The 115,343-nt window shown below is 37.6% G+C and carries 108 protein-coding genes and 1 pseudogene (1 of these 109 running past the window's edge); 55 read left to right on the top strand and 54 right to left on the bottom strand.

Going from position 1 to position 115,343, the window contains the following annotated elements; genetic code table 11:
- From GO621_RS12520 to GO621_RS12490, 7 genes are all read right to left on the bottom strand, one after another.
- Window positions 1-47, bottom strand: the beginning of a protein-coding gene (locus GO621_RS12520; RefSeq protein ID WP_157567513.1) for a nucleoside permease. The gene continues 1,216 nt to the left of window position 1, outside the view; only the first 47 of its 1,263 coding nucleotides appear in the window; the start codon lies at window positions 45-47; its stop codon lies off the left edge, out of view.
- A 34-nt stretch (window positions 48-81) separates the two neighbouring features.
- Window positions 82-519 carry a c-type cytochrome gene (locus GO621_RS12515; protein WP_157567511.1) on the bottom strand — a complete coding sequence of 146 codons (438 nt, stop codon included), beginning with the start codon at window positions 517-519 and terminating at the stop codon, window positions 82-84.
- A gap of 91 nt (window positions 520-610) precedes the next feature.
- Window positions 611-1,663: a sugar phosphate isomerase/epimerase family protein gene (locus GO621_RS12510; RefSeq protein ID WP_157567510.1), complete on the bottom strand. Its 1,053-nt coding sequence runs from the start codon at window positions 1,661-1,663 to the stop codon at window positions 611-613.
- A gap of 6 nt (window positions 1,664-1,669) precedes the next feature.
- Window positions 1,670-2,821 carry a Gfo/Idh/MocA family protein gene (locus tag GO621_RS12505; RefSeq protein ID WP_232335649.1) on the bottom strand — a complete coding sequence of 384 codons (1,152 nt, stop codon included), beginning with the start codon at window positions 2,819-2,821 and terminating at the stop codon, window positions 1,670-1,672.
- 19 nt (window positions 2,822-2,840) lie between these two features.
- The gene (locus GO621_RS12500) at window positions 2,841-3,413 is read right to left on the bottom strand and encodes a gluconate 2-dehydrogenase subunit 3 family protein (protein WP_157567508.1); all 573 of its coding nucleotides are present in this window, start codon (window positions 3,411-3,413) and stop codon (window positions 2,841-2,843) included.
- Window positions 3,414-3,441: 28 nt separating this feature from the next.
- On the bottom strand, window positions 3,442-4,869 hold the full coding sequence (locus GO621_RS12495) for a Gfo/Idh/MocA family protein (RefSeq protein WP_157567506.1): 1,428 nt from the start codon (window positions 4,867-4,869) through the stop codon (window positions 3,442-3,444).
- Window positions 4,870-4,907: 38 nt separating this feature from the next.
- Entirely contained in the window at window positions 4,908-6,587 is a 1,680-nt protein-coding gene (locus GO621_RS12490; RefSeq protein ID WP_157567504.1) for a GMC oxidoreductase, read from the bottom strand.
- Window positions 6,588-7,152: 565 nt separating this feature from the next.
- Here GO621_RS12490 and mnmA point away from each other — a divergent pair.
- The 4 genes from mnmA (at window position 7,153) to mqnC (ending at window position 12,570) form a co-directional block, all read left to right on the top strand.
- A complete protein-coding gene (mnmA, locus tag GO621_RS12485; protein ID WP_157567502.1) occupies window positions 7,153-8,241 on the top strand; it encodes a tRNA 2-thiouridine(34) synthase MnmA in 1,089 nt (362 codons plus the stop codon).
- A 131-nt stretch (window positions 8,242-8,372) separates the two neighbouring features.
- Window positions 8,373-10,715, top strand: coding sequence for a type I DNA topoisomerase (gene topA, locus GO621_RS12480; protein ID WP_157567500.1), 2,343 nt, complete (start codon window positions 8,373-8,375; stop codon window positions 10,713-10,715).
- Between the two features lie 46 nt (window positions 10,716-10,761).
- Entirely contained in the window at window positions 10,762-11,166 is a 405-nt protein-coding gene (locus GO621_RS12475) for a hypothetical protein (protein ID WP_157567498.1), read from the top strand.
- A 279-nt stretch (window positions 11,167-11,445) separates the two neighbouring features.
- Window positions 11,446-12,570, top strand: a complete 1,125-nt coding sequence (gene mqnC, locus GO621_RS12470) for a cyclic dehypoxanthinyl futalosine synthase (RefSeq protein WP_157567496.1) — start codon at window positions 11,446-11,448, stop codon at window positions 12,568-12,570.
- 73 nt (window positions 12,571-12,643) lie between these two features.
- Here mqnC and GO621_RS12465 read toward each other — a convergent pair whose 3' ends face one another.
- Together GO621_RS12465 and GO621_RS12460 are read right to left on the bottom strand one after the other, a co-directional pair.
- Window positions 12,644-13,495, bottom strand: a complete 852-nt coding sequence (locus tag GO621_RS12465) for a ferritin-like domain-containing protein (RefSeq protein ID WP_157567494.1) — start codon at window positions 13,493-13,495, stop codon at window positions 12,644-12,646.
- Window positions 13,496-13,507: 12 nt separating this feature from the next.
- Entirely contained in the window at window positions 13,508-14,230 is a 723-nt protein-coding gene (locus GO621_RS12460) for a ferritin-like domain-containing protein (protein ID WP_157567492.1), read from the bottom strand.
- Window positions 14,231-14,755: 525 nt separating this feature from the next.
- Between GO621_RS12460 and GO621_RS12455 the strand changes: the two genes are divergently transcribed.
- Window positions 14,756-15,877 (top strand): GNAT family N-acetyltransferase, encoded by a 1,122-nt coding sequence (locus GO621_RS12455; protein WP_157567490.1) that lies wholly within the window; start codon window positions 14,756-14,758, stop codon window positions 15,875-15,877.
- 27 nt (window positions 15,878-15,904) lie between these two features.
- Here GO621_RS12455 and GO621_RS12450 read toward each other — a convergent pair whose 3' ends face one another.
- From GO621_RS12450 to GO621_RS12425, 6 genes are all read right to left on the bottom strand, one after another.
- Window positions 15,905-16,246 carry a helix-turn-helix domain-containing protein gene (locus GO621_RS12450; protein WP_157567488.1) on the bottom strand — a complete coding sequence of 114 codons (342 nt, stop codon included), beginning with the start codon at window positions 16,244-16,246 and terminating at the stop codon, window positions 15,905-15,907.
- Window positions 16,247-16,341: 95 nt separating this feature from the next.
- Window positions 16,342-17,697: a UDP-N-acetylmuramate--L-alanine ligase gene (locus tag GO621_RS12445; protein ID WP_157567486.1), complete on the bottom strand. Its 1,356-nt coding sequence runs from the start codon at window positions 17,695-17,697 to the stop codon at window positions 16,342-16,344.
- A gap of 79 nt (window positions 17,698-17,776) precedes the next feature.
- A complete protein-coding gene (prmA, locus tag GO621_RS12440) occupies window positions 17,777-18,613 on the bottom strand; it encodes a 50S ribosomal protein L11 methyltransferase (protein WP_157567484.1) in 837 nt (278 codons plus the stop codon).
- A 117-nt stretch (window positions 18,614-18,730) separates the two neighbouring features.
- Window positions 18,731-19,495, bottom strand: coding sequence for a triose-phosphate isomerase (gene tpiA / locus GO621_RS12435; RefSeq protein ID WP_157567482.1), 765 nt, complete (start codon window positions 19,493-19,495; stop codon window positions 18,731-18,733).
- 9 nt (window positions 19,496-19,504) lie between these two features.
- Complete coding sequence (locus GO621_RS12430; protein ID WP_157567479.1) at window positions 19,505-20,686, bottom strand: putative sugar nucleotidyl transferase; 1,182 nt, start codon at window positions 20,684-20,686, stop codon at window positions 19,505-19,507.
- Between the two features lie 62 nt (window positions 20,687-20,748).
- Window positions 20,749-20,997: a type B 50S ribosomal protein L31 gene (locus GO621_RS12425; RefSeq protein WP_157567477.1), complete on the bottom strand. Its 249-nt coding sequence runs from the start codon at window positions 20,995-20,997 to the stop codon at window positions 20,749-20,751.
- Between the two features lie 236 nt (window positions 20,998-21,233).
- Here GO621_RS12425 and GO621_RS12420 point away from each other — a divergent pair, with 236 nt between their 5' ends.
- The 12 genes from GO621_RS12420 (at window position 21,234) to GO621_RS12370 (ending at window position 32,046) form a co-directional block, all read left to right on the top strand.
- Complete coding sequence (locus GO621_RS12420; RefSeq protein WP_157567475.1) at window positions 21,234-22,445, top strand: IscS subfamily cysteine desulfurase; 1,212 nt, start codon at window positions 21,234-21,236, stop codon at window positions 22,443-22,445.
- Between the two features lie 95 nt (window positions 22,446-22,540).
- Window positions 22,541-22,954: a Fe-S cluster assembly scaffold IscU gene (gene iscU, locus GO621_RS12415; RefSeq protein ID WP_157567474.1), complete on the top strand. Its 414-nt coding sequence runs from the start codon at window positions 22,541-22,543 to the stop codon at window positions 22,952-22,954.
- Window positions 22,955-23,094: 140 nt separating this feature from the next.
- Complete coding sequence (locus GO621_RS12410) at window positions 23,095-23,421, top strand: HesB/IscA family protein (protein ID WP_157567473.1); 327 nt, start codon at window positions 23,095-23,097, stop codon at window positions 23,419-23,421.
- A gap of 117 nt (window positions 23,422-23,538) precedes the next feature.
- Entirely contained in the window at window positions 23,539-25,452 is a 1,914-nt protein-coding gene (locus GO621_RS12405; RefSeq protein WP_157567472.1) for an AMP-dependent synthetase/ligase, read from the top strand.
- Between the two features lie 203 nt (window positions 25,453-25,655).
- On the top strand, window positions 25,656-26,120 hold the full coding sequence (locus GO621_RS12400; protein ID WP_157567471.1) for a PIN domain-containing protein: 465 nt from the start codon (window positions 25,656-25,658) through the stop codon (window positions 26,118-26,120).
- Window positions 26,107-26,259, top strand: coding sequence for a hypothetical protein (locus tag GO621_RS18855; protein ID WP_198170234.1), 153 nt, complete (start codon window positions 26,107-26,109; stop codon window positions 26,257-26,259). Before GO621_RS12400 ends, GO621_RS18855 begins: the two co-directional genes overlap by 14 nt.
- Window positions 26,260-26,529: 270 nt before the next feature.
- Window positions 26,530-27,129, top strand: a complete 600-nt coding sequence (locus GO621_RS12395) for a hypothetical protein (RefSeq protein ID WP_198170233.1) — start codon at window positions 26,530-26,532, stop codon at window positions 27,127-27,129.
- Window positions 27,130-28,224: 1,095 nt separating this feature from the next.
- The gene (locus GO621_RS12390) at window positions 28,225-28,566 is read left to right on the top strand and encodes a YciI family protein (protein ID WP_157567469.1); all 342 of its coding nucleotides are present in this window, start codon (window positions 28,225-28,227) and stop codon (window positions 28,564-28,566) included.
- 42 nt (window positions 28,567-28,608) lie between these two features.
- Window positions 28,609-29,859 (top strand): RNA polymerase sigma factor, encoded by a 1,251-nt coding sequence (locus GO621_RS12385; protein ID WP_198170232.1) that lies wholly within the window; start codon window positions 28,609-28,611, stop codon window positions 29,857-29,859.
- A gap of 34 nt (window positions 29,860-29,893) precedes the next feature.
- Complete coding sequence (locus tag GO621_RS12380; protein ID WP_157567468.1) at window positions 29,894-30,208, top strand: EthD family reductase; 315 nt, start codon at window positions 29,894-29,896, stop codon at window positions 30,206-30,208.
- 225 nt (window positions 30,209-30,433) lie between these two features.
- A complete protein-coding gene (locus GO621_RS12375; RefSeq protein ID WP_157567467.1) occupies window positions 30,434-30,805 on the top strand; it encodes a VOC family protein in 372 nt (123 codons plus the stop codon).
- 566 nt (window positions 30,806-31,371) lie between these two features.
- Window positions 31,372-32,046 carry a methyltransferase family protein gene (locus GO621_RS12370; protein ID WP_157567466.1) on the top strand — a complete coding sequence of 225 codons (675 nt, stop codon included), beginning with the start codon at window positions 31,372-31,374 and terminating at the stop codon, window positions 32,044-32,046.
- Window positions 32,047-32,228: 182 nt separating this feature from the next.
- Here GO621_RS12370 and GO621_RS12365 read toward each other — a convergent pair whose 3' ends face one another.
- Window positions 32,229-33,404, bottom strand: a complete 1,176-nt coding sequence (locus GO621_RS12365) for an FAD-dependent monooxygenase (RefSeq protein ID WP_157567465.1) — start codon at window positions 33,402-33,404, stop codon at window positions 32,229-32,231.
- Window positions 33,405-34,015: 611 nt separating this feature from the next.
- On the opposite strand from GO621_RS12365, the gene GO621_RS12360 reads away from it, so the two are divergent.
- From GO621_RS12360 to GO621_RS12345, 4 genes are all read left to right on the top strand, one after another.
- Window positions 34,016-34,264, top strand: a complete 249-nt coding sequence (locus GO621_RS12360; protein WP_157567464.1) for a DUF6364 family protein — start codon at window positions 34,016-34,018, stop codon at window positions 34,262-34,264.
- Between the two features lie 3 nt (window positions 34,265-34,267).
- Window positions 34,268-34,693, top strand: a complete 426-nt coding sequence (locus tag GO621_RS12355) for a PIN domain-containing protein (RefSeq protein ID WP_157567463.1) — start codon at window positions 34,268-34,270, stop codon at window positions 34,691-34,693.
- 133 nt (window positions 34,694-34,826) lie between these two features.
- Window positions 34,827-36,548 (top strand): lysine--tRNA ligase, encoded by a 1,722-nt coding sequence (gene lysS, locus GO621_RS12350; protein WP_157567461.1) that lies wholly within the window; start codon window positions 34,827-34,829, stop codon window positions 36,546-36,548.
- Window positions 36,549-36,642: 94 nt separating this feature from the next.
- On the top strand, window positions 36,643-36,852 hold the full coding sequence (locus GO621_RS12345; protein ID WP_157567459.1) for a hypothetical protein: 210 nt from the start codon (window positions 36,643-36,645) through the stop codon (window positions 36,850-36,852).
- 9 nt (window positions 36,853-36,861) lie between these two features.
- Here GO621_RS12345 and GO621_RS12340 read toward each other — a convergent pair whose 3' ends face one another.
- A complete protein-coding gene (locus tag GO621_RS12340; RefSeq protein WP_157567457.1) occupies window positions 36,862-37,416 on the bottom strand; it encodes a DUF2892 domain-containing protein in 555 nt (184 codons plus the stop codon).
- A 70-nt stretch (window positions 37,417-37,486) separates the two neighbouring features.
- Between GO621_RS12340 and ung the strand changes: the two genes are divergently transcribed.
- The 3 genes from ung (at window position 37,487) to GO621_RS12325 (ending at window position 42,563) form a co-directional block, all read left to right on the top strand.
- Entirely contained in the window at window positions 37,487-38,164 is a 678-nt protein-coding gene (ung, locus tag GO621_RS12335) for a uracil-DNA glycosylase (RefSeq protein ID WP_157567455.1), read from the top strand.
- 573 nt (window positions 38,165-38,737) lie between these two features.
- On the top strand, window positions 38,738-42,295 hold the full coding sequence (locus GO621_RS19305) for a PKD domain-containing protein (RefSeq protein ID WP_157567453.1): 3,558 nt from the start codon (window positions 38,738-38,740) through the stop codon (window positions 42,293-42,295).
- 97 nt (window positions 42,296-42,392) lie between these two features.
- Complete coding sequence (locus GO621_RS12325) at window positions 42,393-42,563, top strand: hypothetical protein (RefSeq protein ID WP_157567451.1); 171 nt, start codon at window positions 42,393-42,395, stop codon at window positions 42,561-42,563.
- 101 nt (window positions 42,564-42,664) lie between these two features.
- Here GO621_RS12325 and GO621_RS12320 read toward each other — a convergent pair whose 3' ends face one another.
- Together GO621_RS12320 and GO621_RS12315 are read right to left on the bottom strand one after the other, a co-directional pair.
- Window positions 42,665-45,007 (bottom strand): M1 family metallopeptidase, encoded by a 2,343-nt coding sequence (locus tag GO621_RS12320; protein ID WP_157567449.1) that lies wholly within the window; start codon window positions 45,005-45,007, stop codon window positions 42,665-42,667.
- Complete coding sequence (locus GO621_RS12315) at window positions 45,004-45,594, bottom strand: HupE/UreJ family protein (protein ID WP_157567447.1); 591 nt, start codon at window positions 45,592-45,594, stop codon at window positions 45,004-45,006. The genes GO621_RS12320 and GO621_RS12315 overlap by 4 nt, the downstream gene beginning before the upstream one ends.
- Window positions 45,595-45,662: 68 nt before the next feature.
- Here GO621_RS12315 and GO621_RS12310 point away from each other — a divergent pair, with 68 nt between their 5' ends.
- Window positions 45,663-46,139, top strand: coding sequence for a DUF6702 family protein (locus tag GO621_RS12310; protein ID WP_232335648.1), 477 nt, complete (start codon window positions 45,663-45,665; stop codon window positions 46,137-46,139).
- Between the two features lie 32 nt (window positions 46,140-46,171).
- Here the strand turns inward: GO621_RS12310 and GO621_RS12305 are convergent, their stop codons facing one another.
- From GO621_RS12305 to GO621_RS12265, 9 genes are all read right to left on the bottom strand, one after another.
- On the bottom strand, window positions 46,172-47,371 hold the full coding sequence (locus GO621_RS12305) for a family 1 glycosylhydrolase (RefSeq protein ID WP_157567445.1): 1,200 nt from the start codon (window positions 47,369-47,371) through the stop codon (window positions 46,172-46,174).
- A gap of 207 nt (window positions 47,372-47,578) precedes the next feature.
- Window positions 47,579-48,319, bottom strand: a complete 741-nt coding sequence (gene pgl / locus GO621_RS12300) for a 6-phosphogluconolactonase (RefSeq protein ID WP_157567443.1) — start codon at window positions 48,317-48,319, stop codon at window positions 47,579-47,581.
- Window positions 48,320-48,321: 2 nt separating this feature from the next.
- Window positions 48,322-49,830, bottom strand: coding sequence for a glucose-6-phosphate dehydrogenase (gene zwf, locus GO621_RS12295; RefSeq protein ID WP_157567441.1), 1,509 nt, complete (start codon window positions 49,828-49,830; stop codon window positions 48,322-48,324).
- Window positions 49,831-49,878: 48 nt separating this feature from the next.
- Complete coding sequence (gene gndA, locus GO621_RS12290) at window positions 49,879-51,321, bottom strand: NADP-dependent phosphogluconate dehydrogenase (protein WP_157567439.1); 1,443 nt, start codon at window positions 51,319-51,321, stop codon at window positions 49,879-49,881.
- Window positions 51,322-51,334: 13 nt separating this feature from the next.
- Window positions 51,335-51,955, bottom strand: coding sequence for an HAD family hydrolase (locus tag GO621_RS12285; RefSeq protein ID WP_157567437.1), 621 nt, complete (start codon window positions 51,953-51,955; stop codon window positions 51,335-51,337).
- A 13-nt stretch (window positions 51,956-51,968) separates the two neighbouring features.
- Window positions 51,969-53,069 (bottom strand): transaldolase, encoded by a 1,101-nt coding sequence (gene tal / locus GO621_RS12280; protein ID WP_157567435.1) that lies wholly within the window; start codon window positions 53,067-53,069, stop codon window positions 51,969-51,971.
- Window positions 53,070-53,088: 19 nt separating this feature from the next.
- Window positions 53,089-53,532 (bottom strand): RpiB/LacA/LacB family sugar-phosphate isomerase, encoded by a 444-nt coding sequence (locus GO621_RS12275; RefSeq protein ID WP_157567434.1) that lies wholly within the window; start codon window positions 53,530-53,532, stop codon window positions 53,089-53,091.
- A gap of 95 nt (window positions 53,533-53,627) precedes the next feature.
- Window positions 53,628-55,634, bottom strand: a complete 2,007-nt coding sequence (tkt, locus tag GO621_RS12270; protein WP_157567432.1) for a transketolase — start codon at window positions 55,632-55,634, stop codon at window positions 53,628-53,630.
- 48 nt (window positions 55,635-55,682) lie between these two features.
- Entirely contained in the window at window positions 55,683-56,414 is a 732-nt protein-coding gene (locus tag GO621_RS12265) for an ROK family protein (protein ID WP_157567431.1), read from the bottom strand.
- 246 nt (window positions 56,415-56,660) lie between these two features.
- Here GO621_RS12265 and GO621_RS12260 point away from each other — a divergent pair, with 246 nt between their 5' ends.
- Window positions 56,661-56,864 carry a hypothetical protein gene (locus GO621_RS12260; RefSeq protein WP_157567429.1) on the top strand — a complete coding sequence of 68 codons (204 nt, stop codon included), beginning with the start codon at window positions 56,661-56,663 and terminating at the stop codon, window positions 56,862-56,864.
- A gap of 253 nt (window positions 56,865-57,117) precedes the next feature.
- Here the strand turns inward: GO621_RS12260 and pyrF are convergent, their stop codons facing one another.
- Entirely contained in the window at window positions 57,118-57,954 is an 837-nt protein-coding gene (pyrF, locus tag GO621_RS12255; protein ID WP_157567427.1) for an orotidine-5'-phosphate decarboxylase, read from the bottom strand.
- A 276-nt stretch (window positions 57,955-58,230) separates the two neighbouring features.
- Between pyrF and rho the strand changes: the two genes are divergently transcribed.
- The 3 genes from rho (at window position 58,231) to purS (ending at window position 61,004) form a co-directional block, all read left to right on the top strand.
- Window positions 58,231-59,973 (top strand): transcription termination factor Rho, encoded by a 1,743-nt coding sequence (rho, locus tag GO621_RS12250; RefSeq protein ID WP_157567425.1) that lies wholly within the window; start codon window positions 58,231-58,233, stop codon window positions 59,971-59,973.
- Between the two features lie 82 nt (window positions 59,974-60,055).
- Window positions 60,056-60,775, top strand: coding sequence for a CDP-diacylglycerol--serine O-phosphatidyltransferase (pssA, locus tag GO621_RS12245; protein ID WP_157567423.1), 720 nt, complete (start codon window positions 60,056-60,058; stop codon window positions 60,773-60,775).
- A complete protein-coding gene (gene purS, locus GO621_RS12240; protein ID WP_157567421.1) occupies window positions 60,753-61,004 on the top strand; it encodes a phosphoribosylformylglycinamidine synthase subunit PurS in 252 nt (83 codons plus the stop codon). Before pssA ends, purS begins: the two co-directional genes overlap by 23 nt.
- Here purS and GO621_RS12235 read toward each other — a convergent pair.
- Window positions 61,001-61,375, bottom strand: coding sequence for an Hpt domain-containing protein (locus tag GO621_RS12235; protein WP_157567419.1), 375 nt, complete (start codon window positions 61,373-61,375; stop codon window positions 61,001-61,003). The genes purS and GO621_RS12235 overlap by 4 nt on opposite strands.
- Before the next feature lie 17 nt (window positions 61,376-61,392).
- Window positions 61,393-61,884: a 2-amino-4-hydroxy-6-hydroxymethyldihydropteridine diphosphokinase gene (folK, locus tag GO621_RS12230; RefSeq protein WP_157567418.1), complete on the bottom strand. Its 492-nt coding sequence runs from the start codon at window positions 61,882-61,884 to the stop codon at window positions 61,393-61,395.
- An 89-nt stretch (window positions 61,885-61,973) separates the two neighbouring features.
- On the opposite strand from folK, the gene sppA reads away from it, so the two are divergent.
- From sppA to GO621_RS12205, 5 genes are all read left to right on the top strand, one after another.
- The gene (sppA, locus tag GO621_RS12225; RefSeq protein WP_157567416.1) at window positions 61,974-63,734 is read left to right on the top strand and encodes a signal peptide peptidase SppA; all 1,761 of its coding nucleotides are present in this window, start codon (window positions 61,974-61,976) and stop codon (window positions 63,732-63,734) included.
- An 81-nt stretch (window positions 63,735-63,815) separates the two neighbouring features.
- A complete protein-coding gene (locus GO621_RS12220; RefSeq protein WP_157567414.1) occupies window positions 63,816-65,504 on the top strand; it encodes a DNA polymerase/3'-5' exonuclease PolX in 1,689 nt (562 codons plus the stop codon).
- An 18-nt stretch (window positions 65,505-65,522) separates the two neighbouring features.
- Window positions 65,523-66,542 (top strand): glycosyltransferase family 9 protein, encoded by a 1,020-nt coding sequence (locus GO621_RS12215; protein ID WP_232335647.1) that lies wholly within the window; start codon window positions 65,523-65,525, stop codon window positions 66,540-66,542.
- 54 nt (window positions 66,543-66,596) lie between these two features.
- A complete protein-coding gene (locus GO621_RS12210) occupies window positions 66,597-67,277 on the top strand; it encodes a porin family protein (RefSeq protein WP_157567412.1) in 681 nt (226 codons plus the stop codon).
- A gap of 14 nt (window positions 67,278-67,291) precedes the next feature.
- Window positions 67,292-67,765, top strand: coding sequence for a SixA phosphatase family protein (locus GO621_RS12205; protein WP_157567410.1), 474 nt, complete (start codon window positions 67,292-67,294; stop codon window positions 67,763-67,765).
- A gap of 2 nt (window positions 67,766-67,767) precedes the next feature.
- Here the strand turns inward: GO621_RS12205 and dprA are convergent, their stop codons facing one another.
- The 4 genes from dprA to GO621_RS12185 form a co-directional block, all read right to left on the bottom strand.
- Entirely contained in the window at window positions 67,768-68,865 is a 1,098-nt protein-coding gene (gene dprA / locus GO621_RS12200) for a DNA-processing protein DprA (protein WP_157567408.1), read from the bottom strand.
- A 94-nt stretch (window positions 68,866-68,959) separates the two neighbouring features.
- Window positions 68,960-69,586, bottom strand: a complete 627-nt coding sequence (rsmG, locus tag GO621_RS12195; RefSeq protein WP_317163441.1) for a 16S rRNA (guanine(527)-N(7))-methyltransferase RsmG — start codon at window positions 69,584-69,586, stop codon at window positions 68,960-68,962.
- A complete protein-coding gene (locus tag GO621_RS12190; RefSeq protein ID WP_157567406.1) occupies window positions 69,576-70,190 on the bottom strand; it encodes an RNA polymerase sigma factor in 615 nt (204 codons plus the stop codon). The genes rsmG and GO621_RS12190 overlap by 11 nt, the downstream gene beginning before the upstream one ends.
- A complete protein-coding gene (locus tag GO621_RS12185) occupies window positions 70,181-71,302 on the bottom strand; it encodes a glycosyltransferase (protein ID WP_157567404.1) in 1,122 nt (373 codons plus the stop codon). Before GO621_RS12185 ends, GO621_RS12190 begins: the two co-directional genes overlap by 10 nt.
- 125 nt (window positions 71,303-71,427) lie before the next feature.
- On the opposite strand from GO621_RS12185, the gene tgt reads away from it, so the two are divergent.
- The 5 genes from tgt to GO621_RS12160 all read left to right on the top strand — a co-directional run bounded on the left by tgt (window position 71,428) and on the right by GO621_RS12160 (window position 76,362).
- Window positions 71,428-72,558: a tRNA guanosine(34) transglycosylase Tgt gene (gene tgt, locus GO621_RS12180; protein WP_157567402.1), complete on the top strand. Its 1,131-nt coding sequence runs from the start codon at window positions 71,428-71,430 to the stop codon at window positions 72,556-72,558.
- Complete coding sequence (locus GO621_RS12175) at window positions 72,558-73,655, top strand: LptF/LptG family permease (protein WP_157567400.1); 1,098 nt, start codon at window positions 72,558-72,560, stop codon at window positions 73,653-73,655. The genes tgt and GO621_RS12175 overlap by 1 nt, the downstream gene beginning before the upstream one ends.
- The gene (locus GO621_RS12170; RefSeq protein ID WP_157567398.1) at window positions 73,656-74,567 is read left to right on the top strand and encodes a DMT family transporter; all 912 of its coding nucleotides are present in this window, start codon (window positions 73,656-73,658) and stop codon (window positions 74,565-74,567) included.
- Window positions 74,568-75,187: 620 nt separating this feature from the next.
- On the top strand, window positions 75,188-75,472 hold the full coding sequence (locus tag GO621_RS12165; RefSeq protein ID WP_157567396.1) for a DUF1049 domain-containing protein: 285 nt from the start codon (window positions 75,188-75,190) through the stop codon (window positions 75,470-75,472).
- Between the two features lie 2 nt (window positions 75,473-75,474).
- A complete protein-coding gene (locus GO621_RS12160; RefSeq protein WP_157567394.1) occupies window positions 75,475-76,362 on the top strand; it encodes an NAD(P)-dependent oxidoreductase in 888 nt (295 codons plus the stop codon).
- Window positions 76,363-76,366: 4 nt separating this feature from the next.
- On the opposite strand, the gene ispE is transcribed toward GO621_RS12160, so the two are convergent.
- Window positions 76,367-77,170: a 4-(cytidine 5'-diphospho)-2-C-methyl-D-erythritol kinase gene (gene ispE, locus GO621_RS12155; RefSeq protein WP_157567392.1), complete on the bottom strand. Its 804-nt coding sequence runs from the start codon at window positions 77,168-77,170 to the stop codon at window positions 76,367-76,369.
- A 101-nt stretch (window positions 77,171-77,271) separates the two neighbouring features.
- Between ispE and GO621_RS12150 the strand changes: the two genes are divergently transcribed.
- The 5 genes from GO621_RS12150 (at window position 77,272) to GO621_RS12130 (ending at window position 85,116) form a co-directional block, all read left to right on the top strand.
- Window positions 77,272-78,066, top strand: a complete 795-nt coding sequence (locus tag GO621_RS12150; RefSeq protein WP_157567390.1) for a thymidylate synthase — start codon at window positions 77,272-77,274, stop codon at window positions 78,064-78,066.
- A gap of 54 nt (window positions 78,067-78,120) precedes the next feature.
- A complete protein-coding gene (locus tag GO621_RS12145) occupies window positions 78,121-80,022 on the top strand; it encodes a M1 family metallopeptidase (RefSeq protein ID WP_198170231.1) in 1,902 nt (633 codons plus the stop codon).
- Between the two features lie 2 nt (window positions 80,023-80,024).
- Window positions 80,025-80,507, top strand: coding sequence for a dihydrofolate reductase (locus GO621_RS12140; protein WP_157567389.1), 483 nt, complete (start codon window positions 80,025-80,027; stop codon window positions 80,505-80,507).
- Window positions 80,508-80,704: 197 nt separating this feature from the next.
- Window positions 80,705-83,713, top strand: a complete 3,009-nt coding sequence (gene secDF / locus GO621_RS12135; RefSeq protein WP_157567387.1) for a protein translocase subunit SecDF — start codon at window positions 80,705-80,707, stop codon at window positions 83,711-83,713.
- Window positions 83,714-83,808: 95 nt separating this feature from the next.
- Window positions 83,809-85,116, top strand: coding sequence for an NAD(P)/FAD-dependent oxidoreductase (locus tag GO621_RS12130; RefSeq protein ID WP_157567385.1), 1,308 nt, complete (start codon window positions 83,809-83,811; stop codon window positions 85,114-85,116).
- A 93-nt stretch (window positions 85,117-85,209) separates the two neighbouring features.
- Here GO621_RS12130 and GO621_RS12125 read toward each other — a convergent pair whose 3' ends face one another.
- The 3 genes from GO621_RS12125 to fbaA form a co-directional block, all read right to left on the bottom strand.
- Window positions 85,210-85,632, bottom strand: coding sequence for a GNAT family N-acetyltransferase (locus GO621_RS12125; RefSeq protein WP_157567383.1), 423 nt, complete (start codon window positions 85,630-85,632; stop codon window positions 85,210-85,212).
- Window positions 85,622-86,095 (bottom strand): low affinity iron permease family protein, encoded by a 474-nt coding sequence (locus GO621_RS12120; RefSeq protein WP_157567381.1) that lies wholly within the window; start codon window positions 86,093-86,095, stop codon window positions 85,622-85,624. The genes GO621_RS12125 and GO621_RS12120 overlap by 11 nt, the downstream gene beginning before the upstream one ends.
- A 93-nt stretch (window positions 86,096-86,188) precedes the next feature.
- A complete protein-coding gene (gene fbaA, locus GO621_RS12115) occupies window positions 86,189-87,268 on the bottom strand; it encodes a class II fructose-bisphosphate aldolase (RefSeq protein WP_157567380.1) in 1,080 nt (359 codons plus the stop codon).
- Between the two features lie 186 nt (window positions 87,269-87,454).
- Here fbaA and accD point away from each other — a divergent pair, with 186 nt between their 5' ends.
- The 3 genes from accD (at window position 87,455) to GO621_RS12100 (ending at window position 89,314) form a co-directional block, all read left to right on the top strand.
- Window positions 87,455-88,300, top strand: coding sequence for an acetyl-CoA carboxylase, carboxyltransferase subunit beta (gene accD, locus GO621_RS12110; protein ID WP_157567379.1), 846 nt, complete (start codon window positions 87,455-87,457; stop codon window positions 88,298-88,300).
- 79 nt (window positions 88,301-88,379) lie between these two features.
- Window positions 88,380-88,649: a DUF3072 domain-containing protein gene (locus GO621_RS12105; RefSeq protein ID WP_157567377.1), complete on the top strand. Its 270-nt coding sequence runs from the start codon at window positions 88,380-88,382 to the stop codon at window positions 88,647-88,649.
- Window positions 88,650-88,723: 74 nt separating this feature from the next.
- Complete coding sequence (locus GO621_RS12100) at window positions 88,724-89,314, top strand: arylesterase (RefSeq protein WP_157567375.1); 591 nt, start codon at window positions 88,724-88,726, stop codon at window positions 89,312-89,314.
- Window positions 89,315-89,355: 41 nt separating this feature from the next.
- Here the strand turns inward: GO621_RS12100 and GO621_RS12095 are convergent, their stop codons facing one another.
- A complete protein-coding gene (locus GO621_RS12095) occupies window positions 89,356-89,646 on the bottom strand; it encodes a hypothetical protein (protein ID WP_157567373.1) in 291 nt (96 codons plus the stop codon).
- A 1,343-nt stretch (window positions 89,647-90,989) separates the two neighbouring features.
- Between GO621_RS12095 and GO621_RS12085 the strand changes: the two genes are divergently transcribed.
- Window positions 90,990-91,445: a hypothetical protein gene (locus tag GO621_RS12085; protein ID WP_198170230.1), complete on the top strand. Its 456-nt coding sequence runs from the start codon at window positions 90,990-90,992 to the stop codon at window positions 91,443-91,445.
- A 23-nt stretch (window positions 91,446-91,468) separates the two neighbouring features.
- Here the strand turns inward: GO621_RS12085 and GO621_RS12080 are convergent, their stop codons facing one another.
- The 12 genes from GO621_RS12080 to GO621_RS12025 all read right to left on the bottom strand — a co-directional run bounded on the left by GO621_RS12080 (window position 91,469) and on the right by GO621_RS12025 (window position 105,611).
- Complete coding sequence (locus GO621_RS12080; protein ID WP_157567369.1) at window positions 91,469-92,017, bottom strand: DUF4251 domain-containing protein; 549 nt, start codon at window positions 92,015-92,017, stop codon at window positions 91,469-91,471.
- Window positions 92,018-92,111: 94 nt separating this feature from the next.
- On the bottom strand, window positions 92,112-93,506 hold the full coding sequence (locus GO621_RS12075; RefSeq protein WP_157567367.1) for a hypothetical protein: 1,395 nt from the start codon (window positions 93,504-93,506) through the stop codon (window positions 92,112-92,114).
- Window positions 93,507-93,516: 10 nt separating this feature from the next.
- Window positions 93,517-96,300, bottom strand: a complete 2,784-nt coding sequence (locus tag GO621_RS12070) for a TonB-dependent receptor (protein WP_157567365.1) — start codon at window positions 96,298-96,300, stop codon at window positions 93,517-93,519.
- A gap of 137 nt (window positions 96,301-96,437) precedes the next feature.
- Window positions 96,438-97,781 carry a histidine-type phosphatase gene (locus GO621_RS12065; RefSeq protein ID WP_157567363.1) on the bottom strand — a complete coding sequence of 448 codons (1,344 nt, stop codon included), beginning with the start codon at window positions 97,779-97,781 and terminating at the stop codon, window positions 96,438-96,440.
- Between the two features lie 167 nt (window positions 97,782-97,948).
- Entirely contained in the window at window positions 97,949-100,276 is a 2,328-nt protein-coding gene (locus tag GO621_RS12060) for an FdhF/YdeP family oxidoreductase (RefSeq protein WP_157567361.1), read from the bottom strand.
- Window positions 100,277-100,278: 2 nt separating this feature from the next.
- A complete protein-coding gene (locus GO621_RS12055) occupies window positions 100,279-100,650 on the bottom strand; it encodes a DUF7009 family protein (protein WP_157567359.1) in 372 nt (123 codons plus the stop codon).
- 36 nt (window positions 100,651-100,686) lie between these two features.
- On the bottom strand, window positions 100,687-101,556 hold the full coding sequence (fdhD, locus tag GO621_RS12050) for a formate dehydrogenase accessory sulfurtransferase FdhD (RefSeq protein WP_157567357.1): 870 nt from the start codon (window positions 101,554-101,556) through the stop codon (window positions 100,687-100,689).
- Window positions 101,557-101,787: 231 nt separating this feature from the next.
- The gene (locus GO621_RS12045) at window positions 101,788-102,180 is read right to left on the bottom strand and encodes a retroviral-like aspartic protease family protein (RefSeq protein ID WP_157567355.1); all 393 of its coding nucleotides are present in this window, start codon (window positions 102,178-102,180) and stop codon (window positions 101,788-101,790) included.
- Window positions 102,177-102,422, bottom strand: a complete 246-nt coding sequence (locus tag GO621_RS12040) for a hypothetical protein (RefSeq protein WP_157567353.1) — start codon at window positions 102,420-102,422, stop codon at window positions 102,177-102,179. The genes GO621_RS12045 and GO621_RS12040 overlap by 4 nt, the downstream gene beginning before the upstream one ends.
- A 178-nt stretch (window positions 102,423-102,600) precedes the next feature.
- Window positions 102,601-103,593, bottom strand: a complete 993-nt coding sequence (locus GO621_RS12035; protein WP_157567351.1) for a PorP/SprF family type IX secretion system membrane protein — start codon at window positions 103,591-103,593, stop codon at window positions 102,601-102,603.
- A gap of 56 nt (window positions 103,594-103,649) precedes the next feature.
- Window positions 103,650-104,882 carry a T9SS type B sorting domain-containing protein gene (locus GO621_RS12030; RefSeq protein ID WP_157567349.1) on the bottom strand — a complete coding sequence of 411 codons (1,233 nt, stop codon included), beginning with the start codon at window positions 104,880-104,882 and terminating at the stop codon, window positions 103,650-103,652.
- A gap of 36 nt (window positions 104,883-104,918) precedes the next feature.
- Window positions 104,919-105,611, bottom strand: a complete 693-nt coding sequence (locus GO621_RS12025; RefSeq protein WP_157567347.1) for a hypothetical protein — start codon at window positions 105,609-105,611, stop codon at window positions 104,919-104,921.
- Between the two features lie 1,655 nt (window positions 105,612-107,266).
- Between GO621_RS12025 and GO621_RS12020 the strand changes: the two genes are divergently transcribed.
- The 3 genes from GO621_RS12020 (at window position 107,267) to GO621_RS12010 (ending at window position 110,533) form a co-directional block, all read left to right on the top strand.
- Window positions 107,267-108,040 carry a dienelactone hydrolase family protein gene (locus tag GO621_RS12020; RefSeq protein ID WP_157567345.1) on the top strand — a complete coding sequence of 258 codons (774 nt, stop codon included), beginning with the start codon at window positions 107,267-107,269 and terminating at the stop codon, window positions 108,038-108,040.
- Between the two features lie 630 nt (window positions 108,041-108,670).
- Window positions 108,671-110,191 carry a tetratricopeptide repeat protein gene (locus GO621_RS12015; protein ID WP_157567343.1) on the top strand — a complete coding sequence of 507 codons (1,521 nt, stop codon included), beginning with the start codon at window positions 108,671-108,673 and terminating at the stop codon, window positions 110,189-110,191.
- Window positions 110,192-110,203: 12 nt separating this feature from the next.
- The gene (locus GO621_RS12010) at window positions 110,204-110,533 is read left to right on the top strand and encodes a CU044_2847 family protein (protein WP_157567341.1); all 330 of its coding nucleotides are present in this window, start codon (window positions 110,204-110,206) and stop codon (window positions 110,531-110,533) included.
- Window positions 110,534-110,777: 244 nt separating this feature from the next.
- Here the strand turns inward: GO621_RS12010 and GO621_RS12005 are convergent, their stop codons facing one another.
- Both GO621_RS12005 and GO621_RS12000 read right to left on the bottom strand, forming a co-directional pair.
- Window positions 110,778-110,936, bottom strand: coding sequence for a hypothetical protein (locus GO621_RS12005; protein ID WP_157567339.1), 159 nt, complete (start codon window positions 110,934-110,936; stop codon window positions 110,778-110,780).
- Entirely contained in the window at window positions 110,930-111,112 is a 183-nt protein-coding gene (locus GO621_RS12000) for a hypothetical protein (RefSeq protein ID WP_157567337.1), read from the bottom strand. The genes GO621_RS12005 and GO621_RS12000 overlap by 7 nt, the downstream gene beginning before the upstream one ends.
- Before the next feature lie 109 nt (window positions 111,113-111,221).
- Between GO621_RS12000 and GO621_RS11995 the strand changes: the two genes are divergently transcribed.
- From GO621_RS11995 to glgP, 4 genes and pseudogenes are all read left to right on the top strand, one after another.
- Window positions 111,222-112,133 carry an AraC family transcriptional regulator gene (locus GO621_RS11995; protein ID WP_157567335.1) on the top strand — a complete coding sequence of 304 codons (912 nt, stop codon included), beginning with the start codon at window positions 111,222-111,224 and terminating at the stop codon, window positions 112,131-112,133.
- Window positions 112,134-112,138: 5 nt separating this feature from the next.
- Window positions 112,139-112,564 carry a DUF983 domain-containing protein gene (locus GO621_RS11990; protein WP_157567333.1) on the top strand — a complete coding sequence of 142 codons (426 nt, stop codon included), beginning with the start codon at window positions 112,139-112,141 and terminating at the stop codon, window positions 112,562-112,564.
- A gap of 47 nt (window positions 112,565-112,611) precedes the next feature.
- Window positions 112,612-113,106: pseudogene (locus GO621_RS19080) on the top strand (trehalase family glycosidase); the annotation flags it as partial.
- Window positions 113,107-113,376: 270 nt separating this feature from the next.
- Entirely contained in the window at window positions 113,377-115,029 is a 1,653-nt protein-coding gene (gene glgP / locus GO621_RS11975) for an alpha-glucan family phosphorylase (protein ID WP_157567327.1), read from the top strand.
- The last annotated feature ends 314 nt before the right edge of the window (window positions 115,030-115,343 follow it).

Raw genomic sequence — 115,343 nt, 5'->3', positions numbered from 1 at the left:
TCCAGGAACATCATGGCAGATAACTTGGTGCGGATAGCAGCAGTCATAATTGGTTTAGTTTAAGGTTAGATTAAATTGGATTTATTTTAAAGACAGAACATATTTTGCCATTTCCTTAGCATCAGCTAAAGCTAAATTTGGATGTGGGGTCATCGGTACATCGCCCCAAACACCTTTACCGCCGGAAATGATTTTATTAGCCAGATAAGTGATATTTTTATCGTTTGAAGGATATTTTTTAGCAACATCTTTATAAGCCGGCCCGACTAATTTTTCCTGCTCTTTGTGGCAACCCAAACAATCAGCCGAAGCAATTAATTGTGCACCTTTTGAAGGGGCGTTGCCTGCATTAGAATCTGTACCAATTTTAGTCGCATTGGTATCGGCGTCGCTTTCCTGGCTTTTTGCGCTTTGATTGGCTGCTGTTGTACTGTCGTTGCTTACATTTTGATCAGACTTATTGTTACTGCATGCGGCAATAACGGCACAAAGGCTAAGGATAATAGCTGTTTTTTTCATGGTGATAATTTAATTTTTGAAGCTGCTGAAGTATTATCGAGAAAAGCTTTTCGTCTGATTTCCTTTACAACTACAATAGTTTGTATTTAATTTATATTCCTAATAAAGTTCTGTTAAAAGAAGCATCCGCACCGGAAGCGGCAAAATCATCAAATGCTTTGTCGGTTACCCGGATAATATGGTTTCTGATAAATTCTGCCCCTTCCCTAGCGCCGTCTTTCTGATTTTTAAGTGCGCACTCCCATTCTAAAACTGCCCAGCCTTTGTAATCGTAAGCAGCCATTTTACTAAAAATAGCTTTGAAATCAACCTGGCCATCGCCTAAAGAACGGAAACGGCCGGCACGATCAATCCAATTTTGGTAACCGCCGTAAACGCCTTGTTTTCCTGTTGGGTTAAATTCTGCATCTTTTACATGAAACATTTTAATGCGTTCGTGGTAATTGTCGATGTAAGCCAAGTAATCCAAACACTGCAATACAAAATGCGAAGGATCATAAAGCAGGCAGGCACGAGGATGGTTATTCACTTTTTCCAAGAACATTTCGTAGCTTATGCCATCATGCAGGTCTTCTCCCGGATGGATTTCATAACATAAATCTATTCCGCATTCATCAAACTCATTTAAAATAGGTAACCATCGATTTGCTAATTCTGTAAAACCAGTTTCTACCAAACCAGCCGGCCGTTGCGGCCAGGGATAAACCATCGGCCATAATAAAGCACCGCTAAAAGTAGCATGTGCTTTTAATCCTAAATTCTGTGATGCTTTTGCGGCATATTTTAATTGCTGAATTGCCCATTCTTTCCGGGCGTTTGGATTGTTACGATATTGCTCAGGCGCGAAAGCATCAAATAAAGTATCGTAAACAGGATTTACAGCAACTAACTGTCCCTGTAAATGCGTTGATAGTTCCGTTATTTCTAACCCGAAACTATTTACTTTTCCTTTCAAGTCATCCGCATATGTTTTACTTTCTGCTGCTAATTTTAGGTCGATAAAAGAAGCATTGTTAGTAGGTAACTGGATGCCCTGAAAACCAAGATCGGCAGCCCAGCGACAAATAGCATCTAAACTGTTAAAAGGTGCTTCATCACCAATAAATTGTGCTAAAAATATAGCTGGGCCTAATAAAGTAGTCATAGTAAATTATATGGTAAAATCAGTCCATTTTTTTTCTGATTTGCCGGAAGCAATTACGTTTTCTATAAATGCCATTCCGCGCACGCCTTCTTCAATTCCCGGAAAATCCAACCATTCTTTTTCAGGCTTTTTTCCTTCTAAACCTGCTTTTATAGTAAAAGCGAAATTTTTATAAAGATTGGCAAAAGCTTCCAGGTAACCTTCGGGATGGCCAGCAGGTGTCCGTGTATTTTGTTGCGCAAAAGAACTGGTATAACCTCCGCCCGTACGCCAGATTTCTACCGGTTTGTCGAGCAGCATTACCTTTAAAGTATTTGCATCTGCCTGTTGCCACTCTAATCCTCCTTTTTCTCCGTAAACTCTTATTTTAACATTGTTTTCTTCTCCGGCAGCAACTTGCGTGGCTACTAAAATACCGCTTGCTCCGTTGCTGAATTTTAACAATACGGCACCGTCATCATCTAACTGACGGCCTTGTACCATTATATTTATATCAGCACAAAGCTTTTCAATTTGTAAACCGGAAACATATTCGCATAAATTAAAAGCATGTGTGCCAATATCGCCCATTGCCCCGGCAATGCCGCTTTTTGTCGGGTCTGTGCGCCAGGATGCTTGTTTATTGTCTGTTCCTTCTTCAAATTTACTTAACCAGCCTTGCGGATATTCTACATAAACTTTTCTGATTTTTCCAAGTTTGCCAGACAAAACAATCTGCCTTGCTTCTTTTACCATCGGATAACCGGTATAAGTATGGGTGAGGCAGAAAAGATTTCCGGTTTGTTCAATTACTTGCTGTAAGTCTTTTGCTTCCTGAAGCGAAAAAGTTGCAGGTTTATCCAGGATAACATGAAAACCATTTTCCAATGCTTCTTTTGCAGGTGCAAAATGGACATGGTTTGGTGTAACAATGCTGATAACCTGTACCCGTTCGTTTTCCGGAAGTTGCTTTTCTTTTTCGATCAGTTCCTGCCAGGAATTATAAATCCGATTGTCGGGCAAATTTAGTAACAAACCGCTTGCTTTTGATTTTGCAGGATCACTGCTGAAAGCGCCACAAACTAATTCATACTGATCGTCCATTCGTGCAGCAATGCGATGAACAGCACCAATAAAAGCACCTTGTCCGCCACCAATCATTCCTAATCTTAGTCTCATTATTAACTTTTTGTATTGATTAGGAAAGTGCCCAGGCTTTTTCACCTTTTTTATAAGGCACATCGCCATCATATTTTCCAGGAACCGGCAAATAATGTAAAGCTTTGGTTGCGCCAACTTCTGAAGTGAAATAGCCTAACATCGTGAGCTCTTTCATCATCCTGAAATAATGGTTCGGGTCTTCTTTCTTTTTAGTTTTTTGATAGGCTTTCTGCTCGTTATCCAAATCTACCAGCAAAGCTGTACGCTGTTTCGGGTCGGACTCTAAAAACTTCTTGCCGTTCTTTTTCTGGCTTGCTTCATCCAACTGGGATAAGCCTTTGGTAAACACTTTCTGGTCTTTTGGCAAATAACAATCTTTTACCATTACCGCCATAAACTTACCAATACCGGCAGCTTTAGCACCAGGCGTATTGGTAGCAGGGAAAATAGTATTGCCCACTTCATCTAAAAAACTAATTTGCTCTTTACTAAATAGTTCGCTTACTTTTTCGTGCGTTGATTTACATCCACCTTGTACAAAAAGCTCGGCGCCTACTATTGTTCCGCCAAGCAGCCAGGCAATTTTGGTAACAGCTTCTCTTCTATCCATATTTTTAGTGCATAAAAACAGTATGTTATTAAACTTTTAAATTATTCCAGCCCTGACGGTAATCGCGTTTTACAAAACGGTTTACATCATCAAAATTGGTAATCTTCATATTTTGGTTATCCCAAAGCATTTTTATATGGCCGCCTTTTAAATCATTTCCCCTTACTGCTAAATTTGCCATCAGTAATGCTTCTGTTAACGGGCCGGCAACTTCAAATGGTGAACTCACTTGTTTTTTGCCATAACCTGCCAAACATGCTTCTACCCATTGTCCGTAATGGCCTTCGGCCTGGCCTGGCACACGCTCTATGGTTTGCTTAACCTGTACTTCATTGGTGCGGGATGTTGGTAATAATTTAGGATCAGCAGAATAAGTACTGGCAATCATTTTTCCTTTTGTACCGATAAATAGCGTTCCGTTTCCGTCGTCGCCAAACTTTTCGTTTGCGCCTAATTCTTCAGGCCTTTCCGGCTGTATGCCCCCATCCATCCAATGCAGCGTTATATCTCCTTTTGTTTTGTTTGTTTTGGGGAAAGTTAGGGTAATATGGCTGGAAGGCGGACAACTATCCGGAAAAATACCGCGTTTAAATTCATCTACATAAACACTTCCCACACTTGCCTGTACATCTTTTGCGTATTGCAAACCCAATACCCGGAAAGGCGCTTCTACCAAATGGCAACCCATATCGCCTAAAGCGCCCGTACCGTAATCCCACCAGCCGCGCCAGTTAAAAGGGATTAGTTTATCTACATAATCTTTCTGAGGAGCTGTGCCTAACCACAAATCCCAATCTAACTCTTTAGGAACTTCTGCTTTTGTTGTTGGCCATGGAATACCTTGCGGCCAGACCGGGCGATTTGTCCAGCAGTAAACCGTATGCACATCTCCAATCAAATCATTATCGTACCATTCTGTTAATTGCCGTGTTCCGTCATTCGATGCGCCCTGGTTGCCCATTTGGGTTACCACTTTATATTTCTTAGCTGCTTCCGTTAACATCCGCGCTTCGTAAATATCATGTGTTAACGGCTTTTGCACGTACACATGTTTGTGGTGTTGCATGGCAGCCAAAGTAATAATGGCATGGTTATGATCTGGTGTTGATACTGAAACCGCATCTATGTGTTTTGCTTCTTTATCAAAAAGTTTCCGCCAGTCTTTGTAGTATTTTGCTTTCGGAAAACTTGCTACAGATTTTGCAGCACGACGATCGTCCACATCACACAAAAAACCAATTTCAGCCTTACCGCTTTTATAAAAATTGGTTAGATCACTTTCACCTTTTCCACCAACGCCGATGCCGGCAATTATCAATTTATCACTTGGTGCTGTGTATCCTTTTCCGCCTAAAACAAAGCGCGGAACGATGGTAAAAGCCGCAGCAGTAATTGCAGCATTTTTTATAAAAATGCGCCGGTTTACTGTTTTTTGCTGATCGTTTTCTTTAGTCATGAGAATAAAATGCTTCTTTTATCACTTAAATTTCAGTATCAAACATTCAACTTTTTCATTTCACCAACAGCATGGTCAACAGCACGGGCGGTAAGTGCCATATAAGTAAGCGAAGGGTTCTGGCAAGCAGCCGATGTCATGGCAGCACCATCTGTTACGTAAACATTGGTTGCATCCCAAACCTGGTTGTGCTTGTTTAATACGGAGGTTTTCGGATCAAGGCCCATACGTGCAGTTCCCATTTCGTGGATACCTCCACCTAAATTATAACCATTATTATAAACTTTTACATCTTTTAAACCGGCAATTTCCATCATTTCTTTGGCATCCTGCATCATATCTACACGCATTTTCTGCTCGTTATCTTTAATGGTTGCGTCCATTGCCAAAACCGGCAGTCCCCATTTATCTTTTTTTGTTTTATCGAGATAAGTACGGTTTTCATGATAAGGCAGCGTTTCGCCAAAGGCACCTAAACCCATCGTCCAGCTTCCTGGTTCTGATAGTGCATCTTTAAAATCTCCGCCAATATTCATTTCGGCAATTTCACGGCTCCAGCCTTCCCTGCTCGCACTTCCCTGGTATCCAAAACCGCGGATATAATCTCTTTTATCACCAAATAAATTGCGGAAACGGGGTACATAAATACCATTGGCACGGCGGCCAAAGTAGTATTTATCTTCAAACCCTTCAACCCTGCCTTTTGCACCACAACGAAAGTGATGGTCCATTAAATTATGGCCCAGTTCGCCACTGCTGCTGCCTAAACCATCCGGCCAGACATCGGTAGCAGAATTCATTAAAACCCAGGCAGAGTTTAAGGTAGAAGCATTCAGGAAAATTACTTTCGCTTTGTACTCGTAAGTTTGATTGGTTTCTGCATCAAGCACTTCCACTCCGGTTGCCTTCTTGCTGTTTTTATCATACAAAATTTTAGTAACGATAGAAAACGGGCGAAGCGTTAAATTACCCGTGGCCACAGCTGCTGGCAAAGTAGAAGATTGCGTGCTGAAATAAGCACCAAAAGGGCAACCCAGCCAGCATTTATTTCTATATTGGCAGTTAGTCCTGTTTTTAAGCGCTTCGGTAATATTGGCTACTCTTCCAATAACCATGTGGCGCATATTTTTATAATGTGATTTGATACGTGCAGCTACGTCTTTTTCTACCACGTTCATTTCCATAGGCGGCATAAAATCGCCATCCGGCAATTGCGGCAAGCCATCGCGGTTGCCACTAATTCCTGCAAATTTTTCTACATAACTGTACCAGGGAGCTAAATCCTTGTAACGGATAGGCCAGTCAATAGCAATACCATCTTTAGCATTCGCTTCAAAATCATAATCGCTCCAGCGGTAAGATTGCCTGCCCCACATTAAAGAGCGTCCGCCAACATGATAGCCGCGAAACCAATCAAACGGTTTTACTTCGACATAAGGGCTTTCCTTTTCATTTGTCCAGTAATCGAGGTTCATTTCGTTCAAAGTATAATCTCTGCTTAAAACGGGATAATCCTTGATCATTTCCTGGGTTTTACCTCCGCGGTGCGGAAACTCCCAAGGCGCTTTATTGGCATTTACATAATCTTTGATGTGCTCAATATTTCTACCGCGTTCTAAAAGGATGGTTTTTAGCCCCTTTTCCGTAAGTTCTTTGGCGGCCCAGCCGCCAGAAATACCGGAACCAATAACAATAGCATCATACACGTTGCTGGCCATAAATTAAAATAAGAAGATTATAAAAAGTTAACTGGTTGTAAAGGCTAATGTAGAAATTACTTTTACTATTTCTTTTTAAAGATAAAAAAAGTTATAAAATGACTATCATTTGCAGAAATAGTGTCTGCAAATTTAAGGGCCTGTTTAAATTTTGTCCTTTTGTTTGATGCTCCTTTTATGCCATAAATTTTAAATGCCCTGTGCTTTTGGTTTTTTGGCTAAAGCCTGTTGTCGGTTATCCTTTGTCCACGGCCTGAAGGCCGTGGCAACTGTAATTTAAACCTGACTGGGAGCTCTTATCTATACAGGGCGATTGGTATCGACAAACAGAAAATCTGTCGTAAAACCAAGCTTTGAAATTGCCACGGCCTTTAGGCCGTGGGTTGTATAAACGCAGGTAGCGGCTTTAGCCAAAAAAGAAGCATACAAAAAATGGGGAATAAATTTTAAACAGATCCTAAACCTCATTAGAGATAAGTGTTGTTGCTTCAGTATTTACCTAAGCCTGACCCATGCTCTTTTTATATGTTAAATTCATATATTACTTTTGCACTTTAAATTACAGATGAGTAAGCACGGAAGAATATTAGTAGCCATGAGCGGCGGGGTTGATAGTTCGGTAGCAGCAGTAATGCTGCACGAGCAGGGCTACGAAGTGATTGGCCTGACCATGAAAACCTGGGATTATGCTTCCTCCGGCTCCAGTTCTAAAGAAACAGGCTGTTGCAGTTTAGATAGCATCAATGATGCGCGTGCACTGGCTGTTGGATATGGTTTTCCGCATTACATCCTGGATATCCGAAGCGAATTTGGTGGTTCTATCATCAATAATTTTGTAGGTGAATACCTCTCAGGCCGTACACCAAACCCCTGCGTGCTCTGCAACACCCACATTAAATGGGAAGCTTTATTAAAAAGAGCGGACAAATTAGACTGCGAATTTATTGCAACAGGCCATTACGCTAATATCAGGAAGCAGCATAACGGCCGTTATGTAATTTCTAAAGGCCGCGACGAACACAAAGACCAATCTTATGTTTTATGGGGCGTTTCTCAAAAAAACTTAGCCCGGACCCATTTTCCACTAGGATCGTACACTAAAGCTGAGATTAAGAGTATGGCCGTAGAAATGGGGCAGTTAGAACTGGCTAACAAAAGCGAAAGCTATGAAATTTGTTTTGTGCCTGATAACGATTACCGTGCCTTTTTAAAGCATCAGGTAGAAGATCTGGAAGAAAGGGTTGCAGGCGGAAATTTTGTTTTAGGTGACGGAACAATAGTTGGCAAGCATCAGGGCTATCCTTTTTACACGATCGGCCAACGCAAAGGTTTGGGTATTGCTTTAGGAAAACCGATGTTTGTTACTAAAATCGACCCAAATACAAATACTGTTGTTTTAGGTGAACAGGAAGACTTGGAAAGCAGTGAAGCCTGGGTACGTGATTTTAATCTGATCAAATACGATAATTTGAATAACAGCGTTGATGCAATTACCAAAATACGTTATAAAGACCAGGGGGCTTTAAGTACAGTTACTCAAATGAACGACCATCTGAAAATAGATTTTCATCACAAAGTTGCAGGTATTGCACCTGGACAATCAGCTGTTTTTTATGAAGGGAATGATCTGCTGGGCGGAGGATTTTTAATTTGACCGATAACAATATCAACTACTTCTTTTATCGATACTTTTTTCTAAATGCAATTTTGCTATATATAATAAATAGCAGCAAATATTGCGTTTGGAGTTTGTATATGCTTACTTTGCAAAAACTATCCTATTAAATGGCAAAAAATTTACTAATTGTAGAATCACCGGCAAAAGCCAAAACCATTGAAGGATATCTGGGCAAAGATTTTACTGTGAAATCGAGCTATGGACATATTCGCGATTTAGTAAAATCTGAAGACGCCATTGATATTGCTAACGGCTTTACACAAAAATATGAAGTTCCTGCTGATAAAAAGCAGGTGGTGAACGAGTTAAAGAAATTAGCTAAAGAAGCAGACATTATATGGCTCGCTTCCGATGAAGACCGTGAAGGCGAAGCCATTTCCTGGCATTTGTTTGAAACTTTAGGTTTAAAAGATGCCAATACCCGCCGTATTGTTTTTCATGAAATTACCAAACCGGCAATTTTAAAAGCGATTGAATCTCCACGAAAAATAGATTATAACTTAGTAAATGCCCAACAGGCACGCCGGGTATTAGACCGTTTGGTTGGTTTTGAACTGTCTCCTGTGCTATGGAAAAAGATAAAACCTTCACTTTCTGCAGGACGCGTACAATCTGTTGCGGTCCGGTTAATTGTAGAGCGCGAACGGGAAATCAACAAATTTAAACCTGAAGCTGCTTACCGCGTGGTTGCTGTTTTTACCACCGGAAAAAACAGGGAAGTATTTAAAGCAGAGTTACCAACACGTTTTGTACAGCAAAGCGATGCAGAAAAATTTCTGAATGATTGTGCCGATGCTATCTTCAACATTAGCAGTTTAGAAACCAAACCTTCTAAACGTGCCCCGGCTGCACCATTTACTACTTCTACATTGCAACAGGAAGCAAGCAGAAAACTGGGCTTTTCGGTATCCAGAACAATGTCTTTAGCACAACGTTTATACGAATCCGGAAAGATTACTTATATGCGTACCGATTCGGTTAACTTATCGGATACAGCTTTGGACGCAGCAGCAAAAGAAATTAATTCTGCCTTTGGCGAGAAATATTATCAGTTCAGAAAATATAAAACCAAATCAGCCGGTGCACAGGAAGCACACGAAGCTATTCGTCCAACCTACTTCAACCATCATACTACCGATGGCGATTCTGCTGAAGTACGTTTGTATGAACTGATCTGGAAACGTTCTATCGCTTCGCAAATGAGCGAAGCTTTATTTGAAAAAACAACTGCTAAAATCAGCATCTCGACCAGGAAAGATGAGCTGGTTGCAAACGGCGAAGTATTAAGGTTTGACGGTTTTTTAAAAGTTTACTTAGAATCATCTGATGAGGAAGAGGAAAACAAAAACGATCACAACAGTGAGAATGCCATTTTACCGCCGCTAACAAAAGGCCAGCAGTTAAACCTGCGGGATTTGAATGCAACTGAACGTTTTACCCGTCCGCCAGCCCGAAATACCGAAGCAAGCTTAGTTAAAAAACTGGAAGAACTGGGCATCGGCCGGCCATCAACCTACGCTCCTACTATTTCTACCATCCAAAACCGTGGTTATGTAGTAAAGGAAGACCGCGAAGGCAAAACGCGCAATTACCATGTGTTAACGCTGATAAATAAAAAAGTTGTTAAAGAGCAGAAATCAGAAATTACAGGTGCCGAAAAAGCAAAATTATTCCCGACAGATATTGGTGTTGTGGTAAATGATTTTCTGGTACAGCATTTTAACGGCATTGTAGATTATCATTTTACAGCAGGCGTAGAAAAAAAGTTTGATGAAATTGCACAAGGTTTGGAAGACTGGACAAAAATGCTCCATAAATTTTATGAGCCTTTTCATCAGGAAGTAGAAGAAACCATTAAAACGGCTGATAAGGCAAGAGGCGAACGCGATTTAGGAATCGACCCAAAAAGCGACAAAAAAGTATCTGTACGAATTGGCCGTTACGGGCCATTTGTACAAATTGGCGAAGCCGTGGAAGGTGAAGAAAAACCTGCTTATGCCAGTCTTCGTGCCGGACAAATGATTGAAACCATTACTTTAGAAGAAGCGCTTGAACTGTTTAAGCTTCCGAAAAAGATCGGTGTTTTTGAAGATAAAGAGATGACGGTTGCCATCGGTAAATTTGGGCCTTATATCCGCCATAACAGCATGTTTTATTCGCTGCCAAAAGGTGTTGACCCTTTGGATGTAGATGAAAAAGCCGGTATCGAAATTATTGAAAACAAACGCCAGGCCGATGCAGATAAGCTGATCAAATCTTTTAAAGAAGATCCGGAAATGCGTATTGAAAATGGACGTTGGGGACCGTACATCAAATCCGGAAAACTCAACGTAAAAATCCCAAAAGGAAAAGAAGCAGCAGAACTGACCTACGAAGATTGTAAAGTTTTAGCAGATGCTGCTGAAAAAGAGCCTAAAAAACCGGCGAAAAAATTTGCTAAGAAAAAATAATCTCAACCTGTTGGCATTAGTTAACAGGTTTACTTTGTAATATTAAATGCTTAAAGACCTGCCTCAAAATAAAGTTGAAGACGTAGCTATTGCCGTAGCACTGGAAGCTGAAAACGTGGAAAGTAAAGTTTGGTATGTTTACCTCATCAACCTAAAAAACCAGGAAATTGAAAATGCGCTGATTACTTCCCGCGGATACGGTTACAAAGATGGCGAAGAAGTAAAAACCTCTACATTACGTCATGTTTTTCCAAAAGTAGAAGCCCGGAGTTTTGCTTTGATTGAACCAATTGACGAACAAACTTTTGGCCTTAACAACGAATACTGGCTGAGCTATTATATCAAAGACCAGATTTTCGATAAAAAATTTATTTTTCTGCCCGAAAGTATTGTCGAATCCAACTTTATCCGTTTACCGGTTTTAAATAAACCTGGCGTAATGATCCGATGAAAAACTAAAAAGCTTTAATTATTACCGATGCTTCTTTTATCGCCTAAAAATTAATATTGAATTAAGTTCTGTTGTCCTGAACTTGTTTCAGGTCCTCTCGTGAAAAGCATCTTTATAGATCCTGAGAATCCTGAAACAAGTTCAGGATGACAATCACAATGCTTCTTTTATCACCTAAAAATCAGCATATTTTGCTGATGCTTCTCTCCTTCTCCACCGGATTGTAAGTTTAATTCAGCATTTATTTTATATCAACTGCTTCTACTTATCTTTGTTATTATGAAAACAGCAGAACTGTTAGGCCGCGTAAGCAAGTTTGAGTTTTTAACGGTTGAAGAAGGCCTTTTTCTTTACAACAATGCTTCTACAGCCGAACTGATGTTTACGGCCAATGAGTTAAGAAAAATCCAGGTCCCTCACGGCAAAGTTACCTGGCAAATAGACCGAAATGTAAACACGACCAATGTTTGTATTGCCAACTGCAAGTTCTGTAACTTTTTTCGGCGGCCGGGACACGAAGACAGTTACATTACCGACATAGAAACCTACAAACAAAAAATTGAAGAAACTTTTCGTTACGGTGGAGACCAGTTGCTGTTACAGGGCGGCCACCATCCCGATTTGGGTTTACAGTTTTATGTAGATTTATTTAAGCAATTAAAAGAGCTTTATCCTGATTTAAAACTACATTCTTTGGGTCCGCCGGAAATTGCACATATTGCCAAATTGGACAAGTTAAGCCATACAGAAGTTTTATCTGCCTTAAAAGAAGCAGGTTTAGATTCGCTTCCCGGAGCAGGCGCAGAAATTTTAAATGACCGCGTCCGTCGTTTAATCTCAAAAGGAAAATGCGGCGGAAAAGAATGGTTGGATGTAATGCGTGCTGCCCATCAGCTTAATTTGCCAAGTTCTGCAACTATGATGTTTGGCCATGTAGAAACGTTAGAAGAACGTTTTGAGCATTTGGTTTGGATCCGCGAAGTACAAGCCGAAAAACCTGCTGATGCTTATGGTTTTGTAGCTTTTATTCCATGGCCTTTTCAGGATGACGGGACTTTGCTGCGTAAAGTCCGTGGCATCACCAATAATGTTAGCGGAAACGAATATATCCGGATGATTGCATTAAGCAGGATTATGCTGCCGAATATTAAAAATATTCAGGCTTCCTGGTTAACGGTTGGAAAACAAGTTGCGCAACTGTGTTTACAGGCTGGTGCAAATGATTTTGGTTCTATTATGATTGAAGAGAATGTAGTATCAGCAGCCGGCGCACCGCATCGTTTTACCGCAAAAGGAATACAGGATGCGATTATTGAAGCAGGTTTTGAACCACAATTACGCAACCAGAAATACCAGTGGCGGGAACTTCCTGCCCAGTTAGAAGAGCAGGTGATTAATTATTGATGCTTCTTTTATGGCATAAAAAAAGAGCGAAAAATTTTCGCTCTATTTTTTATTATAAAATTTTAAGCTATTCCTATTTAAAGAATGGCGTTACAATTTGCACTACTTGCGGCATAGTTAATGGCTCATCAAAAGCCTCTGTTGCAGCATTAACAGATGTATTTCCGCTAACTCCAGGCAAGTTTGTAATGGTAACCGGACCTTGAACCACATTATCTTCTCCAGCATAGCTGGCATTAACCGAAGTTCCAATACCTGTATCGTTTGCACCGGTAATCCAAGGTTTAATACTAACACCTCTTGCCCTGCGCAACATTCTTAAATGTGAAGCATGACGGGCTTCTACAGAATGGATATTCAAAGCAGCCGTTAAAACAGTTTTGTTACGAAGTAGAGCTGTAGCTTGTCCTTTATAAGCTCTTACGCCTGTATCTTCAAAAGTTTCGGCAACAGCCAGCCAGATATCACTGCTGGTGTAAACCATAGGGAAAGTTCCTTTGGCAGTAAAGTCAAAATTTGCAGCTGTAAAATTAACCGGTGTACCGCCTAACTGAGTAATTACACCTTGTAAATATTTCACGTGGTTATTTTCGTCTGTCTGTATTAAGGTTAAACCTGCTAATTCGCTTGCACTAAGACCAGCTTTCATTGTGGCAAATGTGGTTGAAGTTAATCCGGCGTTATAAAAATTAGCTTCCAAAAACTCTAATTGTAACGCATAGTTTAACACACCAACAATAGCGCTTGTAGACTGCTGTGCATAAGCTTTCTTAAACAAAGAACCTAAAGCAAAGGGCAAAGCAGCAACAGCTACCTTTGAACCAAAGCTGGTGATATTCTTTATTGCAGCACGGCGCGGGCTGATTTTTTCCTGAAATTCAGGATCAACTTTTTCTATTTCTTCAATTATATTTAATAAGTCCATGATTAGTTTTTTTTAAGAAGTAGGTAAATCGTCTGCGTTAATTTTAGTAGTGATGTAAGTACCAGCGATAGCTAATACTTGTGCCGGAGTTCTTTCCATTTCCTTACCGGTTGAAGCAATGTCAACTACATCGCTTCCAACAAAGCTGTTAGGTGCTATCAAATCTCTAATGTATGCAGCATGTCTTGCTTCAACAGAAACAATTTTACCGGCAAATGTTAAATAATCCGGATTTTGAATTAAGTAACCGGCACCATTATAAGCAGAAACCCCTAAATCTTCAAAAGATTTTGAAGCAGCTAACACACCTGCACGAGTTGTAAAATCAATAGACGTAAAATTAACCTGTAATGCAGGTATAGCACTTGTACCTAAAGCAGCCTTAAAAAATTCTCTATGCGCAACTTCATGATCACGGATATCAGTAAATAAATTTTGCTCGCTGGTACTTGGAAAAATTGTTTTAAAATTAGTGTTTCCAACAACTTGTATGTAAAAAGCAGCTTCGAGTTGCTCTAAAGCATAAGCATAATTTAAAATACCAATATCGCCGCTTCCTAAATATACGCCTGTGTATGAATTCCTGTCTTTTTTACAAGCTTCGGCTGCAAGTAAACCTACAGCAGCAGTACCTGCACCTGCATAACGCAAAAACTGTCTCCTTTGCATTCTTTGTGATGGCTCTGCTTCCGGAGAAGTTAGGAGCTGATCACCTTTTTTTGTGAAAATTTCCATGATTTTTTTAGTTGATTATTAGTTTTATAGTTGATAATTAAATGTATATACGGTTAATGTTTATTGGCAGTTTCGAATTATTCAGTTATTTAAAAAGTAATTAACAGCCAAAAAACAATTAATTTACAACTACTAATATTCAACGGATACTGCTTGAATGGAGAAACTATGTTCGCATGCTTTTGTTTGTGCCTACTAACTATATTATTTACTTAGAAGCCTTAAAGAATAGTTTTTAACTAAAAGGAATTAAAATATTGGTTGAGGAAGCTCATTTTAAAAATAGTAAGATTTTAAAAAGCGAACTTATTTAATCAGGAACAGCATTTGTTTTGGCAGCAGTAAATTGTATTTTGTTTTTTGCATAAATCCAACTGAAAATAAAAAAGCCGGTAATTCTGATACTGCTTTTACCGGTATAAAAACAGCATTGTAAAGTATAGCAGGATGTTTTAAAAATGGAAAAACAGGATAAACTACTTAAAGCCAACGCATTTTTTATCTTTGGGCTTTTAAGGAAGAAAAATGGTTATCACAGAAGTAAAGGATAAAAAAAGCCGGAAAGATTTTTTAAACGCAGCAAAAATTATCTATAAAAACGATCCGAATTGGATTTGTCCGCTTGATGAAAGTATAGAAGCTGTTTTTGATCCTAAAAAAAATAACTTTTTCCAGCATGGAGATTGTACACGTTGGGTTGTTAAGAACGATAAAGGCGAGTTAATTGGCCGTATTGCTGCTTTTATTAATGAAAAAAAAGCTTACCAAAACGAGCAGCCCACAGGCGGTATTGGTTTTTTTGAATGCATTAATGACGAAACTGTTGCTTTCCAACTTTTTGATACCGCACAAAAATGGTTAAAAGAACACGGTATGCAGGCAATGGACGGCCCGATCAACTTCGGCGAGAACGATTCTTTCTGGGGATTGCTGGTAGAAGGTTTTACAGTTCCTGCTTTCGGCATGAACTATCATCATCCTTATTATAAAGCTTTTTTTGATCATTATGGCTTTTACATCCTTTATGAGCAAATCAGCAATCATTTAGATGTGAACAAACCTTTTCCAGAGCGTTTTACAAAAATAGCCAATTGGGTAACTAAAAAACCAGGGTATGAATTCAGAAGTTTCGATGCTAAAAAAATAAAAAGCTTCGCTGCTGATTTTATCGAGATTTATAACGACGCCTGGCAGAATTTTAAAAACTTTACCCCTATCAATCAAGAAACCATATTAGAAACCTTCGAAAAAATGAAGGTAATTATGGACCCTAAACTAATATGGTTTGTTTATATTGATAAAGAACCTGCTGCTTTTATCGTTATGTTACCAGATGCCAACCAGATGATTAAAGGCCTGAACGGCAAATTAAACCTGATTGGCAAACTAAAATTTCTTTACCGCAGATACCACGGTGTTGACCGAATGAGGGCAGTGGTTATGGGCACCAAGCAAAAATTCCAGAAACATGGTTTAGAATCGGCAATATTTATCAAACTGAAAGAATATGTGCTTCCTTTAAAACAATACAAGGAACTGGAACTATCGTGGGTTGGAGATTTTAATGATAAAATGCTTGCCCTGCACGAAGCTATGAATGTAGAATTTGGGAAAAGACACGTTACAATGCGTTATTTGTTTAAGTAAATTCAGGATAATTTACAGCAACAATAACTATGCAATCGCTTTCGGGTGCCTTAACTCTTCATACAATTCGATCACCTTTTTTTGCAGCTCCAATAACTGTGCTTCTCTTTCTAACAGCTTTTTCTGCATACATTCAATTTCAGAAGCCGACTTTTGTTCCTGCTCTGTATCATTAAATGTTAACAACTGTACCACAGACATTTCGTAGAGTTTCGAAATTTGTTCCAGCCTGGATAAATTAATATCTGTAATACCGGTTTCAATTTTCGAAAATGCAGGTATAGATATATCTAATTGTTTAGCTACATCTTCCTGGCTCCAACCTTTTTGATGACGTAACAACCTGATTTTTTTTCCTAAAGACTTCATAGAGCTTAATTATTAGTTTAAAGCAATTTATAATAGTTACAATTTATACGGCTACTTTAGCAATTGGTTATTGGTTTATGAAAAAATTAATTGCATTATAAAATACTTTCAGTAAATGAGGCCAAATCAGTACCGGCAAAAGTGCCCGAACTCATCAGCAACAAATTGCTCTCCTTATAATTCAATTGTTTAAGATACCTGAACAATAATTTCGGATCATCAAAAAAAAGCAGCCCTTCTTTTGCAAATGCCTCTTTTACTTCCTGCGCGGTATAAGGTTCCATGTTTTTTTGTTCAAACGTGTGTTTATCAATAAAAACAATTGCATCGGTTGCAGTGTCCATTGTGCCTGCATATTCCTGCAGAAAAGCTTTATTCAGGCTGCTAAAAGTGTGAAGCTCGATACAAGCTATTAATTTACGGTCGGGAAACTGGTTTTTTACCGCGTTAATGGTAGCCGAAAGTTTAGAAGGGGAATGGGCAAAATCTTTGTAAACATTAGTTTCTGCATTGCTTCCAATTAGTTCCAGCCGTTTTGCTGCACCTTTAAAACTGCTGATGGCCTTGTAAAATGTTTCTTCCTCTATATTTAATGCAGTACATACTGCTTTTGCTGCCTCAATATTTAATAAATTATGATCACCAAAAACTTGCAAAGGATATGCCTGGCCCTGATAAACCAAACTGGTAACGCCGTTATTAATTTTAAAAGAAGGTAAATGATAAGCAATCTTTTCAACAGCAGCAGGATGCGTTTCTACCAATTTCTTCAGCACTTCATCTTGTTCACAATAAATCAGTTTTCCATCTTCAGAAATTGTATCGATAAACAAAGCAAACTGGTCCAGATAAATATCAAAAGTTGGAAAAACGTTAATATGGTCCCAGGCAATACCGCTGATCAATCCAATATTTGCTTTATACAGATGAAACTTTGGCCTTCTGTCTATCGGTGAAGACAAGTATTCATCTCCTTCAATCACAATTAAAGGCGCTTCTTCTGTAATTTTTACCATCGTATCAAAACCTTCCAACTGTGCGCCAACCAGATAGTCAAAATCAACCGATGCTTCTTTTAGCACATGTAAAATCATGGAAGTAATGGTTGTTTTACCATGGCTCCCTCCTATTACAACGCGCGTTTTATTGCAGGACTGCTCGTAAACATACTCTGGATAAGAAAATATGCGGATACCTTTTTGCTGAGCTTCCAGTAATTCCGGGTTATCTGCTTTAGCATGCATGCCAAGGATTACTGCATCCAAATCATTCGTAATTCTTTCTGCATCCCAGCCCTGATTTGCAGGAAGCAGTCCAAACCTGTCTAACCTTGATTTTGATGGTTCTGTAAAAACATCATCAGAACCGGTAACCGTAATGCCTTTTTTATGTAAAGCAATAGCCAGATTGTGCATGGCACTTCCGCCCATTGCTATAAAATGTACCTTCATGTATAAATAGAAGTTAATTTTTAGTTAGAATATCCTATTCCAAACTAATTATTTTAAGACTAAGAAAATTAACGATAGTTTAAAGAATAAATTTTGCTGCAACCCAGTTTTGGTTTTTTTTATGTTCCAAATAGCGCAACTGGTATTGCGACGCTTTTGCTTTTAAAATATCCAGGTCCGGATCTTCATAAAAACCGCTTAAAAACAGCAACCCACCAGGCTTTAAACTGCGCTGGTAAGTTTCCATCTGGTCAAGCAAGATATTTCGGTTGATATTTGCGAGGATAATATCAAATTGTTCTTCAGGTATTGCTTCTTTTGATCCGCATAAAATCCTCATATCTTTAACATGATTTAATGCTGCATTTTCTACAGTGCTTTCATAGCAAACCAGGTCATAATCAATTGCTACAATTTCTGTTGCGCCTTTTTTTGCTGCCAAAACAGCCAGAATGCCAGTACCACAACCCATATCCAGCACTTTTTTACCGGTAAAAACAGTATCTAACATAAAATCCATCATCGTGGAAGTGGTTTGATGATGCCCTGTGCCGAAAGCCATTTTAGGATCGATTACAATTTCAAAAGGAAAATCCGGCCGTGGTTCATGAAAAGTTGCACGAACCCAAACCTGGTCTTTTATTTGAATAGGCTGAAAATTGCTTTCCCAGACAGCATTCCAGTTTTTTTGCGGGATAAGGTTAACTTCATAAGAAAAAGTCAGCATATCGTGGAAAGTTTCCAAACGTTCATCCAACTTTTCCTTATTAAAAAAAGCAGCAGGAAGGTAAGCTTTAAAGCCAAAATCAACTTCTTCAAAAGTATCACAACCGGCTTCTGCCAGCTCGTTCATCAGCAAATCCTGCTGGTATTCATCCTGAAAAATAGTGGTAAAAAGAAGCTCGATGTAATTCATTGTGGAAAGTTGTGAGTGTTATGTTGCCTGTTGTCAGTTTGTATCGCAGTAAAAAAGCTATTAGGATAATATTGGTTTAAGAACCGACAACAGAAAACCCGCAACTGACAACTGTACTTAATTGAACGCTTTAATAATATCTACAAAATCACGGGATTTTAAAGAAGCGCCGCCTATTAGTCCGCCGTCGATATCTGCCTGGGAAAAAAGCTCATGTGCATTTTTAGTATTGCAGCTTCCACCATACAAAATGGTAGTGTCATCAGCAACTTCCTGGTTGTAATTGGCAGCAATTTCATTGCGAATGAAAGCATGGATTTCCTGTGCCTGCTGTGCAGTAGCTGTTTTGCCTGTCCCAATTGCCCAAACGGGTTCGTAAGCAATGATTACCTGCCCAAATTGTTCTGTTGATAAATGGAAAATACCTTCTTTTAACTGGGTTTTAATCACCTCAAAATGCTGCCCAGACTCGCGCTCCTCCAGTGTTTCGCCCACACAAAAAATAGGTTTTAAAGAGTTGTTGAGCACAACATCTGCTTTTTTAGCCAGCAGTTCATTGGTTTCACCAAAATACTGGCGGCGTTCCGAATGGCCCAATATCACGTATTCAGCGCCAACAGACCGGATCATCCGGGCAGATATTTCTCCGGTAAAAGCACCTGCTTCTTCCTGATGGCAGTTTTGTGCACCAACAGAAACCTTAGGATGGTTTTTTGCTAATTGTGCCAAGCTGTGCAAATAAGTGTATGGGCAGCACACAATTGCGCTTTGTTTTCCGGTAACTTCATCATTTACCATGTTTATTACTTCCGAAAAAATGGATAGGCCCTCGTTATATTCCAGGTTCATTTTCCAGTTTCCGGCTACTATTTTTTGTCTCATGTAGTTTTATTATTTTGATGTGTTAAGTGTAGTTAATTCAAAAATATGTTTTAGGATATTGGCTTCTGTTTCATTAAACTCACGGTTCTTTCGTTCAAAAACACGTTTAGCAGTTTCTAATGCTTTGTTTATGGCATAAATTTCTGTGTCCTCAATTCCGCCCCAGGAAAAATCAGGAATAAATTTTTGCGGATAGCCGGCACCAAAAATATTACTGTTAACACCGGCAACTGTACCAGTGTTAAACATAGTATTAATACCGCATTTTGCATGGTCAGCCATAATTAATCCACAAAACTGCAATCCTGTGCCACGCAGTTTTTGGGTTGGATAATCCCACAATTTTACCTCGGCATAAGTATTTTTAAGGTTAGAATTATTAGAATCAGCGCCGATGTTGCACCATTCGCCCAAAACCGAATTTCCTAAATAACCTTCGTGCCCTTTAGAAGAATAACCCCAGATTACTGCATTTTTAACCTCTCCGCCGATAGTACAATGCGGGCCAACGGTAGTAGCGCCATAAATTTTAGCACCCATTTTTACCTGCGAGCATTCGCCCAGAAAAAAACTGCCACGTATGTTTGCGCCCTCAAAAACTTCCGAAGTTTTACTGAGATAAATTGGGCCCAAACGCGTGTTAAAAGTAGCACATTCTGCTGCTGCACCTTCTTCTGCAAAAAAAGCATTTCCCAAAATGGTATTGGTATTACTGATGCTGGCACTTGTTTTTCCTTTAGTTAAAAAAGCAAAATCTTTACGCAGCTCTGTTTCATTCAGCCTAAAAATATCTTCGGGGAAAACCAACCGGACAAATTCAGGCGTATAATTTATGGCCTTAAAAGAAGCAATTACCGCTTGCCAGGTTTTAACATCACCTGATGAAACTTTTGCAGCAATCAAAAAACTGTTCTGTTTCAAAACTTCGCCTTCCTGCAAATAAGTTACAGCATCCACCAAAGCTTCATCGGGGCAAACAGAACCGTTTATCAGTAAATTTTCATCAGCAATTGTAAGCGGAAACTTTTCCTGAAGATAGGGTTGCGTTAAAAAAGAGATGGGCTGGTTAAGGTATTTCTGCCATTTTTCGGCAATGGTGAGAATCCCGATGCGCAGGTCAGCAACCGGTCGTGTAAACATGAGCGGCAATAAAGTTTGTTGTTCGGCACCATCAAAAAGGATAATTCCCATTTGGCAAAAATAAAAAAAGTCCCGGCTGTAGGACCGGGACTGTCAAATATTTTAAAAACAGATTATTTTTTGTTGTAACGGGTACGGAATTTATCAATACGTCCTGCTGTATCAACTAACTTCATTTTACCAGTGTAAAACGGATGTGAGGTATGGGAAATTTCCAGTTTAACTAACGGATATTCTTGGCCGTCTTCCCATTTAACGGTTTCTTTTGAATCAATACAAGACTTAGTTAAGAAAGAGTATTCGTTAGACATATCTTTAAAAACCACTAATCTATAGTTGGATGGGTGAATTTCTTTTTTCATTTTAGTTGAGTTCTTTTCAAAAACAGGCGCAAATATAGTTTTTTTTACAGATTAAAAAAACAGCAATTCAAATTTTAGCACAATCGGGATAAATGAACTTGAAGGCCGGAAACCAACTCCTTTTAAAATTGCAACTTCATGACTTTGAAAGAGCTTTTTAAGCAGCAATTTGGAAATTTAACCTAAAAGAATTACTTATATTTGCGTCAACATTTATACTTAATCTAATTAAGACTATGGATCTTCCTATCTATCTTGATAATAATGCTACTACGCCGATGGACCCACGGGTTTTGGAAGCGATGTTACCTTATTTTGTACAAAAATTTGGTAATTCTGCCAGCCGTAACCACGCTTTTGGCTGGGTTGCCGAAGAAGCTGTTGATTATGCCCGCGAGCAGGTTGCCCAGCTAATTGGTGCAAACGAAAAAGAAATCATTTTTACGTCCGGTGCTACAGAATCTGATAACCTTGCTTTAAAAGGCGTTTTTGAAATGTACCAGGAAAAAGGTAATCATATTATTACGATGACTACCGAGCATAAAGCTGTTTTAGATGCCTGCAAGCACCTGGAAAAATTGGGCGCACGTGTTACTTACCTTTCCCCACAACCGGATGGTCTAATTAACCTGGAAGAATTGGTTGCAGCCATGTCGCAGGAAACTATTCTGGTTTCTATCATGTATGGTAACAACGAGATCGGTGTAATCCAGCCAGTTAAAGAAATTGCAAAAATTGCCCATCAGTTTGGCGCTTTGTTTATGACTGACGCAACTCAGGCTGTGGGAAAAATTCCGGTTGACGTAATTGCAGACGGAATTGATTTATTAGCATTATCAGCACATAAAATGTACGGGCCAAAAGGTGTTGGTGCTTTATATGTTCGCCGTAAAAACCCACGTGTTAAAGTTACTGCACAAATGGACGGCGGCGGCCACGAGCGTGGAATGCGTTCTGGTACGTTAAACGTTCCGGGGATTGTAGGTTTAGGTAAAGCTTGCGAACTGGCACGTTTAGAAATGCAACAGGATGCAGAAAGACTTTCTAAATTACGTGATAAATTGGAAAATTCTTTATTAGAGTTGGAAGAGTCTTACGTAAACGGAAACCGGGAACATCGTTTGCCTCACACTGCAAATATTTCTTTTAAATATGTTGAAGGTGAAGGTTTGATGATGGCGATGAAAGATTTAGCAGTTTCTTCAGGATCTGCCTGTACTTCTGCTTCTTTAGAGCCTTCTTACGTTCTGAAAAGCTTAGGTTTATCTGATGATCTGGCACACTCTTCTATCCGTTTTGGTTTAGGAAGGTTTACAACTGAAGCAGAAGTTGACCGCGCAATTGAAGTAACTAAAAATGCAGTAACGCATCTTCGCGAACTTTCCCCGCTTTGGGAAATGTTTAAAGAAGGTATCGACCTGGATTCTATCGAGTGGGCAGAACACTAATTTTTACCCGGTAAAAACAGCATTGTCATCTTGTCTGTTAATAATACAAAGGCAAGATTTTTGAATTACATAAACAACTATTAAAATTTAAAGCTATGGCTTATTCAGATAAAGTAATCGATCATTATTCAAACCCACGTAACGTTGGTACTTTGGATAAAAGCAGCAGTAAAGTAGGAACCGGATTAGTTGGCGCACCAGAATGCGGCGACGTAATGCGTTTACAAATTGAAGTTGACGAAAACAACGTGATAAAAGACGCAAAATTTAAAACTTTTGGCTGCGGTTCTGCCATTGCTTCTTCTTCTTTGGCAACCGAATGGTTAAAAGGAAAGAGCATTGACGATGCCATGAAAATTGATAATATGGATATTGTTGAAGAATTAGCATTGCCACCGGTAAAAATCCATTGCTCTGTTTTGGCAGAAGATGCCATTAAAGCAGCCATCAATGATTACCGCGTTAAAAATGGTTTTGCACCGATAGTATCGGAAAAAGTACACCATTAAGAGAGTTGTAAGTGATGAGTTATAGGTTGTAAGTTTTTAAAGCTTCAACTTTTAAATTCACTCATACTGTTTTTAGCATACTTTTTTATGTATTGCTGAGCAACATAAAACTTACAACGTAATACTTAAAACTCATATAAATGATTACCGTAACCGATAAAGCAAAAAGTAAAGTAGAAGAGCTGATTAAAGCTTCAAACTTGAACGAATCGTATTTTCTGCGGGTTTCTGTTGCTGGTGGAGGATGTTCTGGTTTGTCATATAAACTCGATTTCGACAACGAAATAAAACCTGGAGACCAGTTTTTTGAAGATAAAGGGATTAAAATATCATTAGACATGAAATCTTTCCTTTACTTAGCCGGTACAGAACTTGATTTTTCTGACGGTTTAAACGGAAAAGGCTTTAACTTTCATAATCCAAATGCCAGCCGTACCTGCGGTTGTGGCGAAAGTTTTTCCGTATAAAAATCTTTACAAATATTATTTAAAAAGGGATGCTTCTTTTAGCACCCCTTTTTTGTTTTAGTGCGTAAATAATTTAAGTTTGGCTTGCCAAATTATACATTATAAACTTGTTGTTTCATGAACCCGGTTACCGAATATTCCACTGTTCCCAGTCTTTTACAAAATATTATTCATCATATCCATCCCGATAGTGCTGTTTTTATGACCCATAAAGTGGGCGAAGTTTGGGAAGACATTACTTACAAACAAGCTTTGGAAAAGATCAATGCCATTTCTGCCTATTTTTTAGATATGGGGATAAAGAAAAATGATCGTTTAGCGCTAATTCTGGATAACGGCCCGGATTATGTATATTACGATCAGGCTTTGCAGCAAATCGGTGCAGTAAATACTTCCATCTATCCTACCCTTTCAGAAACAGAAATAGAATATATCCTGAATGATTCCGGCGCTAAAACTTTATTGATTGGCAGTCCGTTTCTCCTCAAAAAAATACTAAAAATTGCCAATAGCTGTACCGAATTAATTCGCATTATCCCAATTTTTGATGACTATCAGAAATATACCGAAAAAGCTAAATTTAATGCAGGCATCATTTCCTTTTCAGCTTTAATTACAGAAGGAAAACAAGTATTAAATGCTTATCTATCAACCATCAACAGTTGTCGCGAAAGCATTTTAACTTCCGATGTTTCTACTTTAATTTATACTTCCGGCACAACCGGAACACCAAAAGGTGTAATGCTTACCCACTATAACTTAACGCAAAATGTGCGTGCCTCTCTGGACCAGATTACAGTTATCACTAAAGAGGATGTATTCCTTTCCTTTTTACCGCTTTCACATGTTTTTGAGCGTACGGCAACCTACCACGTTTGTTTGGCAACAGGATCTAAAATTGCATTTGCACAAAGCCTGGAACTACTGGCTAAAAACATGGCCGAAATTAAGCCAACGGTAGTAAGTTGTGTACCCAGGTTGCTGGAAAGGATACACGACCGTGCTATGAAAAGCGGACAAGCTTCCGGAGGGATCAAAACCAAATTATTTTTATGGAGTTTAGAGAAAGGCCGGAAATTTAGGGTACTAAAAGAAGCAGGCAAAAACCCGGGCTTGATTTTAAGTGCCGAAAATAAATTAGCGGACAAATTGGTTTTCAGCAAAATTAAAGAAAAAACAGGCGGAAAATTAAAATTCATGCTCTCCGGCGGAGGTGCTTTACCAAAAAACGTAGGCGAGTTTTTTGGAGATTTAGGCATTAAAGTTTTGGAAGGATTTGGATTGACGGAAACTTCGCCGGTAATGTCTGTTACCGAATATGACAGACAGGTTTATGGAACCGTAGGCAGGATTATTCCGCGCATAGAAGTAGCAATCCAGAACATTGATACCCAAAAAATATACACCATCCAAACCCACGATACTTTTAAACCTGATTTTGAATCAGAAGAAGGCGAAATTATCACGCGCGGCCATTGTGTAATGAAAGGTTACTGGAACAAACCGGAAGAAACCCGGAATGTAATTGATGCTGATGGCTGGTTCCATACAGGCGATATTGGCCGCTTTTACAAAGGAAACTTGCAGATAACAGACCGATTAAAAAACATGTTGGTTAATTCTTTCGGTAAAAATGTTTATCCAACTCCTGTAGAAAACACCTATTTAAAAAGTCCGAAAATAGAACAGATATTTTTAATCGGCGATAAACGCGAATATGTTACCGCTTTTATTATTCCTTCCAAAGAAATATTGCAGGAAACTTTTGGTTTAAATGAAGCTTACTTTGAACAACCAGATGTTTTTATTGAAGATAAACGTATTGTGGATTGGATGAATGAAGATGTAAAAAAACTATCTAACGAACTGGCCAAGTTTGAACGGATCAAAAACTTCAAAGTAAAACGCAACCCTTTCAGCATGGAAGCAGGCGAAATTACGCCAACTTTAAAAGCCAAAAGAAAGGTGATTGAGAAGAAATATGCGGAAGCAATTGATCAATTGTATTTGCAGGAGATTGATATGGTTTGATGAGGGTTTATTAGTAGTAAAAGAAGTATTTGAAATATTATAATATAATTTAATCGGGTTTGCAATAGCGATTTGAATAAAAGTTATGACTGAGGAATGGATTGGAATTCAATAATATTTATGAGACTTTCGTCAATAAAAGAGTTGGGCGTAAGCTTACGTGAAACCTATCGAACATAAAATTGATTTTCGTAAATTCGCCCATGACCCAACGCTTCTATTTTGACACTTCTGTTTTCGGCGGTTTATATGATATTGAATTCGAAAAAGAAACTACAATGCTTTTTGAAAAAGTTGCTTTGGGACAAATCGTCTGTGTTTATTCAAACCTGACAGAAAGCGAACTTCAAAAAGCGCCACAACGTGTCAAAGACTTTTTCCAAGACCTGAAAGATGAACAAAAAGAAGTTATACGCGTTACGCCGGAAGCTTTAAAACTTGCCCAAACTTATATTGACGAAAATGTAGTTGGGCAAACAAGTTTAGATGATTGCATCCACATTGCAACTGCAACTTTAAGCAAGGTTGACATTTTAGTAAGCTGGAACTTTAAACACATTGTAAATGTTTATAGAATCCGTGGGTACAATTCTGTAAATTTACGGTTAGGATATTCAACCATTGACATCCGTTCACCAAAAGAAATTGTAGGTTATGAAAACAATTGATAAAAAAGAAAAAGAGTTTGACACTGTCAAATTTTTTAGGGAAATTAAAGAGAATATTTCAAAAGACATACAAGGAATGACTTTTGAACAATTGCAAGCTTATCTGGACAAAACAAAATTGCAACCGAAAACACGCTGACTAAAAAGCCTACGCCCAACATTGGTTTGGCAAAAAACTGGCCGACGAATGTTTTATCAGCTTTTGTTTTGCTATTTTGCTGCAGTTTCAGCGGAAGGAACATAAATTTAGCTGATAAAAGAAGCATCAACATTTGATTATAAATTTAACTCTGGTTTTGGCTGACGGGTTTCAAATATCAGTTCTTCGCCAAGCCTTTTCCGTTAGCGGTAATTTTGACACACAACCAGATTGCATTACTAAAGCACATTAAGAAGCATTATGACACAAATGAGGTTTGACATAAAATCAATCCAACCTTATAGAGGTCTTATTTTATTTCCTTTTGTAACCTTTGGACTATTGCTGATTTCTCTTGAAATAAATAAATGGGTTCCAAATGCCGCATTTACTGTTATCTTAATTCTGAGCTTGCTTGCTCTTACTTTTGGACTGTTTTATTATTTCATTTATAGCCAATTCTCAATAATTGTAGATAATGAAAAATTCAAAATCGAATGGATTAGAAAACTTCCGTTTAACTTTGTTAAAACCGAGACAATTCATTTTAAAGACATTAAAAAGATCCGGATCGATCGACAGTTAAATAGTAACCAACGCAGTGTTAAAATTTATTTCGATACACCAACTACCAATAACCAAACAAACAGTTTTTACATAAACTCCTATGACAACAAATTCTTCCGAGGTGATATTTTAAATTTGATAGACTATTTAGATGATCTTTGTAAAGAAAAATCGATACGAGTAACAACTCATTGGGAGGAGTGGAATGAAAAAGGTTATACAAAACTTGTAACTCGAATAATAATTATAGGTTTATCAACTATGGCAATTTATCTGATTTTAAAAACTGCCAATATAATTTAATAAAAAACTACCGCTAACATTGGTTTGGCAAAAAACTGGCTGACGGATTAAATATCAACTTTTGTTTTGCTATTTTGCTTCAGTTCCAGCGGAAGGAATAAAATTTAGCTGATAAAAGAAGCATTAACATTTGAATATTAATTTAACTCGCCTGGTCGGGATTTGCAATCATGATCTTTTGAGCTTAGGATCTGTGATCCTGTTTCTTGAAATCAAAATAGTAGATTTTTCCTGTCTTTTCTATTAATACTTCTTTTATCACCTAAAATTTGGCATTAAACCTATTTTTGCCAGCTACAATTTTTGGTGAAAAATTTATGAGTAATCACCATCTTTTGAGCTTAGGATCTGTGATCCTCAAAGCGCCTACACAAGGCCGGTTTCTGGCAACAGTTAAAAGTTTACACTGACTTTTTCGCAATGCTGTTTTTATCAGTGTAAAATCTGTAAACAAGTTTTTGGGTGGTAAAAACAGTATTGCCAGCCAACTTTAAGTTGCTAAAATGCAACTTGGAAGTTCTAAATAACAAATCAACTTTACGGTTTTGGCTACACAAAAAACAATCCCGGACTTTTAAACCGCCGTCTTTAAGCTTAAATGTTCAAGTATGTTTTTTACCGCTTCTGGCAGGTTTTAAAAAATCAAAATTTGTATTTGACGCTTTTAAATAAACTGTTTGAAACATTTGGTTTGACAAAAACCAATGGCCGGAAGTTATCCGATATTTGTAATCTTGCTTATCTTTAGTAAGTGTTTTTGGGCTGACAGATTTTAAATATCAGTTCTTCATCAACCCAGGAACGTTACCTGTTAGAAGCTGTTTTAAATTTTGTTCAAATTATTTGATATGCTTCTTTTATCACCTAAAAATCTGCAAGGTCATTTGCTTTTTGTATCTTTTGGCAAAGGGCAAATGCTAATTTTATAGTGCTAAAAGAAGCATCAGGATCAATCCTGAGAATATCGAAGGATCTGATATAAATTTAAACGGCTTCTTATATAAACCGATACGTTCCTACAAAAAAAACTAACGGACTTTGTCCCCTGTTTGGAATGTCGATCGTTATTAAGACGAACAATAAAATTTTAAACAAATGAAAGAATTTTTATTAGTATTTAGGGCAGATTACCAGTCTATGCCTAAAGCATCACCTGAAGAAATGCAGGCAAACACCCAAATATGGATGAATTGGATTGCAGGCTTTGCAGCACAAAACAAATTATCTGACAGGGGAAACCGTTTGGTAAGTTCAGGCAAAGTATTGAAAAGCGATGGCATAATTTCAGACGGGCCATATACTGAAATCAAGGAATCAATTATGGGTTATACACTCATTAAATCTACATCGCTTGAAGAAGCAACAGCTTTGGTTCAAGATTGTCCAATTCTTTCTATTGGCGGTAGCGTGGAAATTAGAGAAATTAGTGCAATGTAACTTTTTGCAAAAGCCTTTGCAGACAATGCAAAGGCATTTTCTATGATGAAACAAAATGAAATAACCCCACATTTGTTTAGGACAGAGTATAGCAAAATTGTAGCTGTACTTTGTAAAACATTTCAATTAAAAAATATTGAAATTGCAGAAGATATTGCAAGCGAAACTTTTTTAAAAGCATCTGAAAGTTGGGCTGTTCACGGAATACCGGAAAACCCAACAGCGTGGCTTTACGCTGTTGCCAAAAATAAAGCCAAAGATTATTTCAAGCACTTTGCCGTGTTTGAAACACAGGTTCAGAAAGCGATAAAACCAGGTGGAATTGAAGCTGAATGTGATTTTGAATTCACCAATCAAAATATTGCAGATAGCCAATTAGCAATGATTTTTTTAGTTTGCAATCCAATCAATTCTGCCGGGGCGCAAATATGTTTAGCACTACAAATTCTTTGTGGTTTTAGCATTGAAGAAATCGCTAATGCTTTTCTTACAAAAACCGAAACTATTAAAAAACGTTTGCAGCGGGCAAGGAATAATCTTCGCAACGATAATTTTCAAATCAAATCGTTAAGCCAACCTGAAATCAAATTACGGTTAAATACCGTTTTGAAAACTTTATACTTGCTGTTTAACGAAGGCTATTTTTCCAAAACCAATAATCTACCTATCAGAAAAGAACTTTGTCTGGAAGCCATCAGACTGACTTTGACATTGACAGAAAACATATTGACCAATACACCGCAAACAAATGCTTTATTGGCGTTAATGTACTTTCAAAGTTCAAGACTTGATGCAAGAACAAACGAAAAAGGCGAAGCAATTCTTTTTAACGAACAAAACAAAAATTTGTGGGACAAATGGTTAATTGAAAAAGGCAACAACTATTTGATAAATGCCTGCAACGGAAACGAAGTTTCAAAATATCATTTGGAAGCTGCCATTGCCTATTGGCACACAACACCAACAGAGAAAAACAAATGGCAACACATTTTACAGTTATACAATCAGCTTATTCTTATTGAGTATTCGCCCATAGCGATGTTGAACAGGGTATTTGCTTATGCCAAAGTTTACGGACACAAAAAAGCTATTACAGAAGCCGAAAAACTTAACCTGACAGACAGCAACTATTATCACGGATTGTTAGGCTACTTATATGCAGGCACGGACATAGAAAAAGCGATTTCTCATTACCAACATGCCATTAAGCTTACAACATCCAAGATTGAAAAACAAACGCTAACAAAGGAAATTGAATTATTAAAACTAAAAAAGGACAAAAAAACAATTTAGAAAAAATTTTCATCAAAACAGAAATAGAATTATTATGGCAAACATGACAGTGATCTACAAAACACCAAAAAATAAAGAAGCATTTGAAAAACATTATTATAACGTTCACATTCCACTTGCAAAGCAGCTTCCGGGTTTAAGAAAATATATAGTAAATAAAGGGAACATTATCTCACCTTCAGGTAATGAGGAAACGTTTTGGATTGGCAATTTATATTTTGACAATTTAGAAGCGATAAAAAAAGCATTTGATACAGATATTGGCAGACAATGTGCAGAAGACAGAAAAATATTAGCACCTGACAATGGCGATGTACAAATTTATTTATATGATACAGTTAGCGTTTAATAAAAACAGCAGATAAGATGGGTTTTTTCGTGAGGCGGACGGAATAATTCTCAACATTTGTTCTTTATCGGATTTTAGTTTGGGCAGAAGTTTTTCAATGGGCATTAGTTTTAACATCAAAACTTGTAATTTTATTGGCATAAGTTCGGGTGGAAGAATACGAGAAGTTTGCAGCCAACAACAATTGGAAAAAATTGAAAGCTATGAGAATCTCAAAGTAGTAGAATGACAAGAAGCGAAACTATAATTGCAGTAAAAGACGTTCCCATAAGTTCAAAATGGTATCAAGATCTGTTAGATTGTAAAAGCAATCACGGTGGTGACACTTTTGAAATATTAACCGATAAAGACGGAACAGTTATCTTATGCCTGCATAAATGGGGAGAACACGATCACCCGACAATGACAAATCCTAAAGTTACTGTTGGCAACGGGCTTATTCTGTATTTTAAAGTGTCTAACTTTCAAGAGATTTGGAGAAACGCAGTTCGTTTAAAACTGAACATTGAACAAGAACTGCACTACAATCCTAATTCAGGAAAGCAACAATTTATTCTAAGGGACTTGGACGGTTATTATATCATTGTATCGGAGTAAGAAATAACACCACGAACTGACGATGCAACAACAACGGCCCGCTAATAGTGGTTTTGTGTCAAGTGGGAAAAGGTCTTCATCTGAAAGTTTTCTAACTTCAGTTCCTGCTTTACTTAATAAATTCAGCGATAAAAGAAGCATCGGCATTTGAATAAACTTGTAAAAAAAGCTAACACACAAAAATTTCACATTTGTTTCAATGAAGTTGTTTAAACTTTTTTCCTGGCCCTCTTTTTTGGGTTGATGCTTCTTTTATCACCTAAAAATGTTAACCGTTGTTTTTTTGATTGATTAAATACATTCAAACATCAATTTTTACCTGGTAAAAGAAGCATGGGTACCAATCCTGAGAATATCGAAGGAGTCTTTAAAAATTTAAACAGAAACCTAAAAGTTTAATCTTCAACTTTTATTTTTTAATGTAAAGCTAAGAATGAGTCTAGCCAGTTTCAATTTCACCTTAATAAGTTGATAGAATAAATCGGCAAATAATATTTTCGGCTAAAATTAAAAATCGATACTACTGCCAGTCATTTTAATCACTTTTGTTGCTTACCATAAAGCTTATGAATTTTAAAAGAATGTTGACTTTTAAAGTTAGCGCATTGCTTGCCTTGTTATACCTGATATTGGCTTTATCATTATTCGTCCCGGCAGGAACAACTAAATATAAGGCAGCATGGATTTATTTAATGGTCTTCATTTGCGGAACATCTATATTGACTTTCTATTTTCTAAAAACAGACCCAAAATTAATTGAGCGTAGAACACATACGGAAACAAATAAGACACAAATAATGCTGCAATCTGTAAATGGCTTGCTATTTGTTTTGATGCTCATACTTCCCGGCATTGATTTCAGGCAGCATTGGTCAACTATCCCTTTTTATATAACGTTACTCTCCGAGGTGGTTGTATCGACAGGATTTCTGATCGTATTTATCGTATTCAAGCAAAATACATATCTGGCAAGCAATATTAAAGCTTATCAGGGGCAGAGGGTTATTACTACTGGATTATACGCATGGGTCCGTCATCCTATGTATAGCGGCGCTTACCTGATTATACTGTTTACCCCTTTATGTCTGGGGTCGTATATTGCTTTATTGCCTGCAATTATCATTTCATGCTTAGTTGTTGCCAGGGCAATAAATGAAGAAAAAGTGTTAGCAAGAGATTTGACTGGATATATCGATTACTTAAAGAAAGTTCGCTATCGCTTTATTCCTTATATTTTTTAATCAAAAAATTTTCAGCATCGTTTTGCAGTTATCCCCTCGGGTCGGGATTTGTAATCCTCTGATCGGGGATTTGTAATCACGATCTTTCAAGCTTAGGACCTATGATCCTGCAATTACGACCTTTAAACTTAAGATCTGTCGATCCCCAACTAATTGCCCATCACTTTCACTCAGGTGGTTATTTAATAATTCTTCAGGCTGATGGAATTAGCCGCTTTCAGGGGCATTTCAATCATCATATTCTTCCAGGGCGTGTAAGGTAAGATCTTCCATATCTGCTGACTAAGCCATAGCTTAACCCAAGTGGTGGGCAAAAACCATTCCGCCCCTTCGGCTAATTTTTGGCACGATGCAACCAAGGGTCGCATTTGTCCTTCATAGCTGTTAAAAGCCCTGGTATGATCGTCATGCGCCATCTGCAACTCGCCTGCTAAAATATAAGCGCCTATAACTGCCATACTGGTGCCCATTCCTGACATGGGCGAGGCACAGTGAGCTGCGTCTCCCATTAGCACCACCCGTCCCCGCGACCAACGGTTCATTTTAATCTGGCTTACCGAATCAAAATAAAAATCAGATGCACCGCTCATAAATTTCAGCAATTGCGGCACCTGCCATTCTTCCCCCTCAAACCGCTCACGGACCATTGCCTTTTGCTGGCCGATATCTCGGTAATTATAAGTAATTGCAGGCGAGGCAAAATATAAACTAGCCCTGGCCTCGGTATCCTGTTTCGCACTAAAAACGCCAATGCGCTTGCCCAATGTTCCATAATACAAGCCTGCCATTTCTTTCAGTTCCATAAAATTAGGCGTGGTAAAAATGGCGAAGTATATTCCCAAGTGATGCAAGAACTGCGCTTCATCGCCAAAGGCTATTGTCCGTACATTGGAATGCAGCCCGTCCGCACCAACCACCAGGTCAAAGCGACAGGGTTTATTCCGGCTGAAGCTTACCTCTACGCCGGCCTCATCTTCCTTTAAAGCTGTGATACTGTCATCAAAAATATATTCGGTATCATCTTTTGTAGCCTCGTAAAAAACATTCGCTAAGTCACCGCGCATAATCTCCAACTTGCCGCTGGTAAAACCATCCGGCATACTGGCCACCTTTTTATTGTTTTTATCTACGATAGTGATCTTACCCGCGCGGGTTTCGAATTTTTTAATTGCGTCCACGATATTCATCCGCTCCAATACCTGCATGGCGGGGCCACGAAAGTCTATAGCATAGCCACCTGGCCGGATACCTGGCGCCCGCTCTACCACGGTCACCTTAAAGCCATAGCGGTTCAACCAAAAGGCCAGTGCCGGCCCGGCCACACTGGCGCCGGATATTAATACTTTTTTTGTTTTCATGTACCAAAACTAAACCGAAGCCAAACGAAGCACAATCTTAAACAGGCAAAGCAGATGAGTGAAGCGGTAAAAGCAGGGATATTTACGGTAAAGGAACGTTTGATGATGAAAGATCTTTGACTTTGCTCTGAAATCCCACTGATCACAATGCTTCTAATTTACAGTCCGGCCCTTTCGGGCTAAGGATTTTTAATCTCAATCTTAAACTTTTTTTCTAGCCCTCTTTTTTGGGTTGATGCTTCTTTTATCGCCTAAAAGTGTTAATCCTCTGGTTGGGATTTGCAATTCAGCTACTTAACTTACTATTCAAATCAAAATTGTATATTTGATCTATAACGACTTATCAAGTAAATCTCGACTGGTTGGGATTTACAATCACAATCTTTTGAGCTTAGGATCTGTGATCCTGTTTCTTGAAATCAAAATAGTAGATTTTTCCTGTCCTTTCTATCGATACTTCTTTTATCACCTAAAATTTGGCATTAATTTTTCAAATACTATGATCTTAGCTGAAGCGGCAAAAAACAATGTATTGCTTTGGCTATATTGTTTATATAAGAAAAACCTATTATCTTTATACGTATAAAAAAAATAAAATAAACACGTATATCATGAATACGAAATTAACTTTAACAATTGAACAAGCCATAATAGAAAAAGCAAAAAAATATGCCAAAGATAAAGGGCGCAGCTTATCAGATTTAATTGAGAACTATCTTAAAGCAATTACAAAAGATAGCGGTCCGGAAACTATCGAAATTACGCCAACTGTAAAATTACTAAAAGGCTCTTTTACTGGCCCAGCAGATCTTGATTATAATAAAGAACTTTCAAAACGGTTGTCCGAAAAGTATTTGTAGGCAATGACAAGAATTTTAATTGATACCGATATTATCTTGGACTTCTTTTTTGACAGGCAACCATTTTCGAACGTTGCTGCCAAGATATTGTCTCTTTGTGAATCAAAGCAAATTACCGGTAGTATAACACCTGTAATAATCAGTAACGTTTATTACCTTTTAAGGCAAACAGCAAAACACGAAAAGGTTATAGAAAAATTGAAAATGTTAATTTCTATTACCGAAATATTAGTGATTGACAGAAATGCAGTTGTACAGGCTTTAAGTTCAGATTTTAAAGATTTTGAAGATGCCTTACAAAATTATACGGCAGAACTGAGTAAGGAAATAGATTTAATTGTTACCAGAAATACAAAAGACTATAAAAATAGTGCTTTGGCAGTAATGACACCTGACGATTATTTAGAAATGAGAATTATTAACCGTTAGTCTGATTTTATAAATCCGCCTTTTGAGTAATACAAGACATCTAAAAATCCCTTCTTTATTAATACTTCTTTTACCACCTAAAATTTAGCATTAAAACCTATTTTTGCCAGCTACAATCTTTGGTGAAAATATAATGAGTACAAATCTATCCGAACAGGAAGTCCTACGCCGCGAGGCGCTTCAAAACATACGTAATTTAGGTATTAACCCTTATCCTGCCGAAGCTTTTCCGGTTACTGCAACTGCACAGGAGATTTTGCAGGAATTTGAAAAAAATCCGGAGAAATATAAATCCGTTCAAATTGCCGGCCGCATCATGAGCCGCCGTATTATGGGCAGCGCTTCTTTTGCAGAGTTGCAGGATTCAACTGGCCGTATCCAGGTTTATGTAAAACGTGATGATATTTGTCCGACTGAGGATAAAACTTTATACAATACTGTTTTTAAAAAGCTTTTAGATATTGGTGATTTTTTGGGTGTTAAAGGCTTTGTTTTTATTACGCAAACCGGAGAAATTTCTGTCCATGTACAGGAATTAACGATCCTATCGAAATCTTTAAAACCACTTCCTGTTGTAAAACGTGATGAAGAAGGACATATTTTCGATAGTTTTACCGATCCTGAATTGCGTTACCGACAACGTTATGTTGATTTAACGGTTAACCCGGAATTCAAGCAGATCTTCATCAACCGCTCTAAAGTGATCAAAACTATGCGTAGTTATTTTGACGACCAGGGCTGGATGGAAGTAGAAACACCAATTTTACAATCCGTGCATGGCGGTGCTGCTGCCCGTCCGTTTAAAACACATCATAATGCTTTAGATGTTCCGCTTTTCCTGCGGATTGCCAATGAATTGTATCTGAAAAAACTGATTGTTGCAGGATTTGACGGTGTGTATGAATTCGGAAAAATGTTCCGGAATGAAGGAATGGACCGTACGCATAATCCTGAATTTACCGGGTTGGAAATTTACGTAGCTTATCAGGATTACATCTGGATGATGGGCATGGTAGAAGAATGCCTGGAAAAAGTAGCCTTGGCTATCCACGGAAAAACTAAAATTCAGGTTGGAAAAAATGAGATAGAATTTGCAGGACCGTATGAAAAACTTTCCATGTATGATTCTATTTTGAAATATACAGGCATCGATGTTTCAGCAATGGATGAAGCGGCTTTAAGAGAAACTTGTAAAAATCTGCAGATTGAAGTTGATCCGTCTATGGGAAAAGGAAAACTGATCGATGAAATTTTCAGCGAAAAAGTAGAAGCGCAATTAATCCAGCCAACTTATATCACTGATTATCCTATTGAAATGACACCGCTTGCCAAAAAACATCGTAGTAAAGAAGGTTTGGTAGAGCGTTTTGAGTTGTTTGTAAACGGAAAAGAAATTGCAAATGCTTACTCTGAATTGAATGATCCGATTGATCAGCGGGAACGTTTTGAGGAACAATTATTATTAGCCAGCCGTGGCGACGAAGAAGCAATGGTTGTGGATGAGGATTTTTTGCGCTCTTTGGAATACGGGATGCCGCCAACTTCTGGTTTAGGTATCGGTATTGACCGTTTGGTAATGCTGATGACTAACCAAAGTACAATCCAGGAAGTTTTGTTCTTCCCGCAAATGCGGCCAGAAAATAAAGCGGTAGTTTCTTCAACAGAAGATTTTGTAAAAATTGGCGTTCCGGAAGAATGGGTTCCGGTAATTCAGAAAATGGGGTTTCACACCGTTGATGACCTGAAAAAAGCAGTGCCCAACAAAGTATTTAATGATCTGGGCGGAATGCGGAAAAAGCTGAAATTGGATATGACTATTCCTGCAAAAGAAACGGTGATGAGTTGGTTTGAATAAACATTATCAACTTCATCAAATCTTAACATAAAATTAAAGACCGGTTAATAACAATTGCCGGTCTTTGTTTTTGAAAAGATTTAATATTGAAGCAATGACAAACTCAAGCCTTGAAATAAAAGATTCTGAATACTTAATCAAATTTAGCAAACAGCAATTTGATATAGACTTTGTAAAAAGTATTTTAGCTTTTATCAACCAAAAATTGTCGGTAAAAGAAGCATCAACAGAAACAGGAAACGTGAAAGATGCGGAAGATAATTTTTATAAAGATGACTATTTTAGCCACCTCGACGAAAAATAGAATATAGGTTTAGAACTTATTTCTGTAACCGCCCCGAACAACTTGTTGTTTATCCATTTGGGCCATCTGGCCTTTCATCATCTTGATCTGCTCGGCCAATAACTTATTTTTATCGGCTTTTTGCGCTTCCTTTAAATACATTTCGGCTTCGCGCTTATTGCGTTTTGACATCGAAATTCCAGCCAGGCTTAATTTAGCTAAGGCAATATTGTGTGACATGGTCATGCCTAAAGACAATGCTTTCTTAAAGTATTTCTCAGATTTAAGCGGTGATTTATTGGATTCGATTAAACCCAGCAACAAATTGTAATAACCATGCTGCGTGTGGAACAATTGCTTTTCGTAATCGGTAATCTTCATCAAAAATTGCTCTGCTTTCGGCATATTTTCTTTCCGCATAAAATATTGCGCAATCAGCATATTTTCGTTAAAAAAGAAAGTAACCAAAACCAGTCCTCCAATCAGGAAAACCAAAACAGCCCACCACCAGAAACCAAAAGCAGCCAGGGTAACTGCAGCGCCCAGGATAACACAGGCAATAACTAACCGAACAATATTACGCATTTGATGTATATAAAATTATTAAGCAAATATCTGCTTATTTGTACGTTAAATCAATTATTCCAAACATTTTATGTCGATTGCATTAGAACCTTCCTGGCTGGAAATTTTAAAGGATGAATTTGAAAAAGATTACATGATCAAACTGAAAGCTTTTTTGCAGCAGGAAAAAGAAGCTGGTTATACTATTTATCCAAAAAGCAAGGATATTTTTAATGCTTTTGCCAAAACGCCTTTTGATGATGTTAAGGTAGTAATCATCGGACAAGACCCATACCATGGGCCAGGACAAGCGCACGGACTGGCGTTTTCTGTACAAAAGGGAGTTGCCGTTCCGCCTTCTTTACAAAATATTTTTAAAGAGTTAAAGCAGGAATTTATTGATTTTAAAATTCCGAAAGATGGAGATTTAACGCAATGGGCTGGGCAAGGCGTTTTACTGCTGAATGCAACTTTAACCGTTCGTGCCAACCAGGCTGGTTCCCATCAAAAAAAAGGATGGGAAATTTTTACCAATAAAGTAATTGAAGAAATATCGAACCGGAAACAAGATGTCGTTTTTTTATTATGGGGGAAATTTGCACAAGCCAAAAGCGAACTGATCGACTCGCAGAAACATCATTTGTTAAAAGCCGCGCATCCTTCTCCGCTTGCTGCACACAATGGTTTTTTTGGTTGCAGACATTTTTTAAAAACGAATTTAATTTTAGAGGGGAAAAAATTGAAGCCCATTGATTGGCAAATTACCTAATGCTTCTTTTATCGCCTAAAAATATACGTTTTATCATTTTCACCATAAGAGAAATTTCTTCGAACTTTTACAATCGCTCACTTTGGATAAGATCCCTCTTTCATCAGTGGCATCTACTACATTAACCTTTTTTTTAAGCTGATGAACCGTTTCTTTTAACTATACAGGCTATATTTTTTATCAGCTTAAATTGTTATTAAACTAATAATGATTTATATATTCGTTAAAGCCAATTAACCTGCTTTTTAAAGCGAATAGAGCTGTTTTTACCTTACTAAAATTGTAGTAACCGTTATTATTTGTAGCTGTTGTTAAACTATTGGTAGCTGTAATAAGTTTAACAATAGTACCTGCCAGCATCAGCAAAAATGAAAGAGAGTAGCAGGTTATTCATTGACATAATTAGGTTATTGGAATTACTAAAGTTAAATAGCTATTTAGTTACTACTAAAATAATATGTACTAAAAATGTTGCGTTATATAGCTAAAAGCCTGAATACTTACTATTACGTAGGTAAGTTAATATAAATAATATTTTACCATAAGTGTAAGCTTTATTATTGTAAGGATGACATGATTAAACAATTACCTAAATTTATACTGGCCTTACTGGTACTGTGTTTAACTGCTATAAATTTAGTTAAGGCACAAAGTGTATCTAATGAAGGTACGGAGTTTTGGTCTGTTTTTCCTACACACGTTCCTAATCAACCAACACAACTTGCTAACATCAGTATTTTTATCACCGGCAGTCAAGCTTCTACCGGAACGGTTTCAGTTGGGAGTTATTCACAAAAATTTACGGTTGTTGCCAACACTGTTACCGAAATTCAGGTACCACGGGCAAATGCTTATATTAATGATTTTGAAGGTGGTACAGTCCTTACTAATCGGGCTATTCATATTGTGGTAGATAACGGGCAACCTGCCGTAGTAGTTTATGCACATATATTTGCAGGCGCGCGGTCAGCAGCTTCGCTTATTTTACCTGTTAAAGCTTTAGGCCAACAGTATTACAGCATGAACTACCAGCAAACGCCAGCCGTAGTTTCTGGCGGCCAAAATTTTATAGTATTGGTAGCAAGTGAGGCAAATACAAAAATATTTATTAAGAAGGGAAATACAGATTTGGTTTCCGGAGGGATTACACTTACCAATATTGGAGATGTGTACGAATACTTATCTAATAGCGATTTAACCGGAGCCTCAGTAACGGTTGATAGCACTACCTCAGGATGTAAGCGTTTTGCTATGTTTTCCGGAAGCAGCGGCGATGCAATTGCTGATCCGAGTTGCTCGCCACATTCTATTGATCCATTATATCAGCAAAATTATCCTATTGAAAGCTGGGGAAAAACTTACGGCTTTATTCCTTTTAGCATGAAAGCGCCGGGTAGCAATGTTGCTACAGAAAGAACATTGGGAGATTACGTGCGTGTAGTTGCTGAAGCAGATAATACAAACGTGCAAATTAACGGGGTAACGGTTGCTACACTTAATAAAGGCGGCTTTTATTCGTCTCCAACCCCGTTAAGTCAGCCTGCCAGTATTTCTGCCGATAAACCGATCAGTGTAGCCCAATATGCTTTAACAGCAAGTTGCTCTAATATAAATGGAGCTCAGACTTTAGGAGATCCTGATATGGTTATCCTAAATCCTATCGAATACAGTATTAAAAACATTACTGTTTATTCTTCTACCCGTGAAGCAATTACTGAGCAATATATAAATGTGTTGATAAAAACAGCATCTGTAGCGAGCTTCCGTATTAACGGCGCTGTACCAACTACGGCTTTTGTGCCCATGGCTACTTTGCCTGGCTACTCCTATTTACAGCTTAATTTAAACGGTTATCGCACTAATAATTTCAACCTTACGGCTGATGATGGTTTTAATGCCGTAGCCTATGGTTTTGGTCAGGTTGAATCCTATTCCTACTCTGCCGGAACAAACCTGGCAACAACCGTTACTGCCAATGCAGTTGATCCGGTAACTAATTTACCAATTACATCTGCTTGTGTTTATGATAATTACAATCTGCAGGTAACTTTAAATGTTCCTACCCAAAAAATAGTTTGGACTATCACTCCGTCTAATCCCGCAACCGTAATTAACACACTTAACCCTGTTGCTAAAGATACGATCATTAACACAAAGCCTTACTACATTTATGTAATACCTAAACCTGCTATTTTCAATAAAGCAGGGTTATATAATGTTAATATTGTGGCAGATTTACCACCTTCAACTGGCGGTTGTACGATAGGTGATCAGAATTTTAATTTTCCTTTTACCGTTTACAGCGCACCAATTACCGCTTTTACCATGCCTGCAAGTGTTTGTGCCGGTTCGGCAGTTACTTTTGCTGATAAAAGTACCGACAGCAGCAAAGTAATTAAAAGCTGGATCTGGAAATTTGGCGATGGCACTACTTCTACCCTGCAAAACCCAACACATACTTACAGCAAGCCTGGCATAGATACCGTTAGTTTAACTGCAATTTCTGAAAGCGGATGCCAAACTACTACCCAGAAATATTTAACTGTAAATAATTTACCTGTTGCTGCTTTTACCTATACAAATGCTGTATTTAAAAATTTTGCTGTATTTTTCAAAGATGCTTCAACAATAGTAAACGGTAAAATTGTTAGATGGGCCTGGACTTTTGGTGATGGCAGTACAGCTACCAAAAGTAATAATCTCACTTTTGAACATGATTATACTGCCGCCGGAACTTATCAGGTTAAGCTAATCGTAACTTCTGATCTGGGGTGTCAGGACACAATATCAAAGTCGGTAACAGCTAAACCTGCCTATAAGCCTGATTTTAGATCGCCTCAGGTTTGCTCCGCTGATTTAAGTGCACAATTTTTTGACCTCACTGCGGATAGCGTTGGCACAAATGTAGCTTTAACTTATTTATGGAATTTTGGTGATGCAGATGCAACAGCCGCTAACCCAAATACTTCTACAGATAAAAATCCGGCACACCGGTTTAGCAAAGCTCAAATTTATCAGGTTACCCTTACAGTTACAGCCGGCGATAGCAGTTCTGCAAGCATCACTAAACCTTTCCAGGTAAATGGTTCTATGCCAAAAGCCGCTTTCAATATTATTACCCCCGGCAATGTTTGCAGCAATCAACCCATTACTTTTGAAAATCAATCTACCGTAGATATTGGCAGCATTACTAAAATTGAATGGTATTTCGATTACCAGAACCAGCTGGGCGTTGTGGTAACAGATGTAAACCCGGTAGCCGGAAAACGTTATATACACCAGTACGACATTTTTAATATGCCTGCAACTAAAACTTTTACAGTTAGAATGGTAGCGTATTCAGGCATTACCTGTATTGATATAACTGAAAAAACCATCACCTTAAATGCTAATCCAAAAGTAGTATTTACGGCATTAGGAAGCGTTTGCCAGGAAGTTAATCCGTTTCAGTTAACCCAGGCCGAAGATGTTAGTGGTGCTAATGGTAAAGGCGTATATACAGGCGCAGGTGTTACTGCTGGCATTTTTAATCCGGCTGCTGCAGGTATTGGTACACATCAAATTAAATATGTTTTCACATCCAGCACCGGTTGTGCCGATTCGCTTACTCAAAACATCACCGTAAACCCTACGCCTGTAGTAGATGCTGGAAAACTTATCCGGGTCCACATTGGCGATATTGTAAGGCTTTCCCCAAAAATTACCGGTAAAATTTTTAGTTATAAATGGACACCTGCCACTGGGTTAAGCAACGATCATATTGCTAACCCTATTGCTACGCCTTCGGATGATATTACGTACCGGCTTACCGTAACTTCTACCGATAGCTGTACTGCTGTAGATACAGTTGCCATTCGGATTTTAAAGATCCCGGTTATCCCAAATACTTTTACGCCTAATAATGACGGGGTAAACGATGTATGGAACATACAGAATTTAGACAGGTACCCGGATTGTATCATGGATATTTACAACCGTTATGGTGTAAGGATGTTCCATTCCATAGGTTACGGTACTGCCTGGGACGGCCGGTATAACGGACAGGAAGTACCTGTTGGTACATATTATTACGTACTGAATTTAAAAGACGGCACAAAAAATTATGGCGGTTATGTTACCGTTATTCGGTAATTGTAAATAACTTTATAAACAATTATAAACTTTTTGTTCGCCACTTGTTAAAAGAGTAGAACAGTACACATTATTTTTTACCGGTAAAAGAAGCATTATGAAAAACAAATCTATTTTATTTTCTGCCTTAGTAATACTTTGTATAGCAACTGCATGCAACGAAAAACATAAAAATTACGGGCTGGAACGGCAAGATACTGTAAATGCTGGCGATAGTACAAATAACATCCAAAATAAGGTAACTTCACCAGATACCGTTAAGCACTAAGCAAACAGCATAAAAGTGTTTAAACAGAGAAGCCGGAATAAAATATATTCCGGCTTCTCTGTTTAAAGTAGTCGTTAACTGGTTTTAAACCAATGCTTCTTTTACGGCTGTTTTTTTATGGACTGCTGCTGCATAGGGTTTGCGCCAGCAGTAGCGCCGCGCGGCAGGTTTTGTTGTTTGAATAATTCAAACCTGGATGGCGTAAGTGTTCTCGGCCAGCTGTTATTGTCTTCATCAATATCCGCCGTTTCACGATATGGGTCAAGCCTGATCGACTTTACTTCTTTTGTTTTAGCAAAAACTTTGTCTATTTTCTGTTCGTTTTTGCGCCAAACATAAGCAGAAATACGATCTACTTCTTTCGTTCCGTCTGTATATGTCCATTCTATAATTACCGGCATTACCAGTCCGCCTTTATTGCTTAAAGTTAACTGGTAAAAATAGTTCTTGCTTTCATAAAAACTCCTTTCCTCAGGAGATAATGCATTGTACATCGCCTGGTAGCTTTCCTGCGTAAGCGGTGTTGCAGCAAAACGATCAAACTTGCTGTAAAAGTCTTTTAAAGAGGTATCAGCTTCTACTGCAAAACGCGTTCCTTCTTCCCGGTTTCTTTGCGCGCTGATGTGCTGTAAGTTGTGGTCAAATTGCTCTTTGTCGTACCTGGCATTAATTTGAGGGTTTTTAGTATCCAACGTATAAAGTTTAACGCTGTCTAAAGAAATATCAACCGGATCAGTTCCATAGAACCAGCCGCGCCAAAACCAGTCCAGGTCAACTGCAGAAGCATCTTCCATCGTCCTGAAAAAATCTGCGGGCGTTGGATGTTTAAAAGCCCAACGCTGTGCATAAGTTTTAAAAGCATAATCAAAAAGCTTCCTTCCCATTACCGTTTCTCTAAGAATATTTAATGCAGTTGCAGGCTTTGCATATGCATTCGGCCCGAAACGGGCAATATTTTCAGAATTAGTCATGATCGGTTCCAGCTCGTTTTTCGGCAGTTTCATGTAATCCACTATTTTGTAAGCCGGGCCGCGCTGCGATGGGAAATTATTGTCCCAGTCCTGTTCTGCTAAAAACTGGCAAAAGGTATTTAAACCTTCATCCATCCAGGTCCACTGGCGTTCATCAGAATTTACAATCATCGGGAAAAAGTTGTGCCCAACTTCATGTGTGATCACACCGATCATCCCATTTTTGGTTGCTTCGCTGTAAGTTCCGTCTTTTTCTGTCCGGCCGTAGTTAAAGCAAATCATCGGGTATTCCATTCCGTTAGATGCTTCAACAGAAATAGCGCTTGGGTAAGGATAAGGAAAAGTATGCTGCGAATAAACTTTAAGCGTATGTGCTACCACTTTGGTAGAATAACGGCGGTAAAGCGGGTATGCTTCCGGGCTATAATACGACATGGCCATTACTTTTTTGCCGCCTTCAATTTGCGTTGACATACCATCCCAAACAATCCGTCTGGAAGAAACCCAGGCAAAATCACGCACATTTTCTGCTTCATAAACCCATGTTTTTCGTGCTTGTGCATGGCCTTTCATCCGGTCTTTCACTTCTGCCAGTGTTATTATTTCTACCGGTTCTTTGGATGTTTGAGCCTGGTTCCAGCGTTTTAATTGTGCTGCTGATAATGTCTGGCTGTAATTTTGGCATAATCCGGTTGCGCCTACCACATGGTCTGCAGGTACATCCAGGTTTACTTTAAAATTTCCGAAAACTAAAGCAAACTCGCCGCTGCCGATGAACTGTTTGTTTTGCCATCCCTGGAAATCACTGTAAACAGCCATACGCGGATACCATTGCGCCATGGTGTATAAATAGTTTTTATCTTCCGGAAAATACTCGTAACCACCTCTTCCTCCAATCGTTAAACGATCAGAAATATTATAAAACCAGGCAACTTTAAATTTAAACTTTTCGCCAGGTTTTAATGTTTTTGGTAACTCCAAACGCATCATCGTTTCGTTGATGGTATATGGAATTGGGTTTCCGTTTGCATCTTTTACACTCAAAATATGATCGCCCAGATCCAGGTTGTTGCCCATTATCATCTGCAACTGGCGCAAACTCATTTTGTCCTGCATTTTACTTTCGCCGGCAGTACTGCCCTGTGAATCTTTGCGGTGCTGGTTCTCATCCAACTGCAGCCATAAATAGGTTAAAGGATCTGGCGAATTATTAAAATAAGTTATGGTTTCTGTTCCGTCTAAACGTTGTTTATCATCATTCAGCGAAGCATTAATTTCATAATCTGCACGTTGCTGCCAATATTTTGGGCCGGGAGCACCAGAAGCAGAACGGTACATATTTGGATCAGAAATCATGGTGCCCAATTGTTCAAACTTGTTCCCATGATTTGATCCCGGATTGTTATCATACTGGGCATGGGCAGCAGAACCGATCAAAAAAAAACAGGAAATGGCTAAATAAACTTTCTTCATTTAAAAATTATTTGGTGAAAACGATCTATACACATCATTAAGGCAATGCCGAAGATAGCCGAAGATAGAAAAAAACTCCATTTGGCGGGTTTAATTTTAAAAAGTTTGATCAGCAAAAAGGATAAAAACAATACAGAAATTACAATTATTACTTGCCCGCATTCTAAACCTATATTAAAAGCAAATAACTGGGCAACAATATTGGTACTTTTACCTAAAAGGCTTTTTAAATAGTTAGAAAAACCTAAACCATGTATCAACCCAAAAAATAAAGCTAAAAAATAAGTTAGGTTAATATTTTTTTGTGGGATGCTTCTTTTAATGATATTATTTATAGCTGTAATAACGATAGTTACCGGAATTAAAAACTCGATTAAAGAAGTATTGATGTGGAGGATGTTAAAAACGCTTAAAGCAAGTGTTATGGAATGGCCGATGGTAAAAGCAGTTACCAATATCAGCACTTTGCGCCAGTCTTGCAGTTGGTAAATGCCACAAAGAACGGTTACAAATAAAATATGATCGTAACCCTGCCAATCGCAAATGTGCTGTAAACCTAACTGGAAGTATAAAGAAAAATCTGCCATAAAAGAAGTATTCGCAATTGTACTTAATTATAGCTTTTTTTGAGGGATATTTTTAAAAGCATACGAACATGTTACATTTTCTGTTGATTTTATGGTTCAGCTTCTTCCACCCGTTTTATGTAAGCGTTACCGAAATCAAACAAAATCCTGCCAATCATTCACTTGAAATTAGCTGCCGGATGTTTTATGATGATTTGGAAAAAGCTTTGGAAAAACAATATCATGTGCAGTTGGATATTGTTAAACCAAAAGATAAAGCGCAGCTAAACAAGCTGATTAATGATTATGTAAAGAAACATTTGGTAATCCGTGCAGATGGAAAAATATTAGCTTTAGATTATGTTGGATACGAAATTCAGGAAGATGGCGCCTGGTGTTATTTTGAGGCGAAAGGAATAGACCGCGTTAAAAAGGTAAATGTGCATGATGATTTGTTATACGAGCAGCATCCGGAACAAATCAACATGCTACACATTACGATTAACAATCAGCGTAAAAGTACCAAGGTTGATAACCCGGATGCTGATGCCAGTTTTAATTTTTAAATTTTGTTGATGCTTCTTTTACCGGCATAAAATTAGGGAATAATGTTTAGCCCGTACGCTTCTTCATTCAAAACATGTTTCCAATTTTTAATCAGTTTCTGGTAAGCTTCTCCAACCGGGCGTATTTTTCGGTCTAAATCATACAAACCTAAGGCATTAACAGTACCATTGTTTTGCCGGAGAGCCGTATCCCAATCCACCTGATCCAGCAAACCATACCAGGTAAAACCAACAATTGGAAAGCCATCCTGCTTAAAACGGTACAAATTTGCCCATTCTTTATGCAACCAGGCTACTGCATTTGGTTCGGCAATATTGGTTTCCGTATGCATTACCGGCAAACGGTAACGCGTATAATACTGCTGGGTGATAACATAATAACCGAAAATTTCGCCAGCCGGACTGGTAGATCCGTCTGCATGGACAATATGCTCATTGGTAACGTAATAATCTGTTCCCATAATACATTTTCCGCGGATTACATTATTCATAAACCATTCATATTCAGCATCCGTCATTCCGTTTTGAAGCAAGTATTTATAATGATCAACTTTAAGCGGATGAGCATAAGAAAGATCAAGTGATAAATAACGTTTCAGGTTTAGAAAATCGGCTAATTCACGGCAGGAAGGATCTTCTGCATGAAAATATTCGGATGATTCGCTTTGAATAAAAGTTACACCCGGCTGAACTTTTGAAATGGCTTGCATAGCCAGTACGTTGGCTTTACATAGGTGTTTCAAGGCTGTTACAAAACCTTTATCATCGGTTAAGCTTTCGTTCCACCAACCATACTGACCTGAAAATGAAGCAGTAACAAAAATCTCATTTATGGGTGTATAGAATTTAAGCTGAGGAAACCGTTTAGCAAAAGCAAAAGCATATTCTGCAAAATATTGCGGAAAGTCGGGGTTTTGGAAACTGTCTATCCAATCCGGAACACCAAAATGGCAAAGGTCAACAATTGGGGTAATTTTCAGTTCCTTTAACCGGTTAAAAGTATCATCTGCAAAATCCCAATTGTATTGGCCGGGACCTAAATGAGTAGCATAATAAGGCGGGCCGTATCGTAAATATTCGATATCCATATCTTTAACCAACTGAAAATCTTCCCGCCATCTTTTGTAATGGCCGGTTTTTTCCAATTCATCTACCCTGGTCTTTTTTCCATCGATAAAAACAGTAGGATAACTGTTTTCTATGCCTGTGGCAAACATGAAGTTATTTCTCATTGCAACTAAAGAAGGTTTTATACTATATCATATCGGCCTCGGTAACCAAGCAAATTTTATTTTAAATCTCATAAAATTTTTATCGGAACCAGCTTTAATTGCAGACGTGATTATGAAACTATTGTTTACATAAACTGAAATAAAAAAAGCGATGGTTGTAAAACCACCGCTTAAAAGGTTATTAATTTTTAGGTGATAAAAGAAGCATTATCCTTTTTTACTTAGCAAAGATGCTGCTGCTTCATCCATAAACCATTGCACGGCGCCTTGTTCCGGTTGAATAAGCTGGGCAGGGTATTCTTCAATATCCGTGTCATCTTCTAATACATGATGCACTGCTTCTGCTTTTCCTTTACCATAAACCAAGAAAGCAATATGATGTGCATCGTTAATCATGGGAGCAGTCATAGAAATACGGTACACCTGCTGATCTTCCAGAAAAACAGCTTTTACTGTGGATTCCTGATCTTCTAAAATGGAAGTATGCGGAAAAAGTGAAGCTGTATGGGAATTATCTCCTAAACCAAGCAAAATCAAATCAAACTTAACATTGTAAGGTTTAAAATGAGTATAAACAGCTAAAGCATAAGCTTCGGCGGCCTGCTCTGGCGGCAAAGAAGTATTGACCGGAATGATTTGTGAAGCAGGAATTTGAAGCGGATCAAATAATGCTTTTTTTGCCATTAAAAAATTACTATCAGGATGATCGGCAGGAACATTGCGTTCATCTCCAAAGAAAAAATATACATTTTCCCACACTACCTTTTCTTTATAATCTGACGATGCCAGCATTTCATATAATTTCTTGGGAGAACTGCCGCCAGAAAGTGAAACATTGAACATGCCATTAGCCGAAATAGCTTTTTTTGCTGTTTCGATAAAATAGGCTGCCATGTTAATAAGCACTTCATCTTCTGTAGGGAAGATATTTAACTTTACGTTTTGCATGCTTATTTATCTTTAACTGGTAGTGTAAACCAATGGAAGCCATCGCGGGCAATTAATGCTTCTGCCACTTCCGGCCCCCAGGAATCCGAAGAATAGTTAGGGAACTTGGTGCTTTTTGTAGATTCCCACGAATTTAATATCGGCATAATTAATGCCCATGCTGCTTCTACCTGGTCTGCACGCATAAATAAGGTTTGGTCACCCTGCATGGTATCTAATAGTAAAGTTTCGTACGCCTCTGGTGCCTGACTGTCGTAAGTTCCTTTATAATCAAAAACCATATCTACCGTGTTAATAACCATATCTACACCTGGGCGCTTTGCCTGAACTTGTAAACGGATACTCATTTCGGGCTGAATACTGATGATCAAACGATTTTGCTGCCAGCTATCTGTTGCCTCACTTGGAAAAACTAAATGAGGGACATCTTTAAATTGGATAGTGATAACTGATGCAGACTGGTGCAACCTTTTACCTGTACGGACATAAAACGGAACGCCTTGCCACCGCCAGTTATCTACAAAAAACTTTACTGCAGCAAAAGTTTCAGTATTAGAGTTTGGGTCAACTTTTGCTTCCTGACGGTAACCTGGTACTTCTTTGCCTTCTATCCAGCCTTTTCCATATTGTCCGCGTACGGCAGAATCTTTGATGTTTTCTGCAGTAAAAGGGCGCATGGCGCGCAGTACATCAACCTTTTTGTTCCTGATTTCATCCGCATCAAAATTTACCGGAACTTCTGTTGCTACCAGGCAAAGCAACTGCAGAATATGGTTTTGAATCATATCGCGCATAGCGCCGGCACCTTCATAATAATCTCCCCGATCAGCTACGCCTAATTGTTCTGTAACAGAAATTTGTACGTGTTCAATATAATTACGGTTCCATAATGGCTCCATTAACGAATTAGCGAACCTAAAAGTAAGTATGTTTTGTACCGTTTCTTTACCCAGATAATGATCGATACGGTAAATCTGTTTTTCCTGAAAAATACCAGAAAGTAATTTATTTAAAGATTTAGCTGATTCCAGGTCGTGTCCAAAAGGTTTTTCAATTACAATTCTTGTTTTTTCGGGATTAGTAGCTAACTGACTTTTGGAAATATTTTCTGCAATGATCGGAAAAAACTGAGGTGCAACAGCCAGATAATAAATGACGTTCGCTTCCTGCTGCAAATCTTTTTCGTAGTTTTTTATCAGGTTTCCAAACTCATTATATGTTTCTGCATCGTTTAAATCTGCAGCCTGATAAACTATATTATCAGAAAACTTTTTCCACTGCTCAGGGTTCGCTTTTCCGTTTCTTGAAAATTGATTAATACCTTCCAATAATTTTCCTTTGAAATCATCATTAGAAAGTTTAGTCCGACCGGTACCAATTATAGAAAAATGTTCTGGCAACCAGTTATCCAAAAATAAATTGTAAAGGGCGGGCGTAATTTTACGCCAGTTTAAATCGCCGGTGCCGCCAAAAATAACAAATATAGTAGGCTGGGATTGTATTGATTTCATGATAAATTTTCAGTGCTTCTTTTATAATATAAAAACCGGTAACAGAACTTATGGCTTCTCTTTTTTGTCTTTATCTACATCCGTCCATACAGTGTGAAAAACACCTTCTTTACCAATAAGCTCGTAAGTATGTGCACCAAAGTAATCGCGCTGGGCCTGGATTAAATTAGATGGCATATTGGCTGTACGGAAATTATCAAAATAATTTAACGAAGCAGCATGTGCCGGAAGTGCTAAACCAGCAACAGTTGCCGAAGCCAATACTTGCCTTATAGCTGGCAACGTTTCTTTAATTTTTTGTTGAACGTTTGCATCGGTATATAACAACTCCAGGTCATCGTCTTTATGATAGGCCTGAAAAATATCTTCCAAAAAAGCAGAACGGATAATACAGCCTCCACGCCAAATTTGTGCTATAGAACCTAAATTTAACTTGTAATTATAAGCGATAGATGCTTTAAACAGCAAGTGCATACCTTGCGTATAAGCAGTAATCATAGAAAAATACAGTGCGTCTTCTAACTGCTTTACAAACTCGTCCTGATTTTCTGTTTTAATTTTTGATTGAACGTCAGCATATAATTCAGATAATTCAACTCGCAATGCTTTATATTTAGATAAATCACGCGTAGAAACAGCAGCATCAACAGACGGAATCGGCGTTTCTAAGTCCATTGCTATTTGCGAAGTCCATTTACCGGTCCCTTTTGCGCGTGCTTCATCTTTAATATCATCTATCAGCAAATGGTCACTTCCAGGTTTTTTGAATTTTAAAATATCTGATGTAATTTCCATCAGGAAAGATTGCAGCTTGCCTTTGCTCCAGCCGGAAAAAACAGATTCAATTTTATCATTGTCAAAACCTAAACCATTTTTTAAAATACCGTAAGTTTCTGAAATCAATTGCATAATGGCATATTCAATCCCATTGTGTACCATTTTTACAAAATGGCCTGAAGCACCCGGACCGATGTAAGTTACACAAGGCTGGCCATCAACTTTGGCAGCTATGGCTTCTAAAACAGGTTTTACAAAGTTATATGCTTCTTTATCGCCGCCGGGCATCATGCTTGGGCCTTTTCTGGCACCTTCTTCCCCACCCGAAATCCCCATTCCAAAAAAATGCAGGCCTTTACTTTCCAGGTAATCAACACGCACATTGGTATCGGTAAAATGAGAGTTACCACCGTCTATCACAATATCCCCCTTTTCCAATAACGGAATCAGTTCTTCAATAACGCTATCTACAATTTTACCTGCCGGTACCAGCATCATAATGGCTCTTGGTGTTTGCAGGCTTTGTACAAACTCATGGAGTTCTGTAAAGCCTTTAACCGGTGTGCCATCACCTTCTTTTTCAAGTAAAGCAATTTGGTCAGCGTTTTTGTCATAACCTGCTCCGGCAAAATCATGATCGGCCATGTTTAGCAATAAATTGCGCCCCATAGTGCCTAAACCAATCATCCCGAATTTATATTTAGTATCTGGCATTGTCTTTTTATATTTAGAGTTGATTACTTTTAATGTCTTCTAAAATCTTTTTTGTGGATTCAAATCCAATATGCTGAAAACTATTCATACCAGTCCAGCGTGCCGACTCGGCAAGCATCAGCCGGTCATCAAAATAAAAACAATCTTCTGGACTGGCCTGGGTTATCCCCATTGCAATTTTAAATATTCCCGGATCAGGTTTCCGCATCCCAACTTCGCAAGAGGAGATAAAACCATCGAAGCAACGGTGCAGTTTAAATTTCTTGATCCGGTAATCATTTAATTCTTTACCTTCATTGTTTAACGAAAAGATTTTAAACGGAAAGTCTTTCTTCCATTCCACCAGCCATTGCAACAGATCGGGCAGTTCTTTGGATTCTGAAAACATAAATGATTTAAAATCTTCGCGGGTAAAATCGCGGGTTTTGTTAAAAACAACGTTATCCAGATATTCATCTAAAGTTATTCTGCCAATCTCATAAATATTAAATATGAGATTGTGCAGAACTTCCATTTCCTGGTAATCGACCCCAAACTTTTCTGCCGCTAACTGCCTTGATTCGTGCCCCCAGCCATTTGTTAGCAAAACGCCTCCAATATCCAGAAACACAAACTTGCGAAACCCTGATTCCATTATTTACAGGGTTTTAGACTGATGCTTTTTGTTTTTGTTCTTCAATTGCGGCCAGCAGTTTATCGTAAGGTTTATTGAATTTTTCAATTCCTTCGTCTTCTAATTGCTGGGTGATGGCATCTATATTAATACCTGCTTCTTTTATCTTTGTTAAAACTTCGTTTGCTTTATCTAAACCTTCTTCTAAAGTATTAGCTGCATTTCCATGATCGCGGAAAGCTTCCAGTGTTTCCATCGGGATCGTATCTACCGTATCAGGGCCGATTAAAGCTTCTACATATTTTACATCAGAAAAAGCAGGATCTTTGCTTCCGGTACTTGCCCAAAGCAAACGTTGTGGTTTTGCGCCTTTTTCTTCCAGCTTTTTAAAGCGTTCGCTGCTGAAAACACGTTTGTAGATTTCATAAGCTTTTTTTGCAGATGCAATTGCTACTTCTCCTTTTAAATTATCTAAACCTTTTTCTTTCAGCAAAGGATCAACCAAAACGTCAATCCGGCTTAAAAAGAAACTGGCAACAGAAGAAACATATTCTATTGTTTTACCTGCAGCTGCACGTTCTTCCAAGCCTGCAATATAAGCTTCGGTAACGGCTTCATATCTTTCTAAACCAAAAAGCAGGGTAACATTGATGTTCAAACCTTCGCTGATACATTTTTGAATGGCCGGTAAGCCTTCTTTTGTTGCCGGAATTTTGATCATCACATTATCTTTATGAACAGCTTTCCAAAGTTCTAATGCTTGTTTGGTTGTTCCTTCGGTATCCAAAGCCAAACGCGGCGATACTTCCAGGCTTACATAACCATCAGCGCCTTTTACTTCATCTTCGTAAACCTGCATAAATAGATCTGCGGCACGTTTGATATCTTCTACCGCAACGCCGTAAAAAATATCATCGTTGCTTTTGCCTTCTTTAGCTAATTTGGCAATGTCTTCATCATAATCAGAACTGCTGCTGAAAGCTTTTTCAAAGATTGCAGGGTTCGAGGTTACGCCTCTTACACCATCTTCAGTAATCAGTTTTTGCAATTGTCCCGTATCCATTATTTTACGGTCAATAAAATCCAGCCAAACGCTTTGGCCGAAATCGTGTATTTTTTTTACTCTGTTTGACATGATCTTAATCTTTTAAAGTTTATTTATCTATTTGATCTACTTTGTCCAGGCGCCGTAAATGTCGTTCTGCCCCAATAAACGCTGCTTTTAAAAAGGAGTTTACCAGCTCCTGGGCCACATTGAAACCAACAACACGGCCGCCAATGGCCATCACATTCATATTATCATCTTCCACACCCTGATGGGCAGAAAAATGATCGGTAATTAAAGCTGCCCGAACGCCATGAACTTTATTGGCAGCAATGCAGGCACCAACGCCGCTTCCGCAAACGGCAATGCCGCGCTCTACTTCCTTATTTGCTACAGCTCTTGCCATCGGAATTACATAATCAGGAAAATCATCTAACTGAACCAATGATTGTGCACCGAAATCTGTTACTTCATGACCTAAACCTTTTAAATAATCCCGCAGCATTTCCTTTAACTCAAAACCGCCATGATCTGCCGAAATTCCAACTTTCATTGATGTTAATTTTAGGTTGATAAAAGAAGCATTGGCCTGCTACCTCTCTTTTGGAGAGGGCTAGGGTGAGGCGATGCTTCTTTTACCGGTTAAATTTATGCAAGTAAGGCTTTTGCTTTTTCCACCACGTTATCTACCGTAAAGCCGAAAACTTTAAACAATTCTTCGGCAGGGGCAGATTCACCAAAGCTGTGCATGCCAATTACATCACCTTCGTCTGTTATATATTTATGCCAGCCCAAAGTAGAACCGGCTTCTACTGCCAAACGTTTTTTCAATCCTTTTGGCAATACTTGTTCTTTATAGGCTGCATCCTGTTTTTCAAATAATTCCCAGGATGGCATACTGATTACACGGGCAGCAATACCTTGTTCTTTTAGTTTTGCCTGTGCATCCATTACCAAAGCAACCTCAGAACCTGTTGCAATCAACAACAATTTCGGATTTTCGGCATCAGACAAAATATAAGCCCCTTTTTCTACATTTTCTGCCTTGGCATATTTATCCTGATCGATAGTTGGCAAACCTTGTCTGGTTAATACCAATACTACCGGCCCGCCTTTATGTTCTATTGCCACGCGCCAGGCCTGTGCGGTTTCATTGGCATCCGCTGGCCGGATTAAAGTAATGTTCGGAATAGAACGTAAAGAAATTAATTGTTCTACCGGTTGGTGCGTAGTTCCGTCCTCACCTAAACCAATACTATCGTGGGTATAAATAAAGATAGGATTAATTTTCATGATAGCTGCCAAACGTATCGGCGGACGCATATATTCAGAAAAGATCAGGAAAGTGGCGCCATAAGGAATAATCCCTTTAGTTAAGGCCATACCGTTTAAGGCAGAACCCATAGCGTGTTCGCGAATACCGAAATGGAAGTTCCTTCCGGTCCGGTCTTCTGCCGTAAAAGATTCGTATTTATCAAGGTTCGTATCTGTTGAAGGCGAAAGATCCGCAGAACCACCAATTAAACCTGGCAATTTAGCTGCAATGGCATTCAGTACTTTACCGGAGGCTTTACGGGTAGCGATCTTACCTTCTTCGGCTTTAAAAACCGGAATGCCGTCTTTCCAGCCTTCTGGCAGGTTTCCGCTGCTTAAAAGTTCATATTCTGCGGCAAGTTCCGGAAACTCCTTTTTGTAGGCTTCGTACTGCTCGTTCCATTTTTGCTCTTTCTCGGTACCTTTTTTTCCGCATTCCAGGTAATAATCGGATACTTCTTTTGGCACTACGAAAAACTGGTCCGGATCAAAACCCATACCTTCTTTAACCAACCGAACTTCTTTTTCGCCAAGCGGAGAACCATGTGCACCCGCTGTATCTACTTTATTCGGGCTACCGTAGGCAATATGCGTACGGATTTTAATCAGCGAAGGTTTACGGATCTCGATTTTAGCATTGTGTACGGCATTTTTTATTGCATTAATATCATTGCCATCTTCTACCACTTGTACATGCCAGCCGTAAGCTTCAAAACGTGCGGCCACATCTTCTGTAAAAGTAATATCGGTATCGCCTTCAATCGAAATGTGGTTGTCATCATACAAATAGATCAGGTTGCCCAACTCTAATTGTGCGGCAAGGGAAGCAGCTTCGGAAGTTACGCCTTCCATTAAATCGCCATCACTGCAAATAGCGAAAATTTTATAGTCAAAGATATGATGTCCAGGTTTATTGTAACGGCCGGCCAAATGTTTCTGGCCGATGGCGAAACCAATACCATTTGCAAAGCCCTGTCCTAAAGGGCCCGTGGTAACATCGATGCCGGGGGCCAGGCCATATTCCGGGTGGCCGGCAGTTTTACTGTTTAACTGACGGAAATTTTTCAGGTCGTCCAACGATAAATCATAACCTGTAAGATGCAAATAGCAATATTGCAACATACAAGCGTGGCCGTTAGAAAGAATAAAACGATCGCGGTTTGCCCATTCAGGATTTCCCGGGCTGTAATTCATAGCTTCAGACCATAAAACATGTCCGACAGATGCAAGTCCCATAGGCGCGCCTGGATGGCCGGAGTTAGCTTTTTGAACAGCATCAACCGATAACACCCTTACCGTATCAATACCCAATTGTTCAACGTTTTTTGCTTCTACATTCATTATTTAAATTGTAATTATTAATTAAAAGGTTTAAGAACTGTTTTTGTGTTATTTATGAAGTACATTTTCATCTTGCTGCCACAACCGCGGGCCTCCTTTAATGCCTTCACGGTTAGATACAATCTTAATATTATCATCTAATTTAAAATCGATCTTGGTAGAATTTCCTCCTCCAATGTATAGAAAATCATAGTTAAAAACGGTACTAAAGATGTCGAGCACTTTTTTGACACGTTTGTTCCATCTGCCATTGCCAATTTCGTGTAATGCTTTATCGCCTAAATACTCATCGTAAGTAGTTGTTTTTTTAATTGGGAGATGTGCCAGTTCCAAATGCGGAAGCAATTTACCATCATTAAATAAAGCGGTGCCAAAACCAGTACCAAGCGTAATAACCATTTCGAAACCTTTTCCATTGATCACGCCCATTCCCTGCATATCGGCATCGTTAACTACAATAGCATCCTTACCTAAGTTCTTTTTAAGTAACTCCTGTAAGTTGGTGTTTTTCCATAAATCTGTCCCTAAATTTGGTGCCGTAAAAACAGTACCATTTTTAACATAACCAGGAAAACCGGCAGAAATATGATCATATTCCGGGAAATCTTTAGTTAGCGTTTTAACCGCTTCGATAAGATTTTCCGGGGAAGCAGGGCTTGGGGTTTGTACTTTTTCGTAGGCTTTGAGTGTGTTTCCTTCTGCATCCAAAACAGTGGCTTTAATATGCGAACCACCAATATCGATAGAAAGAATTTTTTTAAGGTCAGAAGAATTTTGCATTGTTGAGAAAAATTTCCGAAAAGTAATATTATTCTATTAACTCGGCTACATTTAATTACAATGCAGGTTATTTTCTGTTTGTTAATAAATTCAAAATGATTAAAATATTTGAATGACCTATGCTTCTTTTATACCCTAAAAATGTTACAGCAATCAATAAAAATAATTTTGGGTCAAGGCCGTTTTTTTATTTTCAATTAACCGATTGTTCCCTGAATTAGGAGTAGTTAAACACTACTTATTTTTATGGAAAACTTATTACCGCCATTTAGCAAATACGCTTTTTACAATAATAAACAAGTTTATTATTGTCCGCATTGCCATACCGAACTTCATCATCGTATTTCGCGTGGCTGGATAGTAAAATATTTATTTTTCTGGTTGCCTTTAAAACGTTACCGCTGCGATAAATGCTTCAATTTTGTTTATGTTAAACGTGAAAGGCACTGAACATACAGAATTATTTTTCCAACTTATACCCTTTTTAACAATGAAATTGTTAAAACTTTTTTCTATCTCTCTTTTTTGGGTTGATGCTTCTTTTATCACCTAAAAATTTTGGTTATCAGATTTTTGATTGATCAAAGGCAGGAAACACCAATTTTTACCCGGTAAAAGAAGCATGGGTACCAATCCTGAAAATATCGAGGGACATTGTACAAATTTAAAAGCAGCCCTAAAAGTTTAAACAATTTCAATACTACTATTCTAAAAATCTATATTTAACAAGCTGTTTCTCCATTTCAACCTGAATTGAAAGCGCTTCGGCACGTGCGGCTTCAGCAAAATCCCGGCCATTGGAAGCATAAATTACAGAACGCGAAGCATTTATAATTAACCCACAACTTTCATTCATCCCATATTTGCAAACCTCTTCCATACTTCCGCCCTGTGCACCAACACCAGGGACCAATAAAAAATGATCTGGAACTTGTTTTCTGATCGTTAAAAAAGCTTCGCCACGCGTAGCACCAACTACATACATTAATTGCTCTGTAGTTCCCCACGTTTGAGATTTTTGCAGCACCTGTTCGTACAAAGCGCCGTTTTCTGTTTCGGATAACTGAAAATCCTGATGGCTTTGGTTGGAGGTTAACGCTAATAAAATAACCCACTTATTTTGATACGCTAAAAAAGGTATTACAGAATCTGCTCCCATATATGGCGCTACAGTTACGGCATCAAACTCCATTCCTGATGATGCTTTGTTAAAAAAAGCTTTTGCGTACATTTCGCCCGTGTTGCCCAGGTCGCCGCGTTTGGCATCAGCAATCTTAAAAACATCATCCGGAATATAATTACAGGTATCGATGAGATTTTGCCAACCTTTTGCACCATAACTTTCGTAAAATGCAGTGTTTGGTTTATAAGCGATACATAAATCATGCGTGGCATCAATAACGCGGCGGTTAAATTCCATTACCGGATTTGGAAAATTATTTAAAAATGCCGGGATTTTTTCGGGGTCTGTATCTAAACCGATACAAAGAAAAGATTTTTTCTTATGGATTTGGCTTACTAATTGCTGCCTTGAAAACATATTATTGTATTTTAAATCAATCAAAATAAACAAAAATTGCTATAACGGCATCCCGAAAAAATTTTTTTATACAAATAGTTTGAATAGTTATAAATATTATTTACAATTGCAGCGTTTTCCTGACGATTTTCCTGCATTTCAAAAAAACAGAACTATTCTCCAATGCTTTTTTTATCAGTGTAAAAACTGAGATGTACGGTATCAGCAAAGAAAAATTTACATCTACTATTTAATCTTAAGATAAAAGATAAATTATTATTATCATTATTCCTTCTCATGTTTAATACCACCGAACTGAACGATAAGCTCGTGTCTGAGTTGCGTGAAATAGCCAAAGGTCTGGGCGTTGCCCAAACGGATGATTTACGAAAACAAGACTTGATAACAGAAATTAGCAATAAACAAACGGCACCAGCAGAAAAACCCAAACCAGGCAGAAAGCCCAAAGTTACAGAAACTGTGGCAGCAGTTGCAGAAAAACCTGCCGAAGTACCAGAAGCACCGGCAGCAGCCGTTAACGAACAAGCTGTTGCAGATGATAAACCACGGAAAAGAACCAGGACTATTAAAGCTGTAAAAGACAGCCAGTCAGGTGCAATACCGGAAATTGCTTTTCCTGCTGCAGAACGTGTTGAAGCAAAAAGTGATATTCAGGAAAATCAATCTGCAAGGGTTTCCCCTTCTTATGCTGGAAATAATAATGGGACTGCAGAAACTGTACGAAGATATTCTGAAGTACCAAACGAAAGCCGCCAACCTAAGTTTGAAAAACGTTATAACAATAACGGAAACCAAACCAATGGCAACCAAAGTTCAAATAATCTGCAAAATACTAACAATCAGAATAACAACAATCAAAATAACGTACCGAACAAACAGGCTGAAGTTGCAACAAACCTGGATTTTGATAACGTAATTGTTAATGAAGGCGTACTGGAAATTATGGCCGACGGCTATGGTTTTTTACGTTCTTCGGATTATAATTATTTAACTTCTCCGGATGATATCTATGTATCTCAATCGCAAATCAAATTATTTGGTTTAAAAACAGGTGATACTGTTCGCGGGAGCATCCGTCCGCCAAAAGAAGGCGAAAAATATTTTCCTTTAGTGCGTGTAGAAGCTATTAACGGCCGTATTCCATCCGAAGTTCGCGACCGGGTTCCGTTTGATTTTCTAACACCACTGTTTCCGCAGGAAAAACTGAACTTGTTTTCTGAAGCAAATAATTACTCTACCCGTATTATTGATTTATTTACCCCGATTGGTAAAGGCCAGCGCGGTTTAATTGTAGCCCAGCCTAAAACCGGCAAAACTAATTTGCTAAAAGACATTGCCAATTCAATCGCCAAAAATCATCCTGAAGTTTATTTAATCATTTTACTGATTGATGAACGCCCGGAAGAAGTTACCGATATGGCGCGCAGCGTACGTGCAGAAGTTGTTTCTTCTACCTTTGATGAGCCAGCAGAACGCCACGTAAAAATTGCCAATATTGTGATGGAAAAAGCAAAACGCATGGTAGAATGCGGACATGATGTGGTGATTTTGTTAGATTCTATTACCCGTTTGGCACGCGCTTACAATACCGTTGCGCCTGCTTCCGGAAAAATCCTTTCCGGTGGTGTGGATGCCAATGCCTTGCACAAACCTAAACGCTTTTTTGGCGCTGCCCGTAATATTGAAGACGGCGGTTCTTTGACGATTATTGCAACCGCTTTGATCGATACCGGCTCTAAGATGGACGAGGTTATTTTTGAAGAATTTAAAGGTACAGGCAACATGGAGTTGCAGCTTGACCGCAAGTTATCTAACAAAAGGATTTTCCCTGCTATTGACCTTACCGCTTCCAGCACCCGCCGCGATGATTTACTGTTAGACCGCGAAACATTACAGCGCATTTGGATTTTAAGAAATCATTTGGCAGATATGAATTCGCAGGAAGCAATGGAGTTTTTACAGGGACAAATTAAAGGAACGAAATCCAACGAAGAATTCTTAATCAGCATGAACGGATAAGAAGTTTAAGTAATAAGTTTTACGTTGTAAGTTTACTGCCATGCTATAACTTAAAACGTACAACTTAAAACCTACAACTTAAATGAAGAAACACATTCCAAATGCAATTACCTGTTCGCACCTTTTTAGTGGTTGTTTAGGTATTGTCTTTGCCTTTCATGGCCGGCTTGACTTTGCGGCTTATGCTGTTTTTATAGCTGCCTTTCTCGATTTTTTAGATGGAATGGCTGCCCGGTTGCTTAAAGTACATTCAGAAATCGGCAAACAGTTAGACTCGCTGGCAGATATGGTAAGCTTTGGTGTTTTACCTGCTGTTATTATTTATCATTTATTTTATTTGCCAAACATCGGTTCAGGCAGCTCTGTCTGGTGGTACAGCAGTGCTTTTTTTATCGCTGTTTTTTCTGCGCTCAGGCTGGCTAAATTTAATATTGATACCCGGCAAACCAACAGCTTTATTGGTTTGCCTACGCCGTCCGGTGCAATGCTTTCCGCTTCGTTCCCTTTAATTTTAAATCAGCATAATGCTTTTTTTACCGGGTTAATTTTAAACCATTGGTTTTTATTAACTTTTATTGTTATTAATTGCTGGCTGCTGGTTGCCGAACTGCCACTCCTCGCGTTAAAATTTAAAAACCTGGATTTTAAGGAAAATATTTACCGGTACATCCTGGTGTTTTTTGCAGTAGTTTGTCTGGTATTTTTTAAGTTTGCGGCAATACCAGTCATCATATTTTTTTATATTATTCTATCTATCATCCAAATCAGAACCACAAAAAATGAAGTTTCAAGCAGAAATTGATGTGATGCCAAAAAAAGAAATCCTGGACCCGCAGGGAAAAGCAGTTTCAGGAAGTATGAAAAATTTAGACTTATCGGAAATAACCCATGTGCGTATAGGCAAACATATCTCTTTAGAAGTGGAGGCAGACAATGAAGCCGCAGCACACGAAAAAGTAGAGCAGGCCTGTAAAAAATTACTGGCCAACCTAATTATGGAAAGCTATACTTTTAACCTTCATCAGGCTTAAACTCCGGCCTCCATTTGTTTTTTTACCTGGTAAAGCTGTTCTATACTTTTAGTAATGGATTTTTTTGCAGATTCAAATTTTTTGGCCAGCATGGGGTCTGTACCGCCTGCTTTAGCATTAATTTCTATTTCCTGCATTTCATCTTTAATGCGCTGCATACCAAAAAAACCAAGGTTTGATTTTACCTTATGCGCCAATGCTGATGTAGTAGCCCAATCACCGCAAGAAATAGAATTAGACATACTGTTAAAAATTTCTGGCGTCTGGACCAGAAACATATCAATAGATTCTATCATAAATTCTTTGTTACCGTCGGCAATTTCTTCTAAAAAAGAAAGGTCAAACTCTTGTTCACTGCTTTGCGTAATCATATAATCAATAGTAAAAACTAATTAGTTAATTTATATTTTTTTACCAGCAGTCCGTCATTAACTTCCTGCTTTAAACTATGTACTGTTTTATGTAATACCGGATGAATAAAATCGGGTATCAGTTCATCCAGTGGCACCAACGTAAACAAACGGTTATGCAATTCCGGGTGTGGTATTTTAAGCTCAGGTAAGTTAACAATTACTTTTCCAAAAAATAAAATATCTACATCAATTGTACGTGAATGCCATTTTTTTGTTCTTTCCCGATGCAACTTTTCTTCAATTTCCTGTGTTTTTTTTAAAACAACTGTCGGCAACAGGCTTGTTTCCATTTCTACCACCATGTTTAAGTAATCCGGAAGATCGGATACGCCCCATGATTGTGTTTCATAAACAGCTGAACTGCGCACCATCCTTCCAACCGTTTTTTCTAAAAGCCTGCATGCTTCTTTTAGGTACCAATTTCTATCACCTAAGTTACTTCCTAATAAAAAATAAACAAGTTCCATGTTGTAACAAATTATATAAGCAAAGCTCCTACATTTAATGTTATGGTTTTGCTAAGTTTGCGAATAAATAGAAATAGAATACCATTTTAATGAAACAATTTTTCAAATATGTTTTTGCTACCATCATCGGGGTTTTACTTTGCCTCGTGATCTTTACTTTCGTTGTTATTGGCATCATATCTTCTGCGGGAAAAGACAAGAAAACAGAAGTTGAAGCCAATTCTGTGCTTCGCATCTCGCTTGACTATGCCATTAAAGAAAGGACTTCTGCCAATCCTTTGTCTGGTATCCCGTTCCTAAATCTCAGCGTTAAAAAATCTTTAGGTTTAAATGATATTTTGGCCAACATTAAAAGGGCAAAAACCGATAGCAATATTAAGGGAATTTACCTGGATGAAAGCTACATGCTATCAGGAGAAGCTACTATTGAGGAAATCCGAAATGCGCTGATCGATTTTAAAAAGTCGGGCAAGTTTATCATTTCTTATGGTGAAATTTATACGCAAGGTGCTTATTATTTAGCTTCTGTTGCGGATAAGGTTTACATTAACCCAAAAGGCATTTTCGAGTTCCGCGGTTTTCATTCTCAATATACCTTTTTTAAAGGCGCGCTCGAAAAATTAGGTATCGAAGCACAGGTAATTAAAGTAGGCACTTTCAAAAGCGCTGTCGAGCCTTTTATCCTGGATAAAATGAGCGATGCCAACCGTTTGCAGGTAAACTCGTACTTAGGTTCTTTATACGATTATTTTTTGACCGGAATTGGCAAAAGCCGTAATTTGAACAAAGATTCACTATTCAACATTGCCAACAATTTAAGGATTAAATACCCGGAAGATGCCCTGAAATACAAGTTGGTTGACGGTTTGAAATATAAAGACGAAATTCTGGACGAATTAAAAAAACGTACCGGAAAAGAGCAGGACGAAAATATAAATTTGGTTGAAATGAACGACTATAACGATCCTGATCAAAATAAAGATAGCGGTTCGTCCAACAGCCGCATTGCCATAATTTATGCTTCTGGTGATATTGGCAGCGGAGAAGGCGATGATAATTCTATCGGTTCTGAAGGGATTTCTAAAGCCATACGTAAAGCGCGGTTAGATAAAAAAGTAAAAGCAGTTGTATTGCGCATTAATTCTCCTGGCGGAAGTTCGCTGGCTTCTGATGTTTTGTGGCGGGAAGTGGTGATGACCAAAAAAGTAAAACCCATTATCGTTTCTATGGGCGATGTTGCTGCCTCAGGTGGTTACTACATGGCTTGTGCAGCCGATTCTATCTTTGCCCAACCCAATACAATCACTGGTTCTATCGGTATTTTTGCTATCTTACCAAATATGCAAACGTTTTTGAACCAGAAATTAGGGATTACTTTTGATGGCGTTAAAACCGGTAAATTTGCTGACTTGGGTGATGTTACCCGTCCGCTAAACCCTGAAGAACGCATGATCTTGCAGGACCAGGTGAACCGCGGTTACCTTGATTTTACCAATGCTGTAGCTTCAGGAAGGAAAAAAACACAAAAATACATCGACAGTATTGGACAAGGCCGCGTATGGACCGGTTCTCAGGCCTTAAAAATTGGTTTGGTAGATCGTTTGGGAAATTTGGATGATGCCATCCATTCTGCAGCAGCGAAAGCAAAAATCACAGATTACAAATTAGTAGCTTATCCCGAACAAAAAACTTTGCTCGAAAACTTTGGTTCGGGTTTAACTTCTGAAGTAAAAACTTACATGATGAAACAGGAATTAGGCGAAAGTTACCGTTATTATAATGACCTGAAAACGATCCTGAAATTTAGCGGCACGCAAATGCGTTTGCCTTACACGTTAGATATTCGTTAATATTTTTTAAATAATATTTACAAAAGCTGCCTTGCAAAAGGCGGCTTTTGTATTTTTACTGCTTCTTTTACCGATGTTTTTATGGAGAATAAACAAATTGCCAGGCATCTCCGCTTCTTATCGCAGTTGATGGAACTGCATGAAGAGAACCCTTTCAAAATAAAATCTATTGCTAACGCTGCTTTTAAGGTAGATAAACTGTCTTTTCCGCTGGCTGAAAAAACGATTGCCGAATTAGATAAAATTGACGGTATTGGTAAAAGTTTGGCTGAGAAAATTGCAGAATTACTGGAAACCGGAACATTAAAAGAAACGGAAAACCTTCTTAACAATACACCTGCCGGAATTGTAGAAATGTTAGGGATTAAAGGGATTGGCCCGAAAAAAATTGCTGTAATCTGGCATGAGCTTCAGATCGATTCTGTTGGCGAATTGTATTATGCCTGCAACGAAAACCGGTTGATTGAAGCAAAAGGTTTTGGTTGGAAAACACAGGAACAAATCCGCAAAACGATTGAGTTTAATATCGCTTCGCAAGGCAAATTTTTATATGCGCAGGCGGAAGCAATTGAACATGATTTGCTTCAAAACCTGAATGCTTCTTTTACCGGCATAAAAACAGCATCGGCAGGAGAGTTTAGAAGAAATCTTGAAATTATTAATGAACTGGTTGTAGTAGTTGCTGCCGAAAACCGGGAACAAGTATTTTCAGGATTAGATGAAGCGGCGTATTTGGAATTTACATCAACAGATGAACAAAAGTGGAATGGAAAAACAGAACATGGAATGCAGGTTAAACTTGTTTTTTGCGAACTGCAACATTTTATCAAAACTGTATTTATAGAAACCGGAGATTTAGAACATGTACAAACTGTACTTTCTAAAATTGATGATCCTGACTTTCAGCCTGGATCCGAAGAAGAAATTTATAAGAAAGTAGGTTTACCTTACATCGAACCAGAATTGCGTGAAGGAATTTACTGGATAAACAAAGCATCTGCCGGAAAACTTCCCGAATTGATTACTTTTAAAGATTTAAAAGGCACCTTGCATAACCACAGTACCTGGAGCGATGGTGTAAATACGTTGGAAGAAATGGCGTTGTACAGCCGAGACAAGCTTCGGTTAGAATATTTCGGCATTTGCGATCATAGCAAAAGTGCTTTTTATGCCAGCGGTTTAAGTATTGAACGCGTTTTACAACAAGCAGAAGAAGTAGATGCGATCAACAAAAAACTACCGGATTTCCATATTTTTAAAGGAATTGAATCTGATATTTTAAGTGACGGTTCTTTGGATTACCCGGATGAAATTCTGGAAAAGTTTGATTTTGTGGTTGCTTCCGTTCATTCCAATTTAAGAATGACAGAAGAAAAAGCGATGGAACGTATCATAAAAGCAATCGAAAACCCTTATACCACTATTCTTGGCCATCCAACCGGCAGGTTGCTTTTAAGCCGAAACGGTTATCCGGTCGATTATAAAAAGATGATTGATGCCTGTGCTGCAAATGGCGTGGTGATTGAAATTAATGCAAACCCTTTACGTCTGGATTTGGATTGGCGCTGGCACCAGTACGCATTGGAAAAAGGCGTTTGGCTTTCTATCAATCCGGATGCACACCGTACAACTGGTTTGTGGGATATGCATTATGGCGTTCATGTTGCACGGAAAGGCGGTTTATCAAAAGAACAATGTTTAAATGCTTTGTCGGCTGTTGAAACCGCTCAGTTTTTTAAAGCAAAAAAAGAAAAGATTTTTACCCGGTAAAAGAAGCATCGCATTGTAATGAGTTCAACATCTGATCCTGCTATTTTGAAAAAAACGCTTAAAATATTGGTTATCCGTTTAAGTTCTATGGGCGATATTATTTATACAACGCCTGTAGTGCGCTGTTTAAAGTTGCAGTTGGTTGATGCAGAAATCCATTTTTTAACTAAACCTGCTTTTAAATACATTTACGAAGGAAACCCTTATGTAGATAAGCTGCTTCTATTGCAGAAAAATTTATCAGACACAATTTATCAGATCAAAGCAGAAAAATATGATTATTTGATTGACTTGCATAATAACTTGCGAACTTCCCTCATCAAATTTAAAACTGGTATTCCGGCTTCTACCTTCAAAAAACAACCTTTACAAAAGTGGCTTTATTTGAAATGGAAATGGAAATTCATTTCTGATAAACACCTGGTTGACCGTTATTTAGAAACGGTAGCTTTTCTGGGCATAAAAAACGATGGGCAGCCCATCAATTACTACCTGAAAAGGCAATACAAACTACCAGATCTGCTTCCGGCTTCTCACCTGCCCAACTATGTAGTATTTATTATTGGTGCCACGCATTTTACCAAACGCATGCCAAATGAAAAGGTAGCACAAATTTGTAATGATATTAATTTTCCGGTTGTTTTGCTTGGCGGAGATGATGTAAAAATCAATGGCGACGAAATTGCTTCTTTTACCGGCAAAAAAATTTACAATGCCTGCGGTACGCTTACTTTAGACCAATCGGTTTTTTTGTTGACACAAGCGCATAAAATTATCGGTTTTGATACAGGCTTAACCCACATTGCCGAGGCTTTTGATAAACCAGTTGCTTCTGTTTGGGGAAGTACAGCACCTGAATTAGTTGGCGTTTGGCCCTATCAAAAAAAAGATGCAGAAGTTATTGGTGTCGATTTATATTGCAGGCCTTGTTCTAAATTTGGTTTAGAAAAATGTCCGTTAGGCCATTTTAAGTGCATGAAAGACATCCCGAACCAGCAACTCATTAACTTTGCAAACAAAGCTGATGCTTCTTTTTAACCGTCATTCTTATTGACTAAATTTACCTCTACCTATTCATCCTAATTATTTTTGATGATGTTAAAAAAATGTACACTTATCTTTATTTCGCTGTTCCTGTTGTTCCAAACATTAAAGGCGCAAACTGTTAAAATTGGTGCAAAAGCAGGTATTAATTTTGCCTCTATCAGTGCTTATAATAATCCAACCAGTTCAACTTATCAATCTAAAAACTATAGTAATTTTAGGATCGGTGGCACAACAGAATTAGAGTGGCCTAAATTTACTATACAAACTGGTTTAATGTTGGATGGCAAAGGTGGTGAAAACACGTACATCAACCCGGAAACAAGTACCAACAGGCGAAAAAATGCCCGTTTATATTACTTAGAAGTTCCGGTCAGCTTTCTATATCGTAAGAGTACGAAAATCGGTACTTTATTTTTGGGCGGAGGCCCCTATGTAGCTTACGGGCTTTGGGGAAATTACACGCTCTCCGGTATTATTTTTGATTCTCCAATTGACGGAAGCGAAAAAGTTGCGTTTGGAAACAATGAAAACAGCGATTATAAACGTACGGATTACGGCCTCAATTTTAGGGCGGAGATCCGTTTATTACATGGAATCGGGTTTGAATTAAATTATGAATATGGCTTGCGGGATATTGCAACTCCGGGATTGTACGACGATGTAAATATTAAAACCAGGAATAAGGTTTTCGGTATAGCGGTTTCTTACCTGATCAAAAATAACTGATACTTCTTTTACCGATGAAAAAATTAATCTTGATAAGGCATGCAGAAGCCGAATCAATTTTAGAAAGCTTAACTGATTTTGACCGGCCGCTAACATCAAAAGGCAAACAGGATGCAGCACAAATGGCTGCTTTTTTATTAAACAGCGGAAATTTGCCTCAAATTACCATTACCAGTCCGGCTGTACGCGCTTTAGCTACAGCCCATATTTTTACTGCTACTTTAGGTTTGGATGATGCTGTAATAAACGCCAAAATTTATGAAGCAAATGTTGACGCTTTGCTTCAACTACTAAATCGGTTGGAAGATCAATACGAAACTGCGTGTTTGGTTGGTCATAATCCCGGTATCAGTAACCTCCTGTATTTTCTAACTGGTAAAATAACAACAATTCCTACTGCTGCCTGGGCCGAAGTTGAGTTAGAAGCAGACCGTTGGGCTGAAGTAAGCAGCGGGACCGGAAAAATGCTTCAATACAAATACACCTGAACTTATTTGATTAGAGTGTAGGATTTTCCCGGTAAAGACCGCACCAACCCTTGCATTTCGAGGTTCAACAAATTCATGGCAAGAATGCTTACCGGCAGGTTTGTTTGGATAGAAAGGTCATCAATTCCTGTTTGTTCTGCTAATTGCAGCATTTCAAAAATCGTTTTTTCATCTGTTGTTAAATCCAGCGGAAACAACAATTGCTGCTTTTTTACCAATACTGTATTTTCTAACCAGCCCAATTGTTCTGCCAGATCACTATAACCGGTTAGCAAACCAGCTTTGTTAAACCTTACTAAAAAGTTGCATCCTTCAGAAAACTCGTCTCCTATCCTTCCGGGAAAAGTAAAAACATCACGATTATACGAATTGGCAATTTCTGCAGTAATTAAAGCGCCGCCTTTAATGCTTGCCTCTACTACCACTGTTGCATCTGCCATGCCTGCAATAATGCGGTTTCTTTTAGGAAAATTTTCGCGTTCGGGATTGGTTTGAGATGGAAATTCTGTTAATAATCCACCATTTTCCATCATTTTTTCTGCAATGTGAGTATGTTGAGATGGGTAAACACGGTCTAAACCATGTGCTAAAATACCAACTGTTGGAAGCGTTTGCTTAACACACGCTTTATGTGCACAAATATCAATACCATAAGCTAAACCACTGACTATTGTTGCACCATACTTTTTTAAGTGCCCTATCAATTCGTCGCATAATTGTTTCCCGTAAGCAGTTGCATTACGCGTGCCAACAATGCTAATTACCCGTTGCTTGTTTAAATCTGCATTTCCCTTAAAAAACAGCATTACAGGTGCATCAATACAGCTTTTTAATCTTTTAGGATAAGCAGCATCAGTATAAAAAATAGCTTTTACCTTGTTTCTTTCTATAAACCGAATTTCATTTTCTGCTTTGACAAAACATTCTTTATTTAGAAATGCAGTTGCCATTTTTGGGCCGATACCTGGAATTTGTAATAATTTATGTTTGGAAGTTTTAAATATTTCTTCTGCACTTCCGCAATAACTGATTAGGTTTTTGGCAAGCACATCGCCAATTCCAGGAACAAATTTTAAAGCAAGCTGGTGTAGTAACGACATATATACTTTCGTCTAAATTAAAAATTTATTTTAAAGTATAAACAGGATGCTTCTTTTAGCAGGTAAAAATCGTTGCCGAGATAATTAAAGGAAGCTAAGCAGGTATATAAATTACTTTCTTGGTTTCAAAAAAGTCTTCTTCAAAAAAAGCATTTAAAGGAAACTGCTGTACTTTTAAATTAGATTCTGCAATTTCCTTCTCCAAGTCGCCGCCTTTTAAATAAAGCAAACCGTTTTTAAGCTTATTTTTTGATTGCTTGTTAAATTGGTTCTTTACCCAGGGATAAAAGTCTTTTAACTGGGTTACAGCGCGAGAAACTACAAAATCAAATTTTCCGTTAATTTCTTCTGCTCTTGCATGGCTTGGTTTCACGTTAGCTAACCCAAGTGCGTGTGATACTTCTTTTACCACCTTAATTTTTTTGCCGATAGAATCTACTAAATGAAACTGGGTTTCGGGAAATAAGATGGCTAAAGGAATGCCCGGAAAACCGCCGCCTGTGCCTACATCTAAAACAGTTTCTCCACCTAAAAAACTGCAAATTTTTGCTATTCCAAGAGAATGCAGCACGTGCCGCTCGTAAAGCAAATCAATATCTTTTCTGGAAATTACATTGATTTGCCCATTCCAATACGTATAAAGTTCCAGCAACTGTTTAAATTGTTGCTGCTGTTGTGTGCTTAGATCAGGAAAATATTTGAGCAGGATATCAAAAGTCACTATTAATATCTTTTCTCCTTCTATTCAACACGTTTGATAATAAATCCCTTGCCCTAAAAAGTTGTGCTTTTACGGTTCCTAAAGGCAAATCAAGTTCTTTCGCAATTTCATCGTACGACAATTCTTCAAAATAACGCAACATAATGAGGTTACGGTAACGAAGCGGTAAACCTTCTACAATTACTTTCAGCTCTTGCGCCTGCTGTTTTTTGATGGATGTTTCTTCCGGGTTTAATGTATCCGATTTAATTTGAAGCGGTTGGTTGTTTCCTTCTTCATCTACCAAACGGTCTATAGAAAGCGTGTTTAATTTCTTTTTACGGATAAAATCGATACAATTATTGGTAGCAATACGAAAAAGCCAGGTACTAAAAGCAAATTCCGGCTGATACTTATCCAGTTTCTGAAAAGCTTTACCAAAGGTTTCTACCGTTAAATCCTGCGCATCGTCCTTATTATTTACCATTTTCAAAACCATAAAGTAAATGGATTCTTTATAACGCTGCATCAAATCGGCATAAGCCTTCTGCTCGCCTTTCCTGGCGCGCACCACCAGGTTAAAATCATTTTTTGCGTTCTCAGAAAAGTTAACGTTTATTTCCATTTCAGATTTTTTGTAACCGACCCAACTATTCCAAATACATTCAGGTATATATAATAAAACAAATCTAACAGTGGCAACCACCAGATCAGGTCTGCTGCATCGAGTTTTCTAAATATTTTAGGATAAATAATGCTTTGTATAACCAGTCTGAAAATAAAAATCCCGCCTACAATCCAGGGCTCAAATTTTAGTAAAAGTAATACGGTTAGAAAGGTATAAAAAAGAAAGCCACTTAAAGCATCTAAAGTGATTAAAATACGGTTTTTTGTGCGGTAATATTTTCCTACGCCCATGTGCCGCCTTTTCTGCCGGTAATAACTGCCTAAACTGTCTTTAGCTTCGCTATAGGTATGTGTTTCGGGACTGATTTGAACAGTGGTGTTAAAAGCTGTTGCATTTTGATTAACAAACAGGTCATCATCACCAGACAAAAGGTGCATGTGAGCAGCAAATCCTTTAGAACGGAAAAATAAAGACTTGGTATAACCCATATTACGCCCAACACCCATATATGGGTTATTGTTTAATGCTGCCGATAAATAATTAATGGCAGTTTTTATAGTTTCAAACCTAATAAACGTATTAAATAAACCGCCGGTTTTTCGGTAGGGAGAATAACCAAGCACTATTTCTTTCTGATCTGTAAAACCGTCCTGCATTAATTGCAGCCATTGCTCTGAAGCTGGCTTGCAATCGGCATCCGTAAAAAGCAGATATTCGTTTTTTGCTGCTTTAATACCCATTGTTAAAGCAAACTTTTTACCTGTTTTAAAAAGTTTATGTTCGCTTACAGTAACAATTTTCAAATTGGGGTAAGCAGCTTTAAACTGATTGAGAATGTGTGATGAATCATCGTTTGAACAATCATTAACCACTACTACTTCAAAATCAGAATAATTTTGAGCTAAAATAGCAGGCAGGTTTTCCTGTAAGTTTTGTGCTTCGTTCCGGGCACAAATTACAACAGAAATTGGTAAGGTTTTTACTGCAGGATTATTGCTTATAAAATTGCTGAATTTAAATCCGTTGTAATAATAAAACAGGAAATACAACTGGACAACAAAACAAACCTGAAACAGTATAAACAGTGTATAATGTACTAATTCTTCCAAATTAAAATCAATTTTCGGCTTGCGAATTTCTTAAAAATTAACCGCATTACCGTATCCAAAGCAATAAAACATCCGCTAAAATACTTTTATTTCCTACTTTTGCGCCCTAATTGGTGTTTATATAAATGAAGTTTCAGCAAGTTGCCCTTGATACCCTTTCTAAAGCAAGGGCAGGAGAAATTACTACCGGTCACGGAACCATACAAACGCCAATTTTTATGCCTGTTGGTACAGCCGGAACAGTAAAAGCAGTACATCAGCGGGAATTGGCTAACGATGTTAAAGCACAGATTATTCTTGGCAATACCTACCATCTTTATTTAAGGCCGGGTTTAGATATTTTAGAAAAAGCGGGCGGATTGCACCAGTTTATGAATTGGGACAAACCAATTTTAACAGATAGCGGCGGTTACCAGGTTTATTCACTTTCCGAAGTTCGTAAAATCAAAGAAGAAGGCGTAACTTTTCGTTCGCATATTGATGGTTCAAAACATTTGTTTACACCAGAGAATGTAATGGATACACAGCGCATTATTGGTGCCGATATTATTATGGCTTTTGATGAGTGTACGCCTTATCCATGCGAATATGGGTATGCACGAAAATCCATAGAAATGACGCATCGCTGGTTAAAAAGATGTTGCGAACGCTTTGATTCTACTGAACCAAAATATGGTTACCCGCAAGCGCTTTTTCCAATTGTACAGGGTTCTGTTTATAAAGATTTACGCGAAAAATCTGCCGAAGCAATTGCTTTTTTTGAACGGGAAGGAAATGCTATTGGAGGTTTATCTGTTGGAGAACCGGCAGAAGAAATGTATGCCATGACGGAAGTAGTATGCAACATCCTCCCACAAAACAAACCGCGTTACTTAATGGGTGTAGGCACGCCTGTTAATATCCTGGAAAATATTGCTTTAGGTATTGATATGTTTGATTGTGTAATGCCCACCAGGAACGGCAGGAATGGTATGCTTTTTACCCGGAACGGCATTATCAACATTAAAAACGAAAAATGGAAAAATGATTTTTCGGCAATTGATGAAGACAGCGCTTTGTTTAGTGATATAAATTACTCAAAGGCTTATCTTCGACACCTGATCCATTCCGGCGAAATGCTTGGCGCACAAATAGCTACCCTGCACAACCTGAATTTCTATTTATGGCTGGTAAAAGAAGCACGCGAACAAATTATTGCAGGAACGTTTTACAACTGGAAAAATAACATGGTGAAAAAACTTGCACAACGTTTGTAATGCAAAAACTCACAAAGCGGTACCTTAAAATAATCGACTGGTACATCATCAATAAATATCTTGGAACCTTTGTTTTCACTTTAGGCATTTTCCTGGTGATTATTGTTGTGTTTGATATTTCCGAAAAACTGGATGACTTTTTAAAGCACGACTTAGGTTTCTGGTTTATTGTTACGCATTATTATTTTGGTTTCATTCCTTTTTACCTCAACTTTTTATCTCCGTTAATTAATTTTATTGCGGTTATTTTTTTTACTGCAAAAATGGCCGATCAAACCGAAATTGTACCTATTTTAAGCGGAGGGGCAAGTTTTAACCGGTTTTTAAGGCCTTATGCCGTTGCGTCTTCTATCATTTTTATCGTATCGCTGGTATTCAACGTTTTTATTATTCCGCACACCAATCAGCTTAAAAGCAGTTTTGAGAACACTTACGTAAGCAGTGGCAATAACGAATTAAAAAACGAAGTGCACATGCAGTTAGATAAAAGCACTTATGTTTATGTACAGTCTTTTGATGAAGCCCAGCATACCGGTTATCAATTCGTTTTAGAAAAATTTAAACAGGATACGCTGAAGGAAAAAATAATGGCCACCAGGGTTGTTTATGATTCGCTAAAAAGGGTTTGGTCTATGATGGATTATTCGATCCGCTATGTTAACGGGCTAAAGGAAAAAATGGTGAGCGGCGTTAAAAAAGATACTCTTTTAGATATGCATCCTGCTGATTTTGTGGGACATAACGCATACGACGCTATGCCCATGAAAGAACTAAATACAAATATTGAAAAAGAAAAAATACGGGGTACTGGAATTATGGTCGATTTGCTGTACGAAAAATATCAGCGATTTGTTTACCCGCTTTCCTCCTATATTTTAACGCTGATTGGTGTCTCTATGTCTTCCAGAAAAGTTCGCGGAGGTATTGGCTTACCTTTAGGAATCGGTATTTTTCTTTGCTTCGCGTATATTGTTACGGTCCAGTTTGCTAAAGTTTTTGCTTTAAAAGGAGGTTTGCCGCCCATTATTGCTGTTTTTATCCCCAATATTATTTTTGGCATTCTTGGCGGGTATTTACTTAGAAACGCCCCTAAATAAATGAAATTTAATTCTTTAAGTGCTTCAGATAAAAATCTGCTTATCCTTCATGGCACTGTTTTTATCTGGGGCTTTACGGGCATTCTCGGTGCCCTGATCTCTGTTTCTGCAGTTTACTTAGTTTGGTACCGCTTGCTGATTGCCTTTGTATCCCTGTTCCTGTACTTTGTGTTTGCAAGGGTAAATTTCAGGGTTAACTGGCAGGCCTTCCTTCAATTCATTTTTACCGGTGCTTTAGTAGGCATGCACTGGCTGCTTTTTTTCCAGTCCATAAAAATTTCTACAGTTTCTGTCACACTTGTTTGCCTTTCATCAATGACCTTGTTTACTGCAGTTTTCGAACCTTTAGTCACCAATAAAAACATTTCCCGGCTCGAAATTTTAGCTGGTATCATGATCATTACCGGCATTACTTTAATCTTCAAATTTGAATCTCATTACACTAAGGGTATCATTTTAGGATTGATTAGTGCTGCCTCAGCAAGCATTTTTTCTATCATCAACTCGCAATTCGTGAAGCAAAAGTCCGCGCCAGTTATTGCTTTTTACGAACTTTCAGGTGCTTTTTTCTGGCTTTCCTTATACCTGTTTATTATGGGCGGGTTTAAGAACGGATTGTATTTAAAGCATGACGACATTGTATATTTACTTCTTTTAGGTACTGTTTGTACGGCTGTAGCTTATGTTGCCGGTGTTTCTGTTATGCGCCAGTTATCTGCTTTTAAGGTTGCGCTGGTTACTAATCTGGAACCCGTTTATGGTATTATTATGGCTTTCATTTTTTTTGGAGACCTTAAAAAAATGACTACGGGCTTTTGGATAGGGGCTGTAATCATCCTTTCAACCATATTTTTATTCCCCTTGGCACAACAAAAAATTGCTGATTATCGGACAAAAAAGCAAACCCGTTAACACTTTTTCCTTAATATTTCAACCAGGAATAAACCCGCCTTTCTCATCAAATTTCTATCATTTCAATGTTTTTACATTTTAGGAATGTGCAAAATGCTGTAATTAATTTAATACTGTGGCATACTGTTTTTATGACATAAAAATCAGTAACAAATTTAATTTTTATAATTATTACAACAATTAATATGGTGAAAGTCAGTCATTAACGCTTATCAATTAAATTAGAAATAAAAGTAGAAACTATAAAAACAAAAATTTCCGGCTAATTAAATTAGCAAATATCGAAAATGGAATAAAATAAATATATAAAATACTGAAAGTCAGATACTAATCATTATTAACCTTTATTGAAAGTATAGTTATTTTTTAAGAAGTCTTAATGTTGCTGCGACGACTTTAATTGAGGGAAATTATCAAAAGAAGCAGTATAAATATTATGGCTCCTGGTTTCGAAGGAAAAAAATTAAATGAAAATAAATTTCACGTTAGTTAAACAAAGGCTGTACCATAAAAATCATTTTATAAAAATATTTTTTTGTACTTCTGTTGATTAGGAAAAACTATTAATCCTGATTTTAAGAAAACATCCTACCCTAACAAAATGTTGATTAATTTGAAGTATGAGCGCTAAAACTTTATTCGTTATTTTTCTAACCGTTTTGATTACCGTCGTCCTGATGCAGAATGCCGATGAAGTAAAATTTAAACTTCTTTTCTGGGATTTGTATTTGCCCAAATTGGTTATCCTGACCGGCGTCATTTTCCTCGGTATCATCCTTGGTTTATTGCTGGGCAGCCGGCCTTCCAAATCCTCTTATAACAATTACAACAACGAAAACACAAACAACAACCATAACCCTAACGATACACTAAGTGCAGAAGACAGGGATTACATCAGCGATTGATTATGAAAGAAAAAATTGGATTTATAGGATTAGGCAACATGGGTTTGCCCATGGCGAAAAACCTGCTTAAAGCAGGCTATGAGTTACAGGTTTATAACCGCACTGCATCCAAAGCAGATGACTTAGACCAAGCGGCAATTAAAGTTTGCAGTTCTCCGGAAGAAGCCGCGAGAGAGGTACAATACGTTATAACGATGCTTGCACAGGATAATATTTTAGAAGAATCAGTAAGCGGAGACAAAGGCTTGTTAAAATCGTTAAAAAAAGGGGCAGTGCATATTTCTATGAGTTCTATCTCTCCAGAAACATCTGTAAAACTAACTGCTTTGCATAAAGAAACAGAAACACATTATTTAACTGCTCCCGTTTTTGGCCGGCCAGAAGCCGCTGCTGCCCAGAAATTATGGATTTGTACTTCCGGCGATTCATCTTTAAAAGAAGCCGCAAAACCGATCCTGGAAAGCATGGGACAAGGAATTGTTGATTTTGGAGAAGAACCAGGAAACGCTAACGTAGTTAAAATAACGGGCAACTTTATGATCATGGCTTCCATGGAAATGATGGCGGAAGCTTTTACTTTAGGCGAAAAGAATGGAATCGATCCTAAAAAACTATCTGATTTCTTTGGATCTACTTTGTTTAACGCGCCAATTTACCAAAATTATGGTAAACTGATTGCAAACAAACAATACGAACAGGTGGGTTTTAAAGCGAAATTAGGTTACAAAGATGCGCGGCTGGCGATGGCTTTATCACAAAAAAGCGAAACGCCGATGCCTTTGGCCGCAACCGTGCATAACCGGCTGCTTTCTGCACTTGCAAAAGGTTGGGGCGAGCGGGATTGGGTGGAAGGATTTGGGCACGGCGTAACTGATGATGCCGGGCTCTAAAAAATCAAACATCATAAAAAACCTGGTTTGCCTGCTCAAATTTCTGCAAATCAGGTTTTTTGTTGAAGATGCCAAACACAGAAGCCCCACTCCCACTCATTGCTGCATAGATTGCACCTTGTTGATATAATGCTTCTTTTACCGCCTTAATTTGCGGATGGTGCTCAAATACCGACCTTTCAAAATTATTTTCAACAAGCGCTTTCCACTCTTCTACCGGAAGTTTTAATGCTGATCGCAGATCAGATTCTGAACGTACTGGTTTAACTCCTCCATACGCTTCTGCTGTAGAAACATGAATTGGTGGCATCACCAAAACCAAATAATAAGCAGCAAGATCAAGTTGTATTTCTTCAAAACGGTCTCCTTTTTCAAAAGCAAACACAGGTTTATTGCCGATAAAAAAAGCACAATCAGCACCAAGCTGCCTGGCATAATTTTGCATGGTTTCTGTGCTTAAACCTATTTCGCAAACTTCATTTAAAAGCTTGATAAAAAACCCGGCATCCGCAGAACCTCCGCCTAAACCTGCACCAATCGGAATATTTTTATGGAGATGAATGTTTACAGGAGGCAAATCATGTTCTTTTTTGATGAGATGATAAGCTTTTAAACACAAATTATCAGCAGCATTTCCGGGAAGAAAGTTGCCGGAAGAAGTAAAACGCAGTTCATCACTCAACACAACCTCCAGCGCATCGTGTATTTTTATGGGATAAAAAACGGTTTCCAAATTATGATAGCCATCACTTCTTAGTTCAACTACATTTAAACCGATATTTATTTTTGCGTTTGGAAAGACGATCATGCAGATTAACTACTACTACTTTTGAACATTTATAGGATTCCAAAAATAGATTATTTTTCTTTGCGGTTGCGTAATGCTTCTTTTATCAACTAAAAATCAACATGAAACAATACCAGGATTTGATGCGCCACGTTTTGGAAACAGGCAACCAGAAGCATGACAGGACAGGAACCGGAACTATCAGCGTTTTCGGTTATCAAATGCGCTTTGATCTGCAAAAAGGTTTTCCGGTGGTTACTACAAAAAAGCTGCATTTAAAATCCATCATCCACGAACTGCTTTGGTTTTTAAGCGGAGATACCAACATCAAATACCTGAAAGAAAACGGCGTAAAGATTTGGGACGAATGGGCTGATGCAGAAGGAAACCTTGGGCCAGTTTATGGTTACCAGTGGAGAAGCTGGCCTACGCACGATGGAAGTCATATTGATCAGATCAGTCAGATTGTAAATCAAATTAAAAACAATCCTGATTCCAGAAGAATTATTGTTTCTGCATGGAACGTTGCCGATGTGAATAAAATGGCGCTTCCGCCCTGCCATTGTTTGTTCCAGTTTTATGTTGCAGATGGAAAGCTTTCCTGTCAGTTGTATCAGCGCAGTGCTGATATTTTTCTGGGCGTTCCTTTCAATATTGCTTCTTATGCTTTGCTTACGTTAATGCTGGCACAGGTTTGCGGTTTAGAAGCTGGAGATTTCATCCATACTTTTGGCGATGCGCACATCTACAACAATCATATAGAACAAGCTAATTTGCAACTGAGCCGGGAACCGAGAGCTTTACCAACAATGAAAATTAATCCGGAAGTAAAAGATATTTTCAGTTTTAAGTTTGAGGATTTTACGTTGGAAAACTATGATCCTTGGCCACACATTAAAGCGCAGGTTGCGGTTTAATTTTTTAGAGCCTTTAATCAAAACAGATGCTTCTTTTATCATATAAAAATTGTAATGAATATAATAGCTCCTACTAAATCCCTTGCTTCAGCAATAATTTTGCTGCTTTTTTGCTGCTTATTTAAAAGCAAGGCGCAAACCTTGCCGATGCCAGACTACGTGCAGCAAGCTTACCAAAAAGGTACGCATTTGATGGATGGCAAACCGGGCAAAAATTACTGGCAAAACCACGGGCGTTATAATATTTCAATTTCTGCCGCGCCTCCCAATCGTTTAATTCGTGGTACAGAAGAAATTACCTATTTCAATAACAGTCCGAACACGTTGAATGAGCTGGTGATGAAACTTATTCAGAATATCCATAAAAGGAACGCTGTAAATACAAGAAACCGCCCGAATCAGGATACTTTAAGCAACGGGATTGTGATTGATAATTTTGAAGTAAACGGCAAGAAAACAGCTTTACCAGATAACGAAGGCCATTACACCTGGCAAAATGTAGCTTTAGATCGTCCCTTAAAACCAAATGATTCTGTCAAACTAAATGTTAGCTGGCACTTTTTTATCTCTTCTCAGCATGGACGAGAAGGCATTATTGACAGTACAACTTTTTTCCTTGCTTATTATTACCCGCGTGTTGCCGTTTATGATGATTACAACGGTTGGGACCGATTAGATTTTACTGGTGGCCGCGAGTTTTATAACGATTTTAATGATTATACATTCCAGGTTACCGTACCAAAAAATTATATTGTTTATGCAACCGGTACTTTACAAAACCCAACAGAAGTTTTACAGCCTGTTTATGCTAAACGTTTAAATCAATCTTTAACGGCTGATTCTGTTTTTCATATCGCTACAAAAAACGAATTGGGAAATCACTCGGTAACGCTTCAAAATCAAACCAATACCTGGAAATGGAAAGCTACTTATTTAACAGATGTTGCGCTTGCCATAAGTGATCATTTTGACTGGGACGCCAGCAGTACGGTTGTAGATGAAAAAACCAACCGCCGCGCAAGTGTGCAAGCTGCTTATAACGATACTTCTGCAGATTTTCATCAGATGGTAAAATACGGTCAGCACGCGTTAAACTGGTTTTCTAAAAACTGGCCTGGCGTGCCGTATCCTTTCCCAAAAACAACTATTCTTCAAGGTTATGCCGGAATGGAATATCCAATGATGGTGAATGATGAAACTTATGCTGATACTACTTTTTCGAGGTTTGTTGCAGAACATGAAATTGCACATACCTGGTTTCCTTTTTACATGGGCATCAACGAATCAAGTTACGGATTCATGGACGAAGGCTGGGCAACAACTTTTGAATATTTAATTGGCCAGGTTGATTTAGGAAAAGAAAAAGCTGCAGAAAATTACAAACAATTTAGGGTTAACCGCTGGATCAAAAATCGTTCGGTAAAAGAAGTACCAATTATTACCCGCGGAGAATTAACGCCAAACAATATTCTCGGCAGTAACGAATACGGAAAACCATCATTAGCTTATTTAGCTTTAAAAGATATGCTGGGAGATGCGCTTTTTAAGAAAAGTTTGCAGGAATTTATGAGCCGTTGGCATGGAAAACATCCAATTCCCTGGGACTTTTTTTACTCGATCAATAATGCTTCCGGTAAAAACCTCAACTGGTTTTGGAACAATTGGTTTTTCTCCGATAATTACATCGATCTTTCAATTTCAAAATTAGATCAAGTTAAAAAAGGTTATAATTTGGTTATTGATAATATTGGAGGTTTTGCCATTCCGTTTGATGTTAAAGTAACTTATGCTGATGGCAGCACGAAAATTTTCCATCAAACGCCGGAAGTTTGGCAGAAAAATCAGAAACAAGCTTCCATACTTCTTTTATCGACTAAAAAAATCGTTTCTGTAAACATTGACGGCGGGATTTATATGGATGCTGATACGGGCAACAATACTTTAGCAGTAAAATAAGCATGGTTATTTCTCTTATTGTTGCTGTCGCAGCCAATAACGTTATCGGTAAAAACAATCAGTTGCCCTGGCATTTGCCTGCCGATTTGAAGCATTTTAAGCGGATAACTACCGGCCATACTGTTTTTATGGGCAGAAAAACTTATGATTCTATTGGCAAGCCTTTGCCAAACCGCAAAAATGTTGTCATCAGTAAAAGTGTTAAAAAAATAGAAGGATGCGAAGTTGCAGCTTCGCTGGAAGAAGCTTTAAAGTCAGCATCAGAGGAAGCAGAAATTTTTATCATTGGCGGAGCAGAAATTTTCCGCCAGTCTTTTTTCTTGGCAGAACGCATTGAATTAACTTGCATTCATCAGGATTTTGATGGCGATACTTTTTTTCCGGAAATTGATCCTCAAACCTGGACAGAAACACAACGAGAAGATTTTGCTGCGGATGAAAAAAACCCTTTTTCTTATTCGTTTATCACTTTAAAGCGCCGTTGATATTGGAATGCTTCTTTTATCAACCTAAAATTAGTATAACCCATACTTAAAATCATCTTAAATTGTAGCTGTTATTAACGCTGCTATGATTAAAAGAGAAATTATGCAAATGAAAAAACCTAAATACCGTTTTTTTGTTAGCTTTGCCGTCTTGTTAAAAAACCCATAAACAACATAAAATATACATTTAACAGAACATGCAAAGTAAAGGAGTAATTAAATTCTTCGCAATTGTTCTGGCAATCGTCTGCCTTTATCAGCTATCCTTTACCTGGGTAGCACAAAATGTAGAAAAAAACGCCAGAAATTATGCCAAAGGCAATCCTGAAAAGGAAAGGTCTTATCTCGATTCGATCTCTACAGAACCGGTATATCCTGTTTTTAACCATACTTATCAGTACTGCAAAGAAAAAGCCTTGGCTTTAGGTTTGGATTTAAAAGGCGGAATGAACGTAACGATGCAAATTTCGCTGGCCGAACTGGTAAAATCTTTGTCTGATAACAGTACTGACCCTGCTTTTAACCAGGCTTTAGCTAATGCAGAAGTTCAGTCTAAAAACAGTCAGCAGGATTATATTACGCTATTTGTAAACGAGTACGAAAAGTTAAACCCAAACGGTAAACTGGCCCCTATTTTCTCTACAAAAGAAAGCCAGAGCCGCATTAAGTTTGATGCTTCCAACAATGAGGTAAAGCGTTATTTACAGAATGAAGCTAAAAGCGCGGTGGACCGTTCTTATAATATCCTAAGGACCCGTATTGATAAATTTGGTGTTACTGCCCCAAATATTCAGTTGCAAAGTGGTTCTAACCGTATCCTGATTGAATTGCCCGGTGTTTCTGAAGCAAATACAGACCGTGTCCGTAAATTATTACAAGGTTCTGCAAAACTGGAGTTCTACGAAACTTTTGACAATGCTGAAGTTGTTAATTTACTGGCTAATATTAACAATATTTTAGCAGCCAAAGCAAAGTTGGCTGCTGCGCCTGCAAAAGATACCTTAACTGCTACTGCTACTTCAAAAAAAGATACGGCTTCTGCTAATACCAGCTTGTTGAATAAAGTTGCCAAAAGCAAATTAGCAGATACAAGTTCTAAAAACTTAAAAAACAGCAATCCCGCTGTTAGCAGTCCGCTGCTTAACCAAAACATGCTGCGTCCAAATGTTTATGCTTCTCAAAACGGAGGCATGCAGGCGGCACCAGGAGCAGTTGTTGGTTTTTCGGCTGTTGGCGATACTGCTAAAGTAAACAGGCTGCTGGCAAATGCTGATGTAAAAGCAGTAATACCTCAAAACATGAAGTTTATGTGGGGCGTAAAAGCCATGCCGATAAATGAGGATTACAGCAGGCGCTTTAACGATAAAATTCCGCGCGTTGAACTTTATGCGATAAAACTGACAGGTGCCGATGGCGGGCCTGTATTAGCCGGTGATGTAATTGCGGATGCCCGTAATGATTATGACCAGAAAGGAAGCCCGGAAGTACAAATGACCATGAACAGCGAAGGCGCTGCTAAATGGCGTACTGTTACGGCTGCCGCTTCTGCTGATAAGAACAACTTAAAAGCAATTGCTATTGTATTAGATGATAATGTTTATTCTGCACCAACTGTTCAGAACGAAATTGCCGGTGGTGTTTCATCTATTACCGGAACATTTACGGTTGATGATACCAAAGATTTAGCCAACGTTTTAAAAGCCGGCCGTTTACCAGCTCCTGCGCGAATTGTAGAAGAAGCCATTGTTGGCCCGTCTTTAGGCCAGGAAGCTATCAATGCAGGTTTAATCTCGTGTGTTGTTGGTTTATTAGTGGTATTGGTTTTCATGGTTGTTTATTACAGCCGTGCCGGTACAGTTGCCGTTGTTGCTGTTTTTATCAACGTTTTCTTTTTGTTTGGTGTATTGGCAAGTTTAGGCGCTGTACTTACACTTCCTGGTATTGCAGGTATCGTGTTAACGCTTGGAATATCGGTGGATGCCAACGTATTAATTTATGAACGTGTAAGGGAAGAACTTGCACATGGTAAATCTATCCGTATTGCTATTGCCGATGGTTTTAAACATGCCATGCCATCCATCCTGGATTCAAACATCACTACCTTTTTAACCGGTATCATCCTTTACGTTTTTGGTTCAGGCCCGATCCTTGGTTTTGCAACCACATTGTTAATTGGTATCATTACTTCCCTGTTCTGCTCACTTTTAATTTCCCGTTTAATTTTTGAGTGGATGCTTGAAAAAGGCTGGGACATCAGCTTTTCTCATCCCTGGAGTGCGCATACTTTTAAAAACGCCCATTATGCCTTTGTTAAAAACAGGTTTAAGTTTTACACCTTCTCCGGTCTGTTTATCCTTGCCGGTTTAATCTCCATTTTTACAAGAGGGTTTAGTTTAGGCGTTGATTTTAAAGGAGGAAGAACTTATGTAGTCCGTTTTGAAAAACCAGTTGATGCACAACAAGTGCGCGAAGTATTAGACAAAACCTACAATTTAACCACAGAAGTTAAAACTTTTGGTACAGCCAATCCTCAACTACGCATTACCACAACTTATTTGGTTGATGATAACTCGCCTAATGCTGATACCAAAGCTGAAAATAAATTAAAGGAAGGCTTAAAGCAGGTTAATAATCCAAGCGAGATTATGAGCCAGCAGAAAGTTGGCCCTACCGTAGCAAATGATATTAAAACCAGTGCCATCTATTCTGTAGTATTTGCCATATTGGTAATTTCATTCTACATCCTCATTCGTTTCCGAAAATGGCAATTTAGTTTAGGTGCCTTAATTGCAACGGCACATGATGCTTTGCTAGTATTGAGTTTCTTCTCATTATTTTGGGGGATCCTTCCTTTTTCATTGGATATTGACCAGGCATTTATTGCGGCTATTTTAACGGTTATTGGTTACTCCATTAATGATACAGTAGTTGTTTTTGACAGGATCCGCGAATATCTGGGCCTACACCATTCTAAAACAGATGACCCTGAAGCAGTAATTAATGATGCTATCAACAGCACTTTAAGCCGTACCATTATCACAGCTTTAACTGTTATTTTCGTACTGATTGTATTATTTATTTTTGGTGGGGAGGTTATCCGCGGATTTTCTTTTGCCTTGCTGATAGGTGTATGTTTCGGTACCTATTCTTCCATCTGCGTAGCTACACCGGTTATTGTAGATTTTGGCAAAAAAGATTTAAAATAATTTCAATAATACTATTAAAAAGCCGTTTTGATTATTCAGAACGGCTTTTGTACTTTTAAATGCAAACAGAATCGTTAAAATTCTGTAATAAATGTATGGAATCAAATTACAACAACAGCTTTCCTAAAGTCGTAATTATCGGCGCTGGCTTTGGCGGGATAGAACTTGCAACAGATCTTAAAAATAAAGAAGTAGATGTTTTACTTATAGATAAGCATAATTATCACACTTTTCAGCCTTTAATGTATCAGGTTGCAACCGGCAGACTCGAGGCAGATTCGATAGCTTTTTCTATCCGGAAAAATTTTGAAGGACAAAAGAACCTGCGTTTCCGCATAGCTGAAGTACAAAAAATCAACCCGTACAAAAATAATATTGAAACAAGCATTGGTGTAATTGATTACGATTACTTAGTGATTGCTACGGGTTCTACAACTAATTTTTTTGGAAATAAAGAGATTGAGCAACATGCGCTTCCAATGAAAAGCATTCCTGAAGCTTTAAATCTCAGAAGCGCGATCTTACAAAATCTGGAAGCATCGCTCCTTTTAAAAACTCCGGAAGAACGAGAACCTTATCTTACTTTCGTTTTGGTTGGAGCTGGCCCAACTGGTGCAGAATTAGCAGGTTCTCTTGCTGAAATTCGAAATAACATTTTGGGCAAAGATTACCCTGAATTGCATAAGGAAGAAATGAAAGTTTACCTGGTAGATTTCTTGCCGAAAGTTTTAGCCAATATGTCTGAACAGGCATCTAAAAAAGCCCAGGAGTTTTTAGAAGAAATGAATGTAGAAGTACTAACAGGCGTGAAAGTAGAAGCTTACGATGGCGAAGTAATTTCGTTTGAAGGCGGCAGAAAAATAAAAACTAAAAACGTAATCTGGTCTGCCGGCGTACAAGGCGTTGTTCCGGATGGTTTACCAAAGGAACAAATTGCAAAGGGGAATCGTATTTCTACAGACGAAATCAATAGGGTAATAGGATTTAATAACATATTTGCCATCGGCGATGTAAGTTCTTTTGTTAACGATAAATATCCAAAAGGATTACCAGGTGTTGCGCCTGTAGCTATACAGCAGGGAAAACATTTAGCAAAAAACATTTTACACTTGGTTAAAAGTGAACCAACTGAAAAATTTGAATATAATGATCAGGGCTCTATGGCAACAATTGGTAGAAATAAAGCTGTAGTAGATTTAGGAAAAATTAAATTTCAGGGGTTTTTTGCCTGGTTAGTTTGGATGTTTATTCACTTAATTTTATTAATGGGCTTTCGTAATAAAGTAGTGGTTTTTATTAATTGGCTGGGAAGCTATATCAGCCGTAATGGCGGGCAGCGTTTAATTATCAGGCCTTTTTATAAGGAAGATTTAAAAGTGGCTAACCCTGGTCCAAAATTATAACCTAAAACGCCTTATAACTGAGGTGTTTTTAGGTTTGTTGTGTAGCCGATAACATTAATGCTGTTTTTAACAGGCAAAAAATGTATTTACGCTTTACGAATTCAGCAACATTTTATAATGCCGGATGCCTGCTTCTTCAAACTCTTCTCCTAGTTTTTTAAAATTAAATTTCTCGTACAAACCAACTGCTTGTATTTGTGCGTGTAGATAAATATGATCCGCACTGGATGGCAAATCTGCCAGAACAGCTTTAACCAATGCTTGCCCAACTCCGGCTCCCCTGAATTTTTTTAATACGGCAAAACGTTCCAGCTTGTACCCGTTTGCTGTTTTCCGCCAACGCGCTGCGCCCGCTGGTTCTCCGTTTACTTTTGCCAGAAAATGTACCGATTCATCTTCATGTTCCCATTCTAATTCTGGCGGACAATCTTGTTCTTCTACAAATACTTCCCTTCGGATAGCAAAAACATTTTCTAAAACATCGGGATCGTTTACTTTATTTACTTCAATGTTCATTTTTTTCTTCTGAAAAATCTTTATGAGATTTTAGTTTAGTTGAATGATTTTTATTAGCTGCATCTATAGAATGTGATTCATGGATATCAGAATCTTTTCTGGCAAGATTTGTTAATGTACAATAAAACTGATGCAGGTCATCCAATTCTTTTTCAGATAAATCTTCAATACTTACCATCCGGTTGCTGGCGTATTTATTAGCTGCAATTAATTCGTTTAGTTTTAGATGTATCGCTTTTGAATCTTTATTTTGTGACTTTTGGATAAGAAATACCATCAAAAAAGTAACAATGGTAGTCCCGGTATTGATAATTAGCTGCCAAACATCAGAAAACTTAAATAACGGGCCGGTTATAGCCCAAACGATAATGATGATGAGCGCAAGAATAAACGCAGTTGCACTACCGGTAGCCTTAGTTGCCCAGTTAGCAAAGCGCTCAAATAAATTACTGTTTTTTGCCATACATTTTTTTATAAATAAATTTTAACCATACCGAAAATAAAAAACGCCATTGCAAATATAACAACGGCGTTTTATGGGTTTATTTTAAGTAGCTTATAACTTTTCGTTTACATTGATGCAATTTAAATCATCAAAAGCAGTAGTAAGGCGTTTAACAAAGTTTTCTTCGCCTTTGCGCAACCATACACGTGGGTCATAATATTTTTTATTGGGCGAATCGTCTCCTTTTGGATTACCAATCTGTGTTTGCAAATAACCTTCGTTTGCCTGATAGTAATGCAAAATACCTTCCCAGAAAGCCCATTGCATATCAGTATCTATATTCATTTTTATAGCTCCGTAAGAAATAGCTTCGCGGATTTCTTCCTGAGAAGAACCAGATCCGCCATGAAAAACAAAATCGATTGGTTTTTCTGCAGATAAATTAAAATGTTGTTTTACATACTCTTGTGAGTTGTGTAAAATTACAGGCTGCAGTTTTACATTTCCAGGTTTGTAAACGCCATGTACATTACCAAAAGCAGCGGCAACTGTAAAACGGTGGCTTACTTTACTTAAATGTTCGTAAGCATAAGCTACATCTTCCGGTTGGGTATATAAACGGGAACTGTCAACATCTGTATTATCAACACCATCTTCTTCTCCGCCGGTTACGCCCAATTCAATTTCTAAAGTCATGCCTAATTTAGCCATGCGCTCCAGGTATTTGGCAGAAATTTCTATGTTTTCTTCGATTGGTTCTTCGGATAGATCAAGCATGTGGGAAGAAAACAACGGTTTGTTATGTTCTTCAAAAAAGCGTTCTCCATGGGCAAGTAAACCATCAATCCAGGGCAAAAACTTCATGGCAGCGTGGTCTGTATGCAAAATAACAGCAACACCGTAATGTTCTGCTAATAAATGTACGTGCCTTGCAGCCGAAACCGCACCTAAAATACAGGCTTGTAATTGATCGTTATTAAGTGATTTACCAGCATAAAACTGCGCACCACCGTTAGAAAGCTGAATAATAACCGGAGAATTAACAGCTTTTGCAGTTTCCATTACTGCATTAACAGAGTTGGTATTAATTACATTAACTGCCGGTAAAGCAAACTGGTGCTTTTTAGCAAGTTCAAACAATTGCTGTACCTGGTCGCCGTGCAGTACACCTTTCAAATTTTTAAGGTCCATAATTATGATGTTCTTTTTTAAGGTACCGAAGGTAAGCAAAATACAAACTTTGGCAATAAAATCTAAAAAATTAACCTCGTATAAAGCAATTTATACTTCCCGGAACAATTTTATATGCCGATGCTTTTCTAAACATAAAACACGATGATTTTTTTTCGTTAATTTGTGCTTTAAAAAAAAGTATAGATGGCTTGGTTTAAAAGGGAAGAAAAAGGAATTATTACAACTACACAAGAGAAAAAAGAGGCTCCTGATGGTATTTGGAACAAATGCCCAAATTGTAAAAAGCCGCTTCATTATACAGAACAGGTGGAGAACAAATACGTTTGCCACTATTGCAGCTATCATATCCGAATCGGTTCTAAAGAGTACTTTTCTATTCTTTTTGACAATAATGAGTTTACAGAACTTTTTCCAAACCTTATCTCTGCCGATCCATTAAACTTTGTGGATACAAAAAAATATACTGAACGGTTAGAAGAAAGTAAAAATAAAACAGGTTTAAAAGATGCCATACGTGCAGCACATGGCCAAATAGAAGGCCATGATTTGGTTATTGCCTGCATGGATTTTACTTTTATCGGCGGATCTATGGGTTCTGTAGTAGGCGAAAAAATAGCCCGGAGCATTGATTATTGCATCGAACACCGGATGCCATTTCTGATGATTTCAAAATCCGGGGGCGCGCGGATGATGGAAGCTGCTTTCTCTTTAATGCAAATGGCAAAAACATCAGCTAAGCTTGCCTTGCTTGCCCAGGCAAAACTTCCTTATATATCTTTATTAACAGATCCTACAACTGGCGGCGTTACCGCTTCTTATGCCATGCTGGGCGATATTAACGTATCAGAACCTGGCGCATTAATTGGTTTTGCCGGCCCGAGGGTTATCAAAGAAACCATAAAAAAAGATCTGCCAAAAGGATTTCAAACTGCAGAATTTGTATTAGAGCATGGCTTTCTTGATTTTATTGTTGACCGCCGAAAAATGAAAGAACAGCTTGCTGCATTTATCAAAATGATGGATAACTAATATTTTTAGCTTTTTTACTGTTTTTTTAAAACAATCGATTTTGTTTTGGGTTGATTTATGACAACCAATGCAAAACAAAATGAACTCAACAGAAAAAGACAAACAGTTTGATCAGGACAAAAACAATACTCCTGATAACAGCAATTCTTCAACCGATAATACCAACACCATAAAAGATCCGGATACCTGGACAACAGGCGATGAACCGATGACAGGTGCACAACACTCGTATTTGAAAACCCTGTCCGATCAGGCAGGAGAACAAGTGGATGAAACGTTAAATAAAGCAGAAGCATCCAAAAAAATTGATGAGTTGCAGCATAAAACCGGCAGAGGACTGGAACATTAAAATTAATTTACAAACAGTTAGCAGGTAGTGCTTCTTTTATCGGCAATTTTTCATTCTATAATAAATTTATTTTAATGCCGGAAGATTATAATCCTTACCAAAGCAATCAGCAAAAGTTAAAACACATTTTATTTTTTGGCAACAGCCTTACTGCCGGATATGGTTTACCTGCAAACCAGTCTTTCCCGGCTTTATTGCAGCAAAAAATCAACTCGCAACAGCTTTCGTACCATATTGTTAATGCAGGTTTAAGCGGTGAAACTTCTGTCGGCGGAAAAAACAGAATTGCAGGCCTTTTAAACCAACCAATAGATGTTTTTGTACTGGAACTTGGAATTAACGATATTTTACGCGGGATAACAGTTGCAGAAACCAAAAACAATTTGCAATTTATTATTGATACAGTAAAAAACAAGCAGCCAAATATTAAAATGATTTTGTTAGGGATGGAACTTCCGCCCTTTTTAACCGGAAATATTTTAATAGAATTTAGAATGATATTCAGGCAATTGGCGGACAAAAACCAGATGGCTTTTTTACCTTTTTTATTACACGGAGTTGCAGGTAACCGTTTGCTAAACTTAGCAGATGGCGTACACCCAAATGCAAAAGGATATGAAATTATAGCAGAAAATGTATGGCAAGTGCTTAAAACAATATTGTAATAGCATACTTCTTTTATCAACAAAAAATATGCTTTGTACAACTAATTTAAACAGCTGTATTTTTTTGATTTAGCTATAGTTAAAGTGGTTAAAACAGCAATTATAAATCTATTTTTATCAATCAAATCCTGTGTTTTAACTATCCAATATTGAGAAAGAAAAATTGTATTTGTAGTTTCTAACTCCTTTAAATATTTACAGTAATCTGCTTCAGTAAAAAAAATCATTTTAAAAACATCATTGGTATTAGATACCGGCATTGGTAATTGATGCTTTTCAAAATCTGCCGCAGTAAACCTTGCAGGTACAATCTCTAAAAAAACTTCATTCATTATAAATATCAATTGAATTGCATTAATTCTGTTACAATAATTCAAGCATTTAAATAAGCTATACTTAAAATTTATTGTAACAATGATACTTACGGTATATTAAAAACTATGATTATCATTTCCGCGTAAATTATTTATGGAAAATTACATAATTTATCGTAATCTGAAGTTGGAACTGAAGAAAAAAAAAGTAAAACTTTCAGATCTGAAAAAAGAATCATCCAATATTATATCTGAGATTAATTCGTTAGAAGTTAAAATTGAAGAAGATATTAACGGTTTAAATATGATTTTTGATTATATTATTTCTAAAAGAAACAATTTATAGTGAACCGAATTGTTAAACCAAAAACCATTATTTATTTTAATGAAATACCTTTTTATATTGCTAATGATTTTAGGTTTAATCTCCTGTAGCAATAATCCAAAACCCAAAGTTACCGACCAATTAAAAGCCGCAGAGGATACCAGTAAAAAAGTTGATACAAAAAAGAAAGCTATTTTAAACCATAGGTTTTAAATAACGAAGTTGTTTAAACTTTTAGGCTTCGTTTAAATAGGTACAAGGCCCTTCGGTAGGTTCAGGACCGTGCCCATGCTTCTTTTACCGGATAAAAATTGGTGTTTTCCTGCATTTGAATAATCAAAAAAACAACGACCAACATTTTTAGGTGATAAAAGAAGCATCAGCCTAAAAATCAAAACCTGAGCATTAAGGCCTGTTTAAAATTTATTCCGCAATTTTTTGTATGCTTCTTTTTTTGGCTAAAGCCGCTCCCTGTGTTTCTACCAACCCACGGCCTTTAGGCCGTGGCAATTTTAAAGTGTGTTTTTACGACAACCTTTGTTTACCAATGCTGGATTGCCCTGTGCGGACAGGACGCCCGGGCCATGTTCTAATTGGCCGTTGCCACGGCCTTCAGGCCGTGGACAAAGGATAAGCGGCAACAGGCTTTAGCCAAAACCACAAAACCACAAAACATTTAAAAAATCATGGCATAAAAGGGGCATCAAAACAAAAGGACAAAATTTAAACAGGCCCTAACATTTTTGAGGTGATAAAAGAAACATCAACTACAGAAATTAAAAACCAGCGGTTAATATTTTTAAGCGATAAAAGAAGCATCAACCCAAAAAAAAGAGGGCCAGAAAAAAAAGTTTAAACAAGTTCAATATTAAAAGCAACGGTTAACTTTAAAATTAGAAAGTACTGCTGCTTTTTTAATAATTTAACGGTCACTCAAATGGAACGATTCAAATCTCATAAAAATATGCTTCTTTTATCGTATATTTTTCTCTGAAAATTTACGTTAATTAGCTTTAGCATTGCAATTATGAACCGCATGAATACAATTATGCTTAAAACCTTACTGAGTACAATTTTTAGTTTTACCATTTTATTCTGTTCTGCGCAAAACAAACTGTTAACTTATCAGGACCTGCAATACATTATACAAAACAACCCTGCTTTAGTTAATGATTTTTTACAGCAGAAAGATTATCATTTACAGCCCGGTTCAAGTAATACGGAAACACATTTTTTTGAACTTTATGCCGATACAGATTATACAGATATTCTAATCGCCCTAAACAAGCGGCGTACCATTATCCGGTTATCTACCACACATTTGCCTCAGGTAGAAATGATACAAAAAGCATTAGCTGCTTATCCTTTTAAAAACAATAAAGACGCTAAAATTTACCGGATTAAAGATGGAACAATTTCTACTATTGCAATGAAAGAAGATGGGCAGCAGGTAAATGGAACTAAGCTTTATACCTTTGAAGTGGAAAACTAAACCTTAATTTGACCGTGCTTCTTTTAAGAGGCTTTTTTCTTCTTCGGAACATTTTCTGTGATGTAACCATCAAAAGAAATAGATTGTCTGTTTTCGCTTGTTACACTTAAGGTTGCATATCCTGCTTCAGAAATATCAAGTATAAACTTGCGCGTTTCTTTTACATCATGAGGCACAATAATTACTTCCCAACCGCTTCTTTTAGATAAAACACTGTTGTAATCAAAGTTTTTAGATTTAAATTGAATGCCTGTTTCTTTAGGATCAACGGGATTAATTGGCGCTACGTAAGCACGTCCAAAATAAGGCAAATAACTATCAACAGAATCCTTAGAAACCACAACATTATAATTGTAGTTTAAATTGATAGTGCCCCATCCAAGCGGATTAGCCCTTTCTGCCATAAAAATATAGTTTTGGTTATTTACCATTTTTTTAACGGCATCTAATTTTTGTTGTTTTTTTTGTGCCCTTGTATTTTGTTGAGCTTGAGCCTGTACTTTGTTATAAGCATTAAAAAGCAGGCTTATTAATAAAATTGCACGTATTGAAAAACTATATATACTTTTCATAATGAAAAACCGATATTAGAATGTTAGTATGATAACAAACTAACCATCACAAAAATTGTGCGCAATTTTTACCTGGTAAAAGAAGCATTACGATTTAATGCTGGTTTCCCGTTCCATCAGATTGGTAAGCACCAATATCTTTTCCTGGTAAGGTAATTGTTGCACCATAATTACCGGTAGTGATAACTGCCCTCATTGGCGTAAAATCTGTTTTTGACTTATTGATGCCGGGCGAATTGCTTTCAGTATTGAAATTAGAATTACTAATACTTAACAGACGATAAGGTTGCAGATTGGCAGTTATCGGGCCAGGATTAGCTGTAAAATTATAAGTGTTTACATCATAACCATAAAACAGCGGATTATTTTGCTGCGGTGTTGTTGAGATAATGTCTGCACTTTTTTTAACTCCAACACCATCTGCAGAATAAAACTGTGCAACTATTGCAGGCGAATAACCATAGAAATACTGATTATTATAAACCACGTTTGCAACATCCGCATCACTTGTAATGCGGATACCGAATCTGCAATTAACAATCAGGTTATTATAAATAGCTCCTCTTGCTCCTTTTTCATAATCGATAGATCCGCCCCTACCTGTTTTTGTTTGCCTGAAACCACCATTAATCATCGTGTTGTTGTACATGTTAACGTTACATTGCGTACCTGATGTTCCGGCATCAGATGCTTTTAATGAATTAGTAGCAGAACCAATACACATGTTATAAGCAAGATCACCAACTGTACCACTTTTCATGTTAAAAAATTCGCCGCCAACTCCGCCGCAAAGCTCAAAAGTATTTCTCATGATACTGATTTTACCTCCGGCTGTACGAATGTTATCATCTTTAGAACCAAAAAACCAGGAATCTTCAACAATAAAATTCTTTTTAATGTTAGCGAAGTATATCATCCATCTTGGGTCGCCTGAGGCATAAATAGCAGCATCATTATTAGGGCCAGCAGGAGAGCCTGCAAATTCCATGTGTGTCCATTTGATAATTACATCACCACCAAGCGGAGTTGGATTTGAAGCCGTTGCAGCTGCAGGCGTACAAACCATACCGCCCCACCATCCCTGGAAAACATTAGTATAATTTTGAGTAGCTGCTTGTGCATGTAAATCTGCAGCATTGTTAACCGTGATATAATTAGGTTGATCTTTTGTTCCTAAGCTGATAAAGGTCCCATGATTAAATATTTCCGGTGCAGTTGCTGCTGTTTTTCCATCTCCTAAAGCGATTAATTTCACACCGCTTTGCATTAGCAGCGTGTCACCATCATTAATTGTAATATCTGTACTAAAATAATAAGTTTTTCCACTCAGCATAGTGCCTTTTACACTGCCTTTTAAAGTATCAGATTTAATAACATTTCCAGCTTGCACTAATGGAACTGAAATGTTTACGATTTCTTCTTTATGGCAAGCATTTAACAACAAGGTAAGGCCTGCGGCTAAAGCAAACTGATAAAATACTTTTTTCATGTTGATTGAATTATAATTTATAGCGAAGCCCGATTAAATAATATTGCTGATAGCTGTCTTTGCGAACAAATGTATTTTGTCCGGCAGTTTGGAGTTCAACTACTTGACCACTCATAGGATAAGGCCTTCTGATTTCTAATTGATAAGGCGTATTTAGCAGATTGTTAATTTTTGCGTAGCCATATATTTTTTTAAACAGCCGCTTTTCTGTCGAAAAATCTAATGTTACAAATCCTTTTTGCCAAACATCGTTTTCGTAATAAGTTGAAACTGTGTTTATCCTTGCTCCTGTATAAACCAAAGATAATTGGGCATCAAAACCAGTATTAGGTTGTTTGTACAGGAAGGAAAAATTGCCGAGGATTTTGGATTGTCCTTGTAAAGGCCTGCTTTGCAATACAGTTCTTGCTGTTAAAAAACCTTCTCCGTTGCGGTAATCCTCTAATTTTGTAGTTGTAATCTTAGATTCGGTATACGTGTAATTAGCACGGAAACCAAAATTGTGAATGTACTTGGTTACATCCAATTCAAAACCATAATTATAACCTGTTCCAAAGTTGTCTGCTTTTAAAACATAATCTAAGCCAGATTTTTCTAAAGTATATTCTATCGGATTATTTATTTTTTTGTAGAAAACTCCTGCTAATAATTGATCTAAAGCTTTGGGAAAAAATTCATATCGTAAATCAAAATTCTCAGCCGTTACTCTTTTTAGGTATGGATTTCCTACTTCCTTATAATCCGCATCCGGGTCGCCGCCGGTATGTGGTATCAGTTCATAAAACCCGGGCCTGCTAATTGCAGAATAATAAGATAATCTTAAGTTTTGCTGGTCATTCAGCATATATTTGAAGTTCAGGCTGGGCAGAAAATCATAATATTTAATTGAACCTGTTTTTCCTGTTTGTGTATTAGGCAAAGCACTTACCCAGTCTTGGTTGGTGTACTCATAACGCACACCGCCTAAAGTTTGTAACTTGCCGATGGTAAACTTAAACTGGCCATAAGCAGCACCGACGTTTTCGGTAAAATTATAGTTCAAGGCATCGCTTTGTGTACCCTGAATAGTAGATACTACAAAAGTGTTATCATCAATATTACCATTGTAATTTTGTGTTGAATTAGATACCGGTAGCGCTAAAGTATAATTATCATAAGTGCTGTTACGGGTTTTATTGCGGTACATTCCGCCTGCACTAAATTCAACATGAACATCAAAAATTTCCGGTTTAAAAATAAAATTTAAGTATCCGCTTTTATCTTCATCAGTATTGTAACCAAAAATCCTTGTTTGTCCTTTCAAGGCATCAATAGAAACTGGTTGCTGCAAAACCGAACCGTCGGGCTGAGGTGTTCTTCCTGTTATTAAAGCCAGTTCAGAACGATTTTCGTTAGCTGTAGCTTTTGAATAAACAGCAGACCAGTTAATGCTGAAGTGTTTGGCGACATGATGATCGCCCTGTAAGTTAAAATTATAGATCTGCTGAACAGTTTTAACGCTTCTCGGATCTTGTGTTACACGGCCATTTCCAATTGCTGTACGGCCAAGCGTTAAGCTGGTATCAGATGTAAAACGATACTGATTTTGAGTAAGATTAATATACGAAGCATTTAAACTAATGCTATTGGAATGATCAAACCTATAATCAAATTTGGTTATTATAGCAGTTCGTTCCTGCTGAGTACTGTAACTCCGCTTTTCAATACTTTGAACAGAAGGATCATTTGTTGCCGGGTCAACTTCAGTATCAAAGAAAATACTGCTTGTGTTCCGGTACTGGTTTTGATAACTAACAGCGCCTATAGCGCCAAACTTTTTGTTTTTGGTCCTTCCTCCTAAACTTAAATTAAAAATTGTACCTAAAGGTGCTTTAGAATTACTGAAATGTTGCGGATTATTAGGAAAATCCGCCATTGTTGCAATATAATTGGCACCATTATTAATTCGCGAAGATCGGGACGAGCTAATACTTTGATCAAACTTGGTAAAACCATTGGCAGAAACACTTTGCGCATAACCTGTTCCTAAGTTTGCCTGCACGGTGAAAACATCCGGTGCTGTTTTTAGCACCATATTTACTACACCGGCAATGGCATCGCCTTCCATATTTGGCGTAAGCGATTTATAAATTTCTAACCTATCAACAATATCTGCCGGAAAAATATCAAGCGGTACATAACGGTTTTTGTTATCCGGACTCGGGATTTTAATACCATTTACAAGCGTAGAAATGTAACGTTTTTCCATTCCGCGGATGATTGGATATTGAGCTTCTCCATTATTACTGCGTTCCACAGAAACACCGGAAACACGTTGCATCACATTAGCAACGGTAATATCTGGCGAAACTTCTATCGTTCGAGCAGAAACAGCATTTAAAACTTGGTCAGAACGTTGCTCAATTCTACGTGAAGCCTGGTCGCTTCCTGCATCAACTTTTCCGGCAATAGTTACTTCTTTTAACCCATTGCTTTTTGTTTGAAGCGAAATATTAACTGTTTTAACCTCGCCTGCTGCAACTGAAAAAATTGTTTCGGAATCCTGATAAGAGATGAACTTTCCTTCCAGTTCGTAATTTCCCTGCTCAACATTTTTGAAAATAAAACTTCCGTCTAAACCAGTAGCTGTAGAAATTTTACCGGAAGTTTTAATATTTTTCAGTGTAACAACCGCACCAAGCATCGGTTCTCCGGTTTGTTTATCAGTTACTACACCTTTTACAATGCTATTTCCTGCTGCTGTCAGTTTTAAAGAAACAGAAAAAAGAAGGATCAGCAGTAGCAATTTTTTCATCTTGGGCGAATATTAAATTTGCTACAAAGAAAGCTTGCGAACGTGACGATGGAGTAAAGAAGGTGTTAACTTAACATTATTAATATCTGTTGATGTTAAGTTATTATAAACAACAAAACGTATAAATTGAACTTTATCTACTTTAAATTTAGCAAATATTGGTGCATGTCGTCGTTAAGCCCAACCTTTAATGACTTTAGTTTTTGAAGATAAAAATTGCGTACATCTTTCCAGTTATAATAAGGAAACGTTGTGGTTTGCAAACTCTGGATATGCACTTCCTTTTCATTCAATAAAAACTTAATCAGGTAATCTTCACTGCTATTTTTACCGTATAAAATCCAATCAATATTAGAACTAAGCGGAATTACTTTATCAGCCTGATAAACTTGCTGAAAATTTAAAATTGACTTGGATGAAGTAGAAGCTCCTTTCATACCTAATAATGCTGCAAATGGGCCAATAGTTTCTGCATGTCCAAAACGCAGATTAGCAGATATGCTTCTTTTATCGATATAATTTTGAGTTGTATTGAGGAAATCAACCAGCAGCGGAGCAGCAATAATTACCTGGATTCCCATATTATCTGTTCCCGGTCCTTTCATCAAATAATCAGAAGCTGTATCCATCAGGTTTAACGTTTCTAATTCTTTGCAGGTAAACAAAGCATAAAAATCAAGATCAGCAGTTACAAATCCTGCTGCTTTTATTTCTGTTTCTATAGATGGAACGATAGAAGCAAAACCAAAAATATCATCAATAAACTTGTTTACTTCCGAAGTTTTTATTCCGGTCAGGAATTTTTTCGTAAAAAACTTTTTAGCCAGGTTTTTATTAAACTGCTCGATATGATTTTTCTCCTCTAAAAGAAGTATTTGCTTTTGCCAGTCGCCATTTTCTTCAAAAGCTGAATAAGCAGGCGCAACATCATAAAAACGAAGTTCGTCGGTATTGTTATTTTCAAAGCTGATTTTAGGTGATTTACTGTCAATCTTTGCCCCTTCCAAAAAAGCTTTAGCGCTTTGTTCTGTTCTTACTTCTTTAGTGGTAGTAATTTTAATGTTTCCCGAATGCTGAAAAACGGCTTTATAGTTATCAACCATTCTTGCGCCCAGTTGCTGCTGTTCTTTTTCTCCTTCGGAAGATATAAACTTCAGGTTCGGTTGCTCCACTTTCTGCAACTTCATTGCCATTTGCTTCAACAATTTTCCTTTTGCTGTTAAGGCGTTTAAACTGTCGGCCCGTATCAACATTTTCCAGGTAAAAGAAGCATCAACAGCTTTGGTTAAATGCCTTGCGCCGTGCCTGCCAACATGGTTAACAAAAACAGGTTCAAAACCAACTGGTGCAGGTGTTAATTTTTTCTGCTGAGGTTGATAGAGGGTTTTTGTCCCAGAAATATTGTGTCCGCAATTTTGAGCATAAACGCTAAATTGAAGAACCAGGAATAAAAAACTGATTGGCATATACTTCATCATCATAAACAATTTTTTGCAAACTGTAACTTTACAGAACAGCGAAATACGTGTTTTTGCAGAGGAAAGCAATTAAGGCAATGTTAATTTTAGGTTAGGAAATGGTACTAAAAATTAATGCCATAAAAGAAGCATGATACTTCTTTTATGGCATTAAAATCTGACTTGTAAAATTAAGCAGTAACGGGTTGATTAAAAAGTCGGCTTTTCCTAAGTTTTACCACAACTGATTTTGAAGCTGGCTGGTTACTTTTATCAGCAACACTACTAATGGGCACTAAAACATTTGTTTCGGGATAATAAGTAGCCACACACTGCCGGGGAATATCATAAGAAACAATAATGAAGCCTTTTGCTACCCTTTCCCTTCCATCAGAGTTGTTATAAATATCTATCACTTCACCAATTTCAAAACCGCCTTTAATAATATCGGCCGGGTTCATAAAAATAACACGGCGCTCGTTAAAAATGCCGCGATAACGGTCGTCCATTCCATAAATGGTAGTATTAAACTGATCGTGGCTGCGAACGCTCATCATCAGCAGTTCATCTTCTGCAAGTGGTTCAACAACCAGTTCTGTTACATTAAAATTTGCTTTACTATTTAACGTGTCCCATTTCCGTTCACGCGTTCCGTTTGGCAAATAGAACCCTCCTTTTACGCGTACTTTCTGGTTGTACTGTTCAAATCCGTTAACTACTTTCTCAATATCATCCCGGATGTAATCGTAATTCTTTTCAAACTTGTCCCAATCAATTACAGAACGGTTGCCAAAAGTAGCTTTGGCCAAACGGCAAACAATTACCGGTTCGCTTAATAAATGATCAGAAACAGGCTTCAAAACACCTTTAGACATTTGCACTACACCCATGGAATTTTCGCAGGACACAAATTGAGTAATACCATCATGAATATCCAGGTCTGTGCGGCCAAGACAAGGCAAAATCAAAGCTTCTTTACCATGTACCAGATGGCTGCGGTTTAATTTGGTAGATACATGAACGGTAAGATCACAGTTTCTTAAAGCTTCTGCGGTATAATTGGTATCAGGCGTAGCCGATAAGAAATTTCCACCCATGCCAAAAAATACTTTGGCTTTGCCTTCGTACATAGCTTTAATAGAATTCACCACATCCAAACCATGTTCCCTCGGCGGTTCAAAACCATATACTTTTTTAATCTGATCTAATAAAGCTTCGTGCGGCTTATCAAAAATACCAACTGTACGGTCGCCTTGTACATTGCTGTGCCCGCGAGTTGGGCAAGTTCCTGCGCCCGGTTTTCCAATGCTTCCTTTTAATAATAATAAGTTTACCAACTCATAAATAGTATCCACCGCGTTTTTGTGTTGGGTAATACCCATTGCCCAGCAAACAATAATTTTACTTTTCTTTGCTAAAAGATCAGCAACTTCCCGAATTTGATCTATAGAAATACCACAAACTTCTGCTAAATACTCCAGCTCATATTTTTTTATCTGGGAGATAAATTCTAAATAACCAGAAGTATGTTCTGTGATAAAATCATGATCAAAAACAGTTCCCGGTTTCTTTTCTTCTTCTTCCAGTAATAAAAGTTCTATGGCTTTAATTAATGCCAGGTCTCCGTTAACTTTTACTTGCAAAAAGATGTCTGTCAGCCTGGTATTAATACCCATTACCCCTTGAAATTTCTGCGGATTGCTGAAACCAAGCAAACCGGTTTCGTGCAGCGGATTTACGGAAACAATTTTTGCCCCGTTCGCCCTGCCTTTTTGCAAAGCTGTGAGCATTCTCGGATGGTTTGTTCCCGGATTTTGGCCAAGGATAACAATTACTTCCGCTTCGTAAAAATCCTGAAGCTTTACCGATCCTTTGCCAATCCCCAGGTTTTTAGCTAAAGCAAAACTGGTAGATTCGTGGCACATGTTCGAGCAATCCGGCAAATTGTTTGTACCGTATTCCTTCGTAAACAACTGATAAATATAAGCAGCCTCATTGCTGGTACGGCCGGAAGTATAAAAAATAGCTTCGTTTGGATTTTGCAAACCGTTTAAATGTGAGGCAATTGTTTTAAAAGCATCATCCCAACTTATCGGTTGATAATGTGTGGCGCCTTCTGGCAAATACATTGGTTGCGCAATGCGGCCGCTTTTGCTAATGTGGTAATCATCCAGCTTTGCCAAATCTGCAACAGTGTTTTCTGCAAAAAACGGCGGCTTTATACTTTTTGTCATGGCTTCATCGGCAACAGCTTTTGCACCATTTTCGCAATATTCTGCAATAGAAGAACGGTCATCATCAGGATCAGGCCAGGCACAACTCGGGCAATCATAACCTAATTTCTGGTTTAGTTTAAAAAGTGCTTTCATGCCCCGGCTTATAGGCATCTGGCCAAATACGTGTTCGCCGGCAACTACAACTGCATGAACGCCAGCCGCAACTTTGTAAGGTTCACCTAATTTTAAACCGCTAAATTTTTCCGGGTTTTGGGCAGCCGGCTGTTCTGGTTCTTTATTCATTTTCAACAGGTTTTAACCGGGTTATCAAAATAATCAGACTGGTCTTCCGTTTCTTCGCCATCTACACATTTAAAATCTTTCTCAATTAGCAGAAACAAAGTTTTATTTTCGCCAATTGGTAATTCATGACTAAAACCCACTACTTCTGTACTGATCCACTCCTGCACTATTTTCTGGGGAACAAAAAGGGTAAGTTTTTTATCGGTAAAAGAAGCATCCAGCGATTTGCCGTCAAACAATTTCTGTATGGCGTAAACAAATGCGCTTTTACCAAATTCGGTTTTTTCTTCCAGATAACCTTCTTTTCCAAATAATTCTATTTCTGGGCGCGAAAGGCGTAACCGAACAGAATTGCCTTTAATGCGTATTTTCATTGAAGTAATTTTATTATTAAGGTAAAGCAAAAACAATTAATGATAAGCAGTAACTTCTTTTTGATAACCTTTTAAGCTAATCCTTTGTTCTCCGCAGTAAATGTTAAATTTTTCTCCGCGTAAAAAACCAATTAGCGTAATACCAGCATCAGCAGCCATTTGCACAGCCAGGCTGGAAGGCGCACCAACAGCAGCCACAATTTTTATACCTGCCATATAGGCTTTCTGGATCAGTTCAAAACTCGCCCTTCCGCTTAATAGCAAAAGGTATTTATTTAACGGAAACAGGCTTTGCTGCAAGGTTGCACCAATTAATTTATCCAAGGCATTGTGCCGGCCAACATCTTCCCTTGCAAGCATTAAATTTCCTTCGGGATTAAAAAGCGCACAGCCGTGTAACCCACCGGTAGAGTTAAATACAGATTGATTTTGGCGGAGCAGACCGGGCAAACGATAAATAACTTCCGAAGAAAAAACAGCATCGTCCTGTATGTTTTCCGGTAATCGGCATACTGTTTTTACCGCATCAATTGATGATTTTCCGCAAACGCCGCAACTGGAAGTTGTGTAAAAGTTGCGTTCCAGTTTGCCCATATCCAATTCAAGGCCTTCAATCAATTCTACACGGACTACATTTTCGTGCAAACCATTACAATGTTTAATAGAAGCAACTTGTGCAATATTTTCAATGATTCCTTCGGTGAATAAAAAACCAATAGCCAGTTCAAAATCATTTCCAGGCGTACGCATGGTTACCGAAATGCTTTTTTGCTGACGATGTTCAGCAGGACCATAACCAAGGCGGATTTCCAACGGTTCTTCTGCTGCTAAAAAATCTTTTATGGTGATGATTTGCTTTTCATTAACCTTAGTAATAGTAACTGGTGTAACTGATGTTCTCGGCATAAAACTTTATAGCTTGAAAAGTTAACGTTTTAGCCGTATTTATAGTTTTTGAAAGTAAAAATAGAGTTATTAAGATTTTGTTAGGATAAAAGAAGCATTGTTTTGGAAGAAGAAGTTTTATCATGGCTAACTATTTCGGCTCGCCAGAAGAGAAATTTTAATTGTGTTATTTACATTTCAGACAAGTAGAAAACCTAAAAGTATAGGTTTTGGTATGAAACGTAACAATTGTTAATCAATTACAATTTCACTATTTTTAAAATCTATACAAACTTTATTGTCTTGTAAAAAATTCAATCCAATAACACCATCATAATCAGATAGAATACCATGAGCTAAAAAATCATAAACCTGAACTTCAAAGTTTGTCTTGTTAATACCTAAAGAATTTAATACTTCAATTTGATATATTTCAATAATTATAATTCCGTTTGAAGTTTCAATTTCCTTTTCGCCTTTACTGTCTTTTAGTTCATAACCAGAAAAATATAAAACATTACTATCTATAGTGGTATGTGTTGCGGCTGTATCCAATGCAAGCCTAAATTCGTATTTGCCTTCTATAACAGCGTTTACTATAATTACGTCTTCATTTGTTTTACGGTCAAAAATAAATTTGTTCATAAACGCCTTAAAACTCCAATTTTTCTTGCTTGTTTTAAGTCACCGGCAAAAGCAATTGTCACTTTTAAAAAGTCTTTTGTTTTGTCACGGCCAATGTAACAAACCTCTTTTTTATCCTTACTATGATAAAGAACCGTTCCGCCTAAAACAGTTGTATTTTGCATTTGAGGATTGCCCAATAATATCCATTCATTTGGATATAACTGTTTAAGTTGTTCAAAAGTTAGGAAATCCGCATTCATGTTATAGAAGTTTGTACTGCAAATTTACTAAAATTTAGATCTATAATTGATAGTTCGTATAAATGAAGTTGTTATAGCATTGCCTAAAAGGTTAAAGCATCATTTTCAAATTTAGAAACTTTTTAGTTGTAATAATTTTTAGGTGATAAAAGAAGCATTGCCATACTTCTTTTATCCCCTAAAAATAGCTGCTGGTAGCAAAGTTCTGAGTGCCTTTTTTAGTTAGATAAATACCAAGCGATAACTCGTGGGAACCGTTGCCAAAACCGCTAAAGGCCGACATCGAATAATCGAAAGCATAACCAATGCGCAGTTTACTGGTAGCAAAAAATTCTATCTGTGCAACCACGGCACTGGCATTTTGAAAGCTGCTACTGTAGGCAGAGTTTGACAAGAGTTTTAAACTGGTACGGTAAGTTCCGCCAATCCAAAACCGGTCGCCCAATATTAAAAAAGTGTTTAAATCTAACGAAGTAGCTGTACCGGAAGCATTTTTGAGTAAAAAAGATGGCTTGATGCGGGTATCATCATTCAAAGATAAAACTGTTCCGGCAGTCAAGTAAAAGTGAGGGTTAGGAATGGGAACGGTCAAGCTTTTATCACGGTTCATATATTTAGCAACCAGGTTATCGGCAGAAAAACCGGCAAAAAAACTTTCGGAAGTGTATAATACACCAGCACGTGCATCGGGCAAAATAGTGCTTTGGTAACCTACCGGTATTACATTATCCCCGTCCTGCCCTGCATTCAGCTTAGAACCATCAATCCCGGATTGCACCAATCCTGCACCCAGGCCGAACGACAAACGCTGGTTTCCGCTTCCGCCCACTTGCAAACGATAAGCATAATTAGCATAAGCTGCCAAACTGTTTTGGGCACCTATTTTATCTTTAGCAAGTAAAATGCCCAGTCCTACTTTTTCATCGTTTATTGTGCCATCTGCAGCAACAGAAAAGCTTTGCGGCGCACCGGTAACTCCGGTCCATTGCGAACGGTAAAAACTATGTACGTAAAAGTCTTCTTTAGCACCGGCGGCAGCCGGGTTAATGTATAAGCCATTAAATATATATTGACTAAACTGTACCTCCTGCTGGGCTTTTACATTTAAAGCACAGATGATAAAACAAACAAACAAACAGGCTTTTCGAGTTTTAAAACTACTTTTTTTCATGGTCCCACCCTCTTTGCCACATTGTACGTTTCCTTAACAAAGAGGGTTGTGTTTAATTAAATTGCAGAACGCAGCAAGGTGATATAACCTTTGTACTCTTCCTGTTCGCCATTGTTGTTTTTAACTTTCAGGCTGTAAAAGTAGGTGCCTTCATCCAGTTTATCGCCCGTCCAGTTATTCTGGTAGTTTTTAGATTGATATACTTCGCCTCCCCAACGGTTCACAATAATTAATTCGCTTTCCTTATATTGCGACAAATCAGCTATGGTAAACGTATCGTTCTTACCATCTCCGTTCGGGGTAAATACGTTAGGAATATTGATGCCTAAAATCTGTTTGTAATCAATAGCTGTATTATTGGTTGGGTTGCTGTCCTGCTCTGCAGATGCTACTTTTACCGTATTTTTTATAGTGCCATGACGGGAAGCTTTTGCAGAAAAACGAAGTTCTGAATAAGCACTTGCATTCAGCTGGTCAAGTTTCCAGGTTAACAAGCGGGTATTAGGGTCATAAACTGCTTTTCCGTCAACTGCATTGTTTACGGCAACAAAACTTAGTTCGGCTGGCAAAGTATCAGTTACGCTTACCAGTGTTGCAGTTTGTGCACTTTGGTTTTTTACGGTGAGGGTATATTCAAAAGGCTGATCTACGTTAACATCTTTACTGTCTGAGCTTGCTGCTAAGGCAAGGTCAACTGTTGGATTAACTGCTGCTATGGTTTTAACGCCTGCAGGGTTAACCTTTAGTGTTTGTGTAGAAGTAATAGCGTTCCCGCAACTGTTTTTTCCGTCTGCTGTAGCTGTAATGGTAACCGTACCAGCGCCAATCAGGGTAAGCATATCATTTTCAATAGTAACAATACCTGCCGGAGAAGCGGTGTAAGTTATTTTACTGTTATTCTTACTATTTGCAGTTAACCGGAAAGGCGCATTACCGAGCGTTTTGTCAGCTAAAGGATTAAAAGTAATATAGTCTGAAGTAGTCATATCCACTTCTATCCCATCAGAAGCAGCAGATGCACAGGAATTTTGATTATAGGCTACTACAGTGTAAATCCCTGCTTTTCCTGCTGCATAACTTTTTTCATATGCGCCTACTATTACCTGGCCATTTAAATACCACTGGTAACCAGCAGCATTTGTAGTTGCTGCATTTAAAACAGTGTAAGTTCCTTCACAAATGGTAACAACCTGCGTTGGAGGGTTTCCAGCCACGGTACGAAAGCTAAGGAACATAGCAGGTAACAGAATTAACCAGGCAATAAACTTAGGAAATCTTTTTACTGTCATAACTTACAGGAGGATAGCTTCTTTTACAGTATATTTTTATTGCCCTACGGAAATTGCAGGTTTGGTTGGAACCGGAACAATGTTGATGATCTGGCTGGCAGTTCCGGTATTGGTTGAACTTAAAGCATAAGAAACTTTTACACTGTAAGTATTACTGCCTGTAGTATTTGCCGTTGTGGTATAAGTAGCCGCCGTTGCACCGGCTATATTGGTACCATTAAGTGCCCATTGATACAGATAGGAATATTTACTGTTACCGGGATTAGCGGTTAATGTAGATGCACTTACACCGTTAGAGCAAATAGTGGCGCTGCTGGCGGCAATGGTTGGGTTTAATACAGGAAGGACATAAACTTTAAACGGATCAGAAATATCAGATGTGCACTGGTTAGAATTACTCATTACCAGTTGATAGGTGTAATAACCTGCATCTGTAGTAGTTTCGGTGTAAGCACTGTTACTGCTACTTTGTACCAAATGCTTAACACCTGTACTGTCTAACTTGTACCATTGGTAAATAATATCAGTAGCTGTGCTGGCTGAACCTATTTTTAATGAAATACTGCCGCCAGAACTTATTATTTGCCCTACAGCAGAAGAAGTTGTTGGCGGGCTTGTAATACGGTCGCTTGGGCCTGTTATCAGGGTTACCTGTGCGTTTGCATAACTTCCAAAAGCAATAAAGCCTAAACAAAATAATAGTTTTTTAATTAGTGATTGTACACTCATATTCAGTTACTTACTTTGATTATATTTATTTAATGTTTAATATAAAAGGTTTGAGGGAAGGATTGGGAAAGCAGTTTTGGCCAGGAAGAAGTCCTGTAGAAATAATGCCTTTATAACTCTTAAGCAGTTGCCTAGTATTGGGGAACCGTGCCCGAAACTTTTATAGTAAATTGACTTATTTTCCCTGTCTTGATTTTGCAACATATTGTCTGTTTTTTAAGACTATTTGTTTATTGGTTGGCTTGTACGGCATGCCAACTATCAGGGTTATTTTTACAAATATTTATTTTGTTAACTAACTATAAATGTTATTATTACCTATGTTAACAATAGTATATTTTAAAGAAATAACATTTGTATATAAATATTTTTATTTTTATATCAAGAAAAGTGATTAACTTATTTATAAAAAAATATTTTAGTTAACGGAGGAGTACTTTTCTTTTATAAATAAGCAGGAAAAAGCATTTAATCGGAAGGAAACCTGTTTTTAAAAAAAGTCAGTATGTTTTGCTGGCATAACAAAAACAATGATTGTAAATATCATTTAACTATAAATAATATTAGCAGAATAGTGTAATATTTTAATTCAATATCTGTATAAAAAATAACTAAAAGTTTATAGTTTTTCTGCTTTTTAAAGCGCTTAATAATTATTGAAATAAAATTTCAATCCTGTCAAACCAGATTTTTCTACAATTTTTCCAGCTTTAGATATAAAAAATAGATTATATTGATCTGTATCAATAATTTTAATATATAAAAAGTAAATATTTTAAACTTTAGTATTAATGGAGAAAATATATTTACCTTAATATTAATTCCAGTATAATATATCTCATTTTTCGATTTCCTAAAAAAGCAGGTTTAGCTAATTTTTGCATTTACTATCGTTAATACTTCTGCTTTTTAATGAGCATTTTATGTTTTTTAGCAGTAAAAGAAGCATAATGATAAGAAAATCGAACTTTTACTATTATTTGTTAATAATACTAAATAATACTTATATTATAATTTTAAATAGAATTTACAATAACATGTAATACAAAGACTTATATTAATCTAATTAGTATCGGTTCTTTTTAAAAAGCATATTATTTCCGCTTTCTAATCATTTTTAGTGTAAAGCATTTTAAAAAACCAAAATTGTTTCATAAACCATACATCCTCCCTCCTACTATAGGATAAAAATTCTAAACAGGTTATCTCAGTATAAATATTAGCCTTTATTACAGGTTCTTTTAAAATCAATCTATATTTTCTGATGCGGCACAAACAAAACCTGCTTATGCTGTTTTTATAGCATAAATTTTAACAGGTAAATCAGCTTTAAATGGTGTAAGAAATAAACTGGATGCTGAAAAAGATTTTGATACCCGGAAAGAAACTACCAGTGGTACAAACTTTCAGGGAACAATAAGAACTTGTTTAAATTTTATTCAACGTATTGCCGATGCTTCTTTTATCAGGTAAAATTTATGATGTTCCTGTAATTTTTAATTTAAAGATCATCCGCCTATCAACTTTTTATCGGTAAAAGAAGCATTGGATTTCTTATGATAAAAATTTAAACAGGCCATAACTAATTTATAAAAACTATGATGCTTCTTTTATCAGCATAAAGTTGTTAAAAGATGTATTAACAAACAGCAATCATGAAAAAAACATTACTTCTCGCCTTTGCTTTTACACTGGTATTGCCATTGGCAAATGCACAATTAAAATCTGTAACTTATCTGGATGGCAATCAAAAACTAACAGGGTTTGCTATTAAACCACAAAATCCCACACAAAAAAAAGCTGGAATACTGGTTTTACCTGCCTGGATGGGTATTGATGCCCATGCTAAAGAAACGGCTGAACAATTAGCCAAACTTGGTTATTATGCTTTCGTAGCTGATATTTATGGTGAAGGTAATTATCCAAAAAGTCCTGCTGAGGCCGGGAAATTAGCAGGTTCATACAAAAAGGATTACAAAGCCTACCAGCACCGGATTGATTTAGCGATGCAGCAATTAATAAAATCAGGTGCGGATGCTTCGCGGATTGCTGCAATTGGTTTTTGTTTTGGCGGAACGGGCGTACTCGAAATGGCACGTGCTAATTTTCCGGTTAAAGGTGTAGTTTCTTTTCACGGTGGATTAGGAAAAGATGCCAGTCGGCCTGCAGAACAAATTAAACCGAAAGTTTTGGTTTGCCACGGTGCGGACGACCCAAACGAACCACAGGCAGAAATTTTAGCTTTTCAGCAGGAAATGCGTGACAGTAAAGCCGACTGGCAAATGATTTTTTACGGTAACTCTGTTCATTCTTTTACCGATCCTGCTGCCGGAAATGATAATTCTAAAGGCGCTGCTTATAATGGGTTGGCTGCAAAGCGCTCCTGGGAACACATGAAGCTGTTTTTGGATGAGGTTTTTGCCCAATAGAAATTGAAATAGCTTTTACAGAAAAAAGAGGTTGTTGTAAAAGGCAGCCTCTTTTTTTGTTTTTGAAGAAGGTTAAAAGATTAACAATAGGACTATCAAGGGAGAAATTATAATGGCAATAGGCATTGTTGCACAAATAAAATATAGTTTGTAATGTAAGAGCTTGTTTAAATTTTGTCCTTCCTTTTTTTCATGCTTCTTTATTTCATCAAATATTTTATAGCTTGTACTTTTAGGCTAAAGCCAATTCTTGTTCCCTTTATCCACGGCCTAAAGGCTGTGGCAATTAATAACTGCAATTGTAATGTAGGGTCTTGTTGTTAGGTGTAAAGGTATTGTAAAACAAAAGTGCTTAATTGCCAGGGTCTTCAGGCCGTGGAATTTGTAAAATCAGGTTTGACTTTAGCCCAAAAATCTTAGAATGAAATTTAAACAGGCTCTAAATCTGTATTACTTTCTTATCAAATCTATTTTTTTAAATAAAAATAAATTTAGTTGTTTAACATTTGTTATTACTTAAATTTGAATTAACCTTTTATCCCACTTACTACTATTTATTTTTTGACTGCCCTGGAAGTGTAACTGGCATTAACAGCAATATGATAACTAATTTTAATAAATAATTATTATATGGAAACTTCTCCAATTGAAAGACAAACGCTACGAATTCTATTTCTTGCCTCAGAACCTACAAATGCTGGTAAATTACGTTTAGGTAATGAACTTCAAGAAGTTCGAAATAGATTGTCAACAAATTCTTTTTTTGAATTAAAAGACCGGCAAGCTGTTAAACCCGACGATGTCCTTCAGACAATACTGAACTACAAACCCCACATTGTTCATTTTGCTGGACATGGACAAGAAACTGGCGAGATTTGTTTTGAAGACGAAAAAGGAAATTCAAAAGTTATTCCTCCAGACGCATTGGCATCTCTTTTTAAATTAGTAAATGAATATGTTAAATGTGTTTTAATAAATGCCTGTTATTCTGAAATTCAAGCCAAAGCCATATCGCAATTTGTTCCTATTGTAATCGGGACAAAAAAAGAAATAAGTGATAGTGCCGCAATAAAATTTTCTACTGGCTTTTATACTGCCTTAGATCCGGATCTTTCTCAAAAAAGCCTTTTAAAAGCATTTGATAGCGGCTGCATCTCGATCAGATTTGAAAATTTACCTGAGCACTTAACTCCAATTATTATAGAAGGATTGCCCGAAGTTAGATTTTCTTCGGAGGTTGACACTGCTTTTTTATCAATAGCCCGGCCACAAGGCAAAGTATTTGACGCTTTAATTAAAGGCCTTTCTTTAACCGGGAAAAGAATGGGGGTTTCTGATGACATTGTATTAAAGATCTTGGGTGAAAAAATAACCAAAATGAAATTACACAGTGAAGGTATTGAAGAGTATGAAAAATATTTAAAAGACATCCTGAGGGATGAATACCCTTTATCAGAGACATCGCAACTTGCACTTTTGCAACTGCAAAATGGCCTTGAATTAACCAATGAAGATGTTACAGGTATTAAAGATAAGATTTTATCCAACAAAGATAATTTGACAACTGCTGAGAAATGGTATGACAGAGGTAACGGACAACGTACGATAGGAAATATTGATAAAGCAATTGAATACTTCTCATTGGCAATTGAGAAAGATTCTGATTATTCAGCAGCTTATTATGAAAGGGGCGACTGTTATGATATGAAAGGAAATTTCGACTTAGCCATCTCAGATTTTACTAAAGCCATAGAATATAATAACAAGTGGGAAGTACTTAGTAATCTGAGATCGGCTTATTTTTCAAGGGCAAGGGCTTATCATGCAATCAAAACTGATGATAAAGACAAAAGAAATGAGCTACTGAACTTGTCTTTAGCAGATTGGAACAAAACCCTTGAATTAAAATCTGATCAGCCAGAAGGTTTTTATGGCCGTGGATTAGTATATATTGATTTAAATAAATTAACAGAAGCGATTGACGATTTCAAAAAATCGTATGACTTAGCACCTAAAGACGAGCGAAAACAAAGTTACATATTGGCATTATCAAGGTGTTATTATATGTTAGGACAAAATGATGAATCAAGTAATTGGATGAAACTTTACAAGGGTTCAAAAGAATTATCGATAGACGCTTTTGAAGATTAAAAATAGGATACAATGAAAAATATACTGCAATTAGAAGCAAATGACGGTAGCAATATATTCGTAGAAATTTCTAATGAAGTGCAAAGCGAACCCATGCGTGGAAGTATCACTCAAAACAGAGGAGTTATTGAAAACGTTAAGGAAGGTTTTGATCAGGCTCTTTATCCCCTGCAACAAGTTTCAAATAGTATTATTAATTGTATAAGAGAAATTTCAAATTCCCCTAAAGAAGTTGAAGTTGAATTAGGGTTTAAATTTACCGCCAAGGCTGGAATAATATTGACTAGTTTAGATAGTGAAGCACATTTTCGTATAACCCTTAAATGGACCAATGACAAATGAAACCGTAAAAAAAATAAATCATCACTAAAATATTGGATTATCTTATTAAATACACGTTCAGTTAATTGCTTGCAGTCTATAAAACAACATTGCAGTTCATTTTTACCTTTTGCACTTAAAATTTTTAAGTTTTTATTCGGAAAAATACAACAAAAAGCAAACTCGGACTGTAAACCCTAAATTTGTATAACCGATGCTAAAAGAAGCATCGGTTTTTTCAGCTCAACCCCAAAAACTTCAACTGCTAAGTAAGCGTAGTATAATATAAACCATCAACAAGCAAACCGCCCAGATATGAGTAATAATAATGGTTAAACAAATTGCTTGCGCCAACTTTTAAATTAAGCGTTTTAATGAGGTTATAATTCACCTGGGCATCTACATTTACCGTACCTTTTAACATTTCCGTTTATCAAGCAATTCTACACATCCCTTACCAGGCAGCGGCCCATCTTCCGTTTCCAGCCAAATTCGTCCGGTTAATTTTAACTGCTTATTTGCTGCCATCGCGTAAAAATCAGGAATATTTATCCTGATAAAAACAGCATTGGTCAACAGAAAAACAAGGGCCTTAAACATTTTTATCCTGATAAAAACAGTAAAGTATAAATCATATCAGTAAAAAATACCATTAAAACTATTAATAGTTCCAAGGTTGTTATTAAACTGATGGTACTTTTGTACAGAAATGAAACAAATACCAGTGTACGATATCTGCACATTATCAGCAGAAAAACCAGATCAGGAAGATATTCTGACAGATCGTTTCGCTGCTTATTTGCATCATCACCAAAACCTGCGTTTTCCACACCGGCATTCTTTTTATCATTTGGTCATGTTTACTTCAGGGACTGGGACCCATGATATCGACTTTAAAAGATTTCCTGTAGAAGCTGGCCAGATTTATTTTATGGTTCCTGGCCAGGTACATACCTGGAATTTTGCAGGAAACATTGATGGTTACATCATTAATTTTTCGGATCAGTTTTTTCAGTCTTTATTATTAAACCCTGCTTATCTGGAATATTTCTCTTTTTTTAGCGGAATGGCCGAAGATGAAGTACTTCTTTTATCAGATAAAAATAAGCAAAATGCTATTCGGCTTTTTGAACAGATTTTGTTAGAATATCAGCAAAAAGAAGCATCGTATAAAGATATGATCCGTTCTTTGCTGCTGGAATTATTCATTTCTATTTCCAGAACAACTTCAGATTCAACCTTAAAAAAACAGCCCAAACAAAGCCATTTGCTATTGAAAAATTTTCAGAAGCTGATTAATAAACATTTTACTGATTTGAAGCTGCCTAAAGAATATGCAGATTTGCTTTACGTAACGCCCAATCATTTAAATGCGCTTTGTAAAGATTTTGCGGGAAAATCTGCAGGCGAATTAATACGCGACCGTGTTTTACTGGAAGCAAAGCGCTTGTTAATTAATGCCGAATTAAGTATTTCTGAAATTGCGTATCAGCTTAATTTTTCAGATAACTCCTACTTTACAAAATTCTTTAAAAAGCAAACTGGTATTACACCGGAGGTGTTTAAAAAGAGTATTGACCACAATTATAAATACGATTATCCACAGAACTTTAATTTATAAATATAATGGAAAAGGTTTCTAAAGCTTACGCAATGGCCCATGCTAAATGTCCGCGCTGCCGCAAGGGAAATATGTTTGCCAATAGCATGTATGGTTTTCATACCCAAAAGATGAACAAAAGTTGCCCTTATTGCGGCTTTGTATTTGAGCAGGAGCCTGGTTATTTTTATGTGTCGATGTTTGCCAGCTATGCTTTAAATGTAGCCGAAATGGTAGCGGCAGTAATTGCCATTTATACTTTTACGCATAATACCAGTTCTCCATGGCTCTACATTTTCCTTATTTTGGGCGTTTCAGTTATTTTATCGCCTTTTAACTTTCGCTATTCCAGGGTAATGCTTTTGTATTGGTTAACGCCCAGAGGGGTTAAATATCATCCTGAAATTAAACCCTTGCCTACTTATCATCAAAATGAAGGACAATTAAAATAACGGGCAATATCGGCAGCAATTTTTACAGACGATAAGAACAGCACAAAAAAGCCATTTTAAAATATTGCTGGAATGAGAAAACCGGATGGTTCCTGGATTATAACTGGAAGCTGCAACAAACCTCTCCTGTTGAAACGCTTGCCGGTACGTTTCCTTTAGAATTTGAAGTTGCTACAAAAAAACAGGCCGAAAGCGTGGCGCAGAAATTAAAAAGCACATTTTTAAAAACAGGCGGTTTGGTAACTACCGTTAACCGCAGCGGACAGCAATGGGATTTGCCAAATGCCTGGACACCTTTAGAATATATTGCTATTGACGGATTGGAAAAATATCAGCAGAAAAATTTAGCCAGGGAAATTGCCGAAAGATGAATCAATATTAACGTGCGTCTTTTAAAACAAACCGGAAAATTAATGGAAAAATACAATGTAGTAGATGCAAATTTAAACGCTGGCGGCGGCGAATATCCTTTGCAAGATGGCTTTGGCTGGACAAATGGCGTGCTGCTTGATTTAATGGACCGTTATCATATCAATCCTTAACCGTTCGATGCTTCTTTTATCACTGTTTTTTTGTCGAAGCTTTTAAATTTGATTGGAAGTTCTCAGAATAATCCTTGCCAGTTTTTCACCTATGCAAGTAACTTCAAGTTTAATATGATGATTGTACTTCCTCTTTTTCGATCAATCCTTCATCTGGTTATGTTTTTTAGGTGATAAAAGAAGCATGAACAATTTCGGTATGATTAGTTGTGGTTTCAATTTTACAGCTTAAAACTTGTAATTTTAGCAAAGAAGCCAATAATTTAAAATATGATAACAAAAGAGGAAATTTTCGGGTACGTACCAGATCAAAAATACAATACTTCCGCCGCTTATTTTTCTATGGAATTTGCGGTTGACCAGTCGCTAAAAATTTATAGCGGCGGATTAGGCTTTCTCGCAGGGTCGCATTTGCGCAGCGCGTATGAGTTAAAGCAAAATATGCTGGGCGTAGGCATGTTATGGAAATATGGTTACTATGAACAGGCAAGGGATACCAATGCCCTGATGAAGCCCGATTTTATAGAAAAGGAATATGCCTTTTTACAAGATACAGGCATTGTTTTTACTGTTCCGGTACATGATTCCCCGGTACACGTAAAAGCTTTTCTGTTAAAACCGGAAATATTTGGCTCTGCCCCATTATTTCTGCTCAGTACAGATATTCCTGATAACGATTACGTCTCCCGTACCATAACCCATCGTTTGTATGACCCTCATGAAGCCACCCGTATCGCCCAAAGCATTATTTTAGGTATTGGAGGTGCAATGTTATTGGATATTTTAGGAATAGAACCTGATGTTTATCACATGAACGAAGGACATTCTGTTTCGCTTAACTTTTACTTGCATGCCAAATATAAGAGCCTCGAAGAAGTAAAAAAAAGAGTTGTATTTACAACCCACACGCCCGAAATGGCTGGCAATGAAGAACATCATTACGGTTTATTGAAAGAGATGTCATTTTTTTACCATTTGCAGGAGCATGAAGTTAAATTTCTGCTGAACATGGAGGGCGATAATTTTAATTATACTTTGGCTGCACTAAAATTTTCACGGAAAGCAAATGGCGTATCCAAATTACACGCAGAAGTTGCGCGGGAAATGTGGGGCAGCAATCCGGGCGTATGCGAAATTACCGCTATTACCAACGCACAAAACAAAGCTTATTGGACAGATGCATTATTGGATAATGCTATCAAAAGCAATCATAATGAAGCGATCATCAGCAGAAAAAAAGAACTGAAACGACATTTATTTAAAGAAATTGCCAACCAGTGCGGAAAACTGTTTGATGAAAACATCCTGACCCTTGTTTGGGCAAGGCGATTTGCAGGTTACAAACGTGCCGATCTTTTAATGCTTGATTGGGTAAGATTTTTAAGCCTGATAAACAACACGCAGTTTCCGGTACAAATTATTTGGGCTGGCAAACCCTATCCTGAAGATAATAGCGCTATCGACTTATTTAACCAGATCATCTCCCGGGCAAAGCCTGTTAAAAACTGTGCGGTACTTACCGGTTACGAGCTTGGCCTGTCTGCTTTGTTAAAAAAAGGTTCTGATGTTTGGCTAAACAACCCGCGCTTGTACCGGGAAGCTTCGGGGACCAGTGGTATGACGGCCGCCATGAACGGCAGTATTAACCTTTCTGTACCTGATGGCTGGATGCCAGAATTTGCAGTAAACGGGGAAAATTGTTTTATCATCCAACCAGCTTCAGACCTGCTTTCAACAATAGAAAAAGATAAACAGGAAAATATAAACTTAATGGATACATTAGAAAAAACTGTCCTTCCAATGTATTATAACGATGAACAGAAATGGTTAACTATACTTAAACAAGCCGCCGCTAATATAATGCCCACTTTTGAATCAGGCCGTTTAGCCAAAGAATATTACGAAGTAATGTACAAGGGCTGAACGAAACGGCAATACTGTTTTTAGTGGCATAAAAGAAGCATCAAAAGATTGGGCTATACGAACAGGATTAAAAATGAACAAGGTGTAATAGCTTTACCTGTTACACTTCTATCTACATGGTTTGGGTTTGTAAAGCTGCCTTTGGCTTATTATGGCTGGATGTTACTGATCATACTATTTTACCTCGCGACAGCCGAATTGGCTAAACGCTGGTTTTACAAAAAAATAAGCAATGCGAAACCAATATTACGTACTTTTTTAATTTAGTACGAAATAATAATAGGTTGATGATAGCTATAGTTTTTAGAATAAAA

This window comes from Mucilaginibacter arboris, from assembly GCF_009754915.1.
Classification (GTDB): domain Bacteria; phylum Bacteroidota; class Bacteroidia; order Sphingobacteriales; family Sphingobacteriaceae; genus Mucilaginibacter_A; species Mucilaginibacter_A arboris.
This window is presented reverse-complemented; position numbering and strand designations above follow the sequence as displayed.

What these genes read in the sequence shown, in the direction of transcription:
- fdhD (WP_157567357.1), bottom strand. Translation starts at nt 101,556, where the DNA reads ATGCCGAGAACATCAGTTACACCAGTTACTATTACTAAGGTTAATGAA.
- GO621_RS12370 (WP_157567466.1), top strand. Translation starts at nt 31,372, where the DNA reads ATGAATTTTAAAAGAATGTTGACTTTTAAAGTTAGCGCATTGCTTGCC.
- GO621_RS12210 (WP_157567412.1), top strand. Translation starts at nt 66,597, where the DNA reads ATGATGTTAAAAAAATGTACACTTATCTTTATTTCGCTGTTCCTGTTG.
- GO621_RS12045 (WP_157567355.1), bottom strand. Translation starts at nt 102,180, where the DNA reads ATGAACAAATTTATTTTTGACCGTAAAACAAATGAAGACGTAATTATA.
- mqnC (WP_157567496.1), top strand. Translation starts at nt 11,446, where the DNA reads ATGAAAACAGCAGAACTGTTAGGCCGCGTAAGCAAGTTTGAGTTTTTA.
- GO621_RS12405 (WP_157567472.1), top strand. Translation starts at nt 23,539, where the DNA reads ATGAACCCGGTTACCGAATATTCCACTGTTCCCAGTCTTTTACAAAAT.
- GO621_RS12055 (WP_157567359.1), bottom strand. Translation starts at nt 100,650, where the DNA reads ATGAAAATACGCATTAAAGGCAATTCTGTTCGGTTACGCCTTTCGCGC.
- GO621_RS12275 (WP_157567434.1), bottom strand. Translation starts at nt 53,532, where the DNA reads ATGAAAGTTGGAATTTCGGCAGATCATGGCGGTTTTGAGTTAAAGGAA.
- iscU (WP_157567474.1), top strand. Translation starts at nt 22,541, where the DNA reads ATGGCTTATTCAGATAAAGTAATCGATCATTATTCAAACCCACGTAAC.
- GO621_RS19305 (WP_157567453.1), top strand. Translation starts at nt 38,738, where the DNA reads ATGATTAAACAATTACCTAAATTTATACTGGCCTTACTGGTACTGTGT.
- GO621_RS12385 (WP_198170232.1), top strand. Translation starts at nt 28,609, where the DNA reads ATGATGAAACAAAATGAAATAACCCCACATTTGTTTAGGACAGAGTAT.
- GO621_RS12475 (WP_157567498.1), top strand. Translation starts at nt 10,762, where the DNA reads ATGCTTAAAGACCTGCCTCAAAATAAAGTTGAAGACGTAGCTATTGCC.
- GO621_RS12285 (WP_157567437.1), bottom strand. Translation starts at nt 51,955, where the DNA reads ATGGAATCAGGGTTTCGCAAGTTTGTGTTTCTGGATATTGGAGGCGTT.
- sppA (WP_157567416.1), top strand. Translation starts at nt 61,974, where the DNA reads ATGAAACAATTTTTCAAATATGTTTTTGCTACCATCATCGGGGTTTTA.
- GO621_RS12345 (WP_157567459.1), top strand. Translation starts at nt 36,643, where the DNA reads ATGACAAACTCAAGCCTTGAAATAAAAGATTCTGAATACTTAATCAAA.
- mnmA (WP_157567502.1), top strand. Translation starts at nt 7,153, where the DNA reads ATGAGTAAGCACGGAAGAATATTAGTAGCCATGAGCGGCGGGGTTGAT.
- GO621_RS12455 (WP_157567490.1), top strand. Translation starts at nt 14,756, where the DNA reads ATGGTTATCACAGAAGTAAAGGATAAAAAAAGCCGGAAAGATTTTTTA.
- GO621_RS12085 (WP_198170230.1), top strand. Translation starts at nt 90,990, where the DNA reads ATGAATACAATTATGCTTAAAACCTTACTGAGTACAATTTTTAGTTTT.
- GO621_RS12160 (WP_157567394.1), top strand. Translation starts at nt 75,475, where the DNA reads ATGAAAGAAAAAATTGGATTTATAGGATTAGGCAACATGGGTTTGCCC.
- GO621_RS12035 (WP_157567351.1), bottom strand. Translation starts at nt 103,593, where the DNA reads ATGAAAAAAAGTAGTTTTAAAACTCGAAAAGCCTGTTTGTTTGTTTGT.
- GO621_RS12105 (WP_157567377.1), top strand. Translation starts at nt 88,380, where the DNA reads ATGAACTCAACAGAAAAAGACAAACAGTTTGATCAGGACAAAAACAAT.
- GO621_RS12165 (WP_157567396.1), top strand. Translation starts at nt 75,188, where the DNA reads ATGAGCGCTAAAACTTTATTCGTTATTTTTCTAACCGTTTTGATTACC.
- GO621_RS12060 (WP_157567361.1), bottom strand. Translation starts at nt 100,276, where the DNA reads ATGAATAAAGAACCAGAACAGCCGGCTGCCCAAAACCCGGAAAAATTT.
- GO621_RS12315 (WP_157567447.1), bottom strand. Translation starts at nt 45,594, where the DNA reads ATGGCAGATTTTTCTTTATACTTCCAGTTAGGTTTACAGCACATTTGC.
- tgt (WP_157567402.1), top strand. Translation starts at nt 71,428, where the DNA reads ATGAAGTTTCAGCAAGTTGCCCTTGATACCCTTTCTAAAGCAAGGGCA.
- lysS (WP_157567461.1), top strand. Translation starts at nt 34,827, where the DNA reads ATGAGTACAAATCTATCCGAACAGGAAGTCCTACGCCGCGAGGCGCTT.
- GO621_RS11990 (WP_157567333.1), top strand. Translation starts at nt 112,139, where the DNA reads ATGGAAAAGGTTTCTAAAGCTTACGCAATGGCCCATGCTAAATGTCCG.
- GO621_RS12175 (WP_157567400.1), top strand. Translation starts at nt 72,558, where the DNA reads ATGCAAAAACTCACAAAGCGGTACCTTAAAATAATCGACTGGTACATC.
- GO621_RS12070 (WP_157567365.1), bottom strand. Translation starts at nt 96,300, where the DNA reads ATGAAAAAATTGCTACTGCTGATCCTTCTTTTTTCTGTTTCTTTAAAA.
- accD (WP_157567379.1), top strand. Translation starts at nt 87,455, where the DNA reads ATGGCTTGGTTTAAAAGGGAAGAAAAAGGAATTATTACAACTACACAA.
- GO621_RS12425 (WP_157567477.1), bottom strand. Translation starts at nt 20,997, where the DNA reads ATGAAAAAAGAAATTCACCCATCCAACTATAGATTAGTGGTTTTTAAA.
- GO621_RS12145 (WP_198170231.1), top strand. Translation starts at nt 78,121, where the DNA reads ATGAATATAATAGCTCCTACTAAATCCCTTGCTTCAGCAATAATTTTG.
- GO621_RS12220 (WP_157567414.1), top strand. Translation starts at nt 63,816, where the DNA reads ATGGAGAATAAACAAATTGCCAGGCATCTCCGCTTCTTATCGCAGTTG.
- GO621_RS12075 (WP_157567367.1), bottom strand. Translation starts at nt 93,506, where the DNA reads ATGAAAAAAGTATTTTATCAGTTTGCTTTAGCCGCAGGCCTTACCTTG.
- GO621_RS12515 (WP_157567511.1), bottom strand. Translation starts at nt 519, where the DNA reads ATGAAAAAAACAGCTATTATCCTTAGCCTTTGTGCCGTTATTGCCGCA.
- pgl (WP_157567443.1), bottom strand. Translation starts at nt 48,319, where the DNA reads ATGCAAAACGTAAAGTTAAATATCTTCCCTACAGAAGATGAAGTGCTT.
- GO621_RS12465 (WP_157567494.1), bottom strand. Translation starts at nt 13,495, where the DNA reads ATGGACTTATTAAATATAATTGAAGAAATAGAAAAAGTTGATCCTGAA.
- pyrF (WP_157567427.1), bottom strand. Translation starts at nt 57,954, where the DNA reads ATGTTTTCAAGGCAGCAATTAGTAAGCCAAATCCATAAGAAAAAATCT.
- prmA (WP_157567484.1), bottom strand. Translation starts at nt 18,613, where the DNA reads ATGAATTACATCGAGCTTCTTTTTACCACTATTTTTCAGGATGAATAC.
- rho (WP_157567425.1), top strand. Translation starts at nt 58,231, where the DNA reads ATGTTTAATACCACCGAACTGAACGATAAGCTCGTGTCTGAGTTGCGT.
- GO621_RS12490 (WP_157567504.1), bottom strand. Translation starts at nt 6,587, where the DNA reads ATGGCCAGCAACGTGTATGATGCTATTGTTATTGGTTCCGGTATTTCT.
- gndA (WP_157567439.1), bottom strand. Translation starts at nt 51,321, where the DNA reads ATGCCAGATACTAAATATAAATTCGGGATGATTGGTTTAGGCACTATG.
- tkt (WP_157567432.1), bottom strand. Translation starts at nt 55,634, where the DNA reads ATGAATGTAGAAGCAAAAAACGTTGAACAATTGGGTATTGATACGGTA.
- GO621_RS12080 (WP_157567369.1), bottom strand. Translation starts at nt 92,017, where the DNA reads ATGAAAAGTATATATAGTTTTTCAATACGTGCAATTTTATTAATAAGC.
- GO621_RS12500 (WP_157567508.1), bottom strand. Translation starts at nt 3,413, where the DNA reads ATGGATAGAAGAGAAGCTGTTACCAAAATTGCCTGGCTGCTTGGCGGA.
- ispE (WP_157567392.1), bottom strand. Translation starts at nt 77,170, where the DNA reads ATGATCGTCTTTCCAAACGCAAAAATAAATATCGGTTTAAATGTAGTT.
- GO621_RS12020 (WP_157567345.1), top strand. Translation starts at nt 107,267, where the DNA reads ATGAAAAAAACATTACTTCTCGCCTTTGCTTTTACACTGGTATTGCCA.
- GO621_RS12505 (WP_232335649.1), bottom strand. Translation starts at nt 2,821, where the DNA reads ATGAGACTAAGATTAGGAATGATTGGTGGCGGACAAGGTGCTTTTATT.
- GO621_RS12030 (WP_157567349.1), bottom strand. Translation starts at nt 104,882, where the DNA reads ATGACAGTAAAAAGATTTCCTAAGTTTATTGCCTGGTTAATTCTGTTA.
- GO621_RS12205 (WP_157567410.1), top strand. Translation starts at nt 67,292, where the DNA reads ATGAAAAAATTAATCTTGATAAGGCATGCAGAAGCCGAATCAATTTTA.
- glgP (WP_157567327.1), top strand. Translation starts at nt 113,377, where the DNA reads ATGATAACAAAAGAGGAAATTTTCGGGTACGTACCAGATCAAAAATAC.
- folK (WP_157567418.1), bottom strand. Translation starts at nt 61,884, where the DNA reads ATGGAACTTGTTTATTTTTTATTAGGAAGTAACTTAGGTGATAGAAAT.
- secDF (WP_157567387.1), top strand. Translation starts at nt 80,705, where the DNA reads ATGCAAAGTAAAGGAGTAATTAAATTCTTCGCAATTGTTCTGGCAATC.
- GO621_RS12410 (WP_157567473.1), top strand. Translation starts at nt 23,095, where the DNA reads ATGATTACCGTAACCGATAAAGCAAAAAGTAAAGTAGAAGAGCTGATT.
- GO621_RS12095 (WP_157567373.1), bottom strand. Translation starts at nt 89,646, where the DNA reads ATGAATGAAGTTTTTTTAGAGATTGTACCTGCAAGGTTTACTGCGGCA.
- dprA (WP_157567408.1), bottom strand. Translation starts at nt 68,865, where the DNA reads ATGTCGTTACTACACCAGCTTGCTTTAAAATTTGTTCCTGGAATTGGC.
- GO621_RS12005 (WP_157567339.1), bottom strand. Translation starts at nt 110,936, where the DNA reads ATGTTAAAAGGTACGGTAAATGTAGATGCCCAGGTGAATTATAACCTC.
- GO621_RS12065 (WP_157567363.1), bottom strand. Translation starts at nt 97,781, where the DNA reads ATGATGATGAAGTATATGCCAATCAGTTTTTTATTCCTGGTTCTTCAA.
- GO621_RS12380 (WP_157567468.1), top strand. Translation starts at nt 29,894, where the DNA reads ATGGCAAACATGACAGTGATCTACAAAACACCAAAAAATAAAGAAGCA.
- GO621_RS12450 (WP_157567488.1), bottom strand. Translation starts at nt 16,246, where the DNA reads ATGAAGTCTTTAGGAAAAAAAATCAGGTTGTTACGTCATCAAAAAGGT.
- GO621_RS12355 (WP_157567463.1), top strand. Translation starts at nt 34,268, where the DNA reads ATGACAAGAATTTTAATTGATACCGATATTATCTTGGACTTCTTTTTT.
- GO621_RS12365 (WP_157567465.1), bottom strand. Translation starts at nt 33,404, where the DNA reads ATGAAAACAAAAAAAGTATTAATATCCGGCGCCAGTGTGGCCGGGCCG.
- GO621_RS12395 (WP_198170233.1), top strand. Translation starts at nt 26,530, where the DNA reads ATGAGGTTTGACATAAAATCAATCCAACCTTATAGAGGTCTTATTTTA.
- fbaA (WP_157567380.1), bottom strand. Translation starts at nt 87,268, where the DNA reads ATGGACCTTAAAAATTTGAAAGGTGTACTGCACGGCGACCAGGTACAG.
- GO621_RS12325 (WP_157567451.1), top strand. Translation starts at nt 42,393, where the DNA reads ATGAAAAACAAATCTATTTTATTTTCTGCCTTAGTAATACTTTGTATA.
- GO621_RS12140 (WP_157567389.1), top strand. Translation starts at nt 80,025, where the DNA reads ATGGTTATTTCTCTTATTGTTGCTGTCGCAGCCAATAACGTTATCGGT.
- GO621_RS12320 (WP_157567449.1), bottom strand. Translation starts at nt 45,007, where the DNA reads ATGAAGAAAGTTTATTTAGCCATTTCCTGTTTTTTTTTGATCGGTTCT.
- GO621_RS12015 (WP_157567343.1), top strand. Translation starts at nt 108,671, where the DNA reads ATGGAAACTTCTCCAATTGAAAGACAAACGCTACGAATTCTATTTCTT.
- GO621_RS12040 (WP_157567353.1), bottom strand. Translation starts at nt 102,422, where the DNA reads ATGAATGCGGATTTCCTAACTTTTGAACAACTTAAACAGTTATATCCA.
- GO621_RS12495 (WP_157567506.1), bottom strand. Translation starts at nt 4,869, where the DNA reads ATGACTAAAGAAAACGATCAGCAAAAAACAGTAAACCGGCGCATTTTT.
- GO621_RS12390 (WP_157567469.1), top strand. Translation starts at nt 28,225, where the DNA reads ATGAAAGAATTTTTATTAGTATTTAGGGCAGATTACCAGTCTATGCCT.
- pssA (WP_157567423.1), top strand. Translation starts at nt 60,056, where the DNA reads ATGAAGAAACACATTCCAAATGCAATTACCTGTTCGCACCTTTTTAGT.
- topA (WP_157567500.1), top strand. Translation starts at nt 8,373, where the DNA reads ATGGCAAAAAATTTACTAATTGTAGAATCACCGGCAAAAGCCAAAACC.
- GO621_RS12100 (WP_157567375.1), top strand. Translation starts at nt 88,724, where the DNA reads ATGCCGGAAGATTATAATCCTTACCAAAGCAATCAGCAAAAGTTAAAA.
- GO621_RS12130 (WP_157567385.1), top strand. Translation starts at nt 83,809, where the DNA reads ATGGAATCAAATTACAACAACAGCTTTCCTAAAGTCGTAATTATCGGC.
- GO621_RS12420 (WP_157567475.1), top strand. Translation starts at nt 21,234, where the DNA reads ATGGATCTTCCTATCTATCTTGATAATAATGCTACTACGCCGATGGAC.
- GO621_RS12170 (WP_157567398.1), top strand. Translation starts at nt 73,656, where the DNA reads ATGAAATTTAATTCTTTAAGTGCTTCAGATAAAAATCTGCTTATCCTT.
- GO621_RS12010 (WP_157567341.1), top strand. Translation starts at nt 110,204, where the DNA reads ATGAAAAATATACTGCAATTAGAAGCAAATGACGGTAGCAATATATTC.
- GO621_RS12000 (WP_157567337.1), bottom strand. Translation starts at nt 111,112, where the DNA reads ATGTTTAAGGCCCTTGTTTTTCTGTTGACCAATGCTGTTTTTATCAGG.
- GO621_RS12445 (WP_157567486.1), bottom strand. Translation starts at nt 17,697, where the DNA reads ATGAAGGTACATTTTATAGCAATGGGCGGAAGTGCCATGCACAATCTG.
- GO621_RS12310 (WP_232335648.1), top strand. Translation starts at nt 45,663, where the DNA reads ATGTTACATTTTCTGTTGATTTTATGGTTCAGCTTCTTCCACCCGTTT.
- GO621_RS12460 (WP_157567492.1), bottom strand. Translation starts at nt 14,230, where the DNA reads ATGGAAATTTTCACAAAAAAAGGTGATCAGCTCCTAACTTCTCCGGAA.
- GO621_RS12125 (WP_157567383.1), bottom strand. Translation starts at nt 85,632, where the DNA reads ATGAACATTGAAGTAAATAAAGTAAACGATCCCGATGTTTTAGAAAAT.
- GO621_RS12235 (WP_157567419.1), bottom strand. Translation starts at nt 61,375, where the DNA reads ATGATTACGCAAAGCAGTGAACAAGAGTTTGACCTTTCTTTTTTAGAA.
- tpiA (WP_157567482.1), bottom strand. Translation starts at nt 19,495, where the DNA reads ATGAGACAAAAAATAGTAGCCGGAAACTGGAAAATGAACCTGGAATAT.
- GO621_RS12150 (WP_157567390.1), top strand. Translation starts at nt 77,272, where the DNA reads ATGAAACAATACCAGGATTTGATGCGCCACGTTTTGGAAACAGGCAAC.
- ung (WP_157567455.1), top strand. Translation starts at nt 37,487, where the DNA reads ATGTCGATTGCATTAGAACCTTCCTGGCTGGAAATTTTAAAGGATGAA.
- GO621_RS12025 (WP_157567347.1), bottom strand. Translation starts at nt 105,611, where the DNA reads ATGAGTGTACAATCACTAATTAAAAAACTATTATTTTGTTTAGGCTTT.
- GO621_RS12215 (WP_232335647.1), top strand. Translation starts at nt 65,523, where the DNA reads ATGAGTTCAACATCTGATCCTGCTATTTTGAAAAAAACGCTTAAAATA.
- GO621_RS12510 (WP_157567510.1), bottom strand. Translation starts at nt 1,663, where the DNA reads ATGACTACTTTATTAGGCCCAGCTATATTTTTAGCACAATTTATTGGT.
- GO621_RS12400 (WP_157567471.1), top strand. Translation starts at nt 25,656, where the DNA reads ATGACCCAACGCTTCTATTTTGACACTTCTGTTTTCGGCGGTTTATAT.
- GO621_RS18855 (WP_198170234.1), top strand. Translation starts at nt 26,107, where the DNA reads ATGAAAACAATTGATAAAAAAGAAAAAGAGTTTGACACTGTCAAATTT.
- GO621_RS12340 (WP_157567457.1), bottom strand. Translation starts at nt 37,416, where the DNA reads ATGCGTAATATTGTTCGGTTAGTTATTGCCTGTGTTATCCTGGGCGCT.
- GO621_RS12260 (WP_157567429.1), top strand. Translation starts at nt 56,661, where the DNA reads ATGGAAAACTTATTACCGCCATTTAGCAAATACGCTTTTTACAATAAT.
- zwf (WP_157567441.1), bottom strand. Translation starts at nt 49,830, where the DNA reads ATGAAATCAATACAATCCCAGCCTACTATATTTGTTATTTTTGGCGGC.
- purS (WP_157567421.1), top strand. Translation starts at nt 60,753, where the DNA reads ATGAAGTTTCAAGCAGAAATTGATGTGATGCCAAAAAAAGAAATCCTG.
- GO621_RS12360 (WP_157567464.1), top strand. Translation starts at nt 34,016, where the DNA reads ATGAATACGAAATTAACTTTAACAATTGAACAAGCCATAATAGAAAAA.
- GO621_RS12190 (WP_157567406.1), bottom strand. Translation starts at nt 70,190, where the DNA reads ATGGAAATAAACGTTAACTTTTCTGAGAACGCAAAAAATGATTTTAAC.
- GO621_RS12265 (WP_157567431.1), bottom strand. Translation starts at nt 56,414, where the DNA reads ATGCAAAATTCTTCTGACCTTAAAAAAATTCTTTCTATCGATATTGGT.
- tal (WP_157567435.1), bottom strand. Translation starts at nt 53,069, where the DNA reads ATGTCAAACAGAGTAAAAAAAATACACGATTTCGGCCAAAGCGTTTGG.
- GO621_RS11995 (WP_157567335.1), top strand. Translation starts at nt 111,222, where the DNA reads ATGAAACAAATACCAGTGTACGATATCTGCACATTATCAGCAGAAAAA.
- GO621_RS12430 (WP_157567479.1), bottom strand. Translation starts at nt 20,686, where the DNA reads ATGGGAATTATCCTTTTTGATGGTGCCGAACAACAAACTTTATTGCCG.
- GO621_RS12375 (WP_157567467.1), top strand. Translation starts at nt 30,434, where the DNA reads ATGACAAGAAGCGAAACTATAATTGCAGTAAAAGACGTTCCCATAAGT.
- GO621_RS12305 (WP_157567445.1), bottom strand. Translation starts at nt 47,371, where the DNA reads ATGAGAAATAACTTCATGTTTGCCACAGGCATAGAAAACAGTTATCCT.
- GO621_RS12120 (WP_157567381.1), bottom strand. Translation starts at nt 86,095, where the DNA reads ATGGCAAAAAACAGTAATTTATTTGAGCGCTTTGCTAACTGGGCAACT.